This is a genomic window from Streptomyces sp. NPDC058279 (genome assembly GCF_042881255.1).
In the GTDB taxonomy this organism is placed as follows: domain Bacteria; phylum Actinomycetota; class Actinomycetes; order Streptomycetales; family Streptomycetaceae; genus Streptomyces.
The window spans coordinates 227495-311116 of sequence record NZ_JBHVYA010000009.1 but is presented as its reverse complement, the minus strand read 5'-3'; the positions used below and the strand labels follow the sequence as shown (position 1 = coordinate 311116).

At 72.4% G+C, this 83622-nt stretch carries 72 protein-coding genes and 1 riboswitch (1 of these 73 running past the window's edge); of the genes, 45 read left to right on the top strand and 27 right to left on the bottom strand.

Features of this window, described 5'->3' with window-relative positions; translation table 11 throughout:
• Positions 1-130: 130 nt before the first annotated feature.
• The 6 genes from ACFVXJ_RS19880 to ACFVXJ_RS19855 all read right to left on the bottom strand — a co-directional run bounded on the left by ACFVXJ_RS19880 (position 131) and on the right by ACFVXJ_RS19855 (position 7711).
• Positions 131-1147 (bottom strand): ribonucleotide-diphosphate reductase subunit beta, encoded by a 1017-nt coding sequence (locus tag ACFVXJ_RS19880; protein ID WP_389663235.1) that lies wholly within the window; start codon positions 1145-1147, stop codon positions 131-133.
• A complete protein-coding gene (locus ACFVXJ_RS19875) occupies positions 1147-3549 on the bottom strand; it encodes a ribonucleoside-diphosphate reductase subunit alpha (protein ID WP_389663233.1) in 2403 nt (800 codons plus the stop codon). Before ACFVXJ_RS19875 ends, ACFVXJ_RS19880 begins: the two co-directional genes overlap by 1 nt.
• Before the next feature lie 153 nt (positions 3550-3702).
• A riboswitch (cobalamin riboswitch) is annotated at positions 3703-3859 on the bottom strand.
• Between the two features lie 20 nt (positions 3860-3879).
• A complete protein-coding gene (locus tag ACFVXJ_RS19870) occupies positions 3880-4386 on the bottom strand; it encodes a GNAT family N-acetyltransferase (protein ID WP_389663232.1) in 507 nt (168 codons plus the stop codon).
• Between the two features lie 77 nt (positions 4387-4463).
• Positions 4464-4661, bottom strand: a complete 198-nt coding sequence (locus tag ACFVXJ_RS19865) for a CstA-like transporter-associated (seleno)protein (RefSeq protein ID WP_389663230.1) — start codon at positions 4659-4661, stop codon at positions 4464-4466.
• Positions 4658-6871: a carbon starvation CstA family protein gene (locus ACFVXJ_RS19860; RefSeq protein ID WP_389663228.1), complete on the bottom strand. Its 2214-nt coding sequence runs from the start codon at positions 6869-6871 to the stop codon at positions 4658-4660. The genes ACFVXJ_RS19865 and ACFVXJ_RS19860 overlap by 4 nt, the downstream gene beginning before the upstream one ends.
• A 75-nt stretch (positions 6872-6946) precedes the next feature.
• Entirely contained in the window at positions 6947-7711 is a 765-nt protein-coding gene (locus ACFVXJ_RS19855; protein WP_389663270.1) for a GntR family transcriptional regulator, read from the bottom strand.
• A 291-nt stretch (positions 7712-8002) separates the two neighbouring features.
• Between ACFVXJ_RS19855 and ACFVXJ_RS19850 the strand changes: the two genes are divergently transcribed.
• The 4 genes from ACFVXJ_RS19850 to ACFVXJ_RS19835 all read left to right on the top strand — a co-directional run bounded on the left by ACFVXJ_RS19850 (position 8003) and on the right by ACFVXJ_RS19835 (position 12743).
• Positions 8003-9292 (top strand): extracellular solute-binding protein, encoded by a 1290-nt coding sequence (locus ACFVXJ_RS19850; protein WP_389663226.1) that lies wholly within the window; start codon positions 8003-8005, stop codon positions 9290-9292.
• Positions 9293-9366: 74 nt separating this feature from the next.
• The gene (locus ACFVXJ_RS19845; protein WP_389663224.1) at positions 9367-10362 is read left to right on the top strand and encodes a carbohydrate ABC transporter permease; all 996 of its coding nucleotides are present in this window, start codon (positions 9367-9369) and stop codon (positions 10360-10362) included.
• A gap of 98 nt (positions 10363-10460) precedes the next feature.
• A complete protein-coding gene (locus tag ACFVXJ_RS19840) occupies positions 10461-11249 on the top strand; it encodes a carbohydrate ABC transporter permease (RefSeq protein WP_389663268.1) in 789 nt (262 codons plus the stop codon).
• Positions 11250-11255: 6 nt separating this feature from the next.
• Entirely contained in the window at positions 11256-12743 is a 1488-nt protein-coding gene (locus ACFVXJ_RS19835) for a glycoside hydrolase family 3 protein (RefSeq protein WP_389663223.1), read from the top strand.
• Positions 12744-12829: 86 nt separating this feature from the next.
• Here ACFVXJ_RS19835 and nagB read toward each other — a convergent pair whose 3' ends face one another.
• Positions 12830-13615: a glucosamine-6-phosphate deaminase gene (gene nagB, locus ACFVXJ_RS19830; protein WP_389663221.1), complete on the bottom strand. Its 786-nt coding sequence runs from the start codon at positions 13613-13615 to the stop codon at positions 12830-12832.
• 139 nt (positions 13616-13754) lie between these two features.
• The gene (locus tag ACFVXJ_RS19825; RefSeq protein ID WP_389663219.1) at positions 13755-14516 is read right to left on the bottom strand and encodes an SDR family oxidoreductase; all 762 of its coding nucleotides are present in this window, start codon (positions 14514-14516) and stop codon (positions 13755-13757) included.
• Positions 14517-14599: 83 nt separating this feature from the next.
• Between ACFVXJ_RS19825 and ACFVXJ_RS19820 the strand changes: the two genes are divergently transcribed.
• Both ACFVXJ_RS19820 and ACFVXJ_RS19815 read left to right on the top strand, forming a co-directional pair.
• The gene (locus ACFVXJ_RS19820) at positions 14600-15193 is read left to right on the top strand and encodes a TetR/AcrR family transcriptional regulator (protein ID WP_389663217.1); all 594 of its coding nucleotides are present in this window, start codon (positions 14600-14602) and stop codon (positions 15191-15193) included.
• 392 nt (positions 15194-15585) lie between these two features.
• Positions 15586-17055: a sensor histidine kinase gene (locus ACFVXJ_RS19815; RefSeq protein ID WP_389663267.1), complete on the top strand. Its 1470-nt coding sequence runs from the start codon at positions 15586-15588 to the stop codon at positions 17053-17055.
• A gap of 202 nt (positions 17056-17257) precedes the next feature.
• Here ACFVXJ_RS19815 and ACFVXJ_RS19810 read toward each other — a convergent pair whose 3' ends face one another.
• A complete protein-coding gene (locus ACFVXJ_RS19810) occupies positions 17258-17515 on the bottom strand; it encodes a WhiB family transcriptional regulator (protein ID WP_003953983.1) in 258 nt (85 codons plus the stop codon).
• A gap of 323 nt (positions 17516-17838) precedes the next feature.
• On the bottom strand, positions 17839-18804 hold the full coding sequence (locus ACFVXJ_RS19805; RefSeq protein WP_389663215.1) for a diacylglycerol/lipid kinase family protein: 966 nt from the start codon (positions 18802-18804) through the stop codon (positions 17839-17841).
• Between the two features lie 153 nt (positions 18805-18957).
• On the opposite strand from ACFVXJ_RS19805, the gene ACFVXJ_RS19800 reads away from it, so the two are divergent.
• The gene (locus ACFVXJ_RS19800) at positions 18958-19416 is read left to right on the top strand and encodes a hypothetical protein (RefSeq protein ID WP_389663213.1); all 459 of its coding nucleotides are present in this window, start codon (positions 18958-18960) and stop codon (positions 19414-19416) included.
• 31 nt (positions 19417-19447) lie between these two features.
• Here ACFVXJ_RS19800 and ACFVXJ_RS19795 read toward each other — a convergent pair whose 3' ends face one another.
• The 3 genes from ACFVXJ_RS19795 to ACFVXJ_RS19785 form a co-directional block, all read right to left on the bottom strand.
• Positions 19448-20428 carry an RNA polymerase sigma factor SigF gene (locus tag ACFVXJ_RS19795; protein WP_389663265.1) on the bottom strand — a complete coding sequence of 327 codons (981 nt, stop codon included), beginning with the start codon at positions 20426-20428 and terminating at the stop codon, positions 19448-19450.
• A gap of 11 nt (positions 20429-20439) precedes the next feature.
• Positions 20440-20853 carry an anti-sigma regulatory factor gene (locus ACFVXJ_RS19790; protein WP_136215044.1) on the bottom strand — a complete coding sequence of 138 codons (414 nt, stop codon included), beginning with the start codon at positions 20851-20853 and terminating at the stop codon, positions 20440-20442.
• Between the two features lie 216 nt (positions 20854-21069).
• On the bottom strand, positions 21070-21330 hold the full coding sequence (locus ACFVXJ_RS19785) for a UBP-type zinc finger domain-containing protein (RefSeq protein ID WP_389663211.1): 261 nt from the start codon (positions 21328-21330) through the stop codon (positions 21070-21072).
• A 63-nt stretch (positions 21331-21393) separates the two neighbouring features.
• On the opposite strand from ACFVXJ_RS19785, the gene ACFVXJ_RS19780 reads away from it, so the two are divergent.
• Positions 21394-22974 carry a Na+/H+ antiporter gene (locus tag ACFVXJ_RS19780; protein WP_389663210.1) on the top strand — a complete coding sequence of 527 codons (1581 nt, stop codon included), beginning with the start codon at positions 21394-21396 and terminating at the stop codon, positions 22972-22974.
• Positions 22975-23163: 189 nt separating this feature from the next.
• On the opposite strand, the gene ACFVXJ_RS19775 is transcribed toward ACFVXJ_RS19780, so the two are convergent.
• Positions 23164-24111, bottom strand: coding sequence for a 1-aminocyclopropane-1-carboxylate deaminase/D-cysteine desulfhydrase (locus ACFVXJ_RS19775; RefSeq protein WP_389663208.1), 948 nt, complete (start codon positions 24109-24111; stop codon positions 23164-23166).
• 119 nt (positions 24112-24230) lie between these two features.
• Positions 24231-24821 (bottom strand): N-acetylmuramoyl-L-alanine amidase, encoded by a 591-nt coding sequence (locus ACFVXJ_RS19770; RefSeq protein WP_389663206.1) that lies wholly within the window; start codon positions 24819-24821, stop codon positions 24231-24233.
• Between the two features lie 271 nt (positions 24822-25092).
• Here ACFVXJ_RS19770 and ACFVXJ_RS19765 point away from each other — a divergent pair, with 271 nt between their 5' ends.
• From ACFVXJ_RS19765 to ACFVXJ_RS19750, 4 genes are all read left to right on the top strand, one after another.
• Positions 25093-26505, top strand: coding sequence for a family 2B encapsulin nanocompartment shell protein (locus ACFVXJ_RS19765; RefSeq protein WP_389663204.1), 1413 nt, complete (start codon positions 25093-25095; stop codon positions 26503-26505).
• A gap of 32 nt (positions 26506-26537) precedes the next feature.
• Entirely contained in the window at positions 26538-27623 is a 1086-nt protein-coding gene (locus tag ACFVXJ_RS19760; RefSeq protein WP_389663202.1) for a family 2 encapsulin nanocompartment cargo protein polyprenyl transferase, read from the top strand.
• A gap of 117 nt (positions 27624-27740) precedes the next feature.
• The gene (locus ACFVXJ_RS19755; protein ID WP_389663201.1) at positions 27741-28343 is read left to right on the top strand and encodes a GNAT family N-acetyltransferase; all 603 of its coding nucleotides are present in this window, start codon (positions 27741-27743) and stop codon (positions 28341-28343) included.
• Positions 28344-28389: 46 nt separating this feature from the next.
• Positions 28390-28602, top strand: coding sequence for a hypothetical protein (locus ACFVXJ_RS19750; protein WP_389663199.1), 213 nt, complete (start codon positions 28390-28392; stop codon positions 28600-28602).
• A 96-nt stretch (positions 28603-28698) separates the two neighbouring features.
• Here ACFVXJ_RS19750 and snpA read toward each other — a convergent pair whose 3' ends face one another.
• Positions 28699-29373 (bottom strand): snapalysin, encoded by a 675-nt coding sequence (snpA, locus tag ACFVXJ_RS19745; protein WP_389663197.1) that lies wholly within the window; start codon positions 29371-29373, stop codon positions 28699-28701.
• A 207-nt stretch (positions 29374-29580) separates the two neighbouring features.
• Here snpA and ACFVXJ_RS19740 point away from each other — a divergent pair, with 207 nt between their 5' ends.
• From ACFVXJ_RS19740 to ACFVXJ_RS19730, 3 genes are all read left to right on the top strand, one after another.
• Positions 29581-30513 (top strand): LysR family transcriptional regulator, encoded by a 933-nt coding sequence (locus ACFVXJ_RS19740; RefSeq protein ID WP_389663195.1) that lies wholly within the window; start codon positions 29581-29583, stop codon positions 30511-30513.
• A 191-nt stretch (positions 30514-30704) separates the two neighbouring features.
• Positions 30705-31637 (top strand): DUF4097 domain-containing protein, encoded by a 933-nt coding sequence (locus ACFVXJ_RS19735; RefSeq protein ID WP_389663193.1) that lies wholly within the window; start codon positions 30705-30707, stop codon positions 31635-31637.
• A 1-nt stretch (position 31638) separates the two neighbouring features.
• Positions 31639-32568 (top strand): helix-turn-helix transcriptional regulator, encoded by a 930-nt coding sequence (locus ACFVXJ_RS19730; RefSeq protein ID WP_389663191.1) that lies wholly within the window; start codon positions 31639-31641, stop codon positions 32566-32568.
• A gap of 89 nt (positions 32569-32657) precedes the next feature.
• On the opposite strand, the gene ACFVXJ_RS19725 is transcribed toward ACFVXJ_RS19730, so the two are convergent.
• Positions 32658-33620, bottom strand: a complete 963-nt coding sequence (locus tag ACFVXJ_RS19725) for a zinc-binding dehydrogenase (protein ID WP_389663189.1) — start codon at positions 33618-33620, stop codon at positions 32658-32660.
• A gap of 516 nt (positions 33621-34136) precedes the next feature.
• Positions 34137-35339, bottom strand: a complete 1203-nt coding sequence (locus tag ACFVXJ_RS19720; RefSeq protein ID WP_389663187.1) for an NADP-dependent malic enzyme — start codon at positions 35337-35339, stop codon at positions 34137-34139.
• Between the two features lie 525 nt (positions 35340-35864).
• Here ACFVXJ_RS19720 and ACFVXJ_RS19715 point away from each other — a divergent pair.
• The 4 genes from ACFVXJ_RS19715 (at position 35865) to ACFVXJ_RS19700 (ending at position 39443) form a co-directional block, all read left to right on the top strand.
• The gene (locus tag ACFVXJ_RS19715) at positions 35865-36821 is read left to right on the top strand and encodes an ABC transporter substrate-binding protein (protein WP_389663185.1); all 957 of its coding nucleotides are present in this window, start codon (positions 35865-35867) and stop codon (positions 36819-36821) included.
• Between the two features lie 36 nt (positions 36822-36857).
• On the top strand, positions 36858-37808 hold the full coding sequence (locus ACFVXJ_RS19710; protein ID WP_389663183.1) for an amino acid ABC transporter permease: 951 nt from the start codon (positions 36858-36860) through the stop codon (positions 37806-37808).
• Complete coding sequence (locus tag ACFVXJ_RS19705) at positions 37805-38572, top strand: amino acid ABC transporter ATP-binding protein (protein WP_136215062.1); 768 nt, start codon at positions 37805-37807, stop codon at positions 38570-38572. Before ACFVXJ_RS19710 ends, ACFVXJ_RS19705 begins: the two co-directional genes overlap by 4 nt.
• A 241-nt stretch (positions 38573-38813) precedes the next feature.
• Entirely contained in the window at positions 38814-39443 is a 630-nt protein-coding gene (locus ACFVXJ_RS19700; protein WP_389663181.1) for a CGNR zinc finger domain-containing protein, read from the top strand.
• Here ACFVXJ_RS19700 and sodX read toward each other — a convergent pair.
• A complete protein-coding gene (gene sodX, locus ACFVXJ_RS19695) occupies positions 39347-39766 on the bottom strand; it encodes a nickel-type superoxide dismutase maturation protease (RefSeq protein WP_389663179.1) in 420 nt (139 codons plus the stop codon). The two genes, ACFVXJ_RS19700 and sodX, sit on opposite strands and share 97 nt — an antisense overlap.
• 171 nt (positions 39767-39937) lie before the next feature.
• Between sodX and sodN the strand changes: the two genes are divergently transcribed.
• From sodN to ACFVXJ_RS19675, 4 genes are all read left to right on the top strand, one after another.
• Positions 39938-40333, top strand: a complete 396-nt coding sequence (gene sodN, locus ACFVXJ_RS19690; protein WP_136215065.1) for a superoxide dismutase, Ni — start codon at positions 39938-39940, stop codon at positions 40331-40333.
• Between the two features lie 235 nt (positions 40334-40568).
• Complete coding sequence (locus ACFVXJ_RS19685) at positions 40569-41801, top strand: helix-turn-helix domain-containing protein (RefSeq protein ID WP_389663177.1); 1233 nt, start codon at positions 40569-40571, stop codon at positions 41799-41801.
• 87 nt (positions 41802-41888) lie between these two features.
• Positions 41889-42398, top strand: a complete 510-nt coding sequence (locus ACFVXJ_RS19680) for a hypothetical protein (RefSeq protein ID WP_389663176.1) — start codon at positions 41889-41891, stop codon at positions 42396-42398.
• Positions 42399-42535: 137 nt separating this feature from the next.
• The gene (locus tag ACFVXJ_RS19675) at positions 42536-42724 is read left to right on the top strand and encodes a hypothetical protein (protein WP_389663174.1); all 189 of its coding nucleotides are present in this window, start codon (positions 42536-42538) and stop codon (positions 42722-42724) included.
• A 33-nt stretch (positions 42725-42757) separates the two neighbouring features.
• Here the strand turns inward: ACFVXJ_RS19675 and ACFVXJ_RS19670 are convergent, their stop codons facing one another.
• Positions 42758-42943, bottom strand: coding sequence for a DUF6104 family protein (locus ACFVXJ_RS19670; RefSeq protein WP_361309586.1), 186 nt, complete (start codon positions 42941-42943; stop codon positions 42758-42760).
• 136 nt (positions 42944-43079) lie between these two features.
• Between ACFVXJ_RS19670 and ACFVXJ_RS19665 the strand changes: the two genes are divergently transcribed.
• The 7 genes from ACFVXJ_RS19665 to fxsT all read left to right on the top strand — a co-directional run bounded on the left by ACFVXJ_RS19665 (position 43080) and on the right by fxsT (position 55462).
• Positions 43080-45179, top strand: coding sequence for a trypsin-like peptidase domain-containing protein (locus tag ACFVXJ_RS19665; RefSeq protein WP_389663172.1), 2100 nt, complete (start codon positions 43080-43082; stop codon positions 45177-45179).
• Between the two features lie 46 nt (positions 45180-45225).
• A complete protein-coding gene (locus ACFVXJ_RS19660; protein WP_389663170.1) occupies positions 45226-46239 on the top strand; it encodes an AAA family ATPase in 1014 nt (337 codons plus the stop codon).
• Between the two features lie 5 nt (positions 46240-46244).
• Positions 46245-49376, top strand: a complete 3132-nt coding sequence (locus ACFVXJ_RS19655; RefSeq protein ID WP_389663168.1) for an SAV_2336 N-terminal domain-related protein — start codon at positions 46245-46247, stop codon at positions 49374-49376.
• A 100-nt stretch (positions 49377-49476) separates the two neighbouring features.
• Positions 49477-49674, top strand: a complete 198-nt coding sequence (fxsA, locus tag ACFVXJ_RS19650) for an FxSxx-COOH cyclophane-containing RiPP peptide (RefSeq protein WP_361309576.1) — start codon at positions 49477-49479, stop codon at positions 49672-49674.
• 136 nt (positions 49675-49810) lie between these two features.
• Positions 49811-51136, top strand: a complete 1326-nt coding sequence (locus tag ACFVXJ_RS19645) for an FxsB family cyclophane-forming radical SAM/SPASM peptide maturase (RefSeq protein WP_389663166.1) — start codon at positions 49811-49813, stop codon at positions 51134-51136.
• On the top strand, positions 51133-52386 hold the full coding sequence (locus ACFVXJ_RS19640) for an aKG-HExxH-type peptide beta-hydroxylase (protein WP_389663165.1): 1254 nt from the start codon (positions 51133-51135) through the stop codon (positions 52384-52386). Before ACFVXJ_RS19645 ends, ACFVXJ_RS19640 begins: the two co-directional genes overlap by 4 nt.
• A gap of 73 nt (positions 52387-52459) precedes the next feature.
• Positions 52460-55462 (top strand): FxSxx-COOH system tetratricopeptide repeat protein, encoded by a 3003-nt coding sequence (fxsT, locus tag ACFVXJ_RS19635; RefSeq protein ID WP_389663163.1) that lies wholly within the window; start codon positions 52460-52462, stop codon positions 55460-55462.
• Between the two features lie 144 nt (positions 55463-55606).
• On the opposite strand, the gene ACFVXJ_RS19630 is transcribed toward fxsT, so the two are convergent.
• From ACFVXJ_RS19630 to ACFVXJ_RS19615, 4 genes are all read right to left on the bottom strand, one after another.
• Positions 55607-59506, bottom strand: coding sequence for a multifunctional oxoglutarate decarboxylase/oxoglutarate dehydrogenase thiamine pyrophosphate-binding subunit/dihydrolipoyllysine-residue succinyltransferase subunit (locus ACFVXJ_RS19630; protein WP_389663161.1), 3900 nt, complete (start codon positions 59504-59506; stop codon positions 55607-55609).
• A gap of 259 nt (positions 59507-59765) precedes the next feature.
• A complete protein-coding gene (locus ACFVXJ_RS19625; RefSeq protein ID WP_389663263.1) occupies positions 59766-60818 on the bottom strand; it encodes an ATP-binding protein in 1053 nt (350 codons plus the stop codon).
• Between the two features lie 98 nt (positions 60819-60916).
• Positions 60917-61657, bottom strand: coding sequence for a response regulator transcription factor (locus ACFVXJ_RS19620; protein ID WP_389663159.1), 741 nt, complete (start codon positions 61655-61657; stop codon positions 60917-60919).
• A 104-nt stretch (positions 61658-61761) separates the two neighbouring features.
• Complete coding sequence (locus tag ACFVXJ_RS19615) at positions 61762-62301, bottom strand: hypothetical protein (protein WP_389663158.1); 540 nt, start codon at positions 62299-62301, stop codon at positions 61762-61764.
• Between the two features lie 42 nt (positions 62302-62343).
• Between ACFVXJ_RS19615 and ACFVXJ_RS19610 the strand changes: the two genes are divergently transcribed.
• The 5 genes from ACFVXJ_RS19610 to ACFVXJ_RS19590 all read left to right on the top strand — a co-directional run bounded on the left by ACFVXJ_RS19610 (position 62344) and on the right by ACFVXJ_RS19590 (position 68830).
• Positions 62344-63861 (top strand): hypothetical protein, encoded by a 1518-nt coding sequence (locus ACFVXJ_RS19610; RefSeq protein ID WP_389663156.1) that lies wholly within the window; start codon positions 62344-62346, stop codon positions 63859-63861.
• 59 nt (positions 63862-63920) lie between these two features.
• Positions 63921-64766 carry a sulfurtransferase gene (locus ACFVXJ_RS19605; RefSeq protein ID WP_389663154.1) on the top strand — a complete coding sequence of 282 codons (846 nt, stop codon included), beginning with the start codon at positions 63921-63923 and terminating at the stop codon, positions 64764-64766.
• A 65-nt stretch (positions 64767-64831) separates the two neighbouring features.
• Positions 64832-65587 (top strand): DUF4097 domain-containing protein, encoded by a 756-nt coding sequence (locus ACFVXJ_RS19600; RefSeq protein ID WP_389663152.1) that lies wholly within the window; start codon positions 64832-64834, stop codon positions 65585-65587.
• A 134-nt stretch (positions 65588-65721) separates the two neighbouring features.
• The gene (gene lon, locus ACFVXJ_RS19595) at positions 65722-68121 is read left to right on the top strand and encodes an endopeptidase La (RefSeq protein ID WP_389663151.1); all 2400 of its coding nucleotides are present in this window, start codon (positions 65722-65724) and stop codon (positions 68119-68121) included.
• A 268-nt stretch (positions 68122-68389) separates the two neighbouring features.
• On the top strand, positions 68390-68830 hold the full coding sequence (locus tag ACFVXJ_RS19590; protein WP_389663149.1) for a MarR family winged helix-turn-helix transcriptional regulator: 441 nt from the start codon (positions 68390-68392) through the stop codon (positions 68828-68830).
• Between the two features lie 19 nt (positions 68831-68849).
• Here the strand turns inward: ACFVXJ_RS19590 and ACFVXJ_RS19585 are convergent, their stop codons facing one another.
• Positions 68850-69623, bottom strand: a complete 774-nt coding sequence (locus tag ACFVXJ_RS19585) for a hypothetical protein (protein ID WP_389663148.1) — start codon at positions 69621-69623, stop codon at positions 68850-68852.
• 454 nt (positions 69624-70077) lie between these two features.
• Here ACFVXJ_RS19585 and ACFVXJ_RS19580 point away from each other — a divergent pair, with 454 nt between their 5' ends.
• The 5 genes from ACFVXJ_RS19580 to ACFVXJ_RS19560 are packed head-to-tail and all read left to right on the top strand — an operon-like array spanning position 70078 to position 75895.
• Positions 70078-73128: a nitrate- and nitrite sensing domain-containing protein gene (locus tag ACFVXJ_RS19580; protein WP_389663147.1), complete on the top strand. Its 3051-nt coding sequence runs from the start codon at positions 70078-70080 to the stop codon at positions 73126-73128.
• Positions 73125-73598, top strand: a complete 474-nt coding sequence (locus ACFVXJ_RS19575) for a roadblock/LC7 domain-containing protein (RefSeq protein WP_389663146.1) — start codon at positions 73125-73127, stop codon at positions 73596-73598. The genes ACFVXJ_RS19580 and ACFVXJ_RS19575 overlap by 4 nt, the downstream gene beginning before the upstream one ends.
• Positions 73595-73978 (top strand): DUF742 domain-containing protein, encoded by a 384-nt coding sequence (locus ACFVXJ_RS19570; protein ID WP_389663144.1) that lies wholly within the window; start codon positions 73595-73597, stop codon positions 73976-73978. Before ACFVXJ_RS19575 ends, ACFVXJ_RS19570 begins: the two co-directional genes overlap by 4 nt.
• Positions 73959-74579 (top strand): ATP/GTP-binding protein, encoded by a 621-nt coding sequence (locus tag ACFVXJ_RS19565; protein WP_389663142.1) that lies wholly within the window; start codon positions 73959-73961, stop codon positions 74577-74579. The genes ACFVXJ_RS19570 and ACFVXJ_RS19565 overlap by 20 nt, the downstream gene beginning before the upstream one ends.
• A 50-nt stretch (positions 74580-74629) precedes the next feature.
• On the top strand, positions 74630-75895 hold the full coding sequence (locus ACFVXJ_RS19560; protein ID WP_389663141.1) for a styrene monooxygenase/indole monooxygenase family protein: 1266 nt from the start codon (positions 74630-74632) through the stop codon (positions 75893-75895).
• Here the strand turns inward: ACFVXJ_RS19560 and ACFVXJ_RS19555 are convergent.
• Positions 75841-77172: an NlpC/P60 family protein gene (locus ACFVXJ_RS19555; protein ID WP_389663139.1), complete on the bottom strand. Its 1332-nt coding sequence runs from the start codon at positions 77170-77172 to the stop codon at positions 75841-75843. The two genes, ACFVXJ_RS19560 and ACFVXJ_RS19555, sit on opposite strands and share 55 nt — an antisense overlap.
• 222 nt (positions 77173-77394) lie before the next feature.
• Between ACFVXJ_RS19555 and ACFVXJ_RS19550 the strand changes: the two genes are divergently transcribed.
• Both ACFVXJ_RS19550 and ACFVXJ_RS19545 read left to right on the top strand, forming a co-directional pair.
• Positions 77395-78768, top strand: a complete 1374-nt coding sequence (locus tag ACFVXJ_RS19550; protein ID WP_389663137.1) for an FtsW/RodA/SpoVE family cell cycle protein — start codon at positions 77395-77397, stop codon at positions 78766-78768.
• Positions 78769-78787: 19 nt separating this feature from the next.
• The gene (locus tag ACFVXJ_RS19545; protein WP_389663135.1) at positions 78788-80260 is read left to right on the top strand and encodes a penicillin-binding transpeptidase domain-containing protein; all 1473 of its coding nucleotides are present in this window, start codon (positions 78788-78790) and stop codon (positions 80258-80260) included.
• A gap of 211 nt (positions 80261-80471) precedes the next feature.
• Here the strand turns inward: ACFVXJ_RS19545 and ACFVXJ_RS19540 are convergent, their stop codons facing one another.
• Positions 80472-81593, bottom strand: coding sequence for a ferritin-like domain-containing protein (locus ACFVXJ_RS19540; protein WP_389663133.1), 1122 nt, complete (start codon positions 81591-81593; stop codon positions 80472-80474).
• Between the two features lie 180 nt (positions 81594-81773).
• On the opposite strand from ACFVXJ_RS19540, the gene ACFVXJ_RS19535 reads away from it, so the two are divergent.
• The 3 genes in view from ACFVXJ_RS19535 to ACFVXJ_RS19525 are tightly spaced (at most 29 nt apart) and all read left to right on the top strand, a layout consistent with a single transcriptional unit that may run on beyond the window.
• Complete coding sequence (locus tag ACFVXJ_RS19535; RefSeq protein WP_389663132.1) at positions 81774-82703, top strand: diiron oxygenase; 930 nt, start codon at positions 81774-81776, stop codon at positions 82701-82703.
• Between the two features lie 29 nt (positions 82704-82732).
• Positions 82733-83449, top strand: coding sequence for a TetR/AcrR family transcriptional regulator (locus ACFVXJ_RS19530; protein ID WP_389663130.1), 717 nt, complete (start codon positions 82733-82735; stop codon positions 83447-83449).
• 10 nt (positions 83450-83459) lie between these two features.
• Positions 83460-83622: the 5' portion of a hypothetical protein gene (locus tag ACFVXJ_RS19525; RefSeq protein WP_389663129.1), read on the top strand. It continues 104 nt past the right edge of the window; the window shows 163 of its 267 coding nt (coding positions 1-163); it begins with the start codon at positions 83460-83462; its stop codon lies beyond the right edge, outside the window.

Below are 83622 nucleotides of genomic sequence, written 5' to 3'. Positions count from 1 at the left end.
AAAACGCTCGGCTGGAGAACCCCAGCCGAGCGCCTGCGTGATCTACTGACGACCGCGTAAGCCATCAGGTGTTGCGAGGACCCCAAGAATCTGCCTACGGTGCGGGGCCTTGCCGTTGCCGGTAGCCCGCTCAGAAGTCCTCGTCGAGGTCGACCGTGCCCTCGACGGCGACCTGGTAGGCCGAGGGGCGGCGCTCGAAGAAGTTCGTCAGCTCCTGGACGCCCTGGAGCTCCATGAACGAGAACGGGTTCTGCGAGCCGTAGACGGGCGGGAAGCCGAGACGGACCAGACGCTGGTCCGCGACGCACTCCAGGTACTCGCGCATCGACTCGGTGTTCATGCCCGGCAGGCCGTCACCGCACAGGTCGCGGCCGAACTGCAGCTCCGCCTCCACGGCCTCCTTCAGCATGTCGGTGACCTGCTGCTGAAGCGCGTCGTCGAAGAGCTCCGGCTCCTCCTTGCGGACCGTGTCCACGACCTCGAAGGCGAAGTTCATGTGCATGGTCTCGTCGCGGAACACCCAGTTGGTGCCCGTCGCCAGACCGTGCAGCAGACCCCGCGAGCGGAACCAGTAGACGTACGCGAACGCGCCGTAGAAGAACAGGCCCTCGATGCAGGCGGCGAAGCAGATCAGGTTCAGCAGGAAACGGCGGCGGTCGGCCTTCGTCTCCAGCCGGTCGATCTTCTCGACCGAGTCCATCCACTTGAAGCAGAACTGCGCCTTCTCGCGGATCGACGGGATCTCCTCGACCGCGTCGAAGGCCGCCGCCCGGTCGTCCGGGTCGGGCAGGTAGGTGTCGAGCAGCGTCAGGTAGAACTGGACGTGCACGGCCTCCTCGAACAGTTGGCGCGACAGGTACAGGCGCGCCTCCGGGGAGTTGATGTGCTTGTACAGGGTCAGCACGAGGTTGTTCGAGACGATCGAGTCGCCCGTCGCGAAGAACGCGACCAGCCGGCCGATCATGTGCTGCTCGCCCGGCGTCAGCTTCGCGAGGTCCGCGACGTCCGAGTGGAGGTCGACCTCCTCCACCGTCCAGGTGTTCTTGATCGCGTCCCGGTAGCGCTCGTAGAAGTCCGGGTAGCGCATGGGACGGAGGGTCAGCTCGAAGCCCGGGTCGAGCAAATTCTTCGTGTCAGTGGAGCTCATTACTGGCATGCCTCGCAGGACTCGGGGTTCTCAAGGGAGCAGGCCAGCGCGTCGGCGTCGACGGCCTGCGGGAGGGGCGTGGCGGCGGCCGGGGCGGCGGCGCCGGACGCCGCGCGGGCGATCTTCGTCGCCGGGCGGGAGCGCAGGTAGTACGTGGTCTTCAGCCCCTGCTTCCAGGCGTACGCGTACATCGAGGACAGCTTCCCGATGGTCGGCGTCTCCAGGAACAGGTTCAGCGACTGCGACTGGTCCAGGAACGGCGTACGGGCCGCCGCCATGTCGATCAGGCCGCGCTGCGGGATCTCCCACGCCGTGCGGTACAGCTCGCGCACCTCGGCCGGGATCCAGCCGAAGCCCTGGACGGAACCGCTGGCCTCGCGCAGCGCCTCGCGGGTCTGCGCGTCCCACACGCCGAGCTTCTTCAGCTCGTCCACCAGGTACGCGTTGACCTGGAGGAACTCGCCGCTGAGCGTCTCGCGCTTGAAGAGGTTCGACACCTGCGGCTCGATGCACTCGTACACGCCCGCGATCGAGGCGATGGTCGCCGTCGGGGCGATGGCGAGCAGCAGCGAGTTGCGCATGCCGGTCTTCGCGACCCGGGCGCGCAGCGCGTCCCAGCGCTCCGGCCAGTTCAGCTCGACGTCGTAGTGGTCCGGGTGCAGGACACCGCGGGCGGTACGGGTCTGCTCCCAGGCGGGGAGCGGGCCGCTGCGCTCGGCGAGGTCGCAGGACGCCTCGTAGGCGGCCAGCATGATCCGCTCGGAGAGCTTGGTGGACAGGGCCTTCGCCTCGGGGGAGTCGAAGGGGAGCTTCAGTCGGAAGAAGACGTCCTGGAGGCCCATCGCGCCCAGACCCACCGGGCGCCAGCGGGCGTTGGAGCGGCCGGCCTGCTCGGTCGGGTAGAAGTTGATGTCCACGACGCGGTCGAGGAAGGTGACGGCGGTGCGGACGGTCTCGTCCAGCCGCTCCCAGTCGATGTCGCCCGACTCTGCCAGGACGAAGGCGCCGAGGTTGACCGAGCCCAGGTTGCACACGGCGGTCTCGCCGTCGTTGGTGACCTCGATGATCTCGGTGCACAGGTTCGAGGAGTGGACGACGGTGCCGGGTTCGGCGGTCTGGTTCGCCGTCCGGTTGGAGGCGTCCTTGAAGGTCATCCAGCCCTGGCCGGTCTGCGCGAGGGTGCGCATCATCCGGCCGTAGAGGTCGCGGGCGGGCATGGTCTTGCGGGCCAGGCCGGCCGCTTCGGCCTTGCGGTAGGCGGCGTCGAAGTCGTCGCCCCACAGGTCGACCAGCTCGGGGACGTCGGCGGGGGAGAACAACGACCAGTCGGCGTCGGCGTTCACCCGGCGCATGAACTCGTCCGGCACCCAGTGGGCCAGGTTCAGGTTGTGCGTACGGCGCTGGTCCTCGCCGGTGTTGTCGCGCAGTTCGAGGAACTCCTCGATGTCCGCGTGCCAGGTCTCCAGGTAGACGGCGGCGGCGCCCTTGCGGCGACCGCCCTGGTTGACGGCGGCGACGGAGGCGTCGAGGGTCTTGAGGAACGGGACGATGCCGTTGGAGTGGCCGTTGGTGCCGCGGATCAGCGAACCGCGGGCGCGGATGCGGGAGTACGACAGACCGATGCCGCCGGCGTGCTTGGAGAGGCGGGCGACCTGGTGATAGCGGTCGTAGATCGAGTCCAGCTCGTCCAGCGGGGAGTCCAGCAGGTAGCAGGAGGACATCTGCGGGTGCCGGGTGCCGGAGTTGAAGAGGGTGGGCGAGGACGGCAGGTAGTCCAGGCGGCTCATCAGCCGGTACAGCGAGGCCACTTCCTCGACGGCCGGCACGCTGTCGTCCGCGGCGAGACCGCAGGCCACGCGCAGCATGAAGTGCTGCGGGGTCTCGATCACCTGGCGGGTGATCGGGTGGCGCAGCAGGTAACGGCTGTGCAGGGTGCGCAGGCCGAAGAAGCCGAAGCGGTCGTCGGCGCCCTCGGTGAGCGCGTGCTCGACCAGCGCGTCGAGGCGGCTCGCGTGGGTGGCGACGAACGCGGCCGTGCGGTCGGCGATCAGGCCCTCGCGGTGGCCGACGGCGACGGACGCGGCGAAGGAGGTCGCGCCCTGGCCCGCGGCCTCGTCGCGCACGGCCAGCGTGAGCAGGCGGGCGGCGAGCCGGGAGTACGCCGGGTCCTCGGAGATCAGTCCGGCGGCGGCCTCGGTGGCCAGCGACCGCAGTTCGGCCTCGTCCGCGGCGGCGCTGCGGCCCCGCAGGGCGGCGGCGGCGACCCGGCCGGGGTCGGTGTCGGGGAGGTCGGCCGTCAGCTCGGTGAGGGTGCGCAGCAGCGCGGCCCCATGGCCCCCACCGGTGGTCGCGGTGTCGGACGGGTCGGACTCGGCGCGTGGTGCGGCGGGCGCGATGGTCACGGGGGGAGCTCTCCCTCACTCGGCTCCGGGGCACCTTCGGTGCGGAGCGCGAGCGGGCGCGCGCGGGCGCGTCCCCGACTCCGGGCACGCTTGCGCCGCGCTGCGTCCACCGGCCCAACCGCGAGGCCCGGACGTGGCTGTACCCGGTTCGGTCGAGCCGGGCGCGCTGTCGGCAGGTCCTCGGACTTCGGATGCGCCAATGGGCGCAGTTCATACCGTTGCGGGACAGTTCCGGATTCGCACCGGATTCCCCTGCGGCGACAGCGAGCATGAGCATACATGTGGGGGCACCCTCCTGTGGGACCCCCTAGATGTTGTGTCGCGCACCGACTACAGCGCGAGACCGTACGTGAGCAAGGTGAGGTCGGGGACCGGCTCCCAGTCCCGCTCGGGCGAGCGGACGAAGCCCAGGCGCTCGTAGATCCGGTGGGCGCCGAGCATGTCCGGGGTGGTCGACAGCACGAGTCTTCGTACGCCGTCCACGGCCCGGGCGCGGTCGACGCAGGCCCGCACGAGCGCCTCGCCGGCGCCCCGGCCGCGGCCCTCGCGGGCGACCGCCAGCATCCGGAACTCGGCCTCGTCGGGGCGGGCGATGTCGCAGAGGGCGCTGCCCGGCGCGGCGAAGGTCACCCCGCCCACCACGCGTCCGTCGTCGAGTACGGCGACGAGCACTTCGGCCGCCGCGGTCGCGGCGCGTCCCGCCACGTCCTTGAGCCGGGCGAGGTACGGGTCGTCCGCGCCGTAGGTGAGGAGGCCGTCCCCGAGGTAGGCCCGGGCGGTGATGTCCCCGAGGGCCTCGTACTCCGCCGGCAGCGCCGGTCTGATCGTGATGTCCATACCGTCGAGTGTGCCCCGGGGGCACGGAAAGGGCCGCCGCGTTTTCCCGGGGGAACGCGCGGCGGCCCGTGGCCGGTTCAGCAGCAGCGGAAGCCCTCGCGCGGGTCGGCTTCGCGGGCATCGGTGCGGGCGCGTTCGAAGGCGCGCCGGGTGAGGACCTCGGCGTCCGGGGCGTGGGAGCGGGCGTGGGCCACGTAGCGGTCGTAGGCGGCCTCGCCGGAGAACTCCCGTACGTAGTAACGGGCCTTGGCCAGCGCCTGCCGGACGCCGCTCACGCCACCGGCTCCTTGGCCTTGCCGCCGCCCGAGTCGAGGCCGGCGGCGGCCAGCTCCGCCCGCTCCTCGGGCGTCGCGATCAGACCGGCCGGGGCGACGATCCGGGACTCGGTCCAGGGGACTTCGGTGAGGGCGACGTCCTGCGGGGCGCGGACCGCCTTGACGCAGGTCCGGGCGGCGTCCACCAGGACGATCACGATGAGCAGGGCGAAGAGCACCGACAGCACGCCGTCCACCGTGGCGTTGGTGACCACGGTGTGCATCTGGGCGAGGTCCTTCGCCGGCTTGATGACCTTTCCGGCGTCGATGCCGTCCTGGTACAGGTCGCGCTGTGCGAAGAAGCCGATCTTCGGGTTGTCGGAGAAGACCTTCTGGTAGCTGGCGGTGAGGGTCACCGCCACGTCCCAGGCCAGCGGGACGCCCGTCACCCACGCCCACTTGAGTCGGCCGGACTTGACCAGCAGCGTGGTGCACACCGCGAGGGCGACGGCCGCCAGGAGCTGGTTCGCGATGCCGAACAGCGGGAACAGCTGGTTGATGCCGCCCAGCGGGTCCTCGACGCCCACCCACAGGAAGTAGCCCCAGCCGCCGACGACGACCGCGCTGGCGATCCACACACCGGGCTTCCAGCTCACGTCCTTGAAGGACTTGTGCAGGTTTCCGAGGGTGTCCTGGAGCATGAAGCGGCCGACGCGGGTGCCGGCGTCGACCGTCGTCAGGATGAACAGGGCCTCGAACATGATGGCGAAGTGGTACCAGAAGGCCTTCATCCCGGCCCCGCCGATGACGGAGGAGAAGATCTGCGACATCCCGAGTGCGAAGGTCGGCGCGCCGCCCGTACGGGAGAGCAGGGTGGTTTCCTCGACGTCCTTGGCGGCTTGGGCGAGGGCGTCGGGGGAGATGGCGAACCCGAAGTGGGTGACCGCCTGGGACGCGGTCTCGACGGTGGTGCCGATGACCCCGGCGGGGGAGTTCACGGCGAAGAACAGGCCCGGCTCGATGATGCAGGCGGCGATCACGGCCATGACGGCGACGAAGGACTCGGTGAGCATCGCGCCGTAGCCGATGACCCGGACCTGGGTCTCCTTCTGGATCATCTTCGGGGTGGTGCCCGAGGAGACCAGCGCGTGGAAGCCGGACAGCGCGCCGCACGCGATGGTGATGAAGACGAACGGGAACATCGAGCCGGCGAAGACCGGTCCGTCGCCGCGCGAGGCGAAGTCGGTGACGGACGGCATCTTCAGCATGGGCATCGCGATGACCACGCCGACCGCCAACAGCGCGATGGTGCCGACCTTCATGAAGGTGGAGAGGTAGTCGCGCGGGGCGAGCAGCATCCACACGGGCAGCACGGAGGCCACGAAGCCGTAGGCGACCATCCAGATGACCAGGGTCTGCTTGTCCAGGGTGAAGACGTGGGCGAGCGAGGAGTCGGCGACCCAGCCGCCCGCGACGATGGCGAGCAGCAGCAGGGCGACACCGATCAGGGAGACCTCGGTGATCCGTCCCGGGCGCAGGACGCGCAGGTAGAAGCCCATGAAGAGGGCGATCGGGATGGTCATGCCGATGGAGAAGACGCCCCAGGGGGAGTCGGCCAGCGCGTTGACGATGACCAGGGCCAGCACCGCCAGCAGGATGATCATGATCACGAACACGGCGACCAGTGCGGCGGCGCCGCCGACCGGGCCGATCTCGTCCCGCGCCATCTGGCCGAGCGAACGGCCGTTGCGGCGGGTGGAGAAGAACAGCGTCACCATGTCCTGGACGGCGCCGGCGAAGATGACGCCCGCGACGATCCAGATGGTCCCGGGCAGGTAGCCCATCTGCGAGGCGAGCACCGGACCGACCAGCGGGCCCGCGCCGGCGACGGCGGCGAAGTGGTGGCCGAAGAGCACCCGGCGGTCGGTGGGGTGGAAGTCGACACCGTTGTCGAGGCGTTCGGCGGGGGTGGCCCGGGTCTTGTCCACGCGCAGGACGCGGTCCGCGATGAAGCGCGCGTAGAAGCGGTAGCCGATGGCGTACGAGCCCAGCGCGGCGGCGAGCAGCCAGGCGGCCGAGATCTCCTCGCCGCGCGAGAGGGCCAGTACGCCCCAGCCGATGGCCCCGACGAGGGCCACGAGCACCCACACGGCGATCGACTTCGGCGAGAGCCCCCCTGACGAGGCTCCCGCCGTGTCCCGTGTCGTGCCTGTTGCTTCCGGTTCCGGCATGATCCTCGTCCCCTCGTTGATCACTGTTGAGCGGTACGAGCGTCCACCGAGGGCGGATCAGGAGTCAACGGTGTATCAGAGTGCGGGTCGCTTGAGACGGGCAACGAACTTGTAACGGTCGCCGCGATACACCGAACGTACCCATTCGACCGGCTCGCCGTCGGCGTCCAGCGAGTGCCGGGAGAGCATCAGCATCGGCAGGCCGACGTCCGTGCTGAGCAGGCCGGCCTCGCGCGGGGTGGCCAGCGAGGTCTCGATCGTCTCCTCGGCCTCGGCCAGGCGCACGTCGTACACCTCGGCGAGGGCGGTGTAGAGGGAGGTGTACTTGGCCAGCGAACGGCGCAGCGCGGGGAAGCGCTTGGCCGAGAGGTGGGTGGTCTCGATGGCCATCGGCTCGCCGCTGGCCAGGCGCAGTCGTTCGATGCGCAGGACCCGCCCGCCGGTGGAGATCTTGAGGAGCCCGGCGAGGGTGTCGTCGGCCGTCACGTAGCCGATGTCCAGGAGCTGTGAGGTGGGCTCCAGGCCCTGGGCGCGCATGTCCTCCGTATAGGAGGAGAGTTGCAGCGGCTGGGAGACCTTGGGCTTGGCGACGAAGGTGCCCTTGCCCTGGATGCGTTCGAGCCGGCCCTCGACCACGAGCTCTTGCAGGGCCTGGCGGACGGTGGTCCGCGAGGTGTCGAACTCGGCCGCGAGCGTGCGCTCCGGTGGCACCGGTGTGCCGGGGGGCATGGTCTCGGTCATGTCGAGCAAGTGCCGCTTGAGTCGGTAGTACTTGGGAACCCGGGCCGTGCGAGTGGCCGCCCCGCCTTCCGGCTCCGTGGTCGCCCCTTCGGTGGCCATCGCCGCCCGCCTTCCCGACTCCAGTTTCGCTGCCGTCACCGGCTCCTCCGATATGTGCGGTCACATCGTGACACGGGTGGGAGGACGGGCCTCTCCCCTCCCCCAGGTGTCGGTCCGATAACGGACCGATCACCCGCTCATTAGACCCTTGACACCCCTAAAGGTCTAGGCCAAGCTCCGGTTACTGGTCTACACCAATATGGATCGGATCCCGGCCCCACGCCCAGTACTTCGCGTATGTCACCGCGGCGGGCAAGGGACGTGCATGAAGGCATCCCTGAGGAGGGTGGCGTGAAGCGCAAGCTCATCGCGGCGGTTGGAGTCGCGGGCATGGTGATCGGCCTGGCGGCCTGCGGTGGCTCGGACGGCAAGGGCGGGGACACGGCCGACAAGGCGTCCGGTGCCAAGGAGCTGACGGTCTGGCTGACGGTCGACGCCCAGAAGAACTGGCCCGAGCTGGTCAAGGCGGCCGACGACGCGATCGTCGCGAAGCACCCCGGTCTCACCATCAAGCACGAGTACTACGGCTGGCCGGACAAGAACGCCAAGCTGGACGCCGTCCTCGCCACGGACAAGGCCCCCGACGTCGTCGAGATGGGCAACTCCGAGATGATCGGCTACATGTCGACCGGCGCCTTCTCCGAGGTCGACCCGGCGAAGTTCGACAACTCCGCCGCCTGGCTGGACGCGCTGAAGCAGTCGGTCACCTTCGACGGCAAGACCTACGGCGTCCCCTACTACGCCGGTGGCCGCGTCGGCACTTGGCGCAAGGACCTGGCCGCCGAGGTCGGCGTCACCGCCGCCCCGAAGAGCTGGGCCGACCTGACCTCCGCCCTGGACAAGATCCAGGCCGCGAAGGGCGACAAGTTCAGCGCCCTCTACCAGCCTTCTCCCGACTGGTACGCCGCGATGTCCTTCGTCTACGACGCGGGCGGCGCCATCGCCAAGAAGGACGGCTCCGCCTGGAAGGGCTCCCTGTCCTCCCCCGAGTCGGTCAAGGGGCTCAAGCAGTACAAGGAGCTCCTCGACAAGTACATGCACGCGGACAAGACCAAGGACGAGTCCGACCGCCCGGTCGTCTTCGGTCAGGGCAACGCCGCCGCCATGTTCGCCGCCGCATGGGAGGGCGCCGACGCGGCCGACCCCAAGAGCGACAAGGTCGGCGGGCTGAAGGACAAGATCGAGAACTTCGTGATGCCCGGCCCGAACGGCAAGAACCTCCCGGTCTTCCTCGGCGGTTCGGACCTCGCGGTCCCGTCGAAGTCGAAGGCCAAGGACGTCGCGGCCGAGTGGATCAACGCCTTCACCGGCTCCCAGGGCCAGAAGGGCCTGATCGCCAAGGGCAACCTGCCGAACAACAAGACGGACCTCGGCCCGCTCAAGGCCGACCCCAAGACGGAGGTGCCGGCCACCGCGGCCGAGTCCTCCTGGTTCGTCCCGACCGCCCCCGGCTGGGGCCAGGTCGAGAAGGGCAAGGTCCTCCAGACCATGCTCCAGGACATCGGCACCGGCAAGAAGTCGGTCGAGGACGCGGCCAAGGCCGCCGACGCCGAGATCGACAAGGTCATCAACACCAAGTGACCTGAAGTGAGGGGCCCCGCCGGATCGGCGGGGCCCCGCTGCCCGTCAAGAGAGGGACCCCCGAGGAGCACGCGATGAGTGCCGCACAGACAACCACCGCCGATCTGCCGCCGGCACGGCGCCAGACTTCCACCGGACCCGGGACAGGCAAGACCTCCGCGCCGCGACAGCGGAACCGCAAGGGCCCCGGCGCGACCCCCTGGCTGCTGCTGGCCCCCTGCCTGCTGATCATCGTCCTCGTCATGGGCTACCCGCTGTTCAGACTGGTGTCCCTCTCCTTCCAAAGCTTCGGCAAGTCCGAGCTCTGGGGCTTCAAGGACGCGGAGTTCGTCGGATTCGACAACTTCACCAAGGTCCTCGGCGACGGCGTGTTCTGGTCCGTCGTGCTGCGCACCGTCGTCTTCGCGGCCGGCGCGGTCGTCCTGACCATGGTCATCGGCATGCTCGTCGCCCTGCTGCTCCAGAAGGTCTCCGGCTGGGTCAAGGCCCTCATCAGCGTCGCGCTGGTCGCGAGCTGGGGCATGCCCATCATCGTCGCCACCGCGATCTTCAAGTGGATGTTCGACGCCGACTACGGCGTCCTCAACTACCTGATGAGCCGACTCCCCGGGGTCGACATGATCGGCCACAACTGGTTCGCCGGCGGCCCCCAGGGCCTCGCGGTGATCATGCTGCTCGTGGTCTGGGGCGCGGTGCCCTTCGTCGTCATCACCCTCAGTGCGGGCCTGACCCAGGTGCCCAAGGAACTGGAAGAGGCGGCGCGCCTGGACGGCGCCGGCGCCTGGGGCGTGTTCCGCCACGTCACCCTCCCCATCCTCAAGCCGATCATCGTGATGCTGACGACCCTGTCGGTCATCTGGGACATGGGCGTCTTCCCGCAGGTCTTCGTGATGCGCAACGGCAACCCCGAGGCCGAGTTCCAACTGCTGACCACCTACTCGTACAAGCAGGCGTTCGTGGTCAACGACTACTCGGGCGGCTCCGCGATCGCCCTGGTGACCGTCCTGCTCCTGCTCGCGGTGGTCGCCGTCTACATGCGCCAGATGCTCAAGATCGGAGAGGTGGAGTGACCTCGACCACCGCGACCACCCCGACCACCGCGACCCCCCCGACCGCCGGCGCCCCCCGCCTCAGGCAGCGCAAGAAGTCCAGGCTCGGCTGGAACCTCATCGGCCTGCTGGTCTTCGTCACCGCCGGGTTCCCGGTCTACTGGATGCTCAACACGGCGTTCAAACCCGCCAAGGACGCCATCGACCCGCACCCGCACTTCTTCCCGACCACCATCACGTTCGACAACTTCAAGCGGGCGCTGGAGATCTCCGACTTCTGGGGACCGGTCGGGCGCAGCCTGATCGTCTCGCTGACCGTGGTCGTCATCGGCATCGCCGTGGGCATGCTGGCCGCCCTCGCCATCTCCCGGTTCGCCTTCCGGGGGCGCAAGATCGTGATCGTCGGCATCCTCGCCGTCCAGATGATCCCGCTCGTCGCGATGATCATCCCGGTCTTCCTGCTCCTGAACGACCTGGGCCAGTACGACAAGCTCAGCGGTCTGATCATCACCTACCTGACCTTCATCCTGCCCTTCACGGTGTGGACGCTGCGCGGATTCATCGTCAACATCCCCAAGGAGCTGGAAGAGGCCGCCATGGTCGACGGCTGCACGCCGACCGGCGCCTTCCTCCGCGTCGTCTTCCCGCTGCTCGCCCCGGGCATGGTCGCCACGTCCGTCTACGGCTTCATCCAGGCGTGGAACGAGTACCTGTACGCGCTGATGCTGATGAGCCAGCAGAACCAGACGGCCACCGTCTGGCTCGGCAACTTCACCACGCTGCACGGCACCGAGTTCGCCCCGATGATGGCGGGCTCCACCATGATGGCGCTCCCCATCGTGGTCCTCTTCCTCATCGTCCAGCGCAAGATGGCCGCGGGCCTCACCGCCGGCGCCGTGAAGGGATAACGGCCCATGACTGTCCTCGCGCACCAGACGGACACGCTCACCCGCGACGCCCTCGCGGTCCTCCAGCCCGGCTTCGAGGGCACCACCGCCCCCGCCTGGCTGCTGCGCCGGCTCGGCGAAGGGCTGCACGCCGTCGGCCTCTTCGGCCGCAACATCGCCTCCCCCGAGCAGCTCGCGCGGCTCACCGCCCGACTGCGCGCCGAGCGCGACGACGTCCTGGTCGCCATCGACGAGGAGGGCGGCGACGTCACCCGCCTGGAGGTCCGCGACGGCTCCTCCTTCCCCGGCAACCTGGCGCTGGGCACCGTCGACGACACCGGACTGACCCGGGGGGTCGCCCACGAGCTGGGCCGCCGGCTCGCCGCCTGTGGGGTCAACCTCAACTGGGCGCCCTCCGCCGACGTCAACTCCAACCCTGACAACCCGGTCATCGGCGTACGGTCCTTCGGCGCCGACACCCACCTCGCGGCTCGGCACACCGCCGCCTACGTCGAGGGCCTCCAGGCCGCCGGGGTCGCCGCCTGCACCAAGCACTTCCCCGGCCACGGCGACACCAACGTCGACTCGCACCTCGCCCTGCCGCGCATCGACGCCGACCCGGACACCCTGACGGCGCGTGAACTCGTACCGTTCCGGGCCGCCGTCGAGGCCGGCACGAAGGCCGTCATGAGCGCGCACATCGTGGTCCCCGCCCTCGATCCCACCCGCCCCGCCACCCTCAGCCCGCGGATCCTGACCGGTCTGCTGCGCAAGGAGCTGGGCTACGAGGGCCTCATCGTCACCGACGGCATGGAGATGAACGCCATCGCGGGGACCTACGGCATCGAGCGGGGCTCCGTCCTCGCCATCGCCGCGGGCGCCGACGCGATCTGCGTCGGCGGCGGACTCGCCGACGAGGCCACTGTCCTGCGGCTGCGGGACGCGCTGGTCGCGGCCGTACGGGACGGCTCGCTGCCCGAGGAGCGGCTCGCCGACGCCGCCGCCCGGGTCCGCGCCCTGGCCGAATGGACCCGCGCCCGGCGGGCCGCCGCGACGCCGGGCGCGCCGGAGGGGGGCGCGCCCGGCATCGGTCTGACGGCGGCCCGTCGCGCCCTGGTCCTGACCGGCCGGGTGAGCGCCGTCGGCACCCCGTACGTGGCCACGCTCGCCCCCGAACCCAACATCGCGGTGGGCGACGAGACCCCCTGGGGCGTGGCGGGCGAGCTCGCGGCGCTGCTGCCCGGCACCGCGTCGGGCGTCTACCACGAGGGGGTCGGCGTGGGGGAGGTGCTGGCCGCCGCCGGGGACCGCACGGTCGTGGCGGTGGTCCGGGACGCGCACCGCCACCCCTGGATGACCGAGGCGCTGGACGCACTCGTGGCGGCCCGGCCGGACACCGTGGTGGTCGAGATGGGGCTGCCCCGGGCCGAGCCGCGCGGCGCGCTGCACATCGCGACGCACGGCGCCGCGCGGGTGTGCGGCAGGGCGGCGGCGGAGGTCATCGCGGGCGCGTAGCACCGTGTACGCACGAAGGCCGGGCCCCCGTGGAGGGGGGCCCGGCCTTCGTGCGCGAGCGCGCGGGCGCGCGGGTGTTCGCGGTGTTACAGGCCCTGCCAGGCGGGCTTGTCGGCGTAGGTCTGACGGAAGTAGTCGGCCAGCTTCAGCTTGGACGCGGCGGCCTCGTCCACGACCACCGTCGCGTGGCGGTGCAGTTGCAGCGCGGAGGCCGGGACGAGGGCGGACAGCGGCCCCTCGACGGTCTGCGCGACGGCTTCCGCCTTGCCTTCGCCGGTGGCGAGCAGGACCAGGTGGCGGGCGTCGAGGATGGTGCCGATGCCCTGGGTGACGACGTGGTGCGGGACCTGGTCTATGTCGTCGTCGAAGAAGCGGGCGTTGTCGACGCGGGTCTGGTGGGTCAGCGTCTTGATGCGGGTGCGGGAGGCGAGCGAGGAGCACGGCTCGTTGAAGCCGATGTGCCCGTCGGTGCCGATGCCGAGCAGTTGGAGGTCCACGCCGCCGGCCTCGGCGAGCGCGCGGTCGTACGCGTCGCAGGCGGCCACGATGTCCTCGGCCGAGCCGTCGGGGCCCATGAAGGACGCCTCGGACAGGCCCAGGGGTTCGACGACCTCGCGCAGGACGACGGCGCGGTAGGACTCCGGGTGCCCGGCCGGCAGGCCGACGTACTCGTCGAGCTGGCAGACGCGGGCCCTGGAGACGTCGACCTCGCCGGCCTTGACCTTGGCGGCGAGGGCCTCGTACACGGGCAGCGGGGTGGAGCCCGTCGCCACCCCGAGCAGGGCGTCGGCCTTGCGGCGTACCAGGGCGGCCATGGCCTCCGCGATGAGCTCGCCGCCTGCCTTGGCGTTCGGGACGATGACAACTTCCACGCGGAGCCTGCCAATCAGGAGAGGGTGGTGTGGTATAGACCAATCTAACAGAATCCGCCCGTGTGCGGCGGGCCTTCCGCCCCTCTTCCATCGTGATCCGATTCCCGCCCGGTGGCCTCTCGGCGGCCCGCGGCGCCGGCTACAGCAGCGCGAGCTGGAGGCCGCCCGTCGCGTCGAGGTGCTTGCCGGTCATCCAGCGGGAATCCGGCGAGGCCAGGAAGGCGACGATGTCCGCCACCTCCTCCGCCGTCCCGGTGCGGCCGAACACCGAGCGGGCCGATACGTGCGCCCGGGCCGCCGGGTCGGCCAGCCACCCCGCGTTGAGGTCGGTCTCGATGACACCCGGCCCCACCGAGTTGACGGTGATGCCGCGCGGCGCGAGCGCGGCGGCCAGCGACACCGTCAGGGCGTTCGTCGCCCCCTTGGCCGTGATCGTCGCCAGGATCGCCGGCAGTGCGATGTCCGGAGTGCCCGTCACGTTGACGATCCGGCCCCCGTCCCGCAGGCGCGTCAGCCCGTGCTTGATCACGAAGAAGGGTGCCTTCGCGTTGAGCGCGTGCGTGCGGTCGTAGGTCTCCTCGTCCGTCTCCTCGATGCCCGCGAAGGCGGCGGCCCCGGCGTTGTTGACCAGGATGTCCAGTTCCTCCGTCGCCCGCGGGTGGGCGTCGTACGCGGCCCACAGCGCCCGCGCGTCCCCCGGGACCCCCAGCTCCGCCCCGATCGGGAAGGCCCGGCCGTCCTCCGCCTCGATCGCGACGACCGTCTCCCGCGCCGCCGCCTCGTCCCGGCCGTAGTGCACGGCGACGAGCGCCCCGTCCCGCGCCAGCCGCCGCGACACGGCCCGACCGATTCCCCGGCTGCCGCCCGTGACCAGTGCCGTCTTCCCCTTGAGCACGCCCATGACGCGCCCCCCTTCGCAATCTCTAGTGGTCGCTACAGAAGGGACCGTACCAGATTCCTTAATGGCCGCTATAGAATCGGCGCATGGTGACCGGACAGCGCGGCAGGCCCCGCTCCTTCGACCGCGACGCCGCTCTCGACACGGCCATGCGCGTCTTCTGGGAGCGCGGCTACGAGGCGACCTCGATCTCCGACCTGACCCGTGAACTGGGCATCGGCGCCCCCAGCCTCTACGCGGCCTTCGGCGACAAGCGCACCCTCTTCGAGGAGGTCGTGACGGCGTACGGGGGCCGATACGGGGGCTTCGCCGCCGTGGCGCTCGCCGAGGAGCCCACCGCGGGCGCGGCCGTACGGCGCCTCCTGCGCGAGGCCGCCGACATCTACACGGACCCGAACCACCCCAAGGGCTGCCTGGTCAGCAGCGCGGCGATCAACACCACCTCGGACGAGGTGGCCGAAGCCCTGCGGGAACGGCGCAACGCCAACCTGGCCGTGTTCGAGAGCCGGATCACGGCGGACATCGCCACCGGCGCGCTGCCCGTCGACGCGGACGCGCGGGCGCTCGCCCGTTACGTCGGGGCGGTGCTCCAGGGGATGTCGCAGCAGGCGCGCGACGGGGCGGGCCGCGAAGAACTGGAGGCGGTGGCGGAGACGGCGATGCGGGCCTGGCCACGCTAGCCGGCCTCGGACGTCGTCCCGGCCTCCGGGGCTGCTTTCCGCGGGGTCGTTTCCTCTGGGCCACGGTGCGGGACGGGACCCTCAACCCGTCCGGCACCGTAGCCCGGAGTACTTACGGCCGGCGGGTGTGCGGTTCCCGGCGGCCGGTTGGGAGGGGCCGACGCGGTCAGGGCAGAGCGCGCGGCTTCCTCGATCCGTCCTCCTGTGCGGGGAGGGCGGAAGCTTAAACCATAGTGGACTAGACCAATCTGTCCTGTCCATCCAAGGACAGGGGTCTTGTTCCCGTCACTTCCTCCAACCCTACGCGGCGCGGGGCCCTCCTGGATACTCCTGGGTATTCGCCGTGGGGAAAGTCATGGCCGTACCCGGGGTACGCTCGGCCCGTGCCCTCCATGAACGACCTCGTACGCCAGCACACCGCTCTCGGTGAAACCGACCTGGAGTGGCTTCACCTGCTGGTCTCGGAGTGGCAACTGCTCTCCGACCTGTCCTTCGCGGACCTGGTGCTCTGGGTCCCCACCCTCGACGGCACCCGGTACGTGTCGGTCGCGCAGATGCGCCCCAACACCGGCCCCACCTCCTACCAGGACGACATGGTCGGCCACCTGGTCCCGCGCGGCCGCCGCCCGCTCCTCGACGCCGCCCTCGACGAGGGCCGGATCGTCCGCGAGGGCGACCCGGAGTGGCGCGAGGAGGTCCCGGTCCGGGTCGAGTCCATCCCCGTCCGGCGCGAGGGCCGGGTACTGGGAGTGATCGCGCGCAACACCAACCTGCTCACCGTGCGTACACCGAGCCGGCTGGAGCTCACCTACCTCCAGTCCGCCTCCGACCTCGCCCAGATGATCGCCGCGGGCTCATTCCCCTTCCCCGGCCAGCAGGTCGACATGGACGCCTCCCCGCGCGTCGGCGACGGGCTGATCCGACTCGACGCCGAGGGCGTGGTGACGTACGCGTCCCCGAACGCGCTCTCCGCCTACCACCGCCTCGGGCTCGCCTCCGACCTGGTCGGTCAGGACCTCGGCACCACCACCGCCGAACTGGCGCCCTCCCGCGGCCCGGTGGATGAGGCCCTGGTGAAGCTGGCCAGCGGCTGGGCCCCCCGCGAGACGGAGGTCGAGGGCAACGGCGGGGTCATCCAACTGCGCGCCATCCCGCTCAAGCCCAAGGGCACCCGCATCGGTTCCCTGGTGCTGTGCCGCGACGTCACCGAACTGCGCCGTCGCGAACGTGAACTGATCACCAAGGACGCGACCATCCGGGAGATCCACCACCGGGTCAAGAACAACCTCCAGACGGTGGCCGCGCTCCTGCGCCTCCAGGCCCGCCGGATGGATTCCCCGCAGGGACGCGAGGCGCTGAACGAGGCCGTGCGGCGCGTCGGTTCGATCGCGATCGTGCACGAGACGCTCTCTCAGAACCTCGACGAGCGCGTGGAGTTCGACGAGATCGCCGACCGGGTCATCGCGATGGTCGCCGAGATCTCGCCCGGCAAGGTCGCCTGCCGGCGCACCGGCCGGTTCGGCATCCTGGACGCGGAGGTCGCCACCCCGCTCTCGATGGTGCTGACCGAGATCCTCCAGAACGCCCTGGAGCACGCCTTCGGCCAGGGGGAGGGCGGCACGGTCGAGGTCTCGGCCACCCGCTCGGGCACGGGCCGCGCCGACGCGCGACTGCTGATCAAGGTGCTCGACGACGGGTGTGGTCTGCCCGAGGGCTTCGACCCGCAACGGGCCGGGAACCTCGGACTCCAGATCGTCCGCACCCTGGTCGAGGGAGAGCTCGGCGGGACCTTCGACATGGTCCGGGTCGAGCCGCACGGCACCCGCGTCGTCCTCGACATCCCGGCCAGCCCGCAGAAGTAGGGTCGGCGACGGTCACGCAGAGCGGCGACCGGCCCGTCACGCTACGTCACCACGGCGGGTCTCCGGTAGCCGGTACAGCACTGAGCCCCGGACCTGGCGTCCCTCCCAGCGGTGGCTGGGGGAACCGGTCCGGGGCTCAAGAGCACGTTGCCGATCGCTTCTCGGGGTTCTACGCGCTGCGGCTCGAGGCTCGAAAGTCGTGTCAGGCGCTGGCGTTGCGCGCCCGGTTGCGAGCGGCGCGGCGCTTCATGGCGCGGCGCTCGTCCTCGCTGAGACCGCCCCAGACGCCGGAGTCCTGACCGGACTCGAGCGCCCACTGCAGGCACTGCTCCATGACGGGGCAGCGGCGGCAGACGGCCTTGGCTTCCTCGATCTGCAGCAGCGCAGGACCGGTGTTGCCGATGGGGAAGAAGAGCTCCGGGTCTTCCTCGCGGCAAACGGCGTTGTGACGCCAGTCCATGGCTGCTCCATCTCCTTGTATTGCGGGCAGGTTGCTTGTGAATGTGAACGCTTTCACGAATCCCCCCGTGAGGGAAGGGCTGACCCCCAGAATGACGACTGGGGGGTCCGAAGATTCGTGGTGGGGTTCTGGCGGTCTGTGTGGGTGCCGGGTTGTGCGGGCTGTCCCGATCGCCATGTAGAGATTCGCAAACCTCGGACGGGGATACAACCCCTTCCGGAAAGTTTTTTTGGATTCGTCGGTGTCGACTAGGTCACAGCCCTAGTTCCTGGGGGTGTACCGGCGTGTAAACGTTCGAGTGAAAGGACTTTGGGCTCTTCTACTCACACAATCACACGCAGTGCACGGCGAACGCCTGTGAACCGAACGCTGGTCCGCAGTCCCAGGTGATCGCCGTCCATCTGGAAGGGGAGTGAAACCTTCGAATGCAAGGTGAAGTCGGTCAGATCGTGCAGAGTCACCGCGTGCTTGCCCTGCGGACCGCGCTCAGGAGTCGAGGTCAGGAGCTGTGTGGCGTACTTGGCGACCGCCGGAGTTGACAAACGATCCAGGGCCAATACGTCAAGTGCGGTATCGAACGACGCGTCCGGGGACGCGTACAGCGGACGATTGCCCAGATACGTCCAGGGCGAGGTGTTGCAGACTATCGACAGCACCAGGTCCGTCACGGGCTCCACGCCGGGCCGCTCCAGGGTGACCGTCCCGTGCCGGCGATTGGGTTCGTCGAGGAATTGGCGCACCAGCTGTCGCACATAGAGGGCGTGCGTCGAACGCTTGCCGCGCTCGCGCTGCTGCTCGACCCGACCCACCACCCCCGCGTCGAAACCGAAGCCCGCGCAGAAGGTGAACCAGCGCGCCGGGACCGACTCGTCCTCCGTGCCGGGGACGCCGGCCGCGAGACCGAGGCCCACCGTGCGCTCGCGCCGCTCCCGCAAGGCGTCCAACAGGGCGCCGGTCGCCTCGACGGCGTCGTTGGGCAGTCCGAGCGCGCGGGCGAACACGTTCGTCGAACCGCCGGGGACCACCGCCAGCCTCGGCAGCCGGTCCGGATCGGGGCCGTCGTGCAGCAGGCCGTTGACCACCTCGTTGACCGTGCCGTCGCCGCCGAGGGCGACGACGAGGTCCAGGCCGTCCCGGGCCGCCTTGCGTCCCAGGTCGCGGGCGTGTCCCCGGTACTCGGTGGTGACCGCCTCCAGCTTCATCTCGCTGGCCAGCGCGTGGGTCAGGACGTCGCGCGTACGTGCACTGGTGGTCGTCGCTGCTGGGTTGGCCACGAGAAGTGCACGCATGAGCGCCAGCCTACCCACCCGCTCCCGGGCGCCCGGTACTGCCCGTCCCCGACCGGTCACCGTCCGGCCACCGGCCGCTTCCCGGCCGCCGCCCGCCCCGCCGCCCCGGTACCGTCCGCTCCGGCGCGGGCGGGGCGCGGCTACCCTGCTGGAGTGAGTGAGAAGCCGACGCCGAACGCCCCCGCCACCGCCCCCGCCGACGCGACCGCCCCCGGCGGCGCCGCCGCGCTGCCTGGCCGGCTGACCGTCGCTGCCGTACTGTGCGCGCTCCAGGGCCTGGCCCTGGTCGGCCTCGGCGGCTACCTGCTGTTCGACGGGATCACCGGACACGTCGACTCCGTGCGGCAGGCCGAGACCGGGGGCCTGACCCTGCTCGCCATCGCCGTGCTCCCGCTGATCGCGGCGCGCGGGCTGCGCCTGGGGCGGCGGTGGAGCCGGGGCCCGGCGCTGATCACGCAGCTGACGGCGCTGCCGGTGGCGTGGACGCTGTGGACCGCCGGCGGGGCGCTGACCGCCGCCGCGGTGGCCCTGGCGGCGGCCGCGCTGGCGGTCGTGGCCCTGCTGGTGAACCCGACGGCGACCCAGGCCCTGGGCATCGGTCCCGCCGCCTGACCGCGCGGCCCGTCGACACGGGCCGCGCCGCCTACTCCTCCACGAGGAGCTTCTCGCGCAGCTGGGCCAGGGTGCGGGCCAGCAGGCGGGAGACGTGCATCTGGGAGATGCCGACCTCCTGCGCGATCTGTGACTGCGTCATGTTGCCGAAGAACCGGAGCAGCAGAATCCGCTTCTCTCGCGGTGGCAGCCCCTCCAGCAGCGGCTTGAGGGACTCGCGGTACTCGACCCCCTCCAGCGCCTCGTCCTCCGAGCCCAGCGTGTCCGCGACCGCCGGGGACTCGTCGTCCGTGTCCGGGACGTCCAGGGAGAGCGTGCTGTAGGCATTGGCCGATTCCAGACCCTCCAGCACCTCCTCCTCGGAGATCCCGAGCCGTTCGGCCAGCTCGTGGACCGTGGGGGAGCGGCCGTGCTGCTGGGACAGTTCCGCGGTGGCCGTGGTCAGCGAGAGCCGCAGCTCCTGGAGGCGCCGGGGTACTCGTACCGCCCAGCCCTTGTCGCGGAAGTGCCGCTTGATCTCGCCGACGACCGTGGGCGTGGCGTACGTCGAGAACTCCACGCCCCGGTCCGGGTCGAACCGGTCCACCGACTTGATCAGGCCGATGGTGGCGACCTGCGTCAGGTCGTCGAGCGGCTCGCCCCGGTTGCGGAACCGCCGGGCCAGGTGCTCGACCAGCGGCAGGTGCATCCGGACCAGACGGTTGCGCAGCTCCGCCCGCTCCGGCGAACCGTCGGGCAGCTCCCGCAGTTCGAAGAACAGCGCCCGCGCGCCACTGCGGTCGCGCGGGTCCGGCAGCGCCGGAGCCGCCTGGGCCACGGCCGCGGGTGGCTGTGAGGGTTGTGGTTCGTCGTGCCGGTTCTCGCTCATAGGGCCCGCCCGTCGCTCCGCCGAGTCCAAAAAGCCGTTGTCCGCATCCGCGTCAGCCGGGTGCGGCCGGGCGTGCTGCTGCTCCGGGATGCCGCCGTCGACCTCATGCCGTACCCGGGGCCGATCCCCGCCCCGCACCGGGATCTCCCCGCCGCTCACGCCGGGCCTGGCCCCGCGCCGCGTTGTTTGTACAGGCTGATGCACACGGTGCGGTCCTCCTCGACCGTCGCCTCGACCTTGCCGGCCAGCGCCGACAGGACCGTCCACGCGAACGTGTCGCGCTCGGGTGCGCGGCCGTCCGTGGTCGGTGCCGAGACGGTGACCTCCAGCGAATCGTCGATCAGCCGGAACACGCAGCTCAGGACGGAGCCGGGCACGGCCTGCTGGAGCAGGATCGCGCACGCCTCGTCCACCGCGATGCGGAGGTCCTCGATCTCGTCGAGGGTGAAGTCCAACCGTGCCGCGAGACCGGCTGTCGCCGTACGCAGCACCGACAGGTAGGCACCCGCAGCCGGCAGCCGGACTTCTACGAAGTCCTGGGTCGCGGGCTCGCCTGCGATCTGGGACACCCTCACCTCCAAGGTGGTACGAGCTCTGTTCGCCGGTGACGCTATCGCGATCCGGGCGATCGTGTCGCGGCACCCCTCGTGGCGCCCGCTGGGAGCGCCCGGGTCACCCGCCGTTCCTGCGGCCGGTGACCGATGGTAAGCCCATCGGTACGCACAGTGGCTAGGGGTCTGCGGGCCCAATTCGGGGGAACCGGCGGAGGGTTGACCTACCCCGCCTCAGACGATCGAACCGTCGACAAAACACCACCTCCACGTCTCGCCCGGTTCGAAGCTGCGCATCACCGGATGGCCGGTCTCGTGGTGGTGCGCCGTGGCGTGGCGGTAGGGCGAGGAATCGCAGCACGCCACGTATCCGCACCCCAGACACATCCGCAGTTGCACCGGATGACTGCCGAGCGCCAGACATTCCGGGCAGGTCGGGGCAAGCGGGATGGGCTCGGGGCGCGGCAGTTCGGCAACGTGGGTGCACTCGCTCATGATGGCCAGCGTACTGACGTGCGGGCGCACCGGACGGTTGATACCGAGGAGGATGGATCTTCGATGGAGGTATTGCAGCTGGTGGCCCTGGTGGCGGGCAGCGCGGTGGTCGCCGGGATGGCCCGCCGTACCCCGGTTCCCGCGCCGCTGCTGCTCGTCGCCGTCGGTCTCATCGCCGCTTACATCCCGGGCGTGCCGTCGTACGCCCTCGACCCCCACATCGTGCTGCCCCTGCTGCTGCCGCCGCTGCTGTACACGGCCTCCATGGAGAGCTCGTACCTGGACCTGCGGGCCAACGTACGGCCGATCGCGCTGTTGTCCGTGGGATACGTGCTCTTCGCGACCGTGGCCGTGGGGTACGCGGCCTACCTCTTGGTGCCGGGCCTGTCGCTGCCCGTGGCGCTGGTGCTGGGCGCGGTGATCGCGCCGCCCGACGCGGTCGCGGCGACGGCGGTCGCCCGCAGACTCGGACTGCCGAACCGGATCACGACCATCCTCCAGGGCGAGTCGCTGGTCAACGACGCCACCGCGATCACCGCCTACAAGGTGGCGCTGGCCGCCGCCGTCGGCGTCGGCGCCGGCTGGGCGGGCGGGATCGCGGAGTTCCTGCTCGCGTCGGTGGGCGGCGTCGGGGTCGGGCTGGTGCTGATGGTGCCGATCCACCTGCTGCGCAAACGGCTGCGCGAACCACTGCTGCAGAACACCCTGTCGCTGCTGATCCCGTTCGTCGCGTACGCGGCGGCCGAACGGGTGCACGCCTCGGGCGTCCTGGCGGTCGTGGTGGTCGCCCTGTACCTCGGGCACCGCAACTGGCAGGTCGACTTCGCGACCCGGCTCCAGGAGACCGCGGTGTGGAAGGTGATCTCCTTCGTGCTGGAGTCGGTGGTCTTCGCGCTGATCGGCCTCCAACTGCCGGTGGTCCTGAAGGGGCTCGGGGAGTACGAGGGCCCGCAGGCGGCCTGGTACGCGCTGGCGGTGTTCCTGGCCGTGGTGGTGGCGCGCTTCGTGTGGGTGTTCCCGGCCACCTTCCTGCCCCGGGTGCTGTCCGAGCGGATCCGCCTGCGGGAACCCGAGACGAACTGGAAGGCGCCGGTCATCGTGGGATGGGCCGGGATGCGCGGGGTGGTCTCGTTGGCCATCGCCTTCTCCGTCCCCGTCGGCGTGCCGCACCGGAACCTGATCCTCTTCCTGACCTTCACGACGGTCATCGCGACGCTGGTGGTGCAGGGGCTGACGCTGCCGCCGCTGATCCGGCTGCTCCGACTGCCGCCGCGCGACCTCCAGGCGGAGACGCTGGCGGAGGCCCAGGCGCAGAGCGAGGCGTCGCGGGCGGCGGAGGACCGGCTGAACGAGCTGCTGGAGGAGCCGCGCAACGCCCTGCCGGGGCCGCTGGCGGACCGGCTGCGGACGGTGCTGGAGCGGCGGCGCAACGCGGTGTGGGAGCGGCTCGGCGAGACCAACCCCGTGACGGGGGAGTCCGCGGACGACATCTACCGGCGGCTGGCGGGCGAGATGATCGAGGCCGAGCGGGAGGTGTTCGTGACGCTGCGCGACCGGCGGCGGATCGACGACGAGATGCTCCGGGTGCTGCTGCGCCGGCTGGACCTGGAGGAGGCCGCGGCCTACCGGGAGGAGTCGGCCTGAGCGGGTCGCGGGCCCGAACGGTCCGCGCGGGTCGGACGGGGTGGGCCTGAGCGGGTCGTGGGGCGCGGGGGCCGGGCGGGGTCGGAGCGGTCCGGTGGGCGGTCCGCGGGGGCGGGGCGCCGGTCGGACCGCGCCGTCCGCCGTCCGCCGTCCCTCGTCCGGGCCGGAGCGGGCCGGAGCGGGCCGGGCCTACCGGGAGGGATCGGCGGGGGCGGGGCCCGGGCACGGGTCGGGGGCGCCGGTGATCACCGCGGCGAGGGTCGTGCCGCGGGGGAAGGTGCCCGCCGCCGTGAGTTCCGTCAGGGCCCAGAGCAGCTTGGCGACGTAGACCCGCTCGACCGGGACGCCGTGCCGCGCCTCGAACCCGGCGGCGAAGTCGTCCAGCTCGGCCGGGATTCGGGCGTAGCCGCCGTGGTGGAAGCCCTCGGCCAGCGTCCAGTCGCCCGCCGGGCCGTCGAACGCCGCCCGCTGGAGGGAACGTATCTCCGCCGCGAGGAAGCCGCCGGCCAGCACCGGGACGCCCACGGCCCGCTGACCCGGCCCGAGCCCCGCCGCCAGACCGGCCAGGGTGCCGCCGGTCCCGCAGGCGACGGCGACGACATCGGCCGCGCCGCGCAGCTCCTGGCCGAGTTCCGCGCAACCGGACAGGGCGAGGGCGTTGCTGCCGCCCTCCGGGATCACGTACGCGTCGGCCGCCCCGGCCGCGGCCAGCAGCCCGGCCCGCACCGCGGGTTCGGCCTTGCGGCGGTACTCCGAGCGGGAGACGAAGTGCAACCGCATCCCGTCGGCGGCGCAACGGGCCAGCGAGTCGTTCAACGGCCGCCCGGCCAGCTCGTCCCCGCGCACCACCCCGACGGTCGCCATCCCGAGCAACCGCCCGGCCGCGGCGGTGGCCCGCAGGTGGTTCGAGTACGCCCCGCCGAAGGTCACCAGCCCGGGATACCCGCCCGCCACGGCGACCCGCAGATTCGGCGCGAGCTTGCGCCACTTGTTCCCGGGCAGCTCGGGATGCACGAGATCGTCCCGCTTGAGCACCAACCGCACCCCGTGCCGCTCGAACCGGTCGTCACGCACCTCCCGCACCGGCGACGGCGGTCGCGCCCGCAGCAGCACGTCAAGGTTCGCGGAACGGTTCACGCCTCCATTGTGAGCCGCCCGTCCATCGCCGCCGCACGTCGGCCCCCCCGGCCCTCCCTGGCGGGCGCGAGCGGCGCGGGTGTCCGCGGGACACTCCGGGTCGTCCCGCGTGGGGGCGGCTATTTCAGGCGGCCGGCGACCCGGTCGCGGAACCAGTCCATCGTGAACCCCTTCGGGTCGATCTTCCCGGGCTGCCATTCGAGGTGGCCGAGCACCGAGCGCTCGTGCCAGCCGTGCACCCGGCACACCGCGGCCGCCGCCTTGACCATCGCGTCCAACTGCACCTGCGGCCAGGGGTCGTCACCGTCGCCGAGGTTCTCGCACTCGAAGCCGTAGAAGTATCGGTTGCCGTCGGTGTCGGCCTCGTCGACGGGCGGGAGTCGCCTCTCCGCGATCACCGCCGCCAGGACGTCGGAGTCGCCCGCGCCCGCGTGGTTGGCCCGGCCGTAGCCGACCAGGTGGACCCGGCCGTCCTTGGTGATCACGCCGTGGCAGAGGGGGCCCGGCAGGTCCTCGTCGCCGTCGCGGCAGAGCGAGACGGTGTAGGCGGTGCCGTGCGTCACGGTGTGGTGGATCATCACCCCGTGCACCGGACCCCAGGGCCCCTTGTGGTTGCGGTTGTGGGTGCGCCAGGCGCCGACCTCCACCACGGTCAGGCCTTCCTGTCGCAGTGCCTGGATGAACCGGTCCGCGGACATGGGTGCGGACATGGCCGCCTCCTCTGCGATTCGGGGCGGTCACCTTACGTGCCCGTCTCGTCACGTACCGGTGTAATGGAGGGAACCCTTCCGGGCTAGTGCGTTCGTACGGCGAGCGAGCGGAATCAGCCAACCGGGCCGTGTGCGCGCGGCTTTCGCGGACGGCCCATGAGGGTGCCCAGGTCACGTACGGAGTAGTCCCACCCTTTTGTGTAATGGTCTCATTACATTCCGTGCTGAAAGCTGGACCCGCAGATCCATGGAGTGATCGAAAGGGAAACACATGTCGGTCCAGGCGGGTTCCGAGTCCGAAGCGCAAGGCCAGACCCCCCAGCGGAGTCTGGGCACCTCGGCCGCGCGGAACTTGGCAACCACGACCAAGTCCGCGCCGCAGATGCAGGAGATCAGCTCGCGGTGGCTGCTGAAGACGCTCCCATGGGTGTCGGTGCAGGGTGGCACGTACCGCGTCAACCGACGACTGAGCTACTCCGTCGGCAACGGCATCGTGGAATTCATCAAGACCGGCACCCAGGTGCAGGTGATCCCGGCCGAACTCGGTGAGCTCCCGCTGCTGCGCGACTACGAGGACCTCGACGTACTCGCCGAACTCGCCGCCCGCTGCCAGCAGGTCGACTTCCAGCCCGGCCAGGAGCTGACCTCCTTCGGCAGCGCCTCCGACAAGGTGTTCCTTCTCGCCCACGGCCGCATCGAACAGGTCGGCCCCGGCCCCTACGGCGAGGACGCGGTGCTGCGCACCGTCGCCGACGGCGCCTTCTTCGGCGAGGACGCCCTCGTCGACGAGGAGTCGATCTGGGAGTACACCGCCCGCGCGGTCACCTCCGGCACCGCCCTCGTCCTCTCCCGGCAGGACTTCCAGCTCCTCGCCGACCGGGTCGACTCCCTGCGCGCCCACGTGGACCGACAGCGCGCGCTGCCGCCCCAGCGCACCAACAAGCACGGCGAGGCCGAGATCGCGCTCTCCGCCGGCCACGAGGGCGAAGCGGTACTGCCCGGCACCTTCGTGGACTACGAGGCACGCCCGCGCGAGTACGAACTCTCCATCGCACAAACGGTTCTTCGCGTCCACACGCGCGTCGCCGACCTCTACAACCAGCCGATGAACCAGACCGAGCAGCAGTTGCGGCTCACGGTCGAGGCGCTGCGCGAGCGCCAAGAGCACGAGATGGTCAACAACCCCGACTTCGGCCTGCTCCACAACGCCGACTACGACCAGCGCATCCAGCCGCACGACGGCGCGCCCAGTCCCGACGACATGGACCAGCTCCTCAGCATGCGGCGCGGCTCGAAGCTCTTCCTCGCCCACCCCAAGGCCATCGCCGCCTTCGGGCGCGAGTGCAACAAGCGCGGCCTCTACCCCGAGTCGATCGACGTCGGCGGCAACCGCGTGCCGTCCTGGCGGGGCGTACCGATCTTCCCGTGCAACAAGATCCCGATCAGTGACGCCCGGACGACCTCGATCCTGTGCATGCGCACCGGCGAGGACGAGTCCGGCGTGATCGGCCTCCACCAGCCGGGCATCCCGGACGAGATCGAGCCGAGCATGTCGGTGCGCTTCATGGGCATCAGCGAGCAGGCGATCATCTCCTACCTCGTGACCGCCTACTTCTCCGCCGCGGTCCTGGTGCCGGACGCACTCGGCATCCTGGAGAACGTCGAGATCGGCCGCTGGCGCTGAGCCGGCCGGCTCGGGGCACGGCGGGGCACACGATGGCGACGACCGAGGCGGTCGGCACGGGCGAGGGGCAGGAAGCGGCGGCCCTGCTCGAACGGACGAGGGAGGCGGTCAACCCGCGACTGCGGCGGACCGTCGAGGGCCTGCCGGGTTCCATGCGCCGCGTGGCGATGTACCACTTCGGCTGGGAGGGCGCGGACGGCACCCCGGCGGCGGGCAACGCGGGCAAGGCCATCCGCCCCGCCCTGGTCCTCGCGGCGGCGCGGGCCCTGCGCGGCCCGGGCGGTGCGGAGAAGGAGGATCGCGGGAAGGAGGGGCGCGGGAAGGAGGAGGACGCCGTACGGGCGGCGGTCGCCGTGGAGCTGGCGCACAACTTCACGCTCCTGCACGACGACGTCATCGACAAGGACGTAAGGCGGCGCGGGCGGGCCACGGCCTGGACCGTCTTCGGCATACCGGACGCGGTCATCACGGGCGACGCCATGATGGCGCTCGCGTTGCAGCAGCTCACGGAGGACCCGCATCCGGCCTCGGCCTCGGCCGCCACCCGGCTGGCGAACTGTGTCATCGAGCTGTGTGCCGGGCAGCAGGCGGACTGCGCCTTCGAACAGCGACCGGACGTCTCCCTCGACGAGTGCCTGCGGATGGCCACCGCGAAGACCGGGGCCCTGCTGGGATGCGCCTGCGCGCTGGGCTCCCTGTACGCGGGGGCCGGGCCGGACGAGGCCGACGCGATGGACGCCTTCGGCCGGGAGGCGGGGCTGGCGTTCCAGCTGATCGACGACCTGATCGGCATCTGGGGGGACCCCGCGCACACCGGGAAACCCGCCGGTGCCGACCTGATCGCCCGCAAGAAGTCCCTCCCGGTCGTGGCCGCCCTCACCTCGGGCACCGCCGCCGGTGCGGAGCTCGCCGAGCTCTACGCCGGGCCCATGACCGGGGACGACGTGCGCCGGGCGGCCGACGCGGTGGACCGGGCCGGCGGCCGGGACTGGGCGCAGGCCCACGCGGCGGACCGGATGGGCCGGGCGGTGCAGCAGTTGTCGCGCGCCGTACCGGACCTCGGGGCGGCGGGCGGGCTGCTGGCGCTGGCGGAGTTCGTCACGCGCCGCACCCGGTGAGCCCGTAGGACCCGCGGGGGACAGGCCGGTTCCGGCACCGCATGGTGCCGGAACCGGCCTGTCCGGGTACGGAGCCCAACTCTAGGATCACTCAGGGTTGTTGAAACCTGAGCGAGGATGGGTTCCGTGGTGCTGGAGATACGTAGGGCGGATCAGTCGGACCGGGACGCGGTGGCCCGGCTGCTGGACGAGGCGTTCCGCGACGACCCGGTGAGCAGCTGGGTCTTCCCCGACCCGGCGCACCGGGCGGCGGTGCACGGGAAGTTCCTCGGCGTGTTCGTCGACGTGGCGCTCGCGGAGGGCCGGATCGACTACGCGGCCGACGGCTCGGCGGCGGCGCTGTGGTTGCGGGTACCGGCCGGGGAGCCGGAGGGGGAGGACGAGGTCCCGGCGAAGATGCGCGCGGTGGCCGACCCGGACAACGAGCGCTGCGAGCTGGTCGGCCGGCTGACGGGCGAGGTGCACCCCACGGCCGAGGAGCACGAGTACCTGCTGATGATCGCGGTGGCACCCGGGCGGCAGGGGGAGGGCCTCGGTACGGAGCTGATCCGGCCGGTGCTGGAGCGCTGCGACCGCGCGGGCGTACCGGCCTACCTGGAGGCGAGCAGCGAACGCAGCAAGGCGCTGTACGAGCGGCTCGGGTGGGAGTTCACGGGCACCGCGGTGCGGCTGCCGGACGGGCCGCCGATGTGGCCGATGTGGCGCAAGCCCCGGTCCTGAGGGCTCCCGCCCCGCCGGATGCGCCGGACCGGCCTACCGTGGAGGTATGGCCGGTGATGAGCGACAGGGCGCGGGAGCGGCGGACGCCCCGCCGGCCGGGCACGAGCAGGAGCCGTGCCCGGTCTGCGGACGACCCGTCGAGCGGGTGATCGTCGGGCGGCGCAAGTCCCTCGGGATCTTCGTACCGGAGTGGGGTCCGGGGCCGTGCAGCGCCCCGGACTGCCCCAGGAGGTATGCCTCCCACCGGGGCGCCGGCTAGACCCGCCCGGCGGAAGGCCCGGGGCCGGGCGGCCGGAGCAGCCGGGCCCCGCTTCGGGAGCCCGGTGCCGGATCGGCCCGGTGGGTCGGCTCCCGGTCAGCTCTTGGTGCCGAGGCCCGAGGCGGCCGGCCCCGAGGCGGCGAGGCCGTTCGCCCAGAGCTGGTTCACACGGGAGCGCTCGGTGCCGTTCGGGTAGGGGTTGGTGCACGAGGTGCCCGGCCCACCGCCCGACATCAGCTCGCTGCACGGGCCCGAGTAGTGGTCGGGCAGGCCCAGTACGTGGCCGGTCTCGTGCGCGGTGACCCGGGTGGAGTCGTACTGCTGGTTCTGCGCGTAGTCCAGGAAGATGTAGCCGCGGCCGTGGCCGTCGGTGCTCGCGTACGAACCCCGTGAGTCGTTGCCCTCGTAGTACGAGAAGTTCCCGCCCGAGGACACCTCCTGGAGCTTCACGTTGGACACCGAGCCGTTCCAGATCTGCGTGGAACGGGCTATCACGGTACGGAAGCTGGGCGCGTTGCGGGTGTTGTAGGTGACGGTGACGGACTGGAGGCCCGGGTGCGCGGCGCGCTGCTCCGCCACCGAGCGCTGGACGGCTTCGAAGAAGGCCCGGTTGGCGGCCTGGTTCTCCTGCGAGCGCTCGTAGGCGGTGTAGCTCGCGGTGTTGCCGGACGGGGCCGGGGCGGCGGAGGCCGTGGGGGCGACGCCCGCCAGGGCGGCGGCCAGGACGAGACCGATGGTGGCGGCCGGAACGGCCGTACGGGAGTGGCGCATGTGGGGGAGCTCCTACTCATCCGGTGTGGGGGGTGGATGGTTCGAACCGGAGTCTGCGGGAGCGCGGGTGCCGGGCGGATGATGTCAGCCACCGATAACACCGGGCTATCGGTGGGTTTTCGGTAGGTCGACTTCCGGGAAATTGGCGGGATTCGGGGGGATACCTGTGGCTGGTGCGGCCGCCAGGGACCGCCCTACCCTCTGGTCATGGAGCTTGAGGTGAGGCACCTGCGCGCCCTGTGCGCCATCGCCGACGCCGGCAGCCTGCACAAGGCCGCGCGGCAGCTCGGCGTGAGCCAGCCCTCCCTCACGACGCAGCTCCGCCGGATCGAACGGGCCCTGGAGGGAGAGCTGTTCCTCCGCGAACGGACCGGCTGTCGGCCCACGCCGTTCGGTCGCACCGTACTGGGTCGGGCGCGTCCGCTGCTGGCCGAGATGGCCGCCCTGGTCGCCGACGCCCGCGCGGTGGCCCGCGGGCCCCGGCTGCGGATCGGCTCCACGGCCAGCCGGGCCCTGCCGGGCTGGTTGCGCCGACTGCACCGGCGCTCGCCCGAGACGGAGACCTCGCTGGTGGTCGACGTGTCGGCCAACGCCCTGCTGCGCATGGTGGAGGCGGGGCGACTGGACGTGGCGTTCGTGCACGAGGTCGAGGGGTGTCCGCTGCGGGTGCCGCCGGGGCTGGAAGTGCGCGTGCTGATGGAGCGTGAGCCGCAGTTCGTGTCGATGTCCCGGGACCATCCGGCCGCGCGCCGGCCGGTGGTGGAGTTACGGGAACTGGCCGCCGACCGCTGGACGGTGGACCCGTCGGTGGACGGCGAGTGGGACGGCCTGCGGCGGGTCTTCGCCGGCGCCGGGGTGGACCCGCCCGTGCTGCACGCCGATTACCACACCGCGACCTCCCTGATCGTCTCCGGCGAGGCCGTCGCCCCCTGCCAGCCGACCTCCGGCCCCCGCGACGACATGGCGATCCGGCCGCTCTCGGGCGACCCGCTCGCCGTACGACTGCTGCTGGCGAGCCGGCCGGGCGCACCCGCCGAGGTGTACGAGGATCTCCGCGCCGCCTATCGCGAAGCCGCCCTGCGCACCCCGCCCTACCGGGCCTGGCTCCATCACCACGCGAGCCCTTTGCTGGCGGCGTAGACCGAGATCCTTCCTCGCCGGGCCCGTCCGGCGCCTCCTGCGGCCCACGCGGGCCCCCGCTGCGGCGTGTCGACCGCTTGACTTCGCCGAACCGCGATATATCGTGTTCTCAGAAGACGCGATATGTTGCGAGCGTTGCGCTTGCGCGTTGAGCGTCGAGCCCGTTCGTGCGCCCGAGGAGGATCAGAATCATGGCAGAGCAGACGACGTGGTCCGTAGCCGAACCGCAGAAGCTCACCTTCGAGCAGCCGGTGACGGAACTCCGCGTCCGCGTCGTCGGCGGCACCGTGAACGTCGTCGCCGCCGACGAGGGCCCGGCCCGACTCGAAGTGGCCGAGGTCACCGGGCCGCCCCTGCACGTCGTACAGGAGGGCGGAACCCTCACCCTCTCCTATGAGGACCTCCCCTGGAACGGTTCCCAGGGCTTCAAGAAGTGGTTCGAGGGCAAGCCCTGGAAGGCGTGGTCCGGCGGCTCCGCCGACGGCCGCAAGGCCTGGGAGCGCAGCGTCACCGTCACCCTCACCGTGCCCGCCGCCACCGCCGTCCAACTGGCCACCGTCAGCGCGGCGGCCTTCGTCTCCGGCATCAGCGGCGCCACCGACGTCAATGGCGTCAGCGGCGACACGACCCTGGTCGGGCTCTCCGGCAAGGTGAAGGCCAACACCGTGTCCGGCAGCGTCGAGGCCCAGTCGGTGAACGGCGAGTTCGCCTTCCACTCCGTCTCCGGCGGCCTGACCGTCGTCGACGGCGCGGGCGGCAGCGTACGGGCCGACTCGGTCAGCGGCGACATGCTCATCGACCTCGTGCTCGACCCGGCCGACTCCCGGCCCGTCGACATCTCCCTGAACTCCGTCTCCGGACAGGTCGCGATCCGCCTCCCGCACCCGGCCGACGCCCGCGTGGAGGCCAACACCGCCACCGGCGGCGTCTCCAACGCCTTCGAGGACCTGCGGGTCACCGGGCAGTGGGCCGCCAAGCGGATCACCGGAACGCTCGGCGCCGGCACCGGGACGCTGCGCGCCACCACGGTCTCCGGCGCCATCGCCCTGCTGCGCCGGCCGGCGGCCGACAGCCCCGACGGCGCCCCCGTCACCCCGCTCGCGCTCGACAAGAAGGTGCTCTGACATGCCGCCCGTCTTCGCCCACGGACGCCTCCGCCTCTACCTCCTCAAGCTGCTGGACGAGGCCCCGCGCCACGGGTACGAGGTGATCCGCCTGCTGGAGGAGCGGTTCCAGGGGCTGTACGCGCCCTCCGCGGGCACGGTGTACCCGCGGCTGGCCAAGCTGGAGGCGGAGGGACTCGTCACCCACGCCACCGAAGGCGGGCGCAAGGTGTACTCCATCACCGACACGGGCCGCGCCGAACTGGCCGACCGGGGCGGTGAACTCGCCGACTTGGAGCTGGAGATCCGCGACTCGGTCTCCGAACTGGCCGCCGAGATCCGCGACGACGTCCGGGGCGCCGCCGGGGACCTGCGGCGCGAGATGCGGGCGGCGGCCGCCTCGGCGTCGGCCACCCACGTCGACGACGAGGGTTGGAAGGCGGCGAAGGAGGAGCTGCGCAAGGCGAAGGCGGAGTGGAAGGAGCAGGCGCGGCGGGCGAAGGACGAGAGCCGCCGGGCGCGCGAGGAGGCGCAGCAGGCCCGGCGCCAGGCGAAGGAGGCCCAGGAGCGGGCGCGCGAGGAGGTGCAGCGCATCGCGAGCCAGTTGCAGGAGCAGTTCGCCAAGTCCGGCGGTGTGCTGGGGAGCCTGGCCGGGGCGTGGCTGGGCGGCGCCGGGGGCCATGGCGCCGCGGGTGCGGACGGCGGTGCCGGTGCCGGTGCCGGTGCGGGGACGCACGCGGGTGCGGCGGCCGGGGCGGGGTGGGCCGAGGACCTGGCGCCGACGGCCGACCCGGTGCGGGACCTGGACCGGTTGCTGGACCGCTTCCGCGACGACGTCCGGGACGCGGCCCGGGACCACGGGGTGTCGCCGGCGCAACTGGCCGAGGCCCGAGCCCATTTGGCCGCGGCGGCGGCCCGGGTGACGACGGCGCTCCGCCCGGACCGGCCGTAGCCCCGCCGCCGCGGACCCCTCGCTCCGCTCGGAGCCGGAGCCGGAGCCGGAGCCGGAGCCGGAGCCGGGGCTCGGCCCCGCCGAGGTCGTCAGACCGTGAGGACGATCTTGCCGAAGAGGTCGCCCGAGGCGAGTTTGGCGAAGCCTTCCCGGGCGCGGTCCAGGGGGAGGACCTCGTCGATGACGGGGCGGACGCCGGTGGTCGCGCAGAACGCCAGGAGGTCCTCCAACTCGTCCTTCGAGCCCATCGTGGAGCCGACCACCTTCAGCTCCAGGAAGAAGATCCGGGTCAGTTCGGCGTGCGCCGGCCGGTCGCCGCTCGTCGCGCCCGAGATGACCAGGGTGCCGCCGGGGCGCAGGGACTTCACCGAGTGCGACCACGTGGCCGCGCCCACCGTCTCGATGACGGCGTCCACCCGCTGCGGGAGCCGCGCGCCCGGCTCGTACGCCTCCACCGCGCCCAGCTCGACCGCGCGCTTGCGCTTGGCCTCGTCCCGGCTCGTGGCGAAGACCCGCAGGCCGGCCGCCTTGCCGAGGACGATCGCGGCGGTGGCGACGCCGCCGCCCGCGCCCTGGACGAGCACGGAGTCCCCCGGTCGCACCCCCGCGTTGGTGAACAGCATCCGGTAGGCCGTCAGCCAGGCCGTCGGCAGGCAGGCGGCCTCCTCGAAGGACAGCTCGGCGGGCTTGCGCAGCACATTCCAGGCGGGGACGGTCACCTGCTCGGCGAAGGTTCCCTGATAGCGCTCGGTCAGGATCGACCGGGGCTCGTCCGGGCCGACCCCGTGGCCGCTCTGGCCGATCACGGAGTGCAGGACGACCTCGTTGCCGTCCTGGTCGGTCCCGGCGGCGTCACAGCCGAGGATCATCGGGAGCTTGTCCTCGCCGAGACCCACCCCGCGCAGCGACCACAGGTCGTGGTGGTTGAGGGAGGCGGCCTTGACGTTGACGGTCACCCAGCCGGGGCGGGCCCCGGGAGCCGGGCGCTCGCCCAGTTCAAGGCCGTTCAGCGGCTGGTCGCGGTCGATTCGGGCGGCATAGGCAGCGAACATGCCGCGACGCTACCGCCCGGTAGCGCGCGGGGCCACCCCTGTCGGGAGCCGGCGGGTGAGGTGTTCGTCGCAGTCCCCCGCAGCGGGTCACCGCCGGGTGCGGGAACCGGACAGGGGTCTTTCGACGTCTGTAACGGGCCATCCGTCGTGGCTGCGCGGAAGGATTAGTTCGCTCCTCAACTGCCACCCGTACCAGTCGGTTTGGCCGTCCCCGGCGGCAAAGCGGAATGTCGGGGGAGCCCTCGATCGGGGGTAACATTCTGGCCATGCGGCGCGCTCGCCATGAGCCTGTCATTTGCGCCGCGGTTTCTCTTCGTGTGGCCGGTGCGTCGCTTTCCCGCGCGCCCGGACCCCACGACAGGCGCGGCGACCCCTCCCGGTTCGGGGGCCAGGAGGGTGCGTCCGCGGCCCGCGTCCGTCGTACGTGGGGCAAACGGAAGGGCCCGGCCTGATGGATCCGGGGATCCATCAGGCCGGGCCCTTGCCCGTACGTCACACGTGGGACCGCGGTGGCGGTCAGGCCAGCCGGGCCACGCCGTCCGCCTTCGCGGCGGCGGCGACCGCGGTCGCGACGGCCTCGGCGACGCGCTCGTCGAACGGCGACGGGATCACGTAGTCGGCGGCGAGCTCTTCACCCACGACGCCCGCGATGGCGTCGGCGGCGGCGATCTTCATGCCTTCGGTGATCCGGGTCGCACGCACCTTGAGGGCGCCCGCGAAGATGCCGGGGAAGGCCAGCACGTTGTTGATCTGGTTCGGGAAGTCCGACCGGCCGGTGGCGACGACCGCCGCGTACTTGTGCGCGACGTCGGGGTGGACCTCCGGGTTCGGGTTGGCCATGGCGAACACGAAGCAGTCCTTCGCCATGGTCGCCACCGCCTCCTCGGGAACCGTGCCGCCGGAGACGCCGATGAAGACGTCCGCGCCGACCAGGGCCGCTTCCAGCGGGCCGGACTGACCGGTCTTGTTGGTCAGGCCCGCGATCTCGGCCTTGACGTCCGTCAGGTCCGAGCGGTCCGCCGAGACGACGCCCTTGCGGTCGGTCACGCACACGTCGCCGATGCCCGCGTCCACCAGGATCTTGGCGATGGCGATGCCCGCCGCGCCGGCGCCCGAGATCACGGCGCGCAGGTCGCCGAGGGTGCGGCCGGTGAGCTTCGCCGCGTTGCGCAGGGCGGCCAGCGTCACGATGGCCGTGCCGTGCTGGTCGTCGTGGAAGATCGGGATGTCCAGGGCTTCCTGGAGTCGGCGCTCGATCTCGAAGCAACGGGGGGCGGAGATGTCCTCCAGGTTCACCCCGCCGAAGGACGGCGCGAGACGGATGACCGTCTCGATGATCTCGTCCGTGTCTTTGGTGGCGAGCGCGATCGGGACCGCGTCCACTCCACCGAACTGCTTGAACAGAATGGCCTTGCCCTCCATCACCGGGAGGGAAGCCTCGGGACCGATGTCCCCGAGGCCGAGCACGGCCGTGCCGTCGGTGACGACGGCGACCACGTTGGACTTCCACGTGTACTCGTTGACGAGTTCCGGATTCTCCGCGATGGCGCTGCAGACCTTCGCCACGCCGGGCGTGTACGCGAGGGACAGGTCGTCCTTGTCGCGGACCGGCACGGTGGCCTGCACGGCCATCTTGCCGCCCCGGTGCAGTGCGAACACCGCGTCGGGGTTGTTGTCCGTCACGCTGTCGCTGCGAGGATTGACGATCTCCGCTGCCACTTGTTTGACCCCTTAAGTCTTAAATCGTTGAGGGTGGCCACTCCTGGTTAAGGGGTGGGCGGGCACCGCGTCCGTCTCCGCATCGACGGGTTCGGCCCGCCTCCGCGAAGGGGAGGTTTCGTACGCGCGGGCGCGCCGCACACGCGCCCTGAGCCCCGGATGAGGGGTGTAAGGATCTGTTCTACCTGAAAAACGGGCGCCCGGACGAGTCGATTGCCTCACGTTCGCAGGTCTCTTGCCCCGGTTTCGGCGAAAAGTCCGGACGTTGCTGTCCGATAGACGAGACCGACAGTAAAAACTGCGGCCAAAAGACCTGGCGGCAGTGCATAGTGCGGCCGCCTGGCCCCCTCGCCGCAGTCCTGTTGGGAACCCCGGGTGGCCCGTTATCCGATTTTGACCTGACGGCCACCCTGAATGTCGTGGTCCGAATGGCAAGATGCCGTAATCACACAGGTCGCTGCACTCGATGGTGCGTGCCCGACCGTTCTCGGATGCTTCTTTCCCCACTGCCGGAGGAACCAGCTCATGACCGCAAGCACCACCCGTCGTACGACCGCCGCACGGTCCCGGATCGCCGCGGTCGGCGCGATCGCGGTCGCCGGAGCCATGATCCTCACCGGCTGTGGCGACCAGACCAAGAACAACTCCGGGGACACCGCCTCGTCGGGCACCAAGTCCAGCAGCGCCCCGCTCTTCTCGGCCCTGCCGAAGAAGGTCCAGGACGCCGGTGTCATCAAGATCGGCACCGACTCGGCGTACGCCCCGATGGAATTCGTCGAGAACGGCAAGATCGTCGGTGTCGACCCCGACATCGCGGACGCCCTCGCCAAGCAGCTCGGGGTGAAGGTCCAGTTCACCGCGGGCACCTTCGACGGCCTGATCACCTCGATCTACACCGGCCGCGAGGACGCGATCATGTCCTCCATCACGGACAACAAGCAGCGCCAGGAGGGTCTGGACGACAAGGGCCAGAAGATCGGAAAGGGCATCGACTTCGTCGACTACTTCTCCTCCGGCCTCTCGCTCCTGGTCAAGAAGGGCAACCCCGAGGGCATCAAGAGCCTCGACGACCTCTGCGGCAAGACCGTCGCCGTCCAGCGCGGGACGACCTACGAGGACGAGTTCAAGAAGCAGGCCGACAAGTGCGGTGACAAGAAGCTCACCATCCAGGCATTCGACACCGACGCCGAGGCGCAGACCCGCGTCAAGGCCGGCGGCGCCGTGGCCGACCTGAACGACTACCCGGTCGCCGCGTACACCGTGAAGACCTCCGGCGGCGGCAACGACTTCGAGATCGCCGGCCAGCAGACCGGCGTCGGCCTCTTCGGCATCGGCGTCAGCAAGGACAACACGCAGCTGCGCGACGCCCTCAAGCAGGCACTGGACGCCGCCATCAAGGACGGCTCCTACGCCAAGGCGCTGGAGAAGTGGAACGTGCAGGACAGTGCAGTCAAGTCCGCGACGGTCAACGCCGGTCAGTAAGTCCCGCGCTCCACGCTCCACTGAAGGGCAGTCATTGTGACTGACAAGATCGACAAGGGTCCGGCCGCAACCCCGCCGGCCGGACCCGGCGCCTCGGGAACCCCGTACGAGGCGATCAAGGCAATTCCCGTACGGCACTACGGCCGCTGGATCAGCGGCGTCATCGTCGTCGCGCTCCTGGCCTGGCTCGTCTACGCCTTCTCCCAGGGCAACGTCATCTGGGCGACGGTCGGCGACAAGCTGTTCGACCCGGCCGTTCTGAGCGGCCTGTGGAACACGGTGCTCATCAGCGTCGCGGCCATGGCGCTGGGCCTCGTGCTCGGCATCGTCTTCGCGGTGATGCGCCTCTCGAACAACCCGGTGACCAGCGCCGTCTCCTGGCTCTACATCTGGTTCTTCCGCGGCACTCCGGTGTACGTCCAGCTACTGGTGTGGTTCAACCTGTCGCTGATCTTCGAGTACATCAACCTCGGACCGATCTACAAGAACTACACCGTCGCCGTCATGACCCCGTTCATGGTCGCCCTGCTGGGGCTGGGCCTGAACGAGGGCGCCTACATGGCGGAGATCGTCCGGGCCGGCATCCAGTCCGTCGACGAGGGCCAGACCGAAGCCTCGCACGCGCTCGGCATGCCCCAGACGAAGACCATGCGCCGGATCGTGCTGCCGCAGGCGATGCGGGTGATCATCCCGCCGACCGGCAACGAGTTCATCAACATGCTGAAAACCTCCTCACTGGTCTCGGCCGTGCAATACACGGAACTCCTACGGGCCTCGTCGAACATCGGCAACACCGCCGGTGCCATCATGGAGATGCTGTTCGTGGCATCCATCTGGTACCTGGCCCTGACCAGCGTGTTCAGCGTCGGCCAGTACTACCTGGAGCGCCGCTTCGCCCGAGGTTCCACGCGGAGCCTGCCGCCGACGCCCTTCCAGCGCCTGCGTGCCAACCTCAACATGTTCCGCCGTACGGAGGTCGCGCGATGACCGCCCAGCCGATGGTCAAGGCAGAAGGCGTCCACAAGTCGTACGGCGCCGCCCACATCCTCCGGGGCATCGACCTCGAAGTCGCCCCGCGCGAGGTCTTCTGCCTGGTCGGCCCGTCCGGCTCCGGCAAGTCGACCTTCCTGCGCTGCATCAACCACCTGGAGCGCATCAACTCCGGGCGGCTCTCGGTGGACGGGCAGCTGGTGGGCTACCGCCAGAAGGGCGACAAGCTCTACGAGCTGAAGGACAGCGAGGTCGCGGCGCAGCGCCGCGAGATCGGCATGGTCTTCCAGCGCTTCAACCTGTTCCCGCACATGACGGCCATCGAGAACGTCATGGAGGCCCCCGTCCAGGTCAAGGGCGAGAGCAAGGCGGTGGCGCGCGAGCGCGCCGTCAAGCTGCTCGACCGCGTCGGCCTCGGCGACAAGGGCGGGAACTACCCCTCGCAGCTCTCCGGCGGCCAGCAGCAGCGGGTGGCGATCGCCCGCGCGCTGGCGATGGAGCCCAAGCTGATGCTCTTCGACGAGCCCACCTCGGCGCTCGACCCGGAGCTCGTCGGCGACGTTCTGGACGTCATGCGGGACCTGGCCGAATCGGGCATGACCATGATCGTGGTGACCCACGAGATGGGCTTCGCCCGCGAGGTCGGCGACAACCTCGTCTTCATGGACGGCGGTGTGGTGGTCGAGTCCGGCCACCCGCGCGAGGTCCTGGGCAACCCGCAGCACGACCGGACGAAGGCGTTCCTGTCCAAGGTGCTGTAGCCGCTGCGGCGGCTGACTCGCCCGTGAAAGGGGCGGTACGGATTCCCGTACCGCCCCTTTCGCGTTGCCGGGCGGCGACTCGGGAACCGTGGGCGGTCGCGGTCCGTAATACTTCCCGTACCGCACGCGAGACCGAGCCGGCCGGTGCCCCTCGCCGCGCTCACGAGCCCCTCCAGCCGTAATACCCTTGTAGCTGCCGCAGGCGTTACAGGGATATCATCCGCAGCCGTAAGGACTACAAGTGGAACTGGCCCAGTACTCGGACTACGCCGTGCGCCTGGTCAACACCGAGGAGCCGGCCCGCAACAAGGACTCCCTCACCTCCGTCGACGCCGTGCGCGCCCTCTTCGGCGCCGGGGTGCAGGCCGCACGCCGGGTCACCGACGCCGACGTGACGCGCTTCCGCAACGTGCGCGGCCGACTGCGCGCCGTCTTCGAGGCAGCCGACGGCGGCGACCACGTGCTCGCCGTCGACCTGCTGAACTCCCTGCTCATGGAGTTCCCGGTCAGCCCGCAGGTGACCGGCCACGACTCGATCGGCGAGGACGGCCGCCCCCACTGGCACATCCACCTCGCCGACCACCCCTCGAACGCTTCCGCCGGATACGCGGCGCTCGCCTCGTTCGGGCTGGCCTTCCACCTCACCGAGCACGGCCCCGACCGCCTCGGCCTGTGCCAGGCGCCGCCCTGCCGCAACGCCTACCTCGACACCTCCACCAACCGGTCCCGGCGCTACTGCTCCGACCGCTGCGCCACCCGGGCGAACGTGGCGGCCTACCGGGCCCGCAAGCGGCTCGAGGCCGAGGAGTCGGCCCGCAGCGGCCGCAGGGCCGAAGCCCCCCAGGACAGCCACGCCCTCAGCGAACGCTGACCCCAGGGCAGCGGCCGCAGTCGCAGCACGGCCGTCGCCAGCACCAGTTCCTCGGGCACCGTCCCGTAGTCGGTGCTGTCGCCGGTCGTGTTGTACGGGTTGTCGCCCAGCACCCACCAGCCGCCCGGCCGCCGCTCCACCGCCCGCTTCACCACCAGCAGGTCCTGCTGGAAGGGATGGCGCAGCACCACCACGGCCCCCGGGCGCACGACCGCCCCGTAGCGGACCAGCAGCCGGTCCCCGTGCAGCAGGGTCGGGACCATCGACGGCCCCGACACGTCGGCCAGCCCGAACCGGGTCTCCGGGCGCTTCTTCTCCACCATGTACGACCTCCTCGTCCCTCCCGCATGCTGCCGCACGGCCCCGTACGTTCGCTCACCGCCGCCGGCACGAGGCTGGACTTTTGTCCGAAGCCCATGGGGCCGCCCGCGAATTCCGCTTTCCAAGCGAGTAATCTCGCCCTTGAGAAGACGATCACGAGGAGGACAAACTCCATGCTTTCCCGCCTCTTCGCCCCCAAGGCGAAGGTCTCCGCCCACTGTGACCTGCCGTGCGGCGTGTACGACCCGGCCCAGGCCCGCATCGAGGCCGAGTCCGTCAAGGCCGTTCAGGAGAAGTACCAGGCCAACGACGACGCCGACTTCCGCGCGCGCGCCATCACCATCAAGGAGCAGCGCGCCGAGCTGGCCAAGCACCACGTCTCGGTGCTGTGGAGCGACTACTTCAAGCCGCCGCACTTCGAGAAGTACCCGCAGCTGCACACGCTGGTCAACGACACCCTGAAGGCCCTCTCGGCCGCCAAGGCGTCGAACGACCCGGCGACCGGCCAGAAGGCCCTCGAACTCATCGCCGAGATCGACCGCATCTTCTGGGAGACCAAGGCCGCCTGATCCGCGCCCGAGGGATCTTGCTGCGTTGCTGGTCAGAGCGCAGATGACAACGGCCCGACCGCTTCACGCGGCCGGGCCGTTGGTTTCTCCCGAGCCGTTCGGAAAGCGCGGAAGACGAACTCGAACCGTGCGTCTACACCGTGTGAAAAAACGATTTCGAGCGTTCTCGATCACACAGAACCGGCCCCCCCCTACCCTGTCAGTGACGAGCTGCAAGGAGAGGGGCAAGGCTGCTATGTCTACGGACGCTACCCCGGACCCGCTGGTGTTCGGTCAAAGACTCCAGATCCTCCGTACCAGGCGCGGCCTCACCCAGGACCAGCTTGGCGGCCTCGTCGGGCGTTCCGGCTCATGGGTCAGAGCCCTTGAATCCGGCCGATTGAAGACGCCGAAGCTGGATGTGATCCTTCGCTTCGCCGAGGTGCTCCGCATCCGGGAGCTGGCCGACCTCACGGGGGACCAGTCCAAGCGCGCCAACCTGTTCGCCGGCCCGGGCCACCCCCGGTTCGCCGCCGTCCGTGAAGCCCTCAACACACTCCAGCTCGGCGCCGGCCGGGAAGCGCCGAGTCCCGCGCATCTCACCGCCCGCCTGGCCCGAGCGTGGTCGGCCCGGCACGCCGCGCCCCGCCACCGAGACGTGATCGGAGCGCTCCTCCCCGACCTGATCTATGACGCCCAGGCAGCCGTACGGCAGTCCGGGACGGTCGCGGACCGCAAGGCCGCACAGGCCCGCCTGGCGGAGGTCTACTTCCTGGCACAGTTCTTCTGCGCCTACCAGCCGGACGCGCCGCTCGTCTGGCGGGTAGCCGAGCGCGGCATGGTGGCCGCGCAGGACTCCGAAGACCCGCACACGATCGGCCTCGCCGCTTGGTTGACCACGCAGGCCCACCGTGAAAGCACCCACCTGGACGCGGCGGACGCCGTCACCCTGGAAACTCTCCGATACCTGGAGCCGCTCCTCCCGGACGCCGACGCCGACGTGCGTGCCGTGGCAGGCGCGCTTACGGTCGAAGCCGGTCTCACGGCTGCCCGACGCGGCGAGACCGGCACGGCGTGGCGGTACTGGGACGAAGCACGCCGCCTGGCCGAGACGCTGCCCGGCTCGTACTTCCACCCGGTCACCTCGTTCTGCCAGGCGGTCATGGGCGCTCACGCGGTCACCGTCGCGGTGGAGCTGCACGCAGGCCGGGAGTCCACACGGCAGGCGGCTCGTGCGGAGGCAGAGGCCATTCCGTCGCGGCCACGCCGGGCCCGGCACCGAATCGAGCAGGCACGCGCCTACCACCTGGACGGCCAACCCGACGTTGCCCTGGCGACGCTGGCGCAGGCCAACGAGACGGCCCCCGAAACCGTCCAGTACAACGGCCACGCGCGCCGCATCATCCTTGAAGAGCTGGAGGCCAAGGGCCCACAGCGACGGCGGCGCGCCTCCGAACTCTCGGCTCGTCTTGGCCTGCTGACTACCTGAAAGGCAACCGCACGATCTGTGCGGTTCTCGACTGCCGGCGCCCCTACCGTCGTCTCACCATCCGCTGACGAGGGTAAGGAGGGCGCCTTGACCATGCGCACGATGACGGAGTGGTTGGCCGGGAGCGACGGGCGGCCCGAAAGGGTTCATGCCGCGTGGCGGAAGCAGGGCGTCGCTCTCCTTCCCATCGGGAGCCGGTTCGACGTCATCCGGCTCCCGGAACCGCTCGTACAAGCGGCGGTCGAGACGGTCGGGCTCGGCCACAGCCACACCGACTTCGCTCTCGGGGAACGCCTCGACGGGCCCGTCATCCACGACGGCCGTGGGCGGAACTACTACCCGCTCGTCCCGCCCGGAACGGTCCACGGGTGGCGCTCCTGTGCCCCGGGCGTCGAGTGCCTCGGACGTGGCACGCACGTCGGGATTCCGGCCCCGGACCTCTTCGCGTACGACCCTACGCACCCGGTTTACTGGGCGGCCATCGGGCCGATGCCGGGCTACTGCGATCCGTCGTCGTTGGCGCTGCTCGTACGCGTCGGAGCCGCCCGGCTCGCAGAAGCCGAAGCGGCTGTCGTCAGCGCTCAGGAGACGCAGTGACGCCCTCCCACGGGGACGAGTCGTCGACCCCGGCGGTCGCGGAGTCCGACCACCACCCCGGCGGTGCGTGCTCACAGACACACGTGCGCTGTGGCTGTGGCCTGCCGGCGCCCATCGCCGTCAGGTACGGCGGCCCCATGGCCGACTGTCGGCGCTGCTCCTACGCGTGGGCCGTCCACCACGACCCCGAGCTGTGCTGGCTCCGCAGCGACTTCTTCGACGGTCACCCGGACGCGGAGGCGCTCCTCGCCGTTCGGGTACGTGAGGCGGCGCCGCTGCTCATCGCCGCGTGCGTCGCCCTCGGCGGCATCGTCGACACCCTCTGACCGCGTCTCGGCAGGGGCCCGCCGGGCCGTCTCTTACTCGTCGTCGTCCTCGGCGTCGTCGAGGCGCGCCAGCCAGGTCGCCAGGCGTTCCACCGGGACCTCGAAGTCCGGGTTCAGGTCGACGAAGGTGCGGAGCTGCTCGGCGAGCCACTCGAAGGTGACCTCCTCCTCGCCGCGCCGCTTCTCCAGCTCCTCGATGCCGCGATCGGTGAAGTACAAGTCCGGCTCCGTGTGCGTGGTGACGTGGTGACGTCATGGGGTGTTTCCCGCCAGGATAATCCGCGTCCCACGGACACCTCCCGTCCTCCCCGTCCCGGGCACTAGCCTGGACCGTCTCGACCTGAGGGGGACAGGGATGCCGGACGGGCGCACGGGCGGCTCCGCGCACGCCTTCGAGCTTCTGGAACCCCTCGTCAAAGCTGCCACCGTGCGCGTCCACGCGCCCGCGGACGGGTATGGAAACCCTGGGACCGGTCCGACCTGGGGGAGCGGTTTCTTCATCGCCCCCGGCTGGGTCCTCACGTGCGCGCACGTGGTCGGCGAAGGGGGTGCTGCGGTGCGTCTGGTGGGCCGGGAGGTCGGCATCACCTTCTCCGTCGCCGGCTTCCCCGGCGAAGCGGGAGGCACCGGGACGGTCGCCGGGCGCGTGGAGTGCGTGCTGCCCGAGCGGCTGGAGGAGCGCCGGCCCGCCCCGCGCGCCCTGTGGGACCTGCCCGACCTCGCGCTGGTACGGGTCCTCGCGCCCGTCTCGCACGCCTGCGTCTGGCTGACGGACCGGGCCGGCCCCCGGCTCGACGACGCCGCCTACTTCGGCGTCACCGAGGACCTCGGGGTACGGGAGATCACCGGCCGGACCACGCGGCTGCGCGGCACCGCCGCGAACGGCGCGGCCATCCGTCTCGGTGACGACGACGAGATCGAGCCCGGCATGTCGGGCGGCCCCCTGGTGGACCTGGCGCGCGGCGAGGTCATCGGGATCGTCAAGGCCCGCCGACAGGCGGGCGGCGGGGGGATCGCCGTGTCGGTGGCGCAGTTGCGGACCCTGCCGACCGGCACGACCGGGCAGGTCGGCCTGTACCGGCGGGTGATGCAGGGCCACGACCTGTACCACTACGACCAACACGTCAGCGATCTCGACAGCCGCCGCACCTGGACCGACGTGCACGCCGAGCTGCCTTCGGACGAGGACGACGCCACCGGCGGCCCCGAGCGTCCCACCCGGCTCAGCCGTCTCAGCCGGCTCACCCCGGCTGAGCGCACCACCCTGTGCGGGCTGCTCGCCGAACTGCCGCCGCCCGGCTCCTCCGAGATCGTCCGTGCCCTCGCCGAGGCGGCCCGCGGCGAGGAACCCGACACCGGCTTACCGGCCCCGCTGACCTGGCGCGACGGGTTGGGCCTGCTGCACGACCCGCCGTCCGCGGGCGGTGAGGCCGCCGCGATGCTCCGCTACGCCACCGACGTCAGCGTCGCCGACCACCGCGAGCCGCCGTCACCCGGCGCGGACGAGGAACTCTGGGACTGGGTACGGGCGACCGCCGCCCGGCTCTGGCGCCCGCTGCGCCGCGAACTGGGCGAGCGCTACGAGCGCGGCCTCGCGGAACGCGAACGGCGCCGGCGCGCCGGCGCCGGGCGGCAGGCGCACGGCCCCTTCCGGCGGGTCGCGGGAGCGCCCCCGGGCCCGTCGGTGCTGCTGGAGACCTGGGCGCACGTCTGGGAGGACGTCTACGACTGGCGGGTCTCCGTGCTGGCCGGCCCGGCCCGGCCGGGCGACGCCACCCCGGTGGCCTCCGGCAACCGGGTCACCCTGGCGGCCCTGCCCGAGGCGGTGCGGGCGCCGCTCGCCGAGGGGTTCCGGCGGTGCGACACCCACGAGGCGGCCGCACTGCTGGAAGTGGTGGTGGCCGAGGAACTGTTCGGGCTGCCGGTCGACGAGTGGACGGTGTCGGGCGGGGTCCCGGTCGGCGTGCAGCGGCCCGTCGTGCTGCGCTACCCGGGCGGCGACCCGCCCGCCGACGCCGCCGAGCGGTGGGCGCGGGTGCAGGCGGGCCCGCTGCTGGGCCGGCGGGCCGACTGCTCGCGCGGTCGCAAGTGGCGCCCGGCGCCCGGCTGGCTGGCCGGCCTGGTGGACCACACGCTGCCGGTGCTGTGCCGGGCGGCGGCGGAAGACCCGACGCGCGCGGTACTGCGGGAGGCGCGGGACGCCGGCTACGGGGTGGTGGTGTGCCGGCGGCCCCCCGCCGACCCCAGGACGTCCTGCGAGCCCTTCCACCGCGGCCTGCGCGAGGAACTGGCCGAGGCGGGCAGGGGAGCGGCACTGCCCGCCCGGCTCCAGGCGCTGCGGGGGCGGGCGTACGCGGCCGACCCGGACGCCTACTGGGCGATCGGGACGGCGCTGCTGTGGCAGGACCCGCAGCGACCGCTCCCGGAGGACGAACCACTGCAGGGGGACCTGTGAGGGGCCGGCGGCCGGACACCGCCGGATCGACGGGAGGGGCACGCACATGACCGAGGAGTGGCTCATCTACCGGGGCGTCGGAGAGCCCCACGACGGGATCGACGCCCTGCCGGACCCGCCGCCCTGGCGGGACTTCGACGGCGGCCCCGTCGAGGACGGCCCCGCCGCCGCGGGCCCGGCCGACGGGAACGTGGCCCGCCGGCTCGGCGCGCACCGGCAGGCCGCCGAGTTGCACCGCCCCGAGCCCGAGGAACTGGAGGCCATCAACGCCGCCCTGTACCTGCGGCGGCCGTTGCTGGTCACCGGCTATCCCGGGACCGGGAAGTCCACCCTCGCGCACGCCGTCGCCCACGAACTGGGACTCGGCCGCGTCCTGCGCTGGCCGGTCGTGTCGCGCACCGTGCTCCAGGAGGGCCTGTACCGCTACGACGCCATCGCCCGGCTCCAGGACGTACAGATCGCCGCCAGTGGCGGGACGGCCGCCGGCGGGGTGCCCGGGATCGGCAAGTACATCCGGCTCGGACCGCTGGGGACGGCGCTGCTGCCCACCACGCGTCCCCGGGTGCTGCTCATCGACGAACTCGACAAGAGCGACATCGATCTGCCCAACGACCTCCTGAACGTCCTGGAGGAAGGGGAGTTCACCCTGCCCGAGCTGGAACGGGTCGCGGACTCCGAACCCGAGGTGCGGGTCCTCACCGACGACGGGACGAAGGTGACCGTGCGGGACGGGCACGTGCGCTGCCGGGCCTTCCCGTTCATCATCCTGACCAGCAACGGCGAACGGGACTTCCCGGCCGCGCTGCTCAGGCGGTGCATCCAGCTCAAGCTCGGACAGCCCGGCGAGAAACGGCTCGCCACCATGGTGCGGGCCCACCTGGGGGAGGAGGCCGCGCAACTCGGCGCCGAGCTGATCCGCGAGTTCCTCAGCCGCTCCCAGTCCGAGCTGGTCGCCGCCGACCAACTGCTCAACGCCATCTACCTCACCCACTACGCCGCCCCGCCCACCCGGGAAGACCTCGCCGACCTGCTCATCCAACGCCTCGACCGGCCGAGGTGACACCCGTGCCGGCCGCCGACCCCGTCCGGGACCTCGTCACGCTGCTGCGCGGCGCGGGGCTCGACCCGACCGCCGAGGAACTCGCCGACGCGCTGTGGCTCGCCGGGCGCACCGGCGCGCCGGCCGGGGCGCCGGGAGCCGGGGACGACCCGGCCCGGGAGCCGGTGTCCGGGCCGGGGAGGCGGCAGGACGCGGCGCGGGAGGCCCCGCGCGCGGACGGACCCGTACGGGAGGAACCCGCGCCGGAGGACCCGGTCCGGCTGTACGCCACGAGAACGGCCGGGGCGGCCGACGCCGACGCGGACCTCCCGGCCGGCGACGGGGTACCGGTACGGGTGCCCGGCGCGGCGGCGCTGCCCCGCATCCTGGAGATCCAGCGGGCCCTGCGCGCCCTCCAGCGGCACCGCCCGCCCGGACCGCCCACCCGGACCGTCCTCGACGAGGGCGCCACCGCCGAGGCCAGTGCCCGGGCCCTCGGGCTGGTCATCCCCGTGTTCCGGCCGGACAGCCGGCGCGAGGCGACCGTACGCCTGGTCATGGACGCGTCACCGTCGATGGCCGTGTGGCACGACCTGTTCGAGGAACTGCGCTCCGTGTGCGAACGGTTGGGGGCCTTCCGTGACGTCCAGGTCGCCTACCTGCACCGCTTGGCGGACGGCAGCGCCGTCGTCGGCCGGGGTCCGCGCCCCGCCGCCGGGGTCCGCTCCGGCGAACAACTGCGCGACCCCACCGGCCGGACGCTGACCATGGTGGTCTCCGACTGCGCCGGGCCCGTGTGGCGCGAGGGGCGGGCGCAGCGGCTGCTGTACCGGTGGGCCGAGTGCACCCCCTGCGTGGTGGTGCAACCGCTGCCGCAGCGCCTGTGGAGCCGGAGCAGGCTGCCGACCGAGCGCGGGGTGCTCTCCCGTACCGAGGCCGGCCCGCGGAAGCTGGAGTTCCGCCCGGACCGGCCGGCCCGCAGTGGCCGGCCCACCGGAGGACTGACCGTGCCCGTCCTGCCGCCGAACGCCGGCGCGCTCGGCGCCTGGGCCCGGCTCGTCGCCGGGCTCGGCACCGGCCCGGTGCCGGCCGAGGTCGGGCGGGTCCTGGCCCGCCACCCGGCCGGGCCCGAGGCCCCGCCCCGGGCCGCGCGGCCGCCACGCGAACTGGTCCGCCGCTTCCGCTCCTCGGCCGCGCCCGGCGCGGTGCGACTCGCCCTGTACCTGGCGGCGGCCCCCCTCACGCTGCCCGTGATGAGGCTCGTACAGCGCACCATGCTCCCCGACTCGGAACCCTCCGACCTGGCGGAGGTCCTGCTGAGCGGGCTGCTGCGGCGCGCACCGGACGCCGGGTGGTACGAGTTCGTCCCCGGCGTGCAGGACGTACTGCTGGGGCCGCTCGGCCGGGACGAGGCGGCACTGGTGCTCAAGCACTGCTCCGCGTACGTACGCTCCCACTTCGGGCGCGGCGTACGGAACTTCCCCGCGCTCGCCGTCTCCGAGCTGACCGGCGCGCCCCTGGAGCCCGACGGCGAACGGGTACCCGCCGGGCGGCTCCCCCAAGCCTTCGCCCAGGTCTCGGCGAAGGTCGTCCGCCGCTACCTGCCCGGCCCGCCGCCCGACGGACCGGATGCCGAACCGCCGCTCGCCGCGCCCGCCCGGGAGCGGGCCGTACGGACGGCCAGGGCCCGGATCGCCGAGGGCGGCCGGGGCGGTCTGTACGAGGCCGTCACCCTGCTGCGCCGGGCCGTGGCGGCGCCCCCGGGTCCCACCGACCCGGCGGAGGAGGCCGAGGTCGAGCTCGCGGGCGCGCTGCTGCGGCTGTGGACCCTGCAACGCGACCCCGAGCTGCTGACCGAGGCGGAGCGGGCCGTGGCCGCACTGGGCACCCCGCGCGCCCGGGCGGCGCGGGGCCGGGTGCTGTACGAGCTGGCCCTGGCCGGGGACGCCCCGGACGCGCGGCTCCTGGAGGCCGCCGAGCGGGAGTTCGCGGCGGTCGGGGCAGCGGCCGGTCCGGAGTCCGGCGCGGACCGGGAGCTGCGGCTCGACTGCGTCGTGCGGCGGGCCCGCGCCCTGGTCCGGCTGGGCGAGCTGCGCGGCGACCCGGCGCCGCTGCGGGAGGCCCGGGCCGCGCTGGAGGCCGCCGGGGAGGACGAGCCCGGGGTCGGCCCGGCCCTCGGACGGGTCCTGCTCGCCCTGCTGCCCCACACCGCGGACCCGGCGCGACGCACCGCCCTGGCCGAACGGGCCGCGGACCGCCTGGAGGTGGACCCGGAGGCCGGCGCGGAGGACCGGGCCCGGGCGCGGGTGGAGCGGGCCACGGCGCTGCGGTACCTGCCGGCGCGGCTGGAGGAGGCGGCCGGGCAACTGGCCGAGGCCCTGCGGGAGGCGGAGGACGCCGCCGGGGAGCCCCGGCTGCGGCTCGCGGCGCTGGTGTGCCTCGCGCGGGTGCACCGGGCGCGGTACGCCCGGGACGCCGACCCGGCCGCCCTCGACGACGCGGCCGCGGCGTACGAACGCGCCCGCAGGCTGCTCTCCCGGGACGGGGACGCCTACGGGGAGCTGCTGCCCGAGTGGGGCGACGTCCTCCTGGACCGGGCCTCGGCCGCCCACCCCGACGGGCGGCGGTACGCGTCCACCGCCGTCCGGGTGCTGCGCGAGAGCCGGGCGGCGGTCCCGCAGTCGGACCCGGGTGCGGCCCGGCGGTTGCTGCGGCTGGCGGCCGGGTTGCGGCTGCGGCACTCCTACGACGGCGACCTGGTGGACCTGAGGGAGGCCGAACACCTGCTGGAGCTGGCCGCACGGCAGAGCCGCAGCCCGCTGGAGCAGGCGCGGGCCTGGCGGGAGCACGGGGACGTCCAGCAGGAGATCCACGCCCACACCCGGTCCGTGGACCGGCTCGACCGGGCCGCCGACTCCTACCGCAGGTCGTGGCGCGCGGCCCTGTCCGCGGGCGGCGACGACCTGGAGCGGGTCGCGGTGGAACTCGCCGCGCGGGTGCAGGAGCTGCGCGGCGAGGTGCTGGAGCGGCTGGAGCGGCCCAGAGGGGCCCTGGAGGCATACCGGGCGGCGTTGGAACTGTGGCTGCGGGCAGGCACCGGGGAGGCCCGTGCGGCCTGGGTGGGGGAGCGGATCCGCGCCTTGGAGGCGGGCCCGTGACCGGGCGGCGGTACCGCTCCCGCCCGCAGCGACCGTTTCCGGCGGGCGCGGGAAGGGAAAGGGCAGTGGACCATACGGGCAAGAGGGGGACGGACAGCACATGGTGACTCAGGATCAGCGGGTGCCGACGGCCGGGCGGGAGTGCGGCGGCGGGCGGTTGCCGGACCTGTCCGGACTGGATCTGGCCGAGTTGCGCGGGATCGGGCACCCGGTGCTCGCCCAGGTGATCGAGGGCCTGGTCGAGCGGGTCACGCACCCCGCCGAGATACTCAACGCCTTCGACTCGGGGGTGGTGTGAGCGGGTGGGGTTGACCACTTTCCGCCGTTAGTCCGGCTCGTCCGCAGGGCAGGGATGGACCGTCCGCCGGGGAACCGGGCAGCTCCGGGGAGCGGGCCGCCTCCGGGGAGGCGGCGGGGAGGGGAGGCGCAGGCCGATGACGCAAGCGATCACGAGCGACGCCGTGCTGCCCGCGCACCGGCCGCCGCCCGACGCACCGCGAACGGCGGGGCGCGGGGACGGGGTGGCGGACGCCCGCCCGGCGGGGGCCGACGCCGGCGACCCGCACGCGCTCCACGCGCCCTGGCCGCACACCCGGCTCGACGTCGCCGCCCTGCGCGCCGCCGGCCACCGCCCCTCGCCCGTACGCCAATTCGTCCTCAAGACGCACAGCCGCTGCAACCTCGCCTGCACCTACTGCTACGTCTACGAGATGGCCGACCAGTCCTGGCGCGAGCGCCCCGCCGTGATGTCCGCCGGCACCGTCCGCCGGGCCGCCCAGCGGATCGCCGAGCACGCGGACACCCACCGGCTGACCCGCGTCGACCTCGTCCTGCACGGCGGCGAGCCGCTGCTGACCGGCCCCGCCGCGCTCGCCGCGCCCGTCGAGGCGGTCCGCGCCGCCGTCGCCCCGGACACCCGGGTCACCGCGACCGTCCAGACCAACGCCACCCTGCTCACCCCCGGCCGGCTCGCCGCGCTGGCCGCCGCCGGCATCCGGGTCGGCGTCAGCCTCGACGGCGGACTGCCCGCGCACAACACCCGCCGCGCCGACCACGCCGGACGCCCCGGGTTCGGGGCCGCGGCGCGGGGACTGCGGCTGCTCGCCCGGCACCCCGAGAGCTACGCCGGCGTGCTCTGCGTCGTCGACCTCGCACAGGACCCCGTCGAGGTGTACGAGTCGCTCCTCGACTTCGCCCCGCCCGCCATCGGCCTGCTGCTGCCGCTGGCCAACTGGAGCGACCCGCCGCCCGGTCACGGCCCGCACGCCACCCCGTACGCCGACTGGCTGCTCGCCGTCTTCGAACGCTGGTGGCACGACGGGGAACGCCGCACCCGGGTACGGATCTTCGAGGAGATCATCGCCCTGCTGCTCGGACTGCCCACCGCCACCGAGACCCTGGGACTGGCCCCCGCCGGCACCGCCGTCATCGAGACCGACGGCAGCATCGAACAGGCCGACTCGCTGAAATCCGCCTACGAGGGCGCCGCCACGACCGGCCTGCACATCGACACCGACGGCTTCGACCGGCTCCTGGACCACCCCGGCTTCGCCGCCCGCCAGCTCGGACGCGACGCCCTGGCCGCCGCCTGCCGCTCCTGCGAACTCGTCGAGGTGTGCGGCGGCGGCCACTACCCGCACCGCTACCGCGCCGGCGAAGGGTTCCGTACGCCCTCCGTGTACTGCGCCGACCTCCAAGTCCTGATCCGGCACATCGCGCGGGCCCTGCACACCGCCGCCACCGGGCGGGCCGTCTCATGAGCGAAGCCCCGGCCGCCCTCGCCCCCTTCGCCGTCAGCGCCCCCACCCTGCGCGCCCTCGCCTCCACCGAACCCTCCCCGGAAGGCACCCGGCTCGTGCGCGACGTACGCCGCTCCAAGCGGCTGCTGCTGCTGCGCGCCGTACTCGACCGCGCCCCCGGCGCCGAGGCCGCCGAGCACTGGGCGCTGCTGGAGGAAGCCGAACGGCACGACCCCGACGCGGTACGGGACGTACTGCACTACCCCGCCACCGGTGTCTGGGCCGAGGAGACCCTGCGCCGGCTGCACGCGCCGGACGGGCCCCCCGCCGACCTCGGCCACCTCGGGGCGCTCGCCGCCGCCGCCGCGCTGCGCGCCGGGATCACCTTCAAGGTCACCCTGCGCCCCGCGAACGGCCGGCTGGTCCTGCCCACCCTCGGGCTGCTGCGCCCCGACCGGCCCGGCCCGCTCGCCGTCACCGAACGGTCCTGGTCCGGCGCCCCCGACCCGCTGCCGCTGCACGCCCTGCCCGACGGCCGTACCGCCCTCGACGACCTCGACCCCTACCGCGCCCCGGCCCGCGACGAACCCGCCCAAGTGCGCCCCGCCCGGCGGCTCACCCCCAAGGGCCACAAGCGCTGGGACACCCAGTGGTCCGGCGCCCTCACCCTGCTGCGCCGCTACGACTGCGCCCGCGCGGACGAGATCGGCCGGTTGCTGCGCTCGGTGGTCCCCCTGGCCGGCGGCTCCCGCTCCAGCGGCGCGACACTGCCCGCCGCCGCCGGGTCCGTACTGGCCCGGGCGCAGGCCCCGCCCGCCCTGGCCGCCACCCTGGTCCACGAGGTCCAGCACGGCAAGCTCACCGCCCTCGCCGACGTACTGACCCTGCACACCGCGGACCGCACGCCCCGCCACTGGGCCCCCTGGCGCAGCGACCCCCGACCGCTCGACGGGCTGCTGCACGGCGCGTACGCCCACCTGGCCCTCGCCGGATACTGGCAGCACGCCGCCCTCTACGGGGCGCGCGGCGCGTGGGCCCGGCACGCGCGGCTGCGCGCCCAGGTGGCGGCCGTCCTGCCCGCCATCCGCAGCCACCCCCAATTGACGTCCGGAGGAGCGGAGTTCGCCGACGCCATGGCCGCCGCCGAGCAGGCCATGGACGAACTCCCACCCCCCGGAGACCAGCACGCCACGGCCCGCCGGACCCTGGAACGCGAACGCCACGCCTGGTGCGAGAGGCACCCCGAACTCGCCGATTTCCCGGGGTGCTGAGGGGCTCTGACGGACCGTCCGTTGCGGTACCTTTTCAACCCCGTCCACCGCCCGGTTTCAGGGAGACGGCCGCATGACCACCGGAATTCGGCAGGACCGTGACGGAGCGGCGCAGCCGCCGCAGCGCTTCGTCATCAGCTTCGCGGGCTTCAACCGGCCCTGGGCCGTGTGGATCGCCCACCGCTTGGAGGAGCACGGCCACCGCGTCGCCCTCCAGCGCTGGGACCCGCAGACCAGCCCGGGAATCACCGAGGCCCTCGACGACCTGGCCCGCGCCGGCGGGAGGGTCATCGTCGTCCTCAGCGAACGGTACTTCTCCGCGGGCACCCACACCGAGGAGGAGTGGAACGCGGCCCTGCGCACCGTCACCGAACACCACCCCGACCGGTTCGCCGCCGTCTGCCTCACCGACGCCCCGCTGCCGAGCGCCGTGGCCGCCCTGGAGAAGACCGACCTGTGGGGCCTGGACGCCTACGAGGCCGAGTACCGGGTACTGCGCCGGCTGGAGCTGCCCACCGACCGCATCGGCATCGAGAGCGGCCGTCGCGGCCCCCGCTTCCCCAACGACCCGCCCGAGATCTGGGGCCGGGTACCGCGCCGCAACCCGCGCTTCACCGGCCGCAACGACGTCATCGGCCGGCTCCGCGCCGCCCTCACCGAGGCCCCGCCCGGGGCCTCCACGGTCACCCTGCTGGGTCTCTCCGGGGTGGGCAAGACGCAGGTCGCCACCGAGTACGCCTACCGCTTCGCCTCCGAGTACGACGTGGTGTGGTGGGTCCCGGCCGAGGACCGGCCCACCCTGCGCGAGCGGCTCGCGGACCTGGCGCCCGCGCTCGGCCTGCCGCGCGGCGCGGGCAGCTACGGGGAGCAGATCCGGGCGGTGCTGGAGGCGCTGCGGCGCGGCAACCCGTTCTACCGCTGGCTGCTGGTCTTCGACGGCTGCGACAACCCCGACGACCTCACCGACCTGCTGCCCTCCGGCGCCGGCGACGTGATCATCACCTCCCGCAACCGCGAATGGGCGGCTCGCCACACCAGCCTCGTGGAAGTCCCGCTGTACGCCCGCCCCGAGTCGGTGACCTTCATCCGCCGCCGCGCCGGGCGGCTCACCGCCGCCGAGGCCGACCAACTCGCCGAGGCCCTGGAGGACTACCCGCTCGCCCTCGACCAGACCGCCGGCTGGCTCGCCGACTCGCCGATCGGCGTCGGCGAGTACCTGAACCTGCTGCAACGCCGGCTCGACTCCCACGAGGCCGTCACCCTCTCCGACGACTACCCGCTGCCCTTCCCCACCGCGCTGGCCATACTCCTGAACAACGTACGGGAGAACTTCCCCGACGCCCTCGCGCTGCTGCGGCTGTTCGTCTTCTTCGCCCCCGGCCGGGTCCCGCTGCGGCTGCTGAGCGAGTTCCCCGCGGACGACGTGCCCGAACAGCTCGCCGGGCTGATCAACGACCAGATCCGGTGGAACGCCGCCCTCAACAAACTCGTCCAGTTCTCCGTCGTCCGGCTGGAGTACTCCGACCTCGCCGTCGAGGAGGGAGGCGGCCTGGAGACCGTCCAACTCCACCGGATGGTCCACAACATCGTCCGCGGCGACCTGGGCGACGACGAGTCCGAGGAACTGTCCCGCGTCGTCCGCCAGGTCCTCGCCGCGGCCGACCCCGGACAACCCTCCGACTCCCGGCTCTGGCCCCGCTACGCCGAACTCATCCCGCACCTGGAACCCGCCGGGGTGCTGCGCAGCTCCAACCCGCGCATCCAGAACTTCCTGCTGAACTGCCTGCGCTACCTGCTGCGCGCCGGGGAGTACCGCACCTGCCTGCGGCTGGCCGAGGAGACCGACGGGATCTGGCGGCCCATGCTCGGCGAGGACCACGACCAGGTACGCGAACTCAGCTACCACTACAGCAGCGCCCTGCGGATGCTCGGCCACTTCCGCCAGGCCGAAAACCTCGCCAAGGCGCGGGCGGAGCGGCTGGTGGCCGAACGGGGCCCGCGCGACCTCGAATCGCTGCGCGCCACCAGCTCCTACGCCGGGGTGCTGCTCAGCACCGCCAAGTTCGAGCAGGCCCGCGAACTGCTCGAACACGCCTTCGCCAGCTACCGCGAGCTGCTCGGCGAGGACGACGCGACCACCCTCGCCGCGCAGAACAACGTAGCCGTCGCCCTGCGCCTCCTCGGGCGCTACCAGGAGGCGTACGACACCGACCTCGACACCCTGCGGCGCCGCGAACGGGTCCTGCGCGTGCGGCACATCGCCACCCTTTCGTCCGGGATCGGCTGCGCGATGGGCCTGCGCCTCATGGGCCGCTACCGGGAGGCACTGGCCCGCCAGGAACAGGGGCTCAAGATCAACGCGCAGGTCCTGGGCACCAACCACCCGCAGACCCTGCGCGCCGAACACAACCTGGGCCTGTGCCTGCGCCGCTCCGGGGACATCCCCGGCGCGGGGGCCCGGCTGCGCAGCGTACTGGAGCGCTCGACGCGGGTGTTCGGCGCGGAGTTCCCCTGGACGCTGATGGTCGCCTCCGACTACGCGACCTACCTGCGGGAGTACGGCGACGTGGACGAGGCCCGCCGGATCTCGGAGGACGTCGTACGCGGCTACCAGTCGCAGCTGGGCCTGGCCCACCCGTACAGCATCGGCACGGTCGGCAACCTCGGGCTGGTGCTGAGGGCACAGGGCGAACGGGCGGAGGCCCTGAACCTGGCGGAGCAGGCGCTGGTGGGGATGCGGGGTGCGCTGGGCGACGGGCACCCGTGGACCCTGGGCTGCGCGCTGAACGCCTCCGGGCACCGGAACATCACCGGGCGGCCGGAGGACGCGGTGGAACTGAGCCGGGAGACCCTGCGGGGGGCGGAACGGGTGCTCGGCCCCGACCACCCGATGACGCTGAGCGCACAGATCGCGCTGGCGGCGGACCTGCGGGCGGTACGGGAGGACGCGGAGGCGGCGAAGCACGAGGACGCGGGCCTCAAGGCGCTGACCCGCACCTTGGGCGCGCAACACGTCCACACGGTCTCGGCCCGCCAACAGGCCCGGCCGTACTGGGACTTCGAGCCACAGCCGTAGCCACTTCCAGCCTCGTGGGGGTCGGCGCCTCGGACGACAGCGGGCTGGATTTGGTCGGCGCCGCCCGAGGTGGCCGGAAGGCCCGGGCCCCGATCGGGGCCCGGGCCTTCCGGGTGGTGCGGGTGGTGCGGGTCGGCGGGGCGACTACGCCTCGAAGACCTCGTTCAGCAGGAGCTGCTGCTCCGCCTGGTGGCGCTTGGCGGAGCCCACCGCCGGGGACGAGCCGTGCGGGCGCGAGATGCGCCGCAGGCGCTCGCCCGCCGGGATGTCCGCGCCGACCGCCAGGTCGAGGTGGTCGATCAGGTTCAGCGCGATGAACGGCCACGCACCCTGGTTCGCCGGCTCCTCCTGCGCCCAGATGTACTTCGCCGCGTTCGGGAACTTGGCGATCTCCGCCTGGAGCTCGGCGCCCGGCAGCGGGTACAGCCGCTCGATGCGGATGATCGCCGTGTCCGTGACGCCGCGCTTCTCCCGCTCGGCCTCCAGGTCGTAGTAGACCTTGCCCGCGCAGAAGACGACCTTGCGGACCGCGTTCGGGTCCACCGTGCCGTCGCCGATGACCGGACGGAACGAACCGGTCGTGAACTCCTCCGCCTTCGACGCCGCCGCCTTCAGACGCAGCATCGACTTCGGCGTGAAGACGATCAGCGGCTTGTGGTGCGGGTTGTGGACCTGCCAGCGCAGCAGGTGGAAGTAGTTCGACGGCAGGGTCGGCATCGCGACCGTCATGTTGTTCTGCGCGCACAGCTGGAGGAAGCGCTCCGGGCGGGCGGACGAGTGGTCCGGGCCCTGGCCCTCGTAGCCGTGGGGCAGCAGCAGCGTGACGCCGGAGGTCTGGCCCCACTTCTGCTCCGCGGACGAGATGAACTCGTCCACGATGGTCTGCGCGCCGTTGACGAAGTCGCCGAACTGGGCCTCCCAGAGGACCAGGGCGTCCGGACGGGCCAGCGAGTAGCCGTACTCGAAGCCCATCGCCGCGTACTCGGAGAGCAGCGAGTCGTAGACGTTGTAGCGGGCCTGGTCGTCGGACAGGTACTGCAGCGGGGTGTAGTCCTCGCCCGTCTCCCGGTCGATGAGGACCGCGTGACGCTGGCCGAACGTGCCGCGGCGGGAGTCCTGGCCCGACAGCCGGACCGGCGTGCCCTCCATCAGCAGCGAACCGAAGGCGAGGGTCTCGCCCATGCCCCAGTCGATGGTGCCCTCGTCGATCATCGCCGCGCGGCGCTGGAGCTGCGGCAGCAGACGCGGGTGGACGGTGACGTTCTCCGGGATGTTGACCTGCGCCTCGGCGATCCGCTTGACGACCTCCTGGGAGACCGCCGTGTTCACCGGGACCGGGAACTCCGGCTGCGCGGCGGCCGGGGCCGGGGCGGCGACCGCGGGCTGCGTGGCGGCCTCGCGGACCTCCGCGAAGACCTTCTCCAGCTGGCCCTGGAAGTCCTGGAGCGCCTGCTCGGCCTCTTCCAGCGTGATGTCGCCGCGACCGATGAGGGACTCGGTGTACAGCTTGCGCACCGAGCGCTTCTTGTCGATCAGGTCGTACATCAGCGGCTGCGTGAACGCCGGGTTGTCGGACTCGTTGTGGCCGCGACGGCGGTAGCAGATGAGGTCGATGACCACGTCCTTGTTGAACGCCTGACGGAACTCGAAGGCGAGCCGCGCGACGCGGACCACGGCCTCCGGGTCGTCACCGTTCACGTGGAAGATCGGGGCCTCGATCATGCGGGCCACGTCGGTCGCGTACATGGACGAACGCGAGGACTCCGGGGCGGCGGTGAAGCCGACCTGGTTGTTGATGACGACGTGGACGGTGCCGCCGGTGCGGTAACCGCGCAGCTGCGACATGTTGAGCGTCTCGGCGACGACACCCTGGCCGGCGAAGGCCGCGTCGCCGTGCAGCGCCAGCGGCAGGACGGTGAAGTCCGTGCCGCCCTTGTTGATGACGTCCTGCTTGGCGCGGGAGACGCCCTCCAGGACCGGGTCGACCGCCTCCAGGTGCGAGGGGTTCGCGACGAGCGAGACCTTGATCTGCTCGCCGTCCAGGCCGGTGAAGGTGCCCTCGGCGCCCAGGTGGTACTTCACGTCGCCGGAGCCGTGCATCGACTTCGGGTCGAGGTTGCCCTCGAACTCGCGGAAGATCTGCGCGTAGGACTTGCCGACGATGTTGGCGAGGACGTTCAGCCGGCCGCGGTGGGCCATGCCGATGACGACCTCTTCCAGGCGGGCCTCGGCGGCCGAGTCGATGACGGCGTCCAGCAGCGGGATGACGGACTCGCCGCCCTCCAGGGAGAACCGCTTCTGGCCGACGTACTTCGTCTGCAGGAACGTCTCGAACGCCTCCGCCGCGTTGAGGCGGCGCAGGATGCGCAACTGCTCCTCGCGCTCCGGCTTGGAGTGCGGGCGCTCGATGCGGTCCTGGATCCACTTGCGCTGCTTCGGGTCCTGGATGTGCATGAACTCGACGCCGGTGGTGCGGCAGTACGAGTCGCGCAGCACACCGAGGATGTCGCGCAGCTTCATCATGGACTTGCCGGAGAAGCCGCCGACCGCGAACTCGCGCTCCAGGTCCCACAGGGTGAGGCCGTGCTCGGTGATGTCGAGGTCGGGGTGCTTGCGCTGCTTGTACTCCAGCGGGTCGGTGTCGGCCATGACGTGACCGCGGACCCGGTAGGAGTGGATCAGCTCGAAGACGCGGGCGGCCTTGGTGACGTCGTCGTCGTGGGAGGCGTCGATGTCCCGGAGCCAGCGGACCGGCTCGTACGGGATGCGCAGCGCCTCGAAGACGTCGTCGTAGAAGCCGTTCTCGCCGAGCAGCAGGTTCGCGACGATGCGCAGGAACTCGCCGGAGGCCGCGCCCTGGATGACCCGGTGGTCGTAGGTCGAGGTCAGGGTCATGACCTTGGAGATGCCCAGCTTGTTCAGGGTGTCCTGCGAGGTGCCCTGGAACTCGGCGGGGTAGTCCATCGAGCCGACGCCCATGATGACCGACTGACCGGGCATCAGACGCGGCACCGAGTGGACGGTGCCCAGGCCGCCGGGGTTGGTCAACGAGACGGTGACGCCGGTGAAGTCGTCCATCGTCAACTTGCCGACGCGGGCGCGGCGGACGATGTCCTCGTACGCCTGCCAGAACTCGAAGAAGTTGAGGGTCTCGGCCTTCTTGATGCCGGCGACGACGAGCTGCCGGTCGCCGTTGGCCTTCACCAGGTCGATCGCCAGGCCGAAGTTCACGTGCTCCGGCTTGACCAGGGTCGGCTTGCCGTCCTTCTCCGCGAAGGAGTAGTTCATCGACGGCATGGCCTTGATGGCCTGCACCATCGCGTAGCCGATCAGGTGCGTGAAGGAGATCTTCCCGCCCCGGGCGCGCTTGAGGTGGTTGTTGATGACGATGCGGTTGTCGAACAGCAGCTTCACCGGGACGGCGCGGACGGACGTGGCCGTCGGGACGTCCAGCGAGGCGTTCATGTTCTTGGCCACGGCGGCGGCCGGACCGCGGAGCGTCACCAGCTCGGGCCCGGTGGGGGCCTCGGTGGCGGGCGCGGACTTCTGGGGGGCGACCGGAGCGGCAGCCTGAGGGGCGGGCGCGGCCGGTGCGGCGGCCGGGGCCTGGGAGGTGACAGTCACAGCAGGGGCACCAGAGGGGGTGGCAGGAGCAGGGGCAGGAGCTGACACGGGCGTGGCGGCAGGGGCTCCGGTGGAGCCGGTCCCCGCGACGGGGGGTGCGGCGCTCGCCGCCCCCGTGGCGGCTGCGACGTCGGCCCGCGGGACCTCGGCGGTGACGGTGGCGGCGGCCTGTGCGGAGGCGCCGTCCGTCGTCGTGGACTTCTCGGGACCATCCGCCTTCACGGGAGCGGCAGCGCCCCCGGTCTTGTAGTCGGCGAAGAAGTCCCACCAGGCCCGGTCGACCGAGTTGGGGTCCTGGAGGTACTGCTGATAGATCTCGTCGACGAGCCACTCATTCGCACCGAAGCCTGAGGCAGGGGTCTTCCCGCCCTCTGCTGCTTCGGTCGTGGTGCTCGGGTTACTGGGGGACTGTGGCGACACGGCGGCAACCGCCCTCTTCCGCTTCACAAGGTATGGACAGCGGGAATAAAGGCTACGCCTCCCGGACGGGGTGATGCAGGCCGGACGGGACTTACGTCGTGCAGGTCACATCGAACGGCGGGTTTCACCGCCGGGAATGGCGGGAAACAAGCGTGGTTCGGGTAGGGGGCACCCAGGTTGCGGCCCCCTTGGCTACGCACCCCTTGTGAACCCGGCCGGGTGTGGCCGAGATCATGTCCTTTCCCACTCGAACCCTACGTCAACGCGGCACCCGCGAGCTGCCCGGAAGCGTGACGAGGATGCGGCAGCCCCGTGACGATTCGGCCACGCGGATGTCCCCGCCGTGCAGGCCGACGGCCCAGCGGGCGATCGCCAGGCCCAGCCCGGTACCGCCGTCACCGCCGCCCGCACTGCCCCGGTTGAAGCGCTCGAAGACCCTGTGGCGTTCTTCTTCCGGGATTCCGGGCCCTTCGTCCCGGACCTCGACCACGAGGCTCTCGGGCGCGTCGCCGGCCCGGGCGCGGACCGTGACCCGGCCGTGCGGCGGACTGTGCTTGACCGCGTTGTCGATCAGATTGGCCACCACCTGGTGCAGCCGCTCCGCGTCCGCGTACGCGGTCAGGCCCGAGGGATGCACGTCCAGGTGGAGGTGGACGTCGTTGCGGGTGTGTCCGCCCGACCCGGTGGCCAACCCCGGCCGCCCGGCCGCCGCCAGCCCCGACTCCTTGAGCACGCCCGACAGGTACGGCCACACCTCGAAGCGGCGCGCCCGCAGCGGCACGACCCCGTTGTCGACCCGGGACAGGTCCAGCAGGGTCTCCACGAGCCGGCCCAGTCGCTCGGTCTGCTTGAGCGCCGTCCGCATCGTCTCCGGATCGGCCTGCGAGACCCCGTCCACCACGTTCTCCAGCACGGCGCGCAGCGCCGCGATCGGCGTGCGCAGCTCGTGCGAGACGTTGGCGACGAGTTCCTTGCGGTGGCGGTCCACCGCCTCCAGGTCGTCCGCCATCAGGTTGATCGTCGAGGCCAGGTCGCCCAGCTCGTCCCGGCGGCCCGCCCCGCGCACCCGGCGCGTGTAGTCCCCGCGGGAGATCGCCCGGGCCACCCTCGTCATGTCGTCCAGCGGCGCCGTCAGACCGTGCGCCACGAACTGCGTGATCAACATCGAGGCGATCACCGAGAACACGGTGATGAACCGCAGCTCCGTGTCGGTGCGCAGGGCCACCATCAGCAGCCCCGTCGTGATGAACACGGACACCACGACGAGCGTGCCCAGCTTCGTCTTGATCGAGAACGGCGAGAACGGCCGCAGTGCCCCGGCGCGCTCGGCGGCCCCGTCGGCGGCACCACCGGTGCGGCCGACGCCACCGGTGCGGCCCGCGCCGCGCACCCGACCCGGGCGGGCGCCGCTCACGACTGGGCCGGGGTCTCCAGGGCGTACCCGACGCCGTGGACCGTACGGATCCGCTCGGCGCCGATCTTCCGGCGCAGCGCCTTGATGTGGCTGTCGACCGTCCGGGTCCCCGACGCGTCGGCCCAGTCCCACACCTCGGCCAACAACTGCTCCCGCGAGAGCACCGCGCGCGGCGTCCCGGCCAGGCACACCAGCAGGTCGAACTCGGTCGGCGTCAGGTGCACGTCCTCCGCCTGCACCCGCACCCGGCGCTGCGCGTGGTCGATCTCCAGATCGCCCAGGCGCAGCGTCGCCCCGCGCGGGGCGGTCGCCGCCTGCGTGGCCCGCTCCACCCGCCGCAGCAGGACGTGCACCCGCGCGGCCAGCTCCCGCATGGAGAAGGGCTTCGTCATGTAGTCGTCGGCGCCGACCCCGAGCCCGACCAGCATGTCGGTCTCGTCGTCCCGGGCGGTGAGCATCAGCACCGGCACCGGCCGCTGCGCCTGGACCCGGCGGCAGACCTCCAGCCCGTCGAAGCCGGGCAGCATGACGTCCAGCACCAGCAGCTCGGGCAGCCAGCTCTCGGCCGCGGCGACCGCCGCCGGGCCGTCGTACGCCGTCTGCACCTGGAATCCCTCGGCGCGCAGCCGGGCCGCGATCGCGTCGGCGATGGTGCGGTCGTCCTCGACCACGAGCACGCGCCGCTGGGCACCTGGAGTGGCCGCGGCGCCGCTGTGGGTGGTGTGTGTCTGTTCCATGTCCCGCCCCTGAAGATCCCGCGTGATGGGGTGCAGCGTAGAGGAGGCATCGGCCCGCGGCCATGTGGGGTTCCGACGGACCGCCGCGGACGTCCGGAACCCGCTCAGCCCTCGAAGGGGGGCAGCGCGTCCAGCACCTTCGTCAACACCGCAGGGACGGAACCGTCGTTGGTGACGACCTTGAGGCCGCCGCGGACGAAGGTGTACGTGAACCCGTCGAAGACCGTCCCGCCGCTCTTCGTGGTCCGGGACAGCTGCGCGAAGTCCGCCGCCTCGACCGCCGCGCGCAGCCGGCCGAGCTGGATCGACGAGAGCAGGCCGCCGCCCTCGGGCTCCGCGTGCGCGCCCCGCCGGGTCCAGGAGCCGTCGGGGGAGACGCTCAGGGTGTGCGTCCGGCCGGCGAAGCCGCCGCCGCGGGTGACCGTGACGATTCTCTCGGCGGTGGCGGGCGGCGGGGAGGGCGCCCCGGTCTCGGTCTCGGGCGCCGTCGTGTCCCGGGGCGCGGGCCCGCTCGCGCCGGCCGTGGCCTCCGCGGTGAACGTCACCAGCGCGTGGTCCGGCCGGGCCAGTCCGCACCCGCCGAGGACCACCACACCCAGCAGTGCCGCCGTCGTCGCCGTTGCCGTCGCCCGGAACGCTCGCACAACCCACCTCCGCTGGAACGGGGGCCGACCCGAACCCCGAGTATGGAGCCCGCACCACTCGCACGGAAGCACCCGGAGGCCGACATCAGCCGCACAGCCCTGTGGGGCCGCACGGCCCTGTGCCGCGGGCTGCCGCCGCTCCTCGCCGTCGTCCTCGGCCTGTGGGGCCTGGAACGCGGCCCCGCCGGCGGCAGCATGTGGCGCGACGAGTCCGTCACCGTCCAGGTGGCGCACCGCCCGCTCGGCGACCTCCCGGGACTCCTCGGGCACGTCGACGCCGTCCACGGCCTGTACTACCTGCTGATGCACGCGGTCTACGGCGTGTGGGACGGCGGCCTGTGGGCGCTGCGCCTGCCCTCCGTCGCCGCCACCGCCCTGGCCGCCGCCGGCGTGGCCGCGGTGGCACACCGGCTGGCGGGGCCCGGCGCGGGGACCCCGGCCGGGCCGCGGTCCGGGACCCGGGCGGGGACCCGGGCCGGGGCGGCGGTGATCGCCGGGAGCGCCTACGCCCTGCTGCCGCCCGTGCAGATGTACGCGCAGGAGGGGCGCTCGTACGCCCTCGTCGCCTGCGCCGTGGTCTGGGCCACCTACCTGATGCTGGCCGAGCGGTGGCCGGCGTACGCGGTGGTGCTGCTGCTCGGCTGCTGGCTGCACGAGTTCGCGGTACTCGGCCTGCTCGCGCACGCCTGCGCGGCGTGGCGCTCGCGCGGCTGGCGGTGGAGCGCCGCGGCCGTCGTCGCCGCCCTGCTGCCGCTGGCCGTCCTCAGCGCCCGCCAGGCCCGGCAGCAGCTCGGCTGGCTCGGGCGGCCGAGCTGGCAGGACTGGACGGCGTACGGGGTGCTCGTCGTCGCCGTGCTGCTCTTGGCCCGGGGCCTTCGCGAGGAGCGCCGGGCCCTGCGGGTCGCCGTGCCGCTCGCGCTGCTGCCGCCGGGACTGCTGATGACGGTCTCGCTGGTCCACCCCTGGTACGTGGACCGGTACGTGCTCTACGCCCTCGCCGGGCTCGCGCTGCTGATCGGGCTGCGCCTGGCGCCGGCCGACGGCGTGTGGGCGCGCCCGGTGCGGGCGCGCCCGATCGGGGCCCGCGCGGTGTGGGCCTCGGTACTGGCCGCCGTGCTGCTGGTGGCGTGGGGAGGCTGGTCGGGCCGGCTGCGGACCCCCGAGAGCCGCAAGGACGACGTGTTGGCGGTGGCCGCCGCCGTCCGGGAGCGGGCCCGGCCGGGGGACGCCGTGCTGTTCATGCCGGCGCGCCGGCGCGAGTGGCTGCTGTCCTCGCCCGGGACCTACGCGCCCCTGCGCGACCTGGCCCTGGCCCGGACCCCCACGGCCTCCCACAGCCTGTGGGGGACCGAGCTGCCCGCCGCGGGGATACGGGCGCGGCTGGCCGGGGCGGCGCGGGTGGTGGCGCTGCTCGACCCGCCGGGCCAGCCGCTCGACCCGTACCCCGCGGAGGCGGCGAAGCGGGAGGCGCTGGCGGCGGGGTTCCGGCTGTGCTCGGTCACCGGGGTGCGCGGGGCGCGCGTCGCCGTGTACGGCCGGACCGACGCCGACTGCGGCTGAAGGCGCCGCCTGGGCACGGTGGTTGGATGGGCGGACCGACACACCGGAGGATTTTCACGATGGAGCCCGAGAACCCCTTCGGACCCCTGATCGGGGCCGAGCGGCTCGCCGTCCGCCTGCTCGAACCGGACCTGGTGCTGTTCGACGCCTCCGTCGGCGCGTGGCGCGGCGCGGACCGGCGGATTCCCGGCGCCCGTCCCTTCGACCTCGACGGTGCGCTGTCCGACCACGGCTCTCCCCTCCCGCACACCATGCCCACGCCGGCGCGGTTCGAGGAGGCGATGCGCGACCTCGGGCTGGGGGAGGGCGACACGGTCGTCGTGTACGACGGCGCCGGGATCCACTCCAGCGCCCGCGCCTGGTGGATGCTGCGCGCGATGGGCTTCGACCGGGCCGCCGTCCTGGACGGCGGGCTCCCCGCGTGGCAGGCCGCCGGGCTGCCGCTGGAGAACACCGGCCCGGCGTACGACGGCCCGCGCGGCTCCTTCACCGCCCGACCGCGCCCGGGACTGCTGGTCGACGCCGACACGGTGGCCGCGGCCCTGACCGATCCGGGCGCCGCGGTGCTCGACGCCCGCAGCCGGGAGCGGTTCGCGGGCACCGCACCCGAGCCCCGCCCGGGGCTGCGCGGCGGCCACATGCCGGGCGCCGTCAACCTCCCTTTTACGGAACTCCGGGCACCGGGCGGCCTGATGCGACCGCCGGGCGAACTCCGGGAGGCGTTCCGGGCGTCGGCGGGCGAGCGGGAGCGGCTCTACCTCAGCTGTGGCTCCGGGGTGACGGCCTGCGTCCTCGCGCTGGGCGCCGAACTGGCCGGCTACCGGCAGACGGCCGTCTACGACGGCTCGTGGAGCGAGTGGGGCCTGCCCGGGACCCCGGACCGGCCGGCGGTGACGGGGGGTTAACCCCCGCCCGCGCCCGGGTAGCGACCCCCTCGTGGCTGGGGCCGGAGCCCGACAGACTTCCGCACATGACTTCCCACCGGCCCGTCCTCCTCGCCGTACCCGCCCTCGCCGTCACCGCGGGACTGCTCCTCAGCGGCTGTTCCCTCGGCCGGCTCGCCGAGGGTGGGCAGAAGACGGCGACCGACGACGCCACCGTGACCGAGGTCGTCCACTCCGTCGAGGTGGCGGACGGGCGGCACGGCTCGGTCGAGGTCACCCCGGGCAGCGGCCCGGGCGTCACCGTCCACCGCACGGTGCACTACCGCGGTGGCACCCGGCCCGAGCCCGGGCAACGGGTCACGGGGGGTCTCCTCAGCTTCACCGACGGCTGCTCGGACACCTGCTACGTCGACTACCGGCTGGAGGTGCCCGCCTCGGCGACGGTGAAGCTGCGGACCGACAGCGGTCGCCTCAGGGTCACCGGCGTCGCCGCCGCCGACCTCCGTTCCTCCTCGGGGGACGTCACGGCCGAACGCATCGCGGGCCCGCTGACGATCCGTACCTCCTCGGGCGACATCCGGGCCGCCGGACTGTCCGGCCCGCGCGCCGACGTCCACTCCGACTCGGGCGACGCCCGCCTGGTCTTCAGCACGCCCCCGGCCTCGGTCACCACCGACACCGGCTCGGGCGACCTGACGCTGCGGGTGCCCCCGGCGGCCTACCGGATCGCCGCCTCCACCGCATCCGGCTCGCGTGACATCGGCCTCCCCGCCGACCCGGCCGCCCCGGCGAGCCTCTCGGTGCGCACCACCTCGGGCGATCTCCACCTCTCGGCCGGCTGACGCCCGGCGTCGATTCGCCCGAGCACGCGTTCGCGCCGAGCGTGTTCGCCCCGGGCGAACTCAGGTTGGGGAACATCGGGGGGCTCCGGGACATTGAGTCGGCATAGCTCAACTTCACTGCCGGAGGGAAGATCATGGCTTCGACGTCCGTTACGCTCACTCTGCCCGTGCTGCCGCTCGATGACGAGGTCGTGCTGCCCGGAATGGTGGTACCGCTGGACCTGTCCGACGCCGAGGTGCGCGGCGCCGTGGAGGCCGCGCAGGCCGCCGCGGGCAGCGGGAAGCCGCGGGTGCTGCTCGTACCGCGGGTCGACGGGAAGTACGCCGGGATCGGGGTGCTCGGGACCGTCGAGCAGGTGGGACGGCTCTCCGACGGTGATCCCGGGGCGCTGATCCGCGGTCGCGGCCGCGTCCGGATCGGCGCCGGCACCACCGGACCCGGGGCGGCGCTCTGGGTCGAGGGCGAGACCGTCGACGAACAGGTGCCCGACCCGCTGCCCGGGGCCGTCACCGAACTCGTCAAGGAGTACAAGGCCCTCGCCACCAGCTGGCTCAAGAAGCGCGGGGCCTGGCAGGTCGTGGACCGGGTCCAGCAGATCGAAGGGGTCTCGGCCCTCGCCGACAACTCCGGGTACTCGCCGTTCCTCACGGTGGCCCAGAAGGTGGAACTGCTGGAGACCACCGACCCCGTCGCCCGCCTCAAGCTCGCGATCAAGGCGCTCCGCGACCACCTCGCCGAACAGGACGTCGCCGAGTCCATCGCCAAGGACGTCCAGGACGGCGTCGACAAGCAGCAGCGCGAGTTCCTGCTCCGCCGCCAGCTGGAGGCGGTCCGCAAGGAACTGCGCGAACTGAACGGCGAGAAGGAAGGCGAGGAGTCCGACGACTACCGGACCCGCGTCGAGGGCGCCGACCTGCCCGAGAAGGTACGGGAGGCCGCGCTCAAGGAGGTCGAGAAGCTGGAGCGCGCCAGCGACCAGTCCCCCGAGGGGTCCTGGATCCGCACCTGGCTCGACACCGTGCTGGAACTGCCCTGGAACGAGCGCACCGAGGACGAGTACGACATCCGCGGCGCGCGCGCCGTGCTCGACGCCGAACACGCCGGGCTCAGCGACGTGAAGGACCGGATCACCGAGTACCTCGCCGTGCGCAAGCGGCGCTCCGAGCGCGGCATGGGCGTCATCGGCGGTCGCCGCGGCGGCGCCGTACTGGCCCTGGTCGGGCCGCCCGGCGTCGGGAAGACCTCCCTCGGGGAGTCGGTCGCGCACGCCATGGGCCGCAAGTTCGTCCGGGTCGCCCTGGGCGGCGTACGGGACGAGGCCGAGATCCGCGGCCACCGGCGGACGTACGTCGGGGCGCTGCCCGGCCGCATCGTGCGGGCCATCAAGGAGGCCGGGTCGATGAACCCGGTCGTGCTCCTCGACGAGATCGACAAGGTCGGCTCCGACTTCCGCGGGGACCCGGCGGCGGCGCTGCTGGAAGTGCTGGACCCGGCGCAGAACCACACCTTCCGGGACCACTACCTGGAGGTGGAGCTGGACCTGAGCGACGTGGTGTTCCTGGCCACCGCCAACGTGCTCGAAGCCATCCCCGAGGCGCTCGCCGACCGGATGGAACTCGTCCGGCTCGACGGCTACACCGAGGACGAGAAGATCGTCATCGCCCGCGACCACCTGCTGCCCCGCCAACTGGAACGGGCCGGCCTCGCCGCCGACGAGGTGGTCCTGGCGGAGGACGCGCTGCGCAAGCTGGCCGGGGAGTACACCCGGGAAGCGGGCGTGCGCACCCTGGAGCGGTCGCTGGCGCGGCTGCTGCGCAAGGTCGCCTCGCAGCACGAGCTGGGCGAGCGGGACCTGCCCTTCACCATCGGCGCCGACGACCTGCGGGCGCTCATCGGGCGGCCGCACCACGTCCCGGAGTCCGCGCAGGACCCGGCCGAGCGGCGCACCGCCGTGCCGGGCGTGGCCACCGGCCTCGCCGTGACGGGAGCGGGCGGCGACGTGCTGTTCGTGGAGGCGTCGCTGGCCGACCCCGAGACCGGGGCGGCCGGGCTGACGCTGACGGGGCAGCTGGGTGACGTGATGAAGGAATCGGCGCAGATCGCGCTCAGCTTCCTGCGCTCGCACGGCGCCGAGCTGGAGCTTCCGGTCGCCGACCTGAAGGACCGGGGCGTGCACATCCACTTCCCGGCCGGAGCGGTGCCGAAGGACGGCCCGAGCGCGGGCATCACGATGACGACCGCGCTGGCCTCGCTGCTGTCGGGCCGACAGGTGCGGACCGACGTGGCCATGACCGGCGAGGTCTCGCTGACCGGGCGGGTGCTGCCGATCGGCGGGGTCAAGCAGAAGCTGCTCGCCGCGCACCGGGCCGGGCTGACCACGGTGATCATCCCGAAGCGGAACGAGGCGGATCTGGACGATGTGCCGGCGGAGGTGTTGGAGGGACTGGAGGTGCACCCGGTGACGGATGTGCGCCAGGTGCTGGAGCTGGCCCTCGCGGAGGCGGAGGTGGCGGCCGTGACGGCTGCCGCGTAGCGCCTGGCCGGCGGGTGCAGGGCGCCTCGTGGGCGGGGCCGGGGGTACCCGGCTCCGCCCGGCGGCCGTGGGGCTCGGCCCCACACCCCGGCGTCGCGAACACCGGCGGGGCCGACGACACCCCGGCGCCGCGAACACCGGCGGGCCGACCACACCCCCGCCGGGCTGCGCCGGGCGGGCCGACGACACCCCCACGGGGCTGGATCGGCGGGCCCGCTGCGAAATACTGGGGGAGGCAGCGGGAGAACATCAGCGACGGGAGCCGGACGTGCACGGGAGAGAAGACCAGGAGTTCCTTGCCCTGGAGCGGGAGCTGTCCGTCTTCCTCCGGCGCGCCCGCGCCTCGTCCGGCGAGATGGCCCGCGCCCTCCACCCCGAACTGGAGCCGGCCGCGTACGGGCTCCTCGTCCGGCTGGAGGCCGCCGGTCGCCAGCGGGCCACCGAGCTCGCCGCCTACTTCGGCGTCGGCAAGGCCACCATGAGCCGCCAGCTGCGCGCCCTGGAGCTCCTCGGCCTGGTGGCCCGGGAGCCGGACCCCGCCGACGGCCGGGCCTTCCTCGTCGGGCTCACCGAGGAGGGCCGGGCCCGGTTCCTGCGGGTCCGCGGCGCCCGCCGCGAGCAGTACATGCGCACGCTCGCCGACTGGGACCGCGGCGAGGTCGCCGAACTGGCCCGGCTGCTGCACCAGCTCAACCAGGGCGCCGAGTAGCAGCCCGGGCCCGTCCTCCTCACAGCTCCGCGTACACCGCCGACGCGTCGTCGTGGCGCTTGTGGGGGGCCGACGGGCGGGCCGGGTCGGACTCGACCGCCCGGACCCGGCCGATCAGGCCCTCGGCGCCCTCCTTGCGCAGCACCGTCATGCAGTCGGCCCAGTCGCCTTCCCGGAACGTGTCCGTCCACCGGCCGGCCCCGTCCGTGAGCGCCGCCACCGCCCGCACCCGCGCCCTCGGCGTGCGCCCGGTCACCGCCCGGACCGCCACCGCCGGGTCCGCCGCCGCCGTGAAGAAACCGCCCTCGGCGTTGCGCAGCGCGTCCGCCGCGGCCACCGAGCGCAACGCCTCCCGCGGGACCAGGTCCAGCCGGTCGTCCCGTACGGCCGTGACCTCACCGCCGGGCGCCTGGAGGAGCAGGACCGAGTCCGACAGCACCAGATGCTCCACGTGCGTCTCGTCCCAACGGACCAGCACCACCGTCGCCTGCGGGGTCCGCACGTGAGAAAGGTCACAGCCGTCGCCGTGCGCCGCGGCGGTCGCCCCGATGGCCTCCGCGAGAATCCGCTCCAGCGGCATGTCCCGCCGCGAGCCGGACAGTTCGGTCAATCGGCCGCCGAGCCGGGCCGTGAACCACGGCACCCCGTGCACGCACCCGTCGTCGCCGCGCGGTGGGGTGACTCCGTCGAGAACCACCACAACTCCGCCGCCCAACGCGGGTGTCGCCACCGAGACCCAGTCCTCGTTGGGACGTTCCGGGCTGCCGGCCACCGAGGCCAAGTCGATGCGCATGCGGACATTCTGCCCCGCCCCACGGCCGTTGGGCGGACCCCGGTTCAGGGAAGGTCCGTACCAAATCGGGAGGGGTGGGACGCCCCCGCGCGCGACCCCCGGGGCCGGAAGGGCGGGGCATCTTGCCAAAGCGTCCCGCGAACTTTCAACCGCCCGTCCACGAACGACACCTGGCACGCGCCGGCCGAGTTGGCCGCCCCCTCCTCCGTGATGTTCACTCCTTCGAGTGGCGGGGTGGGCGATGTGCGGCTCTGTTCCCATCGCACTGCGAAGGTCTGAGGCGGTACGAGGGGGCAGGGAGCGTTTACTTGTTGACCGGCCGTTACCTCGGCCACACGAGTAGACGAGCACGAGCACACGTACAGGATTGCGAGCACCGGTGCAGAAGAAGCGGTCTCGGAAGAACGGCACCGCCAGCGCAGACGGACCCGCCCCCGCAGGACGTCGCGTCCGCGTGCGCAGCAGGCTGGTGGTCGGCGTGGCCGTCGCCGGCCTCACCGTCCTCGCGGCAGGCGCTCCCGCCGTCGTCTCCGCAACCAGGGAACTGAACGACTCCCAGCGGCTGGTCACCCTCGCCGAGCAGGCCCAGGGCAGCCTCACCCTGGCCCACCTCCTCGGCGACGAGCGCGACGCCGTGGTCGAGTACGCCGCCAAGGGCCGCCCCACGGGCGCCAAGACGGTCGTGCAACAACGCGTCGCGGGTACCGACCGACAACTGTCCGAGGTCCGGGCCGACGCGGACGGGCAACTCGCCGGTGTCCTCGGCCGGATCAAGGCGGTGCGCGCCGAGGCCGTCGACGGCAAGGGCGGCGCCCTCGCCGCGCACCAGGCGTACACCGCCGTCATCGCGGAACTCCTCGCGCCCGGCGACCGACTCGCCGAACTGACCCCGCCGCGCGCGGAGGCCGCCCTCGCGACCACCCGCCCGCTCGCCCCCCTCGGCCAAGCCGTGGAACAGGCATCGGCGACCCGCGGACTGCTGCTGGCCGCCCTGGCCGCCCTGGCCGTCCCCGTCCCCCGGAGCGAGCAGTCCTCCGGCTCGGCCGCCGCCGACGAACTCACCGCCGCCGCCCAGCGCGCCCGGGTACGGGAACAGGCCGCCCTCGACGACTTCGCGCGGGCCGCGCGCCCCGAGGTACGGCAGACGCTGACCGACACCGTCACCGGACCCGAGGTCAAGACGGCCGACGACTACCTCAAGCGCCTCGCCGAGCGGCCGGCGCCGTCCACGGCCGACCGCAACCCGACCGACCGCAAGGCCGACGCCGGTTCCGTCGGCTCGGCCCTCACCGCCCGGATCGACCGGATGCGTTCGGTGGAGTCCACCCTGGCGGGCCGGCGGTCCACCGCCCTCGCCACCCTGCGCGACGACGACGTCCAGCGGCTGGAGCTGCTCGTCGCCTTCCTCGGCGTGCTGTTCCTGCTCGTCGTGGGCGTCTCCACGGCCGTCGCCCGCTCGCTGACCCGACCGCTGTCGGTGCTGCGCCGGGGCGCGGAGCGGCTGGCGACCCCGGAGGGCTCGGTCGAGCCGGTCCGGTTCACCGGCCGCAACGACGAGTTCGCCCAGGTCGTCGGCCACCTGAACGCGGTACGGGACCAGACCGTCGCCCTGCACACGAAGATCGCCGGACTCGACGCCGACCGGCGCCGGCTCATCGGCCGCAACGAGGCGCTGTCCTCGGGCCGGGGCGCGCTGGAAACGGAGCTCAAGGAGGTCCGGGCCCGGTTGGAAGCGGAGCTGGAGGAACTGCGGGCCGGGCTGGAAGAGCACCGCCGCATCATGTCCACGACCTCCGTCTCCCTCTCGCTGCGGACCCTCGGCCTGGTCGAGCGGCAACTGGCCGTCATCGAGGAACTGGAGTCCAAGGAACAGGAGCCCGAGCGGCTCGCGACCCTGTTCAAACTGGACCACCTGGCGACGGTGATGCGCCGTCACAACGAGAACCTGCTGGTCCTGGCCGGGCAGGAGCACGGCCATGGGCAGGCGTTGCCGGTACCCCTGGTGGACGTCCTGCGGGCGGCGGTCAGCGAGATCGAGCGCTACGAGCGGGTCGACCTCGCCGCACTGCCGTCGTACACGCAGGTCGCGGGGCACGCCGCCGACGACATCTCGCACGTCCTCGCGGAACTCCTGGAGAACGCGACGACGTTCTCGCCGCCGGACGCCAAGGTGAAGGTGTCGGGCCGGCTGCTGGACTCCGGTGAAGTGGTGCTGTCCGTGCTGGACGAGGGCATCGGGGTCACCGCCGACCGGCTGGAGTCCCTCAACGCGCGGCTGGCCACGCCGGAGGCGTACGACGAGGAGCCCGAGGCGGAACACGGGCTGGGGCTCGGCCTGTACGTCGCCGGCCGCCTCGCCGCACGCCACGGGGTGACGGCGGAGCTGCGGGCCGGCCGGCACGGCGGGACGGAGGCCCTGGTGGTCGTCCCGGCCGCCCTGCTGCCGACGGCGCCGCCGACCTCGCCCGTGCACACGCTGGCCACGCCGGGGCTGCCGGAGTTCCGGCTGCCCGGGGTGATCGCCGAGGCGAACGAGAACACGCTGCCCCCGAGGGTGCCGCCGGCGCCCGAGCCGGCGCCTCCGGTGGCGGACCCGGGCGCGGGCGCCGCGCCCGAGGTGGCTGCGGGCGCCGGCTCGGAACCGGCCCCGGGCGAGGCAGCGCGGGAGTTCCCGGCCGCGGAGTCCGACGGTGCGGCCGACGGGCCCCTCCCGGACGCCGACCAGGACGCGCGGGCCACCGCCCCGCAGGGGCCGTCGACCGGGAGCGCCGCCGACGCGGGCCGGGCCGAGCCCGCCGAAGAGCTGCCGACCCGGGTCGTGCCCGAGGCCGGCGAAGGGACCTTCGAGGCTCCCGCCGGGCAGTTGCCCCCCGCCGAGCAGGTGTTCACGGCGGCGGCCCCCGCCGCCGGGGCGCCGGGCGGGGCGGGTCCCGAGGAGGAACTCCTCGCGAGGGTCGTGCCCGCGCCGGACGCGGTGGCCTTCGCGGTGCCCGACGCCGCCCCGGGGAGCGCCGAGCCGCTGCCCGAGACCGCGCCCGGGGCCGACGTACAGCCGGAACCGGGGTCCGCGCCCGCGCGGCCCGACACCGACCCGGCGGACGCCGCCCCCCACGGCCGGGCCGCCGCCGAGGACAACTGGCTCCCGCGCCAGGGCAACCACGGCCACCCCGAGGAAGCCGTCACCGACAAGGGCCTGCCGAAGCGGACCCCGCGCCCCGCGGCCACGGCCCCGACGACCGACCGGCCGGCCGGGGCACGGCCCGAGCCGCGCCGGGTGGACGCCGACGAGCTGCGCCGCCGACTCGGCGGCTTCTACCAGGGCTCCCAGGACGGGCGGCGCGTCGCGGCGGCCGAACTCGCCCAGGACCGGGGCTCGGGCCGGGACCAGGACTCCGACCGAGGCCAAGGCCGAAACGCCGGCCGGGACCGGGACCGGGACCAGGACCAGCGCCGGCAGCAGGGGCAGACCGACCGGGGGGACACCGCACAGGAGGCACGCACATGACCGCGCCCAGTACGTACGGACTGAGCACCCAGGCCCGCAACCTGCAATGGCTGCTGACCGACCTGGTCGAGGAGGTGCCCGGCGTCAACTCCGTCGCCGTCGTCTCCTCGGACGGGCTGCTGCTGCTCTCCTCGGAGCCGACGGCCCCCGTGGAAGCGGGCCGGCCCAAGGGCCCCCGGGGGGCCTCCGCCGACCTCGCCACCATCGTCTCCGGGCTCGGCAGCCTCACCAGCGGTGCCGCCGACCTGATGGAGTTCGGCTCCGTCAAGCAGACCATGGTGGCGATGGAGCACGGTTCCGTCTTCGTCATGGTCATCAGCGACGGCTCGCTGCTCGGCGTGCACGCCACCCCCGACTGCGACATGAGCGTCGTCGCCTACCACATGGCCCTGTTCGTGGGCCGGGCCGGGCACGTCCTGACCCCCGAAGTCCGCAGCGAGCTGCGCCAGTCGATGGAGAACACCCCGTGAGGAGTCCGGCTTCCGACCGGCTGCCCATACGCGGCGCCGACCGCCGCCCCGCCCGGGTCCGGCCGTACTCCCTCACGGGCGGCCGAACCCGCTTCGCGCAGATCCTGCTGGTGGAGACGTTCGTCGCCGCCCTCGACACCGGACCGGCCGCAACGGCCGACCGGATGCCGGAGATGCCGGCCATCGTCGAGGTGTGCCGGCGCATGCGCACGATCGCCGAGATAGCGGCGCTGCTGAAACTGCCGCTCGGCGTGGTCCGCGTCCTGGTCAGCGACCTCGCCGACCAGGGACGCGTCCGCGTCTACGGCACGGGCCACGGCGCCGGCCGTCCCGACCGCGCGCTGCTGGAAAGGGTGCTCAGTGGCCTTCGTCGTCTCTGATCCGGCCGTGGCCGAGGACGAGCCCGTCCAGCCGTGGCAGTACGACCGTTCGAGGGCGCCCGTCGCCGTGAAGGTGCTGGTCGCGGGAGGCTTCGGGGTCGGCAAGACCACGCTCGTGTCGTCCGTCTCCGAGATCACCCCGCTGCGCACCGAGGCGGTGATGACGCGGGCCGGTCTGGCCACCGACGACCTGTCCGCCACCCCGGACAAGGCCACCACCACCGTCGCCATGGACTTCGGCCGGGTCACGCTCGCCGACGACCTCGTCCTGTACGTGTACGGCACCCCGGGCCAGGAGCGGTTCTGGTTCATGTGGGACGACCTGGCGCGGGGCGCGATCGGCGGCCTGGTGCTGGCCGACACGCGCCGGCTGCGCGACTGCTTCCCGGCCCTCGACTACTTCGAGAGCTGCGGGCTGCCGTACGCCGTCGCCGTCAACCACTTCGAGGGCTCGCGGGAGTACGAGGAGGCCGACGTGCGCGAGGCGCTCGGCATCCCGCCGTACGTCCCCGTCGTGATCATGGACGCGCGGCGCCGGGACACGGTCGTCGAGTCCCTGCTGGCCCTGGTCTCGCACGCCCTGGACGTCACCCCCGAATAGCGCGAAGCGCAGCCCCCGAAGCACCGTCGACCTCGAATCGAGAACGTGAGATGCGCAAGATACTCGTCGTGGGGGCCGGCCAGTCCGGTCTCCAACTCGCCCTCGGACTCCAGTCGAAGGGGTACGACGTCACCGTCATGTCCAACCGGACGGCGGACGAGATCCGCACCGGGCGGGTCATGTCCACGCAAGTCATGTTCGACACGGCGCTCCAGCACGAGCGGGACCTCGAACTGGCCTTCTGGGAGCGGCAGGCCCCGCGGATCGAGGGCGTCGGCGTCTCGGTCGCGGCCCCCGACGGCGGGCGCGCCGTCGACTGGCTCGGCCGGTTGAAGGGCTTCGCGCAGTCCGTCGACCAGCGCGTGAAGATGGCGGGCTGGATCGACACGTTCGTCCAGCGCGGCGGCCAGTTGGTCATCCACGGCGCGTCCGTCGCCGACCTGGACTACTTCTCCCGCACGTACGACCTGGTGCTGGTCGCCGCCGGCAAGGGCGAACTGGTGTCGATGTTCGAGCGGGACGCGGCGCGCTCCCCGTACGACGCGCCGCAGCGCGCGCTGGCGGTCTCCTACGTGCACGGGCTCGGACCGCGCCCCGAGCACCCGGACACCGAGGCGGTGCGCTGCAACCTGGTGCCGGGCGTCGGCGAACTGTTCGTCATGCCGACCCTGACCACCTCGGGGCGGGCGGACATCCTGTTCTGGGAGGGCCTCCCGGGCGGTCCGGTGGACGTCTTCAAGGGCGTCAAGGACCCGTCGGAGCACTTGGCGCTGACGCTGGAGCTGATGGAGAAGTTCGCGCCCTGGGAGTACGCGCGGGCCACCAAGGTGGACCTGACGGACGGGGGCGCCACCCTCGCCGGCCGGTACGCGCCGGTCGTCCGCAAGCCGATCGGCCGGCTGCCGGGCGGCGGCGTGGTGCTGGGCGTCGCGGACGTGGTGGTGGCGAACGACCCGATCACGGGACAGGGCTCGAACTCCGCGGCGAAGTGCGCGGCCTCCTACCTCTCGTCGATCCTCATGCACGGCGACAAGCCGTTCGACGAGCCGTGGATGAAGGCGACCTTCGACAAGTTCTGGTTCCGGACCGGCAAGCCGGTCACCCAGTGGACCAACGCGATGCTGGGCGTGCCGCCGGAGCACGTGCTGAACCTGATCGGCGCGGCCGGGGAGCTGACGCCGGTGGCGGATCGATTCGCCAACGGCTTCGACAACCCGGCCGACTTCGACGGGTACTTCTACGACCCCGAGGACACGGCGGACTACCTGGCGGAGGTCTCGGCCTCGGTGTCCGCGTCGGGCCCGGACCCCGAGTAGCCGGTGTCGTCCCCCGTCGTGGCCGACTCGGGCAACGGCGGGAGGGTGAACGAGGCGAGCGGGGTGCCCGCCGGGTCGGGGCGGACGGCGCCCAGGACCGGGTTCGCGGCGATCGGCGAGACCTTGACGGTCGCGCCCGGGCGGGGCGCCTGGATGACCTTGCCGTCGCCGATGTAGAGGGCGACGTGCGTGGCGGTGGGGAAGTACACCACCAGGTCCCCGGGACGGAGCCGGTCCAGCGGCACCTTCGGCAACTGCGCCCACTGCTCCTGGCTGGTGCGGGGGATGGGCCGCCCCGCGTGCTCCCAGGCCCGGGAGGTCAGCCCGGAGCAGTCGAAGGAGGCCGGGCCCTCGGCGCCCCAGACGTACGGCTTGCCGATCTGGGCCACCGCGTAGGCGAGGGCCGCGCCGCCGGCGGCGGTGGGGGTGGCGGCCGGCAGGGCGGCGGCGCGGGAACCGGCCCGACCGGCGGCGGGGGGACCGGCCCGGCCGAGACGGCCCGAGCCGATCAGCTCCCGCTGTGCTTCGGCGGTGACCTCCGTCTCGCGGGCGCCGAGCCGTTCCAGTTGCCCGGGGGTCAGTGAGGCCAGGAGCCGCTCGACCTCCTTGAGCCGGCCGGTGACCTCCTCCTTGTGCCGCTTCTGCTCCGCGGTCAGCGTCCGCTGGGCCTCCAGCGCCTTGCGGGCGGCGTCGGCGAGGGACCCGGCGCGCTGCTCGCCGTGTGCGAGGCGGCTGAGGAGCCCGGCGGTGCGGGCGCCTTGGAGGGTGGTGAGCCGGCGCTGGTCGGAGGCGTGGCGGAGGTCTCCGGAGAGGAGCATCAGCAGGTAGGGGGAGAGGCCGCCGCGGGACCCCTGGTACTGCTCCCGGGCCAGCCGGCCGGCGCGGGCCCGCTCGATGGTGAGGGCGGTACGGGTGTTGCCGAGTGCGGTGGTGAGCCGGTGCTCCTCGTTCTGGCGGGCCTTGAGGGCGACTTCGGTGGCGTTGTACGCCTCGGACGCCTGCTCCGCCTTCTGGTACAGGTCCTGGAGGCGGGTGAGCAGCGCCCCGACGGACTCGCCGGTGGCGGGCCGCGCGGTGGCGGGCCGGGCGCTCGCGGACTCACCGGTGGTGGGCCGGGCGGCGGGCCCGGTGCCGGGAAGCGGCGCGGGCACGGGCGCCGCGGCGGGCTCCGTCGCGGGGAGGGGTTCGGCGTGGGCGGTGGCCGGCGGGCCGGCGGCCGTGAGCAGGACGGCGGCGGCGACGCAGACGGTGCGGACAAGACGTGGTCGGTTTGTCATGTAATCACCTCCGGGGCGGCCGATGCTGCCATGTCCGGTATGACGAATCGCCCAGCGGGGACGGCGAGGTGAGGTCGCGTCACCTGTTCGGAGGCACAGGGGTGGGCGCTCCGGCGGTCGTCACGGCTCCCGATCGCCGCACGTTCCGACCGTTTGTGGCGACTCTTCGGCGCACTGTGACATAAACGGACATAGCGTTCCCGTGCTTGCTACGTTCCCCCTATGACCGCTCTGACGGCGAAGGTGGCGGAGCCCGCTCCGCCCCCGCCCCCCGACGCCCGGACCCGCAAGGGCCGCGGCATCGAGCTCACACTGCTCGTCGGGGCGGTCCTGATCTCCGTCCTCGGTCACCTCTACGTCGGGTTCGCCGCCACCGGCCGCTTCCCCGACGCGATCACCCGGCACACCGTCGGGTTCGCCGTCGCCGCCCTGCTCGCGCACCTCGCCGTGCGGCTGCGCGCCCCGTACGCCGACCCGCTCGTCCTGCCCATCGCCGTCCTGCTCAACGGACTCGGCCTGGTCCTGATCGAACGGCTCGACCTCGCCACCCCCGGCCCGGCCGCGGCCGTGGGGCAACTGCGCTGGTCGGGCGTCGGGCTGGCGCTGTTCGTGCTGGTCGTCGGCGTACTGCGGGACCACCGCGTGCTCCAGCGGTACGCGTACCTCTCCGTCACCACCGCGCTCGCCCTGATGCTCGTCCCCGTCTTCTTCCCGGCCGTCAACGGCGCCCACATCTGGATCCGGTTCGCCGGGTACTCCTTCCAGCCGGGCGAGTTCGCCAAGATCCTGCTCGCCGTCTTCTTCGCCGCCTACCTCGCCGCGAACCGCACCGCCCTCGCGCTGACCGGGCGCCGGCTGCTGTGGAAACTGCGCCTGCTGCCCGGTCGCGTCCTCGGCCCGATCCTCACGATCTGGCTGCTCAGCGTCGGCGTGCTGGTCCTGGAACGGGACCTCGGCACGTCCCTGCTGTTCTTCGGCCTGTTCGTGATCATGTTGTTCACCGCCACCGGACGGATCGGGTGGATCGCGATCGGGCTGCTGCTCGCGGCGCTCGGCGCGTACGCCGTGGGGACGTTCGAGCCGCACGTGCACACCCGTGTCGAGGACTGGCTGAATCCTTTCGCCTCCATCGCGCGGGGCGACGGCCCCGGCCAGCTCGCCCAGTCCCTCTTCGCCTTCGGCGCCGGGGGCCTGCTCGGCGCCGGCCTCGGCCACGGCCAGTCCTTCCTCATCGGCTTCGCCGCCAAGTCCGACTTCATCCTCGCCACCGCGGGCGAGGAACTCGGGCTCGCCGGCCTCAGCGCGATCCTGCTGCTCTACGGGCTCCTCGTGGACCGGGGCTTCCGCGCCGGACTCGCGCTGCGCGACCCCTTCGGGCGCCTCCTCGCCACCGGGCTCGCCTCGATCCTCGCACTCCAGGTGTTCGTCATCGCGGGCGGCGTCACCGGCCTGATCCCGCTCACCGGCATGGCCATGCCGTTCCTGGCCCAGGGCGGCTCCTCCGTCGTCACCAACTGGATCATCGTCGCCCTGTTGATCCGGCTCGGGGACAGCGCCCGCAGACCCCTGCCGGCCGCGGAGCCGGCCCCCGCGTGACCCGAGAGGCGGCCCCCGCGTGATCCGCTACATCCGCTGGTGCGCGTACTTCTGCGCGGCCCTGCTCGTCGCCCTGCTGGTCAACATCGGCCGGGTACAGGTGTGGGAGGCGTCCGCCTACGGCGCGAACCCGGCCAACAAACGCACCGCCGTCGAACGGTACGCGAAGCCGCGCGGGGACATCCTGGTCGACGGCCGGCCCGTCACCGGCTCCCGCGACAGCGGCCAACTGCTGCGCTACGAACGCACCTACGCCGACGGCCCGCTCTACGCGCCCGTCACCGGCTTCGCCTCCCAGACGTACGGGACCAGCTTCGTCGAGCGCGCCGAGGACACCGTCCTGGCCGGCACCGACCCCGGCCTGTCCGCCTTCCCCCTCTGGTACGACCTCGCGCGCGGCCACCCACCGGGCGGGAACGCCGTCACGACGCTCCGGGCCGGGATGCAGCGGGCCGCGTACACGGGGCTGGCGGGCAAGCGGGGCGCGGTCGCGGCCCTGGAGCCGGCCACCGGCAGGATCCTGGCCCTGGTCAGCAGCCCCTCCTACGACCCGGGGGCGCTCTCGGGCACCGGCGCGCGGGTCAAGGAGGCATGGACGCGGCTCAACGCCGACCCCACCAAGCCGATGCTCAACCGGGCGCTGCGCGAGACGTACCCGCCCGGCTCCACCTTCAAGATCGTGACGGCGGCGGCCGCGCTCGACGCCGGGGTGGTCAAGGACGTGGACGCTCCCACCAAAACCCCCGACCCGTACCCGCTGCCCGGCACCAGCACCCTGCTGCCGAACGAGGCCACCGGCTGCGAGGACGCCTCGATGGCGGAGGCGGTGCAGTGGTCGTGCAACACGGTGATGGCGAAGATCGGCGTACAGGTGGGCCTGAACCGCATGGTCGAGGCGGCGCGGCGGTTCGGCTTCAACGACGACGGGCTGCGCGTGCCCGCCTGGGTGTCGCCGTCGACCTTCGACACCGACATGAGCCCCGACCAACTGGCACTGTCCTCGATCGGACAGTTCAACACCAGGGCGACCCCGCTCCAGATGGCGATGGTCGCGGCGGCGGTCGCCAACGGCGGCGAACTGAAGCGCCCCTACCTGGTGGAACGCACCACGCGGGACGACGGCAGCCAGGTGCGCCGGGGCGAACAGCGCACGCTGGGCCGGGCCATGAACCCGGCGACGGCCCTGCGCGTACAGGAACTCATGGTCAAGGTGGTGGAGAACGGAACGGGACGCAACGCCGCCGTCCCGGGCGCGGTGGTCGGCGGCAAGACCGGCACCGCGCAGCACGGCGTCGGCAACAAGGGCACCCCCTACGCCTGGTTCATCGCCTGGGCCAGGGCGGAGGGCGCGCCGCTGCCGGCGGTCGCGGTCGCGGTCGTCGTCGAGGACGCGGCGGCGGACCGCGGCGACATCAGCGGCAACAGCGCGGCGGCCCCGATCGCCCGCGCCGTCCTGACGGCCGCGCTCCAGGCCGACCCGCGCCGGCCTTAGGGCCGTGCCCGCAGGGCCGGACACCCTAGGCGCACGCCAGGACGCCGCGGCCCGTCTCGTGGGCGTAGCGGGTCGCCCGGTCGCGCGGGGAAGGGCCGACCGCGGCCCCGGGGATCGGCGTACGCACCGAACGGCGCATCGTGGCCGACCTGATGGACCGTCTCGGGGCGTCGAACCGCTTCGAAGCCGGAGTGACGGTCGGGGGCCGCGCTCAGGCGCCGGCGGCGTCGCCCCCCGCACCCTCCTCGATGGCGGACCGGACCTCCGCCACCCGCTCCCGCTCCTCGGCCGCGAACCGCTCCCGATCCAGGGCCTCGGCGACCTCCTCGTCCTCGCTCATCAACAGGTCGAGGTTGGAGTCGCCCATCTCGAAGACGCCCATCTCCACGTAAGCCCGCTGCAGCCGGTCACCCCACAGCCCGATGTCCTTCACACAGGGCACGATCCGGCTGAACAGCAGCCTGCGGAACAGGTGCAGGAACTCCGACCGCTCGCTGAACTCCTCCGCCTCCTTCCTCGGGACGCCGAAGTTCTCCAGCACCTCCACCCCGCGCAGCCGGTCCCGCATCAGGTAACAGCCCTCGATCACGAACTCCTCGCGTTCGCGCAGCTCGGCGTCCGTCAACTGCTTGTAGTAGTCCCGCAACGCCATCCGCCCGAAAGCCACGTGCCGGGCCTCGTCCTGCATCACGTACGCCAGGATCTGCTTGGGCAGCGGCTTGTCGGTCGTGTCGCGGATCATCCCGAACGCCGCCAGCGCCAGCCCCTCGATCAGCACCTGCATGCCCAGGTACGGCATGTCCCAGCGGGAGTCGCGCAGCGTGTCGTCGAGCAACCCCCGGAGGCTGTCGTTGATCGGGTAGAGCATCCCGACCTTCTCGTGCAGGAAGCGCCCGAAGACCTCCGCGTGCCGGGCCTCGTCCATGGTCTGGGTCGCCGAGTAGAACTTCGCGTCCAGGTCCGGCACGGATTCGACGATGCGCGCCGCGCACACCATCGCCCCCTGCTCCCCGTGCAGGAACTGGCTGAAGTTCCAGGCCGCGTAGTGGCGGCGCAACTCGCCCTTGTCCTTGTCGGTGAGTTTGGCCCAGTACCGGGTGCCGTGGAGCGTCAGCGCCTCGTCGGGGGTGCCGAGCGGGTCGTACGGGTCCACCTCCAGGTCCCACGCGATGCGCTTGGCGCCGTCCCACTGCTTGTCCTTGCCCTTCTGGTACAGGGCGAGCAACCGCTCCCGGCCTCCGTCGTACTCCCAGCTGAAGCGGGCGGCGCCGGAGGCCGGAACCTGCCAGACGCCCTCGCCCGGGTCCTTGGTGTAGAGCTCGTGCGTCGACACTGACGCCCCCTTGGTCTCATGTACTCGCGTACCGGACTGCACAGTTGGCCACCGTCCGCAGCGTCACACGTTGCTAGACGCGGGGTCAACAAGTCGCGCCCAGGGGATTGACGGTCTTGCTGACAGGCAGTCTCATAAGCAGTGACCGCCGGTAACTCGACGAGCGAGGTGTCCGAAGCCATGACGACCGTGACCGATCGAGCAGCGCCGAGGGACGCGCTCGGCCTCCTCAAGGACCGCGAGGAGACGGCCGAACGACTGCTGGAATCATCGGCCAAGCACTCCTTCGACCCCGACAAGGAACTCGACTGGGACGCCCCGCCGATCGACGGCAAGTACTACTGGCCGCCCGAACTGCTCTCGCTCTACGACACCCCGCTGTGGAAGAAGATGGGCGAGGAGCAGCGCATCGACCTCTCCCGGCACGAGGCGGCCGCGCTCGGCTCCCTCGGCATCTGGTTCGAGATCATCCTGATGCAACTGCTCGTCCGGCACATCTACGACAAGTCGCTGGTCAGCAACCACGTCCGCTACGCGCTCACCGAGATCGCCGACGAATGCCGGCACTCCATGATGTTCGCCCGGATGATCCGCAAGGCCGACACCCCCGCCTACCCGGTCTCGCGCACCCACCACAACCTGGCCCGCGTCCTCAAGACCGTCTCCACCACCCCCGGCTCCTTCGCCTGCACCCTCCTCGGCGAGGAGATCCTCGACTGGATGCAGCGCCTGACCTTCCCCGACGAGCGCGTCCAGCCGCTCGTGCGCGGGGTCACCCGCATCCACGTCATCGAAGAGGCCCGACACGTCCGCTACGCCCGCGAGGAACTGCGCCGCCAGATGCTGACCGCCCCGCGCTGGGAGCAGGAACTCACCCGCGTCAGCTGCGGCGAGGCCGCCCGCGTCTTCTCGCTGGCCTTCGTCAACCCCCAGGTCTACGAGAACATCGGCCTGGACCGGCGCGAAGCCGTCGCCCAGGTCAAGGCCAGCGGCCACCGGCGGGAGGTCATGCAGACCGGCGCCAAACGGCTCACCGACTTCCTCGACGACATCGGCGTCCTGCGCGGCGTCGGCCGCAGGCTCTGGCGCAGCTCGGGACTCCTCGCCTGACCCGCGCCGCCCGGGGTTACCCTGCGGGCATGACAACCGTACGGGCGTACCGCAGGCTGAGCGTCGAGGAGCGTCGGGCCCAACTCCTCGACGCGGCCCTGTCGCTGTTCGCGCACCGGGCGCCCGAGGAGGTGTCCCTCGACGACGTCGCCGAGGCCGCCGGGGTCTCGCGCCCGCTGGTCTACCGCTACTTCCCCGGCGGCAAGCAGCAGCTCTACGAGGCCGCCCTGCGCTCGGCGGCGGAACTGCTGGCACAGTGCTTCGCCCAGCCCCAGGCCGGGCCGCTGACCCAGCGGCTGTCCCGGGCCCTGGACCGCTACCTGGCCTTCGTCGACGAACACGACACCGGCTTCGCGGCGCTGCTCCAGGGCGGCAGCGTCGTGGAGACCTCCCGCACGACGGCGACCGTGGACGGCATCCGCCGCGCGGCGGCCGAACAGATCCTCGTGCACCTCGCCGTCCCGGAACCCGGGCCGCGGCTGCGGATGATGGTGCGGACCTGGATCACGGCGGTGGAAGGGGCCTCGCTGAACTGGATCGACGAGGGCAAGCAGCCGGAGGTCGGCTCGCTCCGCGACTGGCTGGTGGACCAGTTCATCGCCCTGCTCACCGCCACCGCCGCCACCGACCCCCAGACGGCCGCCGCCGCGCGGGCGGCCCTGGCTCTGGAATCGGCGGACGGCCCGGTCGGGGTGCTGGCCCGGCGGGTGATCCCGGTGGTCTCCGAAGCGGCCCACCTGCTGTGACACTGGAGGGGTGAGAAGCGAATCCACCCCGTTCGAGGGCGGTCCGATGGACGGCCGGTCCCTGCCGATCCTGCTGGGCCCGACCGGTCACCCGCCGAAGTGGTACGAGATCCCGGTGCCCGACCCGGACGGGGCGGCCCCGACGGTCCTGCTGTACGAACGGGTCCCGGCGG

What these genes read in the sequence shown, in the direction of transcription:
- ACFVXJ_RS19780 (WP_389663210.1), top strand. Translation starts at nt 21,394, where the DNA reads ATGGAGGTATTGCAGCTGGTGGCCCTGGTGGCGGGCAGCGCGGTGGTC.
- ACFVXJ_RS19665 (WP_389663172.1), top strand. Translation starts at nt 43,080, where the DNA reads ATGCCGGACGGGCGCACGGGCGGCTCCGCGCACGCCTTCGAGCTTCTG.
- ACFVXJ_RS19560 (WP_389663141.1), top strand. Translation starts at nt 74,630, where the DNA reads ATGCGCAAGATACTCGTCGTGGGGGCCGGCCAGTCCGGTCTCCAACTC.
- ACFVXJ_RS19765 (WP_389663204.1), top strand. Translation starts at nt 25,093, where the DNA reads ATGTCGGTCCAGGCGGGTTCCGAGTCCGAAGCGCAAGGCCAGACCCCC.
- ACFVXJ_RS19785 (WP_389663211.1), bottom strand. Translation starts at nt 21,330, where the DNA reads ATGAGCGAGTGCACCCACGTTGCCGAACTGCCGCGCCCCGAGCCCATC.
- ACFVXJ_RS19855 (WP_389663270.1), bottom strand. Translation starts at nt 7,711, where the DNA reads ATGGCCACCGAAGGGGCGACCACGGAGCCGGAAGGCGGGGCGGCCACT.
- ACFVXJ_RS19660 (WP_389663170.1), top strand. Translation starts at nt 45,226, where the DNA reads ATGACCGAGGAGTGGCTCATCTACCGGGGCGTCGGAGAGCCCCACGAC.
- ACFVXJ_RS19815 (WP_389663267.1), top strand. Translation starts at nt 15,586, where the DNA reads ATGAACGACCTCGTACGCCAGCACACCGCTCTCGGTGAAACCGACCTG.
- ACFVXJ_RS19550 (WP_389663137.1), top strand. Translation starts at nt 77,395, where the DNA reads ATGACCGCTCTGACGGCGAAGGTGGCGGAGCCCGCTCCGCCCCCGCCC.
- ACFVXJ_RS19835 (WP_389663223.1), top strand. Translation starts at nt 11,256, where the DNA reads ATGACTGTCCTCGCGCACCAGACGGACACGCTCACCCGCGACGCCCTC.
- ACFVXJ_RS19640 (WP_389663165.1), top strand. Translation starts at nt 51,133, where the DNA reads ATGAGCGAAGCCCCGGCCGCCCTCGCCCCCTTCGCCGTCAGCGCCCCC.
- ACFVXJ_RS19535 (WP_389663132.1), top strand. Translation starts at nt 81,774, where the DNA reads ATGACGACCGTGACCGATCGAGCAGCGCCGAGGGACGCGCTCGGCCTC.
- ACFVXJ_RS19810 (WP_003953983.1), bottom strand. Translation starts at nt 17,515, where the DNA reads ATGGACTGGCGTCACAACGCCGTTTGCCGCGAGGAAGACCCGGAGCTC.
- sodX (WP_389663179.1), bottom strand. Translation starts at nt 39,766, where the DNA reads ATGGTGGAGAAGAAGCGCCCGGAGACCCGGTTCGGGCTGGCCGACGTG.
- ACFVXJ_RS19860 (WP_389663228.1), bottom strand. Translation starts at nt 6,871, where the DNA reads ATGCCGGAACCGGAAGCAACAGGCACGACACGGGACACGGCGGGAGCC.
- ACFVXJ_RS19645 (WP_389663166.1), top strand. Translation starts at nt 49,811, where the DNA reads ATGACGCAAGCGATCACGAGCGACGCCGTGCTGCCCGCGCACCGGCCG.
- ACFVXJ_RS19880 (WP_389663235.1), bottom strand. Translation starts at nt 1,147, where the DNA reads ATGAGCTCCACTGACACGAAGAATTTGCTCGACCCGGGCTTCGAGCTG.
- ACFVXJ_RS19585 (WP_389663148.1), bottom strand. Translation starts at nt 69,623, where the DNA reads ATGCGCATCGACTTGGCCTCGGTGGCCGGCAGCCCGGAACGTCCCAAC.
- ACFVXJ_RS19735 (WP_389663193.1), top strand. Translation starts at nt 30,705, where the DNA reads ATGGCAGAGCAGACGACGTGGTCCGTAGCCGAACCGCAGAAGCTCACC.
- ACFVXJ_RS19740 (WP_389663195.1), top strand. Translation starts at nt 29,581, where the DNA reads ATGGAGCTTGAGGTGAGGCACCTGCGCGCCCTGTGCGCCATCGCCGAC.
- ACFVXJ_RS19610 (WP_389663156.1), top strand. Translation starts at nt 62,344, where the DNA reads ATGGAGCCCGCACCACTCGCACGGAAGCACCCGGAGGCCGACATCAGC.
- lon (WP_389663151.1), top strand. Translation starts at nt 65,722, where the DNA reads ATGGCTTCGACGTCCGTTACGCTCACTCTGCCCGTGCTGCCGCTCGAT.
- ACFVXJ_RS19685 (WP_389663177.1), top strand. Translation starts at nt 40,569, where the DNA reads ATGTCTACGGACGCTACCCCGGACCCGCTGGTGTTCGGTCAAAGACTC.
- ACFVXJ_RS19750 (WP_389663199.1), top strand. Translation starts at nt 28,390, where the DNA reads ATGGCCGGTGATGAGCGACAGGGCGCGGGAGCGGCGGACGCCCCGCCG.
- ACFVXJ_RS19760 (WP_389663202.1), top strand. Translation starts at nt 26,538, where the DNA reads ATGGCGACGACCGAGGCGGTCGGCACGGGCGAGGGGCAGGAAGCGGCG.
- ACFVXJ_RS19605 (WP_389663154.1), top strand. Translation starts at nt 63,921, where the DNA reads ATGGAGCCCGAGAACCCCTTCGGACCCCTGATCGGGGCCGAGCGGCTC.
- ACFVXJ_RS19825 (WP_389663219.1), bottom strand. Translation starts at nt 14,516, where the DNA reads ATGGGCGTGCTCAAGGGGAAGACGGCACTGGTCACGGGCGGCAGCCGG.
- ACFVXJ_RS19530 (WP_389663130.1), top strand. Translation starts at nt 82,733, where the DNA reads ATGACAACCGTACGGGCGTACCGCAGGCTGAGCGTCGAGGAGCGTCGG.
- fxsA (WP_361309576.1), top strand. Translation starts at nt 49,477, where the DNA reads ATGGTGACTCAGGATCAGCGGGTGCCGACGGCCGGGCGGGAGTGCGGC.
- ACFVXJ_RS19575 (WP_389663146.1), top strand. Translation starts at nt 73,125, where the DNA reads ATGACCGCGCCCAGTACGTACGGACTGAGCACCCAGGCCCGCAACCTG.
- ACFVXJ_RS19725 (WP_389663189.1), bottom strand. Translation starts at nt 33,620, where the DNA reads ATGTTCGCTGCCTATGCCGCCCGAATCGACCGCGACCAGCCGCTGAAC.
- ACFVXJ_RS19770 (WP_389663206.1), bottom strand. Translation starts at nt 24,821, where the DNA reads ATGTCCGCACCCATGTCCGCGGACCGGTTCATCCAGGCACTGCGACAG.
- ACFVXJ_RS19805 (WP_389663215.1), bottom strand. Translation starts at nt 18,804, where the DNA reads ATGCGTGCACTTCTCGTGGCCAACCCAGCAGCGACGACCACCAGTGCA.
- ACFVXJ_RS19555 (WP_389663139.1), bottom strand. Translation starts at nt 77,172, where the DNA reads ATGACAAACCGACCACGTCTTGTCCGCACCGTCTGCGTCGCCGCCGCC.
- ACFVXJ_RS19755 (WP_389663201.1), top strand. Translation starts at nt 27,741, where the DNA reads ATGGGTTCCGTGGTGCTGGAGATACGTAGGGCGGATCAGTCGGACCGG.
- ACFVXJ_RS19600 (WP_389663152.1), top strand. Translation starts at nt 64,832, where the DNA reads ATGACTTCCCACCGGCCCGTCCTCCTCGCCGTACCCGCCCTCGCCGTC.
- ACFVXJ_RS19845 (WP_389663224.1), top strand. Translation starts at nt 9,367, where the DNA reads ATGAGTGCCGCACAGACAACCACCGCCGATCTGCCGCCGGCACGGCGC.
- ACFVXJ_RS19620 (WP_389663159.1), bottom strand. Translation starts at nt 61,657, where the DNA reads ATGGAACAGACACACACCACCCACAGCGGCGCCGCGGCCACTCCAGGT.
- ACFVXJ_RS19870 (WP_389663232.1), bottom strand. Translation starts at nt 4,386, where the DNA reads ATGGACATCACGATCAGACCGGCGCTGCCGGCGGAGTACGAGGCCCTC.
- ACFVXJ_RS19730 (WP_389663191.1), top strand. Translation starts at nt 31,639, where the DNA reads ATGCCGCCCGTCTTCGCCCACGGACGCCTCCGCCTCTACCTCCTCAAG.
- ACFVXJ_RS19705 (WP_136215062.1), top strand. Translation starts at nt 37,805, where the DNA reads ATGACCGCCCAGCCGATGGTCAAGGCAGAAGGCGTCCACAAGTCGTAC.
- ACFVXJ_RS19715 (WP_389663185.1), top strand. Translation starts at nt 35,865, where the DNA reads ATGACCGCAAGCACCACCCGTCGTACGACCGCCGCACGGTCCCGGATC.
- fxsT (WP_389663163.1), top strand. Translation starts at nt 52,460, where the DNA reads ATGACCACCGGAATTCGGCAGGACCGTGACGGAGCGGCGCAGCCGCCG.
- snpA (WP_389663197.1), bottom strand. Translation starts at nt 29,373, where the DNA reads ATGCGCCACTCCCGTACGGCCGTTCCGGCCGCCACCATCGGTCTCGTC.
- sodN (WP_136215065.1), top strand. Translation starts at nt 39,938, where the DNA reads ATGCTTTCCCGCCTCTTCGCCCCCAAGGCGAAGGTCTCCGCCCACTGT.
- ACFVXJ_RS19675 (WP_389663174.1), top strand. Translation starts at nt 42,536, where the DNA reads ATGGCCGACTGTCGGCGCTGCTCCTACGCGTGGGCCGTCCACCACGAC.
- ACFVXJ_RS19820 (WP_389663217.1), top strand. Translation starts at nt 14,600, where the DNA reads ATGGTGACCGGACAGCGCGGCAGGCCCCGCTCCTTCGACCGCGACGCC.